Origin of the sequence: Streptomyces sp. NBC_01314, assembly GCF_041435215.1 — a bacterium.
GTDB lineage: Bacteria > Actinomycetota > Actinomycetes > Streptomycetales > Streptomycetaceae > Streptomyces.
The window spans coordinates 57672-173014 of record NZ_CP108394.1 but is presented as its reverse complement, the minus strand read 5'-3'; the positions used below and the strand labels follow the sequence as shown (position 1 = coordinate 173014).

Genomic DNA, 115343 nt, shown 5'->3' with positions numbered 1-115343 from the left:
GCGGCGATCTCGCTCACCTGCTGTACGAGGCCACCCTGCCGGACACGGAGTACCTGTTCGACGACACCGTCACCGAGATCGATCAGGACGCGGAGGCGGTCACCGTCACCTTCGAGAAAGCCGCGCCGCGCCGGTTCAGGCTGGTCGTCGGCGCGGACGGACCGCACTCCGTGGTACGCGCGCTGGCCTTCGGCCCGGAGCAGGAGTTCGTCCACCCGCTAGGCCTCTACACAGCCTGGTTCACCGCCACCGACGACCTGGAACTCGACGGCTGGTACCTGATGCACAACGCGCCCGGCGGACTGGTCGCCTCCGCACGGCCCGGCCGCCTCCCCGGCGAGATCAAGGCCGGTCTCAGCTTCCGCTCGGCACCTATCGCCTACGACCGCCGCGACATCGCCGCCCAGCAGGAACTCGTGGCCCAGCGCTTCGCGAGCGTCGGCTGGGAGACCCCACGCCTGCTGCGGGCCATGCGCACCGCCCCGGACTTCTTCTTCGACTCCATGGGCCAGGTCCGCCTCGACCGTTGGTCGCGCGGCCGTGTGGCGCTGCTGGGCGACGCCGGATACTGCGCGACCCCGCTGACCGGCCTGGGGACCAGCCTGGCTCTGGTCGGCGCCTACATCCTGGCTGGTGAACTCGCGGCCGCCGAGGGCGACCACCGCATCGCCTTCCGCCGCTACGACGAGGTGATGCGCCCGTACGTGAGCCAGGCCCATCAGCTCCCGCCCGGCGGCGCCTCGGGATTCGCGCCTTCGGGCCGACTCGGCATCCGCCTGCGGGACCTCTCCATGCGCCAGATGACCCGCTGGCCGATGCGGAACCTGCTCGCCGCACAGTTCGCCAAGGCCGGGGACATCGCACTGCCGGAATACAGTCTCGCCGCGGACATACGGTGAGCGGCCCCAGCCACGGGTCAGCGAACGTTCACGAGCTTGCCGAGGAGACCGGCACCCCTGCCGACGCCGTCATCCCGGTGGGCGACGGCCCCCGCCATTTCGGCATTCACCTCATCCCCGTCAACGCGGCCAAGGGCGAGCCGGACCACCAGCACGTCGACTTCCGGTTCCTCTTCCGCAACACAGCCGAGGTCAGCCAGCTGCAGGCCAGGGGTCACCGATGCCGCCTGTCCAGCGGTCGGCGCCCTCCACGACGAGAGGTTGAGCCAGCCGCCCCTGTGTCCGTGCCCCCGACGCGCGGGGCGGCCTACCCAGCCCATCCACCGACAGGCCATCAGGAGTGACCTTCGTCACCTGATACGGTGATCGTTGCAATGGAAAGCGACACAATGGACCGTTTCAACGGGACACGGGCCGGAGCAACCGCCGCCTCCTAAAGCGACACGACCTGCATGGGACACGGTCTCTGCGGCGACAACCGCCGATGAACTGCACGGTCTTCACGTCGAGGTCGGCGGCCTGGTCGATGACGCGCCGCCAGTCCTCGCCGGTCATGGTGCCGTGGCCCTTCGTCGGGCCGGCCTCGGCGTAGCAGTGCGAGGCGCACGTGAGTTGACAGCGGCTGGTGAGCTCCAATTTTCCGACTGCCTCTCGCGAGAAGTTAGCGTGACCAGGCACTTTGCGTGCCGGACATGTTCGCCACGTGAAAGTCGACGTCGTCCGGGGTGGCGCCGGTCGCGGAGGACCACAGCCAGACCGGTGGCACGTCACGGTCTCCGGGAAGGTGGTCGACCTTGAGCCGGATCAACGTGCCCTCGATCAGGGAGAGTTCGCCGTCCAGGTCGATCCAGGCCGAGCGATGGGTGAGCCGGGGTGGACCCGGTCCCATGCGCGGACCTCATGAGTTGTTGCAAGCGCCTGGAAGGCTGAAGCACCCTCGTGAAACAGTCAGGGGCTCGTGGCCGACGACTTCAAGCGCGTGGAACCGGATGCCTGCCCGATGTCCCGCTTCGAAGTCACCGGCGACACCATCCCCCTGGACGGCCGCTGCTCCTACCTCTCCGAGACCGTGACACGGCGGGGGTGATCCCCCCCGGCGGCTCCTCGCCCCCTCCGACCGGGCCGCGTACGTGCGCAAATGCGGGAGCGACTGGATCTGATGGGCTTACACATCCTCGACGAAGACCTGTTACCGGCCTGGCTGTGCGCCGCGGCCAGGCCGGCGTGCCTCAGGTGGCGGTGTGCAGCTTCGCGGCAGTGACCGCTGTGATGGCCTCGGCCGTGACGCCGGGGGCGGTCTCGACGAGGAGCAGGCCATTGTCGGTGACGTCCATGACGCCGAGGTCGGTGATGACGCGGTGGACGCAGGCCTTGCCGGTGAGGGGCAGAGTGCACTCGTCGAGGATCTTGGGGCTGCCGTCCTTGGCGGTGTGTTCCATGAGGACGATGACGCGCTGGGCGCCGTGGACGAGGTCCATGGCGCCGCCCATGCCCTTGACCATCTTGCTGGGGATCATCCAGTTGGCGAGGTCGCCGGTGGCGGAGACCTGCATGGCGCCGAGGACGGCGGTGTCGATGTGGCCGCCGCGGATCATGCCGAAGGAGAGCGCGGAGTCGAAAAAGGAGGCGCCAGGGAGGACCGTGACGGTTTCCTTGCCTGCGTTGATGAGGTCGGGGTCGACCTCGTGCTCGCGGGGGTACGGACCGGTGCCGAGGATGCCGTTCTCGGAGTGCAGGACGACGTGAACTCCCGGCGGAAGGTGGCCCGGGACGAGGGTGGGCAGGCCGATGCCGAGGTTGACATAACTGCCGTCGGTCAGCTCGGCGGCGGCGCGGGCGGCCATCTGGCCGCGAGTCCAGCTCATGCGAGTACGGTCCCTCGTGTCGAAGACGCGGAAATTCGAAGGTGCTCTATGCGCTTGTCGGCGGCCTGGGCAGGGGTGAGGGCCACGACCCGCCGCACGAAGATGCCGGGGACGTGAATCGCGTCGGGGCCGAGGGCTCCGGGCTCGACGAGCTCCTCGACCTCAGCCACGGTGATGCGACCGGCCATTGCGGCCAGCGGGTTGAAGTTGGCGGCGGCCTTGTTGAAGACCAGGTTGCCGTGGGTGTCGCCGCGCCAGGCGCGGACGAGGGCGTAGTCGGTGGTGATGCCGTGTTCGAGGATGTGGTCGCGACCGCCGAAGGTGCGGGACTCCTTCGCCGGGGAGGCGACGGCGATGCTGCCGTCGGCCGCGTAGCGCCAGGGCAGACCGCCGTCGGCGACCTGTGTGCCCACGCCCGCCGGGGTGTAGAAGGCCGGGATGCCGGCGCCGCCGGCTCGCAGCCGCTCGGCGAGGGTGCCCTGCGGGACGAGCTCGACCTCCAGTTCACCGCTGAGGTACTGGCGGGCGAACTCCTTGTTCTCCCCGACGTAGCTACCCGTCACGCGGCTGATGCGGCCCTCGGCGAGGAGAACGCCCAGCCCCTGGCCGTCGATGCCGCAGTTGTTGGAGACGACCTTCAGGCCGGTGGCGCCCTGGGCGTGCAGGGCGTCGATGAGGGTGGCCGGGATGCCGGACAGGCCGAAGCCGCCGACTGCCAGCGAGGCCCCGTCGAGGATGTCGGCGACCGCCGCGGCGGCGCTCGCGCTGACCTTGTTCACGTATGGGTCCTTTCAATCGGAGGTCAGTCGGAGGTCAGTCGGAAGCCGACCGCAGGGCGTCGGAGATGGACTTGGCGCCGCCGTGTGCGGTGAAGCCGCCGTCGACGGGGATCTCGACGCCGGTGATGAAGGAGGCGTCGTCGGAGAGGAGGAAGACCACCAGCGGGGTGATCTCGTCGACGGTGCCGGTGCGGGCCAGCGGCGTCTCGCGGATGTTCGCCTCGCGGAAGGCGGGCGCGGCGGAGGCGGTCATCTCGGTCTCGATGAAGCCGGGATGGACGGTGTTCACGCGGATGCCCCGCGGGCCCAGCTCGACACAGGCCGCCTTCGACAGGCCGCGCAGCGCCCACTTGCTGGCCGTGTACGCGACCGGGTAGTGCCCGGTGAGCCCGGCGGCCGAGCCGACGTTGACGATCGACGAGCCCGGCGGCATCAACGGCGCCAGGTGCTGGATGCCCAACAGCGGGCCGGTGACGTTGACCGCGTGGACGCGGGCGAAGTCCTCGGGCGTGACCTCGTGGAGCCGCGCGCGCCAGGTGATGCCGGCGTTGTTGACCAGGCCGTGGACCTCTCCGTACTGGCGTCGCAGCCCTTCCGCGAGCGCCGCCCACTCCGCCGCCTCGGTGACGTCCAGACGCAGACAGCCCGGAGCCTCGGTCACATCGGTGGCGACGACCACCGCCCCCGCCCGGGCCAGCGCCTCGACCTCGGCCGCGCCCTGCCCGCGCGCGGCTCCGGTGACGACGACGACCTTGCCGTCCGGCGCTGTCACGTTGGCTGATGACGTGGGATGATCTCCGGGTTGATCATGCCGGAGGGGCGGTTGTGAAGAGCAGGTCGCCGTCGTACAAAGGGCACCGGTACCCGGTCGAGATCATCTCCCACTGCGTACGGCTGTACCACCGCTTCCCGCTCAGCTTCCGCGAAGTCGAAGAGCTCATGCTCGAGCGCGGTGTCGTCGTGTCCTACGAGACCGTCCGCCGCTGGTGTCTGAAGTTCGCGCAGACCTACGCCGGCGCACTGCGCCGTCGGCAGCCCCGGCCCGGCGACAAGTGGCATCTCGACGAGGTCTTCATCAAGATCAATGGCGAACGTCGGTACCTGTGGCGGGCCGTCGACCAGGACGGGACGGTGCTTGACATCCTCGTGCAGGACCGCCGCGACAAGGCCGCGGCCAGGCGCTTCTTCCGCCGCCTGCTCAAGAAGACGGGTGCGGTGCCCCGGGTGATCGTCACTGACAAGCTCCGCTCCTACGGTGCGGCCCACCGCGAGGTCATGCCCTCCGTCGAACACCGGCAGTCGAGGTACCTGAACAACCGCGCCGAGAACAGCCACCAGCCCACCAGACAGCGCGAACACGCGATGAAAGGCTTCCGGAGCACCGGCGGGGCCCAGCGGTTCCTCTCCGCGTTCAGCGGCATCTCACCCCACTTCCGCCCCCGCCGCCATCTGATGACCGCTCCCGACCACCGGGCCGAGATGGCCATCCGCTTCGCGATCTGGGACCAGGTAACCGGCGTCACCAGCCAGCCCGCTGCGGCCTGAACACATAACCGCAACCCGGCCCACCACACCCCGACCCACCTTCACCCGACGACGCACTCGATAAGTTGACAGCGCCCCGTGAGGTGCTGGCGGCAAAGTTCAAGGCGGTGTTTCCGCACTTGGACGAGCGCCAACGGCGGTTGGTGCTTGGCGCCGAGGCCCGCTCGCTTGGGCATGGCGGGGTCCGGGCGGTTGCGCAAGCCGCAGGTGTGCGCGAGGGAACGGTCTCGCGGGGAGCGGCCGAACTGGACCGTGGCATACCCCTGCTGGGGCGCGTTCGACGGCCTGGAGGAGGACGCAAGCGTGCCGCTGACATTGATCCGGGTATGCGTCCAGCCCTGCTCGCCCTGGTCGAGCCCGACCTGCGGGGCGATCCGATGACGCCTCTCCGGTGGACTACCAAGTCGACCCGGCACCTGGCTGCGGAGCTGACCCGGCAGGGCCACCGCGTGGGTGCGGACACGGTGGGCAATCTGCTGCGCGAGGAGGGCTTCAGTCTGCAGGGCAATTCCCGAGTCCTGGAAGGTGCGGACCACCCGGACCGAGATGCGCAGTTCCGCTACATCAACGACCAGGTCAAGGCCCAGCAGACGAGCGGGGACCCGGTGATCAGCGTGGACGCGAAGAAGAAAGAGGTGCGACACGATGCTGCACGAGATGAGTGAATGCGCTGGTCAGAGGCCCGACGAGTGACGTCGGCAGCGTAGTTCCTGGCCAGTGCTCAAGGCCAGTCCCCACCCCGACGTGCGTTGCCGGTAACGGCTCGGTGCGGAGCTCGGGGGAAAAGCCCAAGGGCCTGCGTTCCATCCGTAGGCCACAGGCAAGGGGAAGACCGGACGGGTGAAGGCGACTGAACCCCTGATGATGCTTCGTGATCTTTGGCTCCGCAGATGGGATGTTCCAGCGGGGTGCAGGACTGGCCGCTGAGAAGCGGCAGGCGCCGGTTGGGGATTCTTTGCCAGCCGGGAGAGCATCGCCGTCCCGGAGTAAAGGGGGCACCCAACCCGGTCGCATCTCGCTCGCGTGGAACGTGGTAACCCCGATGGGGTCCGGAGACAGCGTCTCCGGTCAGCCGACCGTAAGGAAGGCCCAACTCCCCAGCGGGCACAGGATGATCCAAGAAGCCAAGGCCGGCAGCCGAAAGGCGACAGGAAACCGGGACTGGTGGCCAGCGCCTCCGCTGGCCGTCCCGCACAACTGGCCGGATACGGGCACTGTCCGGACCCGAAAGGGTGCTGACGTGGATCAGGTGGGCCTGTGAGGACCCGATGACCATCAACGCTTTAACCGAAGGACAAGTTGGACACCATGGCGACACCGGTACCCACGGCGGACTCCGCAGTGGTCCACCGGGCTGCGGTGAACGGACCGGAGGACGACCCCACCGGCTGGCTGTCGATCGACTGGCAGGCGGCGGAGGGGGAAGTACGGCGGCTGAGGCAGAGGATCTTCACGGCGTCGCAGGCAGGGGACCTCAAACGGGTCCGCAATCTGCAGAAGTTGATGCTCCGCTCCCGCTCCAACACGCTCATGAGCGTGCGGCGGGTCACGGAGGTCAACGCTGGCCGCAAGACGGCGGGCATCGACGGGATGGTCGTGCTGCTGCCCCGGGGCAAGGCCGAACTGGCCGACTGGATGCAGCGCAAGGCCGCTCCGTGGAAGGCCCGCCCCGTCAGGAGAGTGTTCATACCGAAGGCAGGCGGACGTCAAAGGCCACTAGGAATTCCCGTGATCTTGGACCGCTGTCTTCAAGCTGCGGTCCTTGGTGCACTCGAACCCGAGTGGGAGGCACGGTTCGAGCCGCGATCCTATGGATTTCGGCCCGGCCGTGGTTGTCACGACGCGATCCAGGCCATCTTCCAGGCCGCGAAGGGCAAGGCCCCCAAGCGGCAGTGGGTGCTGGACGCCGACCTGACGGCGGCATTCGACCGGATCGACCATGACCGGCTTCTGGGCCTGCTCGGACAGTTCCCCGCCCGGGGCCTGATCGAGCAGTGGCTCAAGGCCGGGGTGGTCGACCAGGGGAGATTCGCCCCGACGGTGGAGGGGACCCCGCAAGGCGGGATCGTTTCACCGCTCTTGATGAACGTGGCCCTTCACGGGATGGAGGAGGCGGCTGGGGTCCGCTATCGGCAGACCGGTGCTCATGCCGGGGAGACCGAGGCGGGCTCGCCGATTTTGATCAGGTACGCCGATGATCTGGTGGCTCTCTGTCACAGCCGTGACGAGGCCGAACAGGTCCAGGCTCGGCTCGCCGCGTGGCTGGCGCCTGGGGGGCTGGTCTTCAACGAGGACAAGACGCGCACAGCGCACCTCGATGACGGCTACGACTTCCTGGGGTTCAACGTCCGTCGCTATCGCGGCACGCTGCTGATCAAGCCGAGCAGGGCTGCCCTGCAACGGATGCGGGACCGGCTCTCCGCCGAGGTGGTGAACCTGCGAGGGGTCAACGCCGCAGCGGTGATCGCCAAACTCAACCCGATCATCCGGGGCTGGGCCGCCTACTACCGGGGTGTGGTGTCCAGCGAGGCGTTCGCCTCCTTGGACTTCCACATGTGGAAGCTCACCTACAAGTGGGCCAAGCACAGCCACCCGAAGAAGTCGAAGCACTGGGTGGCGTCCCGATATTTCGGTCGGTTCAACCGGTCCAGGCAGGACCGGTGGGTGTTCGGTGACCGGGAGTCCGGGGCCTATCTCACCAAGTTCGCCTGGACCAAGATTGTCCGGCACCAGATGGTTCCGGGTCGGGCGTCGGTCGACGACCCGGCTCTGAGCGAGTACTGGGCTGCACGACGGAGCAAGCGGAAACCCCCGCTGAGCGTGACCGGGCTGCGACTGCTGCAGAAGCAGCACGGCCGCTGTCCGCTCTGCAACGGGTTCCTCCTGCACGCCGACCGCGAGCCGCAGAGCCCATCGGAATGGGAGCAGTGGCTCAAGGTGACCCGACAGGCGGTCCGCAAGAACGCGATCACCGCCGATCCGGGCCGCAGTGCACCGGACAGCGCCGCCTACCTCCGCCTGATTCACACCCACTGCCATCGCTGGCGCGGTGCCAGCACCGGCAGTCGGACAGCACTGCAACCTGCCAGCAGTCCTCCGGGGCCTGCTTGAGCCGTGTGCTCGGACGACGGGCACGCACGGTTCTGAGGGGGGTGCGGCGCAGCAATGCGCCGCACCTACCCGACAAGGTTGGCCGGTACGACATGGCCGGCCGGGATTGGCAGCGCAAGGGGGAGCCGATCAAGGTCCGCTCACACGACTTCCTGGAGTACGGCGGCGCGGGCCAGGTCATCCCCTACGGTATCTACGACCTGGCCGCGAACACCGGCTGGGTCAGTGTGGGCTGTGACCACAACACCGCCGCGTTCGCAGTTGCCTCGATCCGCCGTTGGTGGGAAGCCGTCGGCCGGGACGCCTATCCGCACTCGCAACGCCTCCTGATCACGGCCGATGCGGGTGGGTCCAACGGCTACCGCAGCCGCACATGGAAGGCCCGACTCGCGGAACTGGCAGTCGAGACCGGGCTGGAGATCACGGTCTGTCACTTTCCTCCCGGAACTTCGAAGTGGAACCGGATCGAGCACCGTCTCTTCGCGCACATCACCATGAACTGGCGCGGCAGACCTCTGACCAGCCACGAGGTAGTGGTGAACACCATCGCTGCGACCACCACGCGCACCGGACTGAAAGTCCTGGCCGAACTGGACACAGGCGAATACCCCGTCGGCGTGCGGGTCAGTGACGCCCAGTTGGAAGCGCTGCCGCTGCGGGGCCACGACTGGCACGGGGCCTGGAACTACACGCTGCTGCCGCAGGCATTCGCCCAGGTCATCACCCCTGCGGCAACGCCGTTCGACCAGGCCAGTCCCGAGCACGCCTGGCTGTGCCACCCCGCGGTCACCGGACTGGAACCCGCTGAGTGGGCCGCGCTGGTACGGGCGCTCGGTGCCCTGAACCAGGACCAGCGCGAAGCGCGCCTGCGGCGACGTCGAGGGCGCGAGCGCACGAAGGCACCCGGCGCGGGCCGGCCTCCCACGCTCACCCTCGTCGATCGGATCCTGGCCGCCTTCTTGCAGGATCGACTCGGACTGCCCAGGACCGCGATTGCCGAGCACTTCCACGTCCGATGCGACACGATCGGCCAGCGCATCCGCCAAGCCCGTGAGCTCCTCGTTCTCCTCGGTCGCCCACTCGAGCCGGCCGAAGTCCAGCCGACGTCCATCACCGCCCTCCGCGTACTCGTCGCGCAGCACCGCAATCGAAGCAACCCAGCGGTCAAAGCAGCGTGTTGATTCTCTGCGCGTCCCAGATAAAGGAATTGGCCGTTGCCGATCGGGAGGTAGGTGATGTCGTCCACGTACTTGGTGTTCGGCTCCTGGGCAGCAAAGTCCCGCTGGAGCAGGTCCGGCACCGGTGTCGCCGACGGCTCGGGAATGGTGGTGCGGACCTTCTTGCGCAAGTGCAGCCCGACGATGTGGAACTTGCGCATGACGCGCTCGACCCGCTTGTGATTGACCGGCGTCCCGGCCTCCTTCAGCTCGGCGGTGACGCGCGGACCCGGCCTTGCCCCAAGGCCGGGTAGTTAACGTTTTCGCAGGTCACGCAAGCCAGTTGAAGGATTTCCGACGCAGAACAACGGAGTTCGTTGGTACAGGCAGTCGTCCAAGACAGCTTGTACTTGAGGAGCTCCGTTGCCGTTTCATCATGTCCTGCCGGCCCCGGTGATGGCCATCACCCGTACGGTCACAGTGGCCGCGGGCCGGTTCGCGCCCGGGCATCTGGGCGAGCTGACGGCCGTCGTGCCGTTCGAGCTGGTCGACGCGGTCCTGGCGGAGACCCGCTCGGTGCAGAGACGACTGCGTGATCTTCCTTCGCGGGTCGGGATCTACTTCCTGCTCGCGATGTGTCTGTTCCCTGAAGTCGGCTACCGGCTGGTCTGGGACAAGCTGACGGCCGGGCTGGCCGACGTGCCGGTGGCCTCCCCGACGCCGAAGGCCCTGCGTGATCTGCGCCGACGACTGGGCAGCGCGCCGGTGCGCGCGTTATTCGAGGTTCTCGCGGGCCTTTGGCCCGGCCGACGACACCCGGTGTGCGGTTCGGGCCGTACCGGACTGTGTCATTCGACGGCTGCAGTTCCCAGAAGGTCCCCGACTCCTGGCGAAACAGGGCCTGGCTGGGGCAAACCTCCCATCACGGCTATCCCACACTGGAGTTGATGACGCTGGTCGAGACCGGCACACGAGCCTTGCTCGGCGCGGTGTTCGGGCCCACCACCGAGGGCGAGACCAGCTATGCCTCGCGCCTGCTGCATCTGCTGCGGCCGGACATGCTCGTCCTGTGGGACAAGGGCTTCGACGGCAACGGCTTCCTCGCCTCCGTCACCGCGACCCGCGCCCAGTTCCTGGGTCGACTCCGCAGCAACCGGCGTACCCCCGTTCTCACCCGTCTCGCCGACGGCTCATACCTGTCGGTGATCGCCGCCGAGAAGGTACGTGTGATCGACGCGAACATCACGGTGACCTGCGCGGACGGCACCGTCTTCACCGGCTCCTACCGGCTGGTCACCACCTTGACCGACGCCGGCCGCTACCCGGCGGCCGTGCTGGTGGGCCTCTACCACCAGCGGTGGGTACACGAATCTGCGTACTACGCGCTCCGCCACACGCTCATGAACGGGCGTGTCCTGCGCTCGGGCGACCGGGCCGGCGTCGAACAGGAGATGTGGGCCCTGCTCACCCTCTACCAGGCCCTACGCACCATGATGGTCGAGGCTGCCGAATCGCTGCCTGGCACCGATCCGGACCGCTGCTGTTTCACCATCGCCCTCCAGACCGCCCGCGACCAGGTCGTCCAGGCCGCCGCCGTCATCACCGACCCCGCCGATGTCGGTCGCGTAGGACTGATCGGGCACCGGATCCTGGCCCGTCTCCTGCCGCCCCGACGGCAGCGGGTCAGCACCCGCAAGGTCAAGTCACCGATGTCCCGTTACAGCACCCGCCATGACGACGGCAGGCCCGACACCAGCCGCACCATCACCGGCCTCGACATCAGCGTCCTCGAACCTCACGAACCGCACCCTCAGCTCCCCGCCATCTCCCGCGACGACCGGAACACCGCCCCCGCCGACCGCCGCCGTCACCGGATCCTTGGCCTGCTCGAGGAGGACCCCACCCGCCTCTGGCGCCCCCGCGACATCGCTTCTCACTTCGGCGACATCACCATGGAGAGCATGTATCGGCAGCTCTCCAGATGGGCCGAGACCGGCCTCATCCACAAACTCGGCCCCGGCCTCTACGCCGCCACGGCATGGACCCCAACACCCCTTGCGTGACCTGCGAAAACGTTAACTACCCGGCCTTGGGCCTTGCCCCTTGATCCTGGACACACGAGACACTGGATCCGGAGGATCTGAGAACGACTTGAGTACGCCTGGTCACGTCCTGTGGGACTCACCGTTGAGGTGGTCGCCGAGCGGCGACCGGGAATGTTGTACGCGCGGACCAAGGCATAGGCGGTCTCACATGCCTCGTCGGCCAGATCGGCGACATACTCGGGGCGCTTCCAACGGATCTCACCGAAACCGGCGGTGCCGCCGGTACGGCCGAAAGATCTGAATCAATACCGGGAATCAGGCCGTGGCGAGCTCCTGCTCGCGGTCCGGCGTTTTGACCGCGGGCTTCTTGTTCGGCAGCGAGAGCCGGAAGACCTTGTGCCACGCGGAGAACACCTGCTTGGGCAGCGGCCCGGTGACGTACTCCAGCTCGTACTTCTCGAACAGCGCGCGCACCTTCACCGCGACCTCGGCGTACCGGTTGCTCGGCAGGTCCGGGAACAGGTGGTGCTCGATCTGGTGCGAGAGGTTGCCGGTCATGAAGTGCATGGCCTTGCTGCCGCTGATGTTCGCCGAGCCCATCATCTGGCGCAGGTACCACTGGCCGCGCGTCTCGCCCTTGATCGACCGGCGCTCGAAGACCTGCACGCCCTCGGGGAAGTGCCCGCACATGATCACCGAGTGGGTCCAGATGTTGCGGACCAGGTTCGCGGTGAACGTGGCGGCGAGCGTGGTGAAGAACGACGGGCCCGACAGCAGCGGGTGGATGACGTAGTCCTTGAGCACCTGCTTGCGGATCTTGCGGCCCACGGCCTTGGCCCGCGCGCGGAACTCGGGGTTCTTGCGGCGGCGCTTCTGGAGGTTCTTGGCGAGCTCCAGGTCGTACGCGGCGATGCCGTATTCGAAGAAGCAGGCGTTGAGGAAGTTCCACAGCGGCTGGCCGAGGTGGAAGGGGTGCCACCTCTGGTCCTCGTCGACGCGCATGATGCCGTAGCCGAGGTCGTTGTCCTTGCCGATCACATTGGTGTACGTGTGGTGCAGCTCGTTGTGCGAGTGCTTCCACTGCTCGGACGGCGAGGCGTGATCCCATTCCCAGGTGGTGGAGTGGATCTTCGGGTCGCGCATCCAGTCCCACTGGCCGTGCAGGATGTTGTGGCCGATCTCCATGTTGTCCATGATCTTCGCCACGGACAGCCCGGCGGTGCCGATCAGCCACGCGGGCGGGAAGATCGAGAACAGCAGCACGCCCCTGCTGACCAGCTCGAGCTTGCGCTGCGCCGAGATGACCTTACGGATGTAGGCGGCGTCTTTCTCGCCGCGGCCGGCGATCACCTCGTCGCGGATCGCGTCCAGCTCGCGGCCGAGCTCCTCGATCTGTTTCGCGCTCAGGTGGGCGGTGGGGTCGGTGGCGGTCACGGTGCTCCTACCGTTCGATGTCGCAGGGGCCCGCCGCGGCGGACACACAGGTCTGGATGAGGACGCCCGGCTCGGCCTCGGTGATCTCGCCGGTGCGCAGATCGCGGACGGCGCCCGCCTTGAGCGGCGAGACGCAGCCGAAGCAGATGCCCATGCGGCACCCGGAGGGCATGAGCACGCCGGCCTCCTCGCCGATGTCCAGCAACGGCGTGGCGCCGTCCGCGTCGACGGTCTTGCCGGTGGCGCTGAACGTGACCTCGCCGCCGTCGCCGGCGACGACGATGCTGGGGCGGAAGCGTTCGGTGTGCAGGCGCTCTTGGACGCCGTGCTCGCTCCAGTGCTCTTCGGCGGCGTCGAGCAGGCCCGCGGGCCCGCAAGCCCAGGTCTCGCGATCGGCCCAGTCGGGCACGAGTTCGTCGAGACGGGCGATGTCGAGCATGCCGTCTGTGTCGGTGTGCACCTCGGTGAGCCGCAGCTTCTTGTCCGCGACCAGGTCGTGCAGTTCGTTGCGGAAGATCACGTCGTGCGGCTGTGGCGCGCAGTGGACCATGACGACGTCGTCGAACTCGGTGTCGCGCAGCATGCCCATCACGGGCGTGATGCCGCTGCCGGCCGTCAGGTAGAGCACCTTGGCGGGCTTGGCCTGCGGCAGCACGAAGTCACCGGTCGGCTGGTCGAGCTGGATCAGCGTGCCTGGTTTGGCCCTGCGGACCAGGTGGTTGCTGACCTTGCCGTCCGGGATCGCCTTCACGGTGATCGTGACGCGGCCGTCCTGGCGGTGTGTCGGCGAGGTGAGGGAGTAGGCACGCCACAGGCGCACCCCGTCGACGTCGACCCCGATCCGCACGTACTGACCGGCTGTGTGGCCGCGCCAGCCCCGTCCCGGCCTGATCACGATGGTCGCGGCGTCACCCGTCTCGGGGTGCACGGCCTCGATGCGCCCACGTAGGTCAGCGCCCGCACGCAGCGGGCTGACCAGGTCGAGGTAGTCCGACGGCAGCAGCGGCGTCGTGACCATCTCCAGCAGTTTCCACGCCCTGCTGCGGAGGGCTGTACTCGTCATGACTCCAGCTTGCTGCGCCTCGGGGGGTAAAGTCCTGACCGCAGGACGTAAATCTGGTCGGCTGAATTGTTCGCAGGGAACAAAAAGTGAGCTATGCAATGCGGAGGGCCGGTGAACTGGCCTTGGATGAGACGACGGTCACCGTACTTCGGGCCGCGCTGAGGAGCACGGCCGACGAGGTCGTCGAGGCGATCATCGACGAGGTCCCTTCCTACGCCAACGCTCTTTCGGGCCGCATGGGCGCCACCATCCGCCGAGCTGTCCGCACCGCCCTGGGGCACTATCTGGACCTCGCGAGCGGGAACGCCACGGGCGGCGACGCCGGTGACGCAGCCTACGAGCTGGGCCGCGGCGAGGTGCGCGACGGGCGTTCGATGGACGCCCTGCTCAGCGCCTACCGCGTCGGGGCCCGTGTGGCCTGGCGGTGCCTGGCGGCGGGTGCCGTACCCGCAGGTCTGCCCGCCGCGGAGGTCGCCAAGTTCGCGGAGCTGACCTTCGCCTACATCGATGAGCTCTCCGCCGCGAGCGCCGCGGGCCACGCCGACGAACTGGCCGCCCGGGGCAGGGACCAGGAGCGCCATCTGGAACATCTGGCCCGCGACCTCCTCGCCGGTGCGAGCCCGGACGTGCTGCTGGCCTCTGTTCAACGGGCCGGGTGGCAGCCTCCGGTTTCGCTGACCGCGGTCCTGCTGCCCGCCGCCCAGGCCCGGCCTGCCTACCGCGCGCTCGACCCGAGCACCCTCGTCCTCGACGATCTACCGGACGCCACCGGTGTGCTGCTCGTCCCCGACGCCGACCGATCACATCTCTTGCGGCAGCTGACCGACCGCACCGCCGTGGTCGGCCCGGCCCGGCCGTGGACTCGTGCGTCCGCCTCGTACGCACGAGCCGTACGCGCGCGCTCCCTCTCCTCTGATATTCGCGACACCGAGGACCACCTGCCAGAGCTGGTGCTGAGCGCCGACGTGGACGCGTTCGCAGACCTGCGTGCCCGAGCCCTCGCACCGTTGCGGACCTTGCCTGTCGCAACCGCACGGCGACTGGAGGAGACGTTGCGGGCGTGGCTGCTGCACCAGGGCAGACGGGACGAGGTGGCGGCGGCGTTGTTCGTCCATCCCCAGACAGTCCGGTACCGGATGTCGCAGCTGCGGGAGCTGTTTCCGGATCTCGCATCGCCACACCGGGTCCTTGAACTGACGCTGGCGGTCGGTCTTCGGGTCAGCTGACGCGTTCTTCGACCCTCCACGACCGCGTCCGCGAGCGGTCCAGGAATCATGTTTCGTCCTCGGTGCGATCAGCTGGCTCATGCAGCCCGGGAAAGAGCACTACTACTGACTTTTTCTGTTTGGCTTCGGGTGGTGACGATGAGTGATCCCTGCGGTATGCCGGTGCTATGCGGTATTCGGAGGGTGGGGGCCTGACGGCTGAGCGGCGGGCAGTGCGTGAAGGGCTCGGTTGCGTCCATGGAGATGGTGTACGGGTTCGACCTGATCCAGGGGTTTCTCCGGCTTCAGGGTGATGCCCGCATAGACGAACGGCCACCGGCTGAACTTCGAAGTGTCGAAGCCTCGAAGGGGCGCTGTCAACTTATCGAGTGCGTCGTCGGGTGAAGGTGGGTCGGGGTGTGGTGGGCCGGGTTGCGGTTATGTGTTCAGGCCGCAGCGGGCTGGCTGGTGACGCCGGTTACCTGGTCCCAGATCGCGAAGCGGATGGCCATCTCGGCCCGGTGGTCGGGAGCGGTCATCAGATGGCGGCGGGGGCGGAAGTGGGGTGAGATGCCGCTGAACGCGGAGAGGAACCGCTGGGCCCCGCCGGTGCTCCGGAAGCCTTTCATCGCGTGTTCGCGCTGTCTGGTGGGCTGGTGGCTGTTCTCGGCGCGGTTGTTCAGGTACCTCGACTGCCGGTGTTCGACGGAGGGCATGACCTCGCGGTGGGCCGCACCGTAGGAGCGGAGCTTGTCAGTGACGATCACCCGGGGCACCGCACCCGTCTTCTTGAGCAGGCGGCGGAAGAAGCGCCTGGCCGCGGCCTTGTCGCGGCGGTCCTGCACGAGGATGTCAAGCACCGTCCCGTCCTGGTCGACGGCCCGCCACAGGTACCGACGTTCGCCATTGATCTTGATGAAGACCTCGTCGAGATGCCACTTGTCGCCGGGCCGGGGCTGCCGACGGCGCAGTGCGCCGGCGTAGGTCTGCGCGAACTTCAGACACCAGCGGCGGACGGTCTCGTAGGACACGACGACACCGCGCTCGAGCATGAGCTCTTCGACTTCGCGGAAGCTGAGCGGGAAGCGGTGGTACAGCCGTACGCAGTGGGAGATGATCTCGACCGGGTACCGGTGCCCTTTGTACGACGGCGACCTGCTCTTCACAACCGCCCCTCCGGCATGATCAACCCGGAGATCATCCCACGTCATCAGCCAACGTGACAGCGCCCCTCACGGGTGCCCTCTGGTATGCCCATATGACACCAACGAATCGGCAGTCCAATGGAACGGCTTATTCCTCTGCGCGTCCCTGGCAACGGTGTTGGACCTGTTCTCGAGACGCCTGGCGGGCTGGTCGATCGCCGGCCATATGCGGACCTCGCTGGTCACCGACGCGCTCAGGGGGCCGTAATGCAAGATGGCAGCGCTCCCGATCACGCGGAAGGAGAAAGCTGTTCGCGCACCCATTCAGGATCGGGATTGGTGTGCGGCTGGCCCGCCACGACGACGGTCGGCACGCTCTCATTTCCCCTGTTGGCTGCCCTCACAGCTGCCGCTCCAGCCGGGTCTCGCCAGATGTTGACCCAATGCAACTGGCGGGCACTGCGGCCCAACCGGATACGCATTCGCAGGCAGTACTTGCAGCCCGACCGCCAGTAGACGACCGGCCGGCCGTCGACCGCGCTGCGGCGTTGCGCCTCCAGCGCACCGATTGATCTCGGGAAAACCAGAGGCGAGTTCACTCCTGCGAGCAGCACAAACACCAGCAGCAGTGCTGCGGCTTCGCCGGGGCTCCCGCTGAAGACCAGCGCGGTCGCAACGACTGAGCCGCAGAGCACAAGCAGTATCGGCAAGATCCAAGTGCGCGTCATGTGACGCAGACTATCGATGAGTCGAAATAATCCTCGAACTGGGCCGTTCACCTGGGAGTTCGCCGGACGCTGGAGCGGCCTTCGTCTGATCATGCGCTCCGACCAAGGATGCGCGGGACCACAACAGGGCAGTGAAGGTGAGTCTGCTGCCTGATGCTTTGCTTGCGCCGACAACTCGACCGATGGGCACGCCACGGACACATCCGCAAAACCGGACCCGCCACCTACACCAGCCAAGGCACCCGATAACCCCCCTTGCCACCAGCACGAATCCGTTAGGGCTTGCAGAGCATTAACTCGCAGTCTTGATCTCTAGCGTGGTGATGATGCTTGCCTCGCGTGCCAGGCTGAACAGGTCGTTCAAGGTGGCGAGTTGGCGTTCGGCGGGGTGGAGGTCGTGGCCTGCGGTTGCCAGCAGTTCCCGGATGTCCCTCAGGCGCCGGTTGACTGTCTCGGGCCGGACATTGAACAGGGCGGCGATAGCGATCTGGGGCAGGCCGTGCCGGTAATGGAGGACGGCGGCCAGGAGGCGGTCGGCGAGGGTGAGGATCGGGCGGCGTCCGGTGTTGCCGTCGCCCTTGGCGCGTGGCCGGTGGCCGCATCGTTTGTCCAGGTGCGTCTCGCGCTGAGCCTCGTGGAGGATGGTCAGCGTGGTGATGAGGGTGTCCCACTCCTGCGGCGGCAGCCCGGTCAGTGCCGGGTGGCAGAGCCAGGAGAGGTCGGGGCTCGGCTGGTCGAAGGGGTCCGGGGCGTCATTGACCTGGGTGTATGCCTCGGGGCGGTGAAGTCGGCCCGAAGCGCGGTCTCGTCTTTCGATCGAGCCGTTTCTTCGGGCCGCTTCCCGCACCCGGCGTGCCACTCTCATGGCACCGGGCGCTCCACAAGTCCCGCTTTGCTGTCGATGATCGTCCTCATGCCGTGGTCGGCCAGGGGGAAGGGATGGCCGCACCCCGGTAGCGGTAGCGCGTGGTGCGCACCTTTCCGGGGTCGAACAGCGTCCGTTCCTCTCCAACTGGCCGCCAACCTCCCCCGCAATAGCGGCGGCGGAGGTCCTTCCAGGTGATCCAGCGGTGTTTGCGGCGCAGCCATTTCATGACCTGGCTCCATGTGTACGAGCTCTGAACCGCCCCGGGTTCGGTAGAGATCTCAGATTGTGGTTGTGACCTGGGGTTTTGTGAGTTCCGTGTAGTAGTTGGTCTCGTACTCGACGGGTGGCACGTGGCCTATCTCACCGTGCAGGCGCCGGTGGCAGTACCAGTCGATCCACTCGGCGGTGGCCAACTCGACCTCGGAGAGGGTCTTCCAGGGCCGTTGAGGCTTGATCAACTCGGTTTTGAACAGGCCGATCGTGCTCTCCATCAGGGCGTTGTCGTATGCGTCGCCGACAGAGCCGATCGAGGCGGCGATGCCGGCCGCATCCAGGTGTTCGGCCAGCTTGAAACTGGTGTACTGGCTGCCCGCGTCGCTGTGATGTATCAACTCGCCCCGAACATGGGGGCGTTCATCGCGGTTGCGTTGCCACAGTGCCATCTCCAGAGCGTCCAGGACCAGCTGGGTCTCCTTCGACGTCGCGGCGGACCAGCCGACGATCCGGCGGGAGAAGGTGTCCACGACGAAGGCGACGTAGACGACGCCGGCCCAGGTCGCCACGTGCGTGAAATCCGCGACCCAGCAGCGGTTCGGTGCGGCGGCGACGAAGTCACGGTCCACTCGGTCCGGTGCCCGATCGGCCTGCTGGTCCGGGATCGTGGTGATGACCCTCTTGCCGCGGACGGCGCCGCTGATGCCCATCTCGCGCATCAGCCGTTCGACGGTGCAGCGGGCCACTGCATGTCCCTGCCGGTTCAGCTCCCGCCAGATCTTCCTTGCCCCGTAGACGCGGTAGTTGGTGGTGTGGACCTGGCGGATCAGTTCCCTGAGTTCGGCGTCCCGCACGAAACGGGTGGACGGGACGGCCAGGCGTTTCTTCTGGGCGTAGTAGGTAGAAGGGGTGATCTTGCAGTCGTGCCCGGTGAGGGTTCTGCAGATCGGCTCGACGCCGCCGAAGCGGTCCCGGTGCTCGTCGATGAACGCTACGAGCGTGTGTGTGGCCGGTCGAGCTCGGCCGCGAAGAAACTCGCCGCCGCCTTCAGGATTTCGTTCGCCCGCTTCAGCTCGGCGTTCTCCTTCTTCAACGCTCTGAGCTGGGCAGATTCCTCCGTTGTCGCCCCCGGACGCACCCCCGCATCGATCTCGTGCTGCTTCAGCCAGTTCCGCAGCGTCTCCCGGGAGCCGATGCCGAGCTTGTCCGTGACCGCCTGCAGAGCGGCCGTCTCGTTGGGGTAGTCGTCGCGCACCTCGGCGACCATGCGCACCGCACGGCGGCGGAGCTCAAGCGGGTAACGGGAAGGTCGTGCCATGACTCGATCCTTTCATGAAATCGAGTCTCCATTCGAAACGGGGCGGTTCACTCAGGTATTGGAATGTCGCGCTGGACACGCCGGGTCGGAAGTAGGCGCACCAGCCCGGCAGCATCCGGTTGAGCTGGATGAGCAGGGTGTCGAGCGGCTGGTTCGTGGCCATCTTCCGGCACGCCGTTTTGACCTTGCCCATCACAGCCGCGAGGGCTTTGCGTGAGGAGTAGGTGTAGACGTACTCAGGTTGAACCCGTAGCGTCGCTGTGATGGATCATGGCGGCTTCGTGATCAGTCCGGTGTCGGCGAGGCAGCCGGTGATCGCGTCGGGCCGGTACTGGATCTGCTTGAGTCGACTGCGGACGAGCGCTTCGAGGTCGTCGATACCGGCGAGCAGGAAGTTGACGATGCCTCGTTTGAGCCAGGACCAGATCCACTCGACGGCGTTCAGCTCGGGTGCGTATCTGGGGAGGTGGAACACCCGAAGCCACTTCTGCCGCGCTGCCCACGCGGTGAACTCCGGCGTCTTGTGCGTGGAGACGTTGTCCCACACCAGCACGACGGGGGTGTGCAGTTGATGATGGAGCGCAGTCAGGAAGGCGCGGTACTCGTCCAGGGTGAAGCTCTTGCTCTCGTTCTTGCGGCCGTGCCAGGTGTGTAACCGGTAGGCGAAGCGCGGCCGGTGGCCGCCGGGGCGGTAGCAGGCCGCACCGAGCGCGTTGACCCGCCCGCGCTTGCGTACGTGCACTGTGACCTGCGGGCGAGCCCCGCGCCTGGCCCAGGTCCGGCCTCGCGGCGGGCTCAGCCCCTGCCCCGACTCGTCGGCGAAGCAGATGTAGGCGCCGAGCTCGCCGGCGGTGGTTCCACCTCGGGCCAGGTCTCCTCCCGCCAGCGTGTGATCTCCTCCTCGTCGCGTGCCGCCGAGCGGCGCACCGGGACCTGCCAGGAGTAACCGTGCCGGTCAAGCAGCTTGCTCACCCCGGTCAGGGTGTAGTTGACATGGCAGGTCCGGCCGATCAGGTCGGCGACCCGCGCCAGCGTCCAGCGCTGATCGTCCTCGAAGCCGCACACGCCGGGCCCGGCGTCCAGCAGAGCAGCCACCTTCTCCCACTGCCGCTCGCTCAGCCGCTCCCGCGCCACGGGTCCCGCCGAGTACAGCGCCGCCGCTCCACCCTGCTTCCACGCCGCCCGCCAGCGCTCCACCGAGCGCTTCGTGACCCGCAACTCCCGCGCGATCCGCGCACTCGACTCACCCGCCGCGAACCGCTCGGCGACCTCCAGCCGCAACCGTTCCCGACGGGCCTGTTCCTCGGGCGTGTACCCGCCCGCTGCCGCATACCTCATGATCCAGCAATAGCGCGAGGATCATGAGCCGTCACCACCCAAGACGACGCTGCGAGTTCAGCCTGAGTAGTACCGGCTGGTTCCTCGGGTGGCGCTGGATGTGCCACCCGAGGAAGTCCAGTCCCTCATCGATGTGGGTGATCAGGGTCTTCTCCGGGGACAGGCGCAGGCCCATCGTGGACAAGACCCCTGCGATCTCCTCGCGCAGGGCTTCGGCATCGCCTTCGGTGCCGTGGACCATCAGGCACCAGTCGTCCGCATACCTGGAAATACGGTAGTTGGGAAGACCTTGACGGCGACGCTGTTCCCGCCCCAGCTTGCTGCTTCCGGGTCCTCCCGGTCCCTGGGCTACGTACTCGTCCAGGACGGAGAGGGCCACGTTGCTGAGCAACGGCGACAAGATCGAACCCTGCGGGGTTCCGGCGCTGGTTTCTCGCAGCACGCGATCCTCACCGAGGATGCCCGCCTTGAGGAACGCCTTCACCAGGTCAAGAACGCGGTTGTCCCCGATCCGAAGCCGCACCTGGTCCAGCAGGGGCGGATGCGAAATCTCGTCGAAGCAGACTTTGATGTCACCCTCCACGATCCACTCATACCCGTGGGACGTGAAGTGGCGGACCTCGGCCACCGCGTCGTGAGCCCGGTGGTTCGGACGGAACCCGTAGGAGCACGGGAGGAAATCCGCCTCGAAAATCGGCTCCAGCACCAGCTTCAAGGACGCCTGCACCACCCGGTCGGCGATCGTCGCGATCCCCAGGCGGCGCAGCTTGCCGCCTGTCTTGGGAATCATCCGCTCCCGCACCGGCCGCGGACGGAAACTACGATCCTTGATCGAGCCTCGTAGTGCGTCGAGGAACTCCTCAACACCCGTCCGCTCCGCAATGGACGCCGCTGTGCGGCCGTCCACCCCGGCAGTCTTGGCACCCTTGTTACCCCGCACCCGATCCCACGCGACCAGCAAGAACGCGGGATCGGCACAGAGGTTGAAGAGGTCATCGAACCTGCGATGAGGATCATCACGGGCCCAACGGTGCAGCTTGGCATGGATCTCCAGTACCCGGAGCTCCGCCTCATACGTGGCGTGCTCCAGTGCGTCGGTATTCACCGATGACCTCCCGGTCTTCCAGTTCCTCGACTGCTGACTTGCTGGCCCCCTTCGCCATGTGCGCGCCATTAACACGCTCGGACTACTACGAGGCCTCCGCCACGTCCTGGAGTCGTCAACCGACGACGGGCCTTGCCCTCCGTCTGGCTGGCTGCCAGACGGGAAGGGCGACACCAGGACGCTTCCCACGTTCACCACCAACCGGTCGACGAGCGAGCCGCCCAGCTCTACCCCGACAGCATCGCCACGCCTACGCCGCAGGCTTTCAACGTGGCCTCCCCACCGACACCCTGAAGTCGGCTTCGGAGTCGCCACCCGGAGGTGGCGTGCGCTGCACCCGGCCCGCATCTTCCAGATTGGAGCCGGTGGAACTCTTACGGGGCGTCAGACACTGGTTCCTCTCGTACGGCGTCTCGTCTTGCTTGCCGGACCCGCGTCGTCTGGAAGTACCGGCGCGTCCCGTCGTTGTCAGGGCTGCTCCCACCTCCGCGTACATCTCCACGCATCGGCTGCCCTCAGCTTCACCAGCCTGCTGCGACAGGCCGGCGGTAGGGGTCTTCCACCCCTACCCGGTATCAAGTGGCGCCTCGTGGCGCACCAGGGAGTAGTTCCAGTCGCCGTGGAAGTCGTGGCGGGTCAGGGGCAGGGCTTCCATCTGCCCGTCACCGATGCGGATCCCCGTCTCATAGGCGGTGGTGTCGAGTTCCGCGTGGACTCTCAGGCCGGTGCGGGTGGTGGTCGCGGCGATGGACTGCATGATGACCTCGTGGCTGGTCAGGGGCCTGCCGCGCCAGTTCATGGTGATGTGGGAGAACAGCCGGTGCTCGATTCGGTTCCACTTCGAAGTGCCGGGAGGAAAGTGACAGACGGTGATGTTCAGGCCCGTCTCCAGGGCCAGGGCGGCGAGTTCGGCCTTCCAGGCGCGGGTCCGGTATCCGTTGGAACCTCCCGCATCAGCGGTGATCAGCAGTCGTCCGGCCTGCGGGTAGTCCTCCTTGCCGCGGCCCTTCCACCAGCGGCGGATGGATTCGACGGATGTAGCGGAACTGGCCGTCCCGGTCGGGGTGCTGCCGGCCTTCGATGGTCTTGGCGTTCCCCTGGAGGCTGAAGCCTTCCTCGCGCAGCACGTCGGCGACGGTGTCGGCGGATATCCGGTGACCCTGGCGGGTGAGTTCGGCGGCCAGATGACGGGTGGACTTCGTCGTCCACCGCAACGGCGACATCGGATCACCCCGCACATCCGGCTCGACCAGGGCCAGCAGCGCCGGACGAAGTCCCAGGTCCAGATCGACCGTCCGCTTGCGGCCTCCGCCCACCCGGCGCACCCGCCCCAACGGGGCCTCGCCGGATTCCAGTTCATCCGCACCCAGCGACACCGTGGCCTCCCGCACCCCGGCAGCCCGGGCGACCAGCCTGATCCCGCCATGGCCGATCGACCGGGCTTCCGCTCCTATCAGCAGACGCCGCTGCCGCTCGTCGAGATGCGGAAAGATCGCCTCGAACTTGGCTGCCAGCGCCGCCCGTTGCCCCTCCGATGCGCCCATACCACGCCAACGAGTCGGCCAGCGGGAAGCTACGGGTTAATGCTCTGCAAGCCCTTTAATTATCCGGACTTGGGTCAAGGCCCCCCGACTACGAAGTCGGTGACGCGTGGCCTAAAGTCTCCAGGCGACATGGCTTGTCGTCGGCGTTTCCGCCGGACGGCCCTTGGCGTAGCGTGACCGCGTGTCAGAGCCGCCGCTGTCGCCCGCCGCGCCCCGCATTCCTCCGCAGCCCGCGGATGAATGGGCTGAATCCGTGCGGGAGACGTTGTCCGCCGACATCGGTTCACTAGGCCTCGGAGTGTCTTCGCTCGGTGAGGCACATGTGTTTACGACGCTTGCTCGTCATCCGGAGTTGTTCGCCGCCTGGCTGCCCTTCAGCAGCCAGTTGCTGCTTGCCAGCGAGCTGCCCTTCGCTGAACGCGAGTTGGTCATCCTCCGAGTGGCGCGCAATTGCGAGTCGCCCTACGAGTGGGGCCAGCACGTGAGGATCGCGGCGAAGGCCGGGCTGTCATCGGACGACATGGCGCGGGTCGCTGCGGGTCCCGACGCGCCGGGTTGGACGGAGCGGCAGTCGTTGCTGCTGCGGGCCACGGACGAGTTGCACTCCGGCGCCCGGATCGGCCAGTCGACGTGGGAAGGGCTGGCCCAACACCTGACGGAGCGCCAGTTGATCGAGCTGCCGATGCTGGTGGGCCACTACCATCTGCTGGCCTTCACCCTGAACTCCCTACAGGTGCTGCCGGAACCCGGACTGCCACCCATGAGCTGACGGGATGTATCAGGAAGCAGCCAGGTCCCGCGGCGCCTTACGGGCCCGCGACAGCCGACCCACCACTGCCTGCTCATCTTGTCGGGGTTGGCGAAGGACCGTCCGGCCAGGGCGGTCTTGCGGAAGACGGACCAAGTCGCTCTGGGTTCGCCGCGACTGCCCGCGCTCCCGCTCCGTGCCGTGCCGTCAACGTACGGCTTCCCCGGGGCATCGCCCGCGCGAGCATCGACTTCGCCCTGCAGATCCTCACCGAGGAGCACGAGGACGTTCCTACATGGCGCTGCGAGAGAGCGCACCTCGCGTGGCCGGGGTTGCCTGGGAGGGCTTCGGTCCCCGGCCACGCGAGGTGAGCATCACACGCGGTCGGCCGCGATCAGAACGTACTGGAAGGAGCCATCCTTGTAGGACTCGATGAAGGCTTCCTCGATCCCCGTTACCAGCGAGGACGTGGCCCGCAGTTCCCAGTAGGGCAGAGTCTCCGGGGTGAGATCGACGATGGTCTGCGGCACGAGCCGGTTGTCGGCCATGGCGCGCAGATACTCTCGGCGGGAGTGGATGTTGCACTCGAAGTGGGCGTTGATCTGCGAGACCCACTTCGACGGTTGGCCGTAGCGGGGGTTCCAGCAGCCAGTGATCGTCACGTACCGGCCGCCCACCCTCAGGAAGCGGGAGTGCTCGGCGAACAAGTCGTGGAGGTCGACGTACATGGTCGACTCGTTGTTCCACGAGGCGGCGATGCTGCCCTTGTCGAAGGGCGTGTCGAGCATGTTGCACACGCGGGAGCGGACGTGGTCCTCGATGCGCAGTTCTCGTGCGCGCTTGTTGCCGAAGTCGGCCTGGGTGGCGGACAGGGTGACGCCCTCGACCCGGCAGCCGAAGCGGCGGTGGGCCATGACCATGGACCCACCCCGCCCGCAGCCGGCGTCAACGAGGGTGTCGTCGGGCCCGAGGGGGCCGAGATGGTCCAGGAGGAACTCCGCCTGTGCGGACTCCAGCCGGTGCAGCTCCGCGATGAGCTTCTTCCCGTGCGCGCTGTGTGCCGGGTCGCCGAGCGTGGCGTGGTCCACGGCGCCGATGCCGTAGTGGTGATGGTAGAGCCCGTCCACGTCACCGAGGCGTAGGTTGACCGGCCGTGCCTCGTTGTTCCAGTAACGGGCGATGTCCTCCTGGTACGGCGTCGCCGGGGCCGGGATCTTCGCGGTGGCGGTGGCGGTGGCGGTGGAGGTGGAGGTTGTCTCAGTGGTCACAGAAATTTCCGTTTCCTTACCAGAAGTTGGGCAGGTTGTAGCGGTAGGTGTTGGTGCGGTGCCAGTCGTGGTTGCCGTCGACCCAGGCGGCCACGCCCTTGAGGAAACGCAGCACGGGGGGCAGGGGGCAGGCCTTCGCGAGGTCGGCCGCGGCGGCCTCGAAGGCGTGCTGGAGTTCGTTGTGGACCTCAACGGCCTTCAGATAGGCGTCGCGTTCGGAGAGCTGCTCGCGTTCCGCGATCACCACCGGCAGGTTCAGGTGGCGGCCCGGACTGTCGAGTTCCTTGGTGTACGAGTAGAGGTCGTTGACGATGGTGGTCGCGTTGCCGGCGAGAGCGATCACCCGTTGCATGTCCGGGCGGGCGTGCATGTCCGCGGGCAGCTCGTAACCGCCGACGGTGTCGGTGATCGTGGGGCAGGGCCGGAAGTTGTTGAACTGGCGCATCGCCAGGTACTCCCACACCTCCGGCACGTAACTTGTCTGTGCCCAGGCGGCCTCGGCGAGGTAGCCCATGTGCAGCCGGGCCATGTCGTGCCGGTAGCGATCGGCCTGGGAGGGCGTGGCCACGCTGACGAAGTACTCCATCGCGCTGCGGTACGCCCGGCGCGGTACGTCCGACGTGAGCGACTCCTGCCACGCAGGCGCGTACTCCGCGGTGGTGTGGAAGTGGTCGATCGCGGTGTGCGCCAGGAGGAGGCGCCCGCCGAGACCGACGGGCGACCCGCCGTGGTCCTCGCAGTAGCAGTCGTCCACCGCGTTCTCCGCGACCATCAGCCGTGTGGCGAGCATCAGGTGGTCGATCGTCGGGGCGTCGGGGTGGCAGACGACCATGTAACGGCCGACGGAGAATCCGTCGAACTGCCCCTCCCACTCCTCGGGATAGAGCTGGACCTCGTCCTCGGCCCAGCTCTTGATCCGACTGCTCACCTCCTCGACGCGTACGGGGTCGGGCTCCGGGACGGGGTGGCAGTACAGGCCAGGGACGGCTCGTCCCTCGGCGGGCGGGCCGGGGGTCGGGGGTACTGGCAGCGGGGGTTCGTGCCTGGCGGCCACGAAGATCGAGGATGTTCCCGGTCCGGTCGGTCCACGCAGGATTCGCTGGAGGGCGGAGCCGGCCGGGGTCGCGTCAGGCGTGTCCCGTACCGCGGAGGCGGGCGTCGGTGACGGGTCGGGGATCGTGACCGGCGGATGCAGTGCCGCAAAAAAGTCAGAGACGGTCGGCGTGACCGGAAGATCGGGGGCCCGCGGCGTGGGGGCGTCCGGCACAGCTGTGGGCGGCGTCGGCCGCTGCTCAGGGCGGGATGATCGCAGGGGCCCGGAGTCGGGCATCAACAGCTCCTTGCTGCGGTGGGACGGGCGCTTCGTCGTGCGTGGGGGTGGAAGGGCGTGGACCTGCCGCGATCAGGGCTTCAGCGCGGCCTGGGGGCGATCTGCACGTTCTCCATCACGCCGAGGGCGTCGGGCAGGAGCACCGCGGCCGAGTAGTAGGTGCTGACGAGGTAGGAGATGATCGCCTGTTCGTTGATGCCCATGAACCGCACGGAGAGGCCCGGTTCGTACTCGTCCACAAGCTCGGTCTGCCGCAGGCCGATGACGCCCTGGTTCTCCTCTCCGGTGCGCATCGCGATGATGGAGCTGGTCTGCTCCTTGCTGATCGGGATCTTGTTGCAAGGCAGAATGGGCACCCCGCGCCAGGCGGGAACGGATTGTCCGCCGAGGTCGACATGGTCTGGGTAGAGGCCGCAGGCGTTGAAGCCGCGCCCGATGGCGGCGATGGTCCTGGGGTGGGCGAGGAACAGCTTGGTGCCGCGCCGGCGGCAGAGCAGGTCGTCCATGTCGTCCGGGGTCGGGGGGCCGGAGCGGGGCTGGATGCGCTGCTTGAAGTCGGCGTTGTGCAGCAGCCCGAACTCGCGATTGTTGATCAGCTCGTGTTCCTGACGCTCGCGCAACGCCTCGATGGTGAGCCTGAGTTGCTCCTCCGTCTGGTTCATCGGACCGTTGTAGAGGTCGGCGACCCGGGTGTGGATCCGCAGAACCGTCTGTGCGACGGAGAGTTCGTACTCGCGCGGCTGCAGTTCATAGTCGACGAAAGTGCCCGGCAGGTCGGCCTCGCCGACATGGCCGGCCGACAGGGCGATCTCGGCCTCGCCGTGCTTGTTCTGCCGCTGCTGTGTGCGGGAGCTGAACTCGTCGACGTGGGCCTGAAGGTGGGGCGCGGAGGCCTGGACTGCGGCGAAGTCGGCACGGGAGAGGGTGAGGAGGGTACCGGAGGTCTCGGCGGTGACCTTGCAGTCGTGGCGGGCGCCGGAGTCCAGCAAGGCATTCTCACCGAAGTGGCCGCCGTCCGCGAGCACCGCGATGGCAAGCTCTCCGCCGTACTTGCCCTGGGTAGTCTGACCGACTCGACCATGGGCGATCAGGTAGATCCGGTCTGCGGGGCTGCCACGCTCGACGAGAACTTCACCCGCCGCGAAGTCGCGCTGCGTGCAGCGATCGGCGAGGGCCGTGAGGACGTCCGTGTCCTGGAATCCACGCAGTAGGGCCAGCTCACCGAGCTCTCGGGGAATCACCCGGACCGTGGCGCCCTCCTGGACGACCTCGATGCGGCCATCACCGACGGTGTGACGCAGTCGCCGGTTGACCCGGTAGGTGCCGCCCTCGGCCTCGACCCAGGGCAGCATCCGCAACAGCCAGCGGGAGGTGATCTCCTGCATCTGCGGGGCGGACTTGGTGGTGGTGGCGAGGTTGCGGGCGGCGGCGGTACTCAGGGACTGCGGCGGGGCGTCAGGCGTGGTCTGAGCATCCGGGATGCTGTCGACGGTCATCGGGAGGAGTTTCTCCTTGCACGACGGGAGATCCGGCACACGGGTGCGCCCACCGGGAGACAGGCAGGAGTGGGCAACGAGCGGAAAGGATCAAGGAGATCCCCCACTTGCAGAAAGCTAGCCGCTGGGCATGCCGCATCCACCGGGGAGACGAGATGCTTACCTCGAAGCAGTGACAATCAGCTGAACATGGTTTATCGCTGGAGCCGGCCTGCGCCGCCGGAGTGGACCGTCGAGCTCACGTTCTCGACCGCCACCACGCCGACGCTGCACCAGCCTGCAGGTCAACATTCACCTGGTGCCCATCCCATAGAGGGTTTCTTCCAGCCTCTCGGCATGACGGCCGGGTGGGTTAGGAAGATCTGCTGCCGGGGCCGCCGGCCCACCTCAAGGGGGTTGTTCGTGGTCGTTGCACTGCGAGGCGGCGAGCTTCTGCCATGACCTCTGCACCGACCTGTGCCGCTGTCCTGTCGCCGTATTCGAGGGTGTCGTACTCGTCGTCGAGTTCGGCGAGCCGTTCGGTCAGGGCCAGCTCGTGTCCGTGACGCTGGTGGATCCGGAAGGTGAACTCCCGAGGTGTCAACGCGCCGGCGAGCACGCGACGTGCCAGGGCTCGCGCGGCGGCTTCCTGGCCGGCTTCGCTGGCAACTGGATAGAAAGGTGAGGCTTAGCTCTTCGAGTGCGTCGGGGAGCAACGCGTGCACGTCGTAGTACGCCTCAGCACATGTGCAGGCTGCCAGGATGCGAAGCCCGGGCTGTCGAGCCCTGCGACGAGCGCGTCACAGGCGGCATTGACGACGTCGCTCGCCCCTGCGTCTCCCATGCTCCAGAAGGCGGCATGATCCTGGAGGACACTTGCTGCTGCTTCAGTCGGCGTCACCCACCCATGATTCCCTTCACGGGATGTCCCGGTCGAGCTGATTTCGTCGAAGTTGCTGTTCAGCGGCCTGTTCCAATAAAGATCGTGCGGAGTCCGCGTAGCGCATCGCGGTCTTCTCATCGAACCCGAACATTTCGGCGAGGTAGAGCGGATCGGGCCCGTGGGTCAAGGCTCTTCGAGTTGGCGGTCGACGCGGAGCCGTTCCAGCGTCGGGTCCTGCCCGCGCATCGCGGCGCTGATCCAATGGTTACTGGCGCGGCTGGTCTTGGTGGCAGTCTGGTTGTTGATCAGCAGGTGGAGGTTCGCGGTGTTCGGCCACCGGCTCCGCCGGTGCTCCAGCCAGTCCAGCAGCAGTTTCATGGTGAGGTCGTCGAGCGGGCGGACGCGGCCGGCGAATGGTCAGCCGGCGGTAGCCGATGTCGAGGCCGTCGAGCATGAGAGTGCCGATCTGGGCGACTCGGGCGGCGTGCACTGCGGCGAAGGCGAGGATGAGTCGTGTCGCTGGAGTGGTGGCTGCCGCGACGGAGCGGTCGACCTGGGCGGGGACGAGCGGTTGCAGCACACCGTACTGGTACTGCCCGACCTTGATCCGGCTGGTCGGGTTGCGGAAGACGAGGCCTGCCCGCTTGGCCCAGGTGAGCAGCGAGCGCAGGGCGATGAGTTGATCTCGGCGATGGTGGCCTTGCAGCATCTTGAGATGGGCGAGGACGTCCTCGTGAGCCACCTCCCGCGCTGTCAGTGACGGAAACATTGCCGCGCCCCAGCGGCTGGCTCAGGAACAGGCAGTGCGCGCCGCGACCAGCTGCACCAGCGCGACTTTACCTATCCTTTTACCATGGCGTGAGAGAGACTTCCTCTCCCGAAGCATCCCGGTCAGGTAGTCGCGAAGGCCATGTCGCCGTGTCAGGCTCCAGAAGAGCTGTCGAACCGGGCTGCGTATTTGCCTCCAGCAGTCGCTGCGTGGGCGGACACGGACGGCGAGCGGTCATTCTCCGACCGTCGAGAGGGAAGGAGCGGGCGCAGCGGGCAACCCCTGTCGAATCAGTAAACTGCTCCGGAGATGAAGTCCACGGTGACCTCCACCGGCTGGCCAGCTTTGACCGCAGCGGCCAACGGCGGCTGATCGTCTCAGTGGGCGCAACCAATTTTGTCACACGAATTCGCCCGTACGAGTTTTCCGTTCCGTGGGTTCACCAGCATTTGCATGTCGAAGTCAGATACGGAGCAGCATCCGTGCATGGAGAGTTCTGGATACGACGGAACACCGTCGGCAGAGACGATTTTGTCTGGCACTGAGGTCGTCTTCACGGCGGACTTCGCATCTACCCGTCAATGGGTGGCAGGGCGTTCGTGGGCATATCCGAACGGCGGACCGGTCAACCCCGGTGACAACAAGCTGGATCACCTGACGGCGGACCCCGCCTACAGCCGTTCGGGCACCTTCCGTGCCACACGCCGCAAGGACGGCCGGTGGGACTCGGGCCTGCTTACCACGGAGGGAAGCGAGGAGGACTTCACCGTCCGCGCGGGGGATGTGCTAGAGGCACGGGTCAGGTTGCCGTACGAGGTCGGGGCATGGCCGGCCATCTGGACCTGGCGGGACGGCGACCAGGAGATCGATGTCTTCGAGTACCACCCCGACAACGCCGACCTCCTAGAGCTGACCAACCACGTTCGCGGCGGCAACCTCTACTACCGCGACCCCGCCATCGGCCCGGGCACGTGGGTCGATCTTCGCGTCGAGTTCGGTCCGAGGTCCGTGATCTGGTGGGTGAACGGCAGTCGGGTGTTCGCCGACCGCCGAGGTGTGGGACGTTCCTGGCACGCCTACCTCATCGTCAATCTGTCGGTGTGCGCAGGCCGGTACCACCCCCCACCGGCTCCCCACATCAAGGAGATGTCGTACAAGGTCGAGCACCTCGTGGTGCGGCGGCCAGTCGCACTCTTGGAGGCACTGTCCGACGAGCCCGAGGAGGTGTCCGACAACGACGGACCGTGAGCCTGCGGGGCGACGGAGATGTTCCGCCGACGAACTGCCCGGCCAGTACGTCCCCAGCGAGGCGGGCCCCTCGCCGAACAACAACTCCGGCTTCGGCCTCGTCAACCTCCAGCGTGCCGTCGTCCTGCCGACCGACGACGGCCGGGCGGGCTTCACCGACGCCGAGGAACTGGACCAGGGGGAGGAGCTCGCCTTCCTCATCACTGTTCCGAGGGAGCGGCCCGCACTCTGAAGGTGACTCTCGTCTGGACGGACCCCGCCGGGGCAGCCCTGCAGAACGACCTTGACCTGGTCGTCCGCGCGGGCGGTCAGGAACGCCACGGCAACATGGGCGCGGGGCCCGGTTTCGACCGCGTCAACAACGTCGAGCAGGTCCACTGGCGAGACATGCCCGCAGGGGAGGCCGAGGTCGTCGTCAGCGCTCACCGGATCACCCGGTTCGCTCAGCCTTACGCCGTCGCCTGGCGCGTTCTCTGATGCATATACGGGCAATGTTGCGTGCGCCGCGCGCCCACTTCCCGGCCCGTCCGGTCGGGGCGGGACGGCGGTCACGGGTTGGGCGGTATCCGGCCTCCGGGACGAGGCGTCGGCTCCCGACGCGCACGGCGAGGGTGATCGCCTGCCGGACGTCCTCCGTGAACCGTTCCGCGCCCGCCTCCGCTGCGAGGACGGAGACGGCTCGCGGTGGAGTGCGGTGGCGAGGAAAGGTGGGCGGTCCGAGCCCGCCATAAGCAGGCTGGTGCCGCTCGACATCCTCCGGGTGGGCGACTTCCTTCCCGTTCAGGGCCAGGACATAGGACAGCCCTCGCTCCTCGAGACCGAGCCGGAAGGGGGTGCTGACGCCGTAGCCGGTGTCGGCGACCACGACCGGCGCCTTCAACCGCCACTCGGCGAGTGTGTCCAGGAGGCCGAGGGCGAGACGCCACTTCTCCCGGTGCACCACGTCGTCGGGGACTCCTGCCCTGTGGCATCGGTCCGGCTCGTCCGTCCACTCACGCGGCAGATACGACTGCCACTCCAACGGGCACGAGGCGGTGTCGGTGGCGGCATGGACGCTGACCGTGACCTGGCAGTTCGCCCGTTTGTCGACCGCTCCGCAGTACTGGCGGGCCCACCCCGACCGACGCCTTGCTGCACTTGGGGAACGACACGTCGTCGATCACCCACACCTCGGGCCTGAACTACGGCAACGTCGTCCCCGCCTCCCGAGCCGACCGCACAGCGACATGAGGCACGGCTCCACGTCGGTCGTGGTGACGGCTGGTCACAGTCGGGCCGCTATACGATCCCGCCCGGTGCCGAACACGATATTCCGTGGTGCAGTCTGGTCATGGCCTCACCGCCCGAGGACGACCAGGACACCCCGGCGCCTTCCCAGACCCGCGGACGCCCCTCCCGGCTCATCGACATCGCGGTCGCTCTGCTGTTCCTGGTCGCGGACGCGGTCATTGTCGTAGTCGCCGTGATGCTGTTGGTCATGGTCGGTATGGGCAGTGCGCAGTCGCCGCACTCTTCCGCAACCGCGCACTCCCGCGACGTCCCCGTCCTGACATGGCTCGCCGTCTGGGGCGTTCCGGCCGTGGCGGCGACCGGTGCCGTTGTGCACGCCCGCCTGAGGATGCCGATCAGCGCCGTCGTTCAGAGCCTGTTCGCGCTCGCCTGCGCGTTCCTGGCCGTGATTTGGACGCGAATGCTGCTGTCGTGACGCTGGTCGTTCCGGTGCCGGGGGCTCCCCGTCTGCACGTGGCAAAAGCTCGGCTCCAGGCGCGCCCCGGGTAATCCGCTGGTAGCCCCCAGACCGCTTCCGTTCGTGGTCCCACTGGCGTTGCGGACTCTGACCCGCACCCGAGAACGCGGCCACGTACGCAATTACTGGGTCGGAGCGCATGATCAGACGAAGGCCGGCCCCACGTCCGGCAAACGCCCGGGTGAGCAGGCTAGTTCGACGGACGATTCGAGCGAACATGCAGTGGCCCAGGTGTACGCGGTGTTCCCCCTACGCTTCGGGAACCGGCTCGGGCCTCAGGTACCGACCCCAAATCTGGGCCTTGCGATAGGGGCCGTCCCCACCGCTGTCGTACTGCGGCGTGTCAAAAGTGACCCAGTACAGCAACTCACCGCTCAGCGCGTGGGCATGTCGGTTGGGTTCGGGGGCACCGATCACATCGATCGTTCCGGGGAACTCGAACTGCCACGGCCCGTCCCACTCCGGGTCACGAATGACCGTGACCCGGCTGCCCGGTGGCAAAGCATCCGTCGGCCACGTCCGATCCAAAGGACGACCGAGGGCGTGTTCTATCGCCTGGCGGTCACGTCCGTCCGCAGCAACAGGGCCAGAGCTGTCTGTCATGCCGTCCACCCTGCCCGCGCCACTTCAGAAGCGCCAGAAGTCAAAGAACAAGCTGAGCTTGTCATTTATCCAGTTCGACGCGGTTTCGTGCCGGCCTTGTGGTGGGCGGGACGGCTGAACGCCTCGCCCGTGGGCAAGGACTCTGCCCATGGTGGGGAGCCGGGTGACGGTTCTTCGAACCCGGCGGCCGGCCTGGTTCAGGGCGGGTGAGTTTCGGTGCGCCGACTGGTGACCCGGGAGGCTGTCGCATAACTGTTGTCCGGCAGTGGTCAAGAGATTGTCCTGGCCTTGCGGATCTCGCAGCGCACAGTCGAGCGGTATGTGAAGGACCCGATCAAGAAGCCTCGCGCCGACCTCGCCGCGCGCCTGGAGCGCGAGGTGACGACGCGCGGGCAGCCGCAGATCCGGGCCAGGGCACGGGAGAAGGCGGCGCCGACTGGCGGCATCGTCATCGATGCCCGCGCCCGCTTGGGCTACACGGCGCCGATCGGGTCGACGGCCCAGGACCGCGGCACCTGGCGATCGCCCTGCCGCCACGCTACGCCGCGCGCCTCTTCGAGGCCCAGGAGGCCGGCGCCACCGACCAGCAGCTCCAGGAGATCGCTGCCAAAGCGCTCAAGGAGGTGTACTTCCAGGACGGCGGCCGCCGCGCGGGCGGCATGGAGGAGGTCCGGTTCACGGACATCGAGCACCTGGAGTTTGATCTGTAGTAGCCGCGCCCCGAACAGCCCGTGAGCCCCGGACCTGAGCCGAAGCACGACAGCTGACACAAAAGCGGCCTTGTTGTCACCTGGTGAGCGGCCGTAGTCAGCAGGTCCGCCCTCTCGGGGCAGTGCCCGGGTCGGCGGCCGACCCGGGCACATGGTTCACGCCTCTACTCCATAAATTGGAAGGTCCACGCCTGGCGTTGGTTGCTGACGTCGAGCGGCCTCAGAGCGATGCGAGGCGGGAAGATCCGCAGCAGGCTGAGGTCCAGGGCCAGCTCCGCGCCTTCGACGGGGCCTCCAGGGACGACGACGTGGAAGGTGTGCGGCTGCGCGCTCTGGTAGAGCGCCCACTCGCGCGGCTCGGGGTATCCGACGACCGGCTTGTTCATCTCCGGGGCACCGTCGAAGGACAGGTACGTTTCGCTCCTGAGATTGCGGATTGTGTAGTTGCCGTTGCTGAGTACCTCCAGCTGCCATTCCTGCTCGCCGGGGTTGCCGGTGGGCGGCAGCAGCACGACGGGTGTCTTGGGCTCCGACGACCCTCCCTCCATCGTGAGCATTTGCTCGCCGGGACGGATGATCATGTAGAGGCCGTTCGGTACAGGTGCCAAGGCATGCTCCACTTCTGACGTGCGGTGCCCGCGCGGGGTACCGCCGATCTTCTGGGCCGACGCATCCCTTCCCTGCCGACGCACGCCAGAGGTCGGAAAATCTCCATGTCACCCATCAGGAGTACAGCGGATTCCTCCCGGTGTTCGACCACTGACCTTTCTGTTGTGTTGTCGCGGTGAGCGAGAGGCCGGTTTCAACGAGGCAACCCTCGATGAGGTCGGTGCGTCGTGGGATACGGCGCAGGCCGCTGCGGACGGCTTGGACAAGATGGTCGCGGTCGCGGAAAACGACGTTGGCGGTAGTGCTGCGCCGGAGCAACGACCAGATGCCCTCAACCGGGTTGAGGTCGGGCGCATAGCTGGGCAACTGCACGATGGTGAGTCAGTCATGTTCCGCCGCGCACTCACGTAATCGGCTGCAACGATGAAACATTCAGATTGTCCAGATCGCAATGATGGGACCGCCGGGCTGGAGGTGGGCCCGCACGAGAAGATCACGGTAGTCCTGCCAGGTGAAGCCACGGTGGGCACCTCGGTGATGGCCCTGGATGCGAGGACGGTAGATCAGGCGGCTGTGTTCGCAGGCCTTGAAACGCACCAGCGCGGCCATCGAGATGCGGCCGCGGGAAGCGCCGTTGAACCGAACCACGGGCGTGCCCCCTCTGGGCGCCCAGGTGCGTGCCCGGTGCGACGTCATCGAGACGGCGGCCTCGTCCTCATTTACCAGCCGTGCCCCGAGCGCCGCCGCGGTGGCTTTGCCCGGGGCCAGGACTCCCTCACCCAGCCGGCCACCGCCGCATCGTCCCGTTCGACTGCCCGCCGCGCACGCTGCTGACACGACCAGCCGTGCCGCCGCAGCAACTCTCACACACCTCGGATCGACAACGACACTCCCAGGTGGTCCGCGATCAGCACGCGCACCCTCGCGCAGGCATGGGACATCCCCCGCACCTGGTGATCGCCGGACACCAGTTCATGTACTGCCGGGACGGTTCCCTGCCTACCTGCCGGATTTTGTCAACTCACTCTGCATCTCAGGGGAAGCTCAGCGGGTCAGTATTGCCTTGAGCTGCCGGGCCTGGTCGTCGGTGCGACGGTCGGGGTGGCGGGTGAGCCAGCCAGTCGCATCGCGCACCGACGGTGCCTTGCGAGGCGGATCGAGGGGGAAGGCTTCGCGGAGCGCCTGCGTAGGTGAGGACGTCGAGCCTGCCGAGGCGTTTCAGCTTGGCGCGGGTGCCGTCGAGGTTCTTCGGCAGTAGTTCGTGGTCGAGGGCTTCGCGGACATCATGGGCCCGGAGGGGGGCGGTGCCCTCGTTGAAGACAGCGAGGACGCGGGCGCAGTCCGGGTACTCGGGCAGGTGGGGCGAGGGGACGTGGGCCGGGAGACGGTCAGCGAGAGCAGTGATGCTCTTCCGGATGATCGTCAGGTGTTCGTCATCGCCGACGCGACGCGACGCGACGCGCTCGCTGCCGCACACGCCGCGCCCCGTTGTCCGCCGTGATGTTCACGGCTGACGGCGTGCCCCGGTGCTCGACCGGCAGGCCGCCACACGATCCCACTCGCCTCGGGAATCGCTTGCGGCCTCTCGGTCACGCCGATACGATTACGATCGTAAGTTAATGAGTGGCCGTCCTCCGGTGCTGGCACTCGGGACCGTCGCGTCTCGGGCTCGGAAGGGTGGTCGCACTCACGCAAGCCGGAAGCGTGCCAGGCCCTGCTCGTTCAACCCGCTCGTTCGACCCGATTCCACTGTCCATTACCGGGGCGGAGCGGCTCCGTCCATCCATATAAGGTCCGCACCTCTGCCGGCGCCGGCGGGGTCGGTTCGATCGCGATCCAGCTCGACAAGCACCTCGGCGCCGCCGTCGCCACGACCGCCGGCGACTCGAACGTGGGTTTCGTGCGCGAGTTCGGGGCCGAGGGTGTGTCAACTTAACGGCTGATCTTGGTTGTTGAAGGTCAGTTGTTGCTCGGGGTGAGGCGGCCTTCGAAGGCGATCTGGAAGGCGTTCAGGGGCGCCTTCCAGCGCATGGTCCACCGCTTGCGGCCCTTGCCGGTCGGGTCCAGGCTCATCAGCGCCATGTAGATGCACTTCAAAGCGGCGGCCTCGTTGGGGAAGTGCCCGCGGGCGCGGACAGCCCTGCGGATGCGGGCGTTAACGCTCTCGATCGCGTTCGTGCTGCAGATGACCTTGCGTATCTCGACGTCGAAGGAGAGGAAGGGCACGAACTCGGCCCAGGCGTCCGACCACAGCTTCACGATCGCCGGATACTTCCCTCCCCAGGACTCCTGGAACTCCAGGAACCGCTCCGTCGCCGCATCCTCGCTGGGTGCGGTGTAGACGGGCTTGAGCGCCCCTGCGACCTTGTCCCAGTCCTGACGGGCGGCGTAACGGAACGAATTGCGCAGCAGGTGAACCACGCACGTCTGGACAATCGTGCGGGGCCAGACGGCCTCCACCGCATCGGGAAGGCCCTTGAGCCCGTCGCAGACGAGCATGAGCACGTCGTCCAGGCCGCGGTTCTTCAGCTCCGTGAACACGTGCAGCCAGTACTTCGCGCCCTCGCCGGCCCAGATGCCGAGGATGTCGCGGGTGCCGTCCACGGTCACCGCCATCACCACGTAGATCGGACGGTTCGCGACCTTTCCTTCCCTGATCTTCACGTTGATGGCGTCCACGAACAGGACGGGGTAGACGCGGTCGAGGGGCCGGTTCTGCCATTCGGCCATGCCGTCCATGACCTTATCGGTGATGGTGGAGATGGTCTGTTTGGACACCTCCGCTCCGTAGACCTCGGCGAGATGAGCGGAGATCTCTCCGTGAGTGAGGCCCTTCGCGGACAAGGAGAGCACCATCTCGTCGACGCCGGTCAGACGCCGTTGGCGCTTCTTGACGATCTGCGGCTCGAAGCTGCCGGCGGTATCGCGCGGCACCCTCACCTCCACCGGGCCGACATCGGTCAGCACGGTCTTCGCCCGGGTCCCGTTGCGGCTGTTGCCGTTGTTCTTCCCGGCCGGATCGTGCTTCTCGTAGCCGACGTGGTCGGTGATCTCGCCCTCCAGAGCGGACTCGAGCACTCGCTTCGTGAGCTGTTGCAACAGCCCGCCCTCGCCGGTCAGTTGCAGCCCCTCGTTTCGGGCACGGTCAACGAGCATCGCAACGAGCTGCTCGTCCGACACCGCACTCGTCGGTGCCTGAACCACCTGCTCGGCCTGCTCGTTCTCCACGACGGTCTCCGTCATCAGACGCATCTCCTTGATCAGCAGATCCGCCGTTGATTAGACACTCCCGTGTCTCTCGCTGCTGGTTCTGTCTTCGGCGGGGTGGGCGTGGGGTTCGTGGTCCGGCTTCCGCTCCTGTTCATGTTGCTGCGCTGGTTTTTAGGTGTGGTGGGTGAGCTGTTGTGTGTACCAGGGGGAGGTGGCGGTGAATCGTGTTTCGAAGCCTGGGCCGGGGTGGAGTTGTGTGTGGTGCCAGATGCGGTCGGTGTTGTACCAGTGGTCTTTGGTGAGGAGGGCGTACTGGTGGTCGGAGAGTTCGGGTAGAAGTTTGTGTACGTGTGCCCGGTGTTCGCTGATGGGTGTGGGGCGGGCGGGTGGGAGGCGCAGCAGGGTTCGCAGGTGGGTGAGGAGGTGGTCCATGGGCAGGGGGCGGGGGTCGGCCGCGTGGTAGGTTCCGCCGTCGCCGTCGCCGTCGCCGTCGCCGTCGCCGTCGCCGTCGCCGTCGCCGTCGCCGTGGGGGTGTGGTGGGGGTTGGTGGGCCAGGGCGGCGATGATGCGCGCGAGGTCCTGGACTGCGATGGCGGAGGTTTTCGGCGGTGGTCCGTCCGGCCATGTGGGGATGTGGCGGAGGATGCGGGCGAGGGTGGGGACGAACCAGTGGTCGCCGGTGCCGTAGATGAGGTGGGGGCGCAGGATGATGCCGCCCGCGGCGCGTACGGCTTCTTCGGCGTGCAGGCGGGTGGTGCTGGCCGGTGAGTGGGGTGAGGGCCGGAGCTGTTCTTCGTGGGGGCCGTGGTGGGGGCCGGTGCCGTAGACGGAGGCGGTGCTGACGTAGATGAAGCGGGTGACGCCGTGACGAGCGGCCTCGGTCAGCAGGGCCTGCGTGCCGGTGTGGTTGATGTCGTGGCATTTTTGCGGGTCGCGTCCGACGTAGCTGGCGGTGTGGATCACTGTGGTGATCCCGGAGCAGGCGCCGTGCAGGGAGGGCGGGTCGGTGAGGTCGCCGGTCACGTGCTGTGCTCCGGGTGTCTGGGGTGCTCTTCGGGACAGCACGCGGAGGCTGGGCGCGTATGCGTGGGCCGGGTGTCGGCGCGTCAGCGCTTTCAGTACGGCGCGTCCGATGAAGCCGGTGCCGCCTACGACGAGGACTGCGCCGGGGCTGGTCCTCGTCATGGGTGCGGTGGTGCCGGCGGCCGGGGCTGGAGTGTGCATGGTCGGGCTCCTTGCGTCGGGTGCGGGCCGTGCCGGTCTTGTGCTGTGCGTGGTGCCCCTGCCCCCCGGTCCGGCCCTCTCGGCCGACCCCCGGCCCGCCATCCCCGGCCGGGGAGTTCCGGTCGCAGCCGGGCTGCGGCCACCGGCCCTGGCCCGCTGCTCCTGGCACCATGCCCCGGCCGCAGCCCCTGGCCCGCGGCCCGGGGGTGCGCGGCGTTGTTTTGGGGGATGTGCGGGTGGGTGGTGTGTGTTGGGTGGGGGTGCGGTTCGGGCTGATGTGGTGGCGGGTGTGGTGGGTGGGGTGGTGTTAGAGGTGGGTGCCGCCGCTGGCGTCGAGGGTTTGGCCGGTGATCCAGCGGGAGGCGTCGGAGGCGAGGAAGGTGACGATGTCGGCGATGTCGGTGGGCTGGCCGGTGCGGTTGAAGGTGGAGTGGGCGGCGAGTTCGTTGGCGGCTTGGGGGGTGTTTCGTTTGTGTTTGTTCATGTCGGTTTCTATGTAGCCGGGGGTGATGGCGTTGACGGTGATGTTGCGGGGGCCGAGTTCTTTGGCGAGGGCGAGGGTGAGGGTGTTGAGGGCGCCTTTGGTCATGGAGTAGATGATGGATTCGGGGTAGGCGATGCGGGTGGCGGCGGAGGAGATGTTGATGATGCGGCCGCCGTCGGGGAGGTTTTTCAGGGCTCGTTGGAGGAGGAAGAGTGGTGTTTTGGTGTTGACGGCGAAGAGGTGGTCGAAGAGTTCGGGTGTGATGTCGTGGATGCGGGCGGATCCGCTGATGGCGGCGTTGTTGACGAGGATGTCGATCTCGGGTCCTTTGTGGTGGCGGGCGAGTTGGTCCTCGAGTTGGGTGTAGAGGGTTTCGATGTCGCCGGGCACGCCGAGTTCGGCGCGGACGGCGAAGGCCTGGCCGCCTTCCTGGCTGATCAGTTCGAGGGTGTGGTGGGCGGCTTGTTCGTTGGTGCCGTAGTGGACGGCGGTGAGGGCTCCTTCCTGGGCGAGTCTGCGGGCGATTGCCCGGCCGATTCCGCGGCTGGCTCCGGTGACCAGTGCTGTTTTCCCGGTCAGTGTTTTCATGTTGTGGTTTTCCCCCTGTTTTTTGACGGTCGGGTGGCATCGGTTGTGTGGCGGTGCCTGCGTGGTGGTGTTCACGGCGGGCGTGCATGCGGGTGGTGTTGTGCGGGTGCGGGTGCGGGTGCGGATTCGGTGGCGCGGGTGTGGTGTCCGCGGCCCCGGCCTTCGGCGGCTTCCGGCGGGCGCGGCCGGGACCGGGCGGGGCCGGCGGGGCTCCGGCCCCGGGCGGAGCGGCGGCCGGCTTGGCCCCGCTCCTTCGGCCGGTGGCCACGGCAGTGCTCGGGTTGGCGGGAGGCCGTCGTTTCGCGGCTCTTCGGTCCGGGGGCCGTGGCAGTGCACGGGCCTGCGGGAGGCCGCGGTTTCGCGTGGGTCGGCGGACGGGCCGTCGTTTCGCGTTCTTCCGGTCCGGCGGTCGGCCTGGCCCTGTTCCTTGGGCCCGGTGGCCGTGGCAGTGCACGGGCCTGCGGGAGGCCGCGGCAGTGCTCGGGTTGGCGGGCGGCCGTTGTTTCGCGGTTCTTCGGTCGGCGGCGGCGGCGGTGGCGGCGCGTGGGTGGGTGGGTGGTTGTGGGTGGGGTTAGTTGGTGGTTGTGGTTTCGTGTTGCTGTTGCTGTTGCTGTTGCTGTTGCTGGTGTTGTTGTTGGGTTTCTTCGTAGACGGTTGCTCCGCGGGAGGCGGAGAGGCGTAGTGAGGCGATTACGGAGGGTTGTGCGAGGCTGGGGAGCAGGTGGCGTAGTAGTTCGCTGGCGCGTGTCATGAGGTCTTGGTAGTCGCTGAAGGCCTGGGACATGGACTGGATGCCGGCGAAGGAGCCGACGATGACGTCGGAGGTTCGGGCGGGGATGACGTGGGGGAGGAGTTCGCCCTGGGTCTGGGCTTTTTCGAGTAGTTCGCGTACGAGTTCGCTCCAGCGCAGGAAGGGGCCGGTGCGGTCCAGGCCGGTGGCCATCTGGTCCATGGCCAGGCGGACGCTGGCGCGGACCATGGGGTCGGTCTGCAGGCGGTGGGAGTGCAGCATGACGACGTCTACGAGTTCCTGGAGTTTGCCGGGCCGGTGGGGGATGGTGAAGTGGCTGTCCTGGGCGTCGAGGACTCCCAGTGCGAGTTCTTCCTTGGACTTGAAGTGGAAGTACAGGGCTCCCTTGGTCACTCCGGCGCTGGTGAGGATCTGGGAGATGGTGGCGGCCTGGTAGCCGTGGTCCTCGAAGACCTTGGCCGCGGCCAGGAGGATGGCCCGGCGTGTGCGGATGGCTCGGTCCTGCTTGGCCATGCGGCCTCCATGTGTCGTGCGGCTGGCGCGCGTTCCAGCTCTTCAAAAAAACCGTCCAGTTTGTATATTACAACGGCGGGGGTGCGGGGCGGCCCGTCCGCGTCTGCCGGGCGGAGGGCGGGAGGGTGTCCGGCCGGACCCGGTGCAGGCGGCGCCGGGCGTCTTTGCGGTTCCCCGGCAGGCGTCCGGCCTTTGCGTGCCCGGTGCCTGCCGGGGGCCGGAAGGTCCGGTGTGTGCTGGCGCCCGTGGCGGGGCCGGAAGGTGCGGAAGGTGGGGTACGCCGGTGCCCGGCCCCCTCCCGCAGCCGGCGCCGGCTGCGGGAGGGGGCGGTGTGCTGGGGGTGGTTGTTGTGTGCCGGCGCCGGCCGCGGAGGGCGGGGAGGGTGGTGTGGTGGGGGTGGTTGTTGTGTGCCGGTGTGTGTGGGGGGCTGGGCTGGTGGTGGGGTGGGTTTTGTGGGGTGGGTGGGGGGTGGTGGTGGGGGTCAGGTGGTGGGGGTCAGGTGGTGGGGGGTGCGGGGGTGACGGTGCAGCGGAATACGGGTTTGTTGTCCTGGTGGCCGTTTACCTGGACGGGTGTGTTGTGGCCGGGTGCTGTGCCGGGGGCGGGGTGTGCCTCGATGATGCAGGGTGTGTCCAGTTCGGCGTAGCGGTGGAAGGTGCTGGTGAGGGTCTGGGGCAGGAAGGAGCGGCCCAGGACGGTGGCGGTGGCCTGGCGGGCGGCTTCGATGAGGACCATGCCGGGGACGTGGTCGACGGGGTGGTCGAAGAGCACGGGGTGGCGGCTGTCGACTCTCAGCTGCCAGCGGTGGTTTTCGGTGAGGGGGGACAGGACGACGTCCATGGGGGACATCCGTCCGACGCTCTGCGGTGCGACCGGGGCGGTGAGGGGGAGTCTGCGGAGGTCGCTGTCGGGTGTGCGGTGGGCGCGGACGCGGCGGTAGACCGCGGGTGAGGTGCAGGAGAAGGAGGCGCCGGCGTCTGCGACAATCTGGCCGTCGCGCCGGATCACGGCTTCGTAGCGCAGGCCTGCCAGGCTGCGGCCGCGGCGTTTGATCTCCGGGCAGCTGATGTCGAGTTCCAGGGACGCCGGTGCGCCGCCGACCAGGAGGTGTTCGGGGCGCACGTCGATGGCGAGGTCCCACATCAGGAAGTGGTGGCCGAGCGGGACACCGAATTCGGCGTGGGCCAGGAGTGCGCCGGCCTGGCGGATGGTCTCGGCCGCGATGAGCGGGTCGTGGCGGCCTTCGGCGGCGGTGAAGAAGCTGTGCCCGCGGGGCCACTGGGCGCTCACCGTGAAGCGGTCCTGGCCGGTGCGTTCCCAGTCGGTGAGCATGACCTCGGCGACGCTGGCGCGGTGGACGTACTCCTTGGGGACCGTGGTGGTCAGGGACGGGTAGCGCAGCACGCCCGTCCCTGCCGGTGCCGAGGTGTCCTGAGCGGTGGGCGAAGTGCTGGGTATCGCGCGTTCTGTGCGGAACGTGATCGCAGACATGTCTGATCCCCTTGAGCCGCCATGGCGTGCACTGATGAGTGGTGGTCCCTCGAGCAAGCAAGAAGATACATACCAACCGGTTTAATTTCTAGCGGTATCGCTCAGTCCGGACGGGCGGGATCTGGAGGGGGCTGCTCCAGATCCCTTGCCGGTCTTCGCCCGGCCCGCGCGGCCCTGTCCGGCCTGCGGGTATGGCCCGGCTCGGGGCGCGGGGGCGCCTGCCGGCCGCGCGGGCGTGAAAGAGGGGGTGCGCGGGGTCCGCTGCGGGGCGGCGGGGCCCTGAACGCCCTCGTGAGCGCGGTGCGGGCGGGGAGCGGCGGCGGGCGGGCGGGTCCCCGGGCGCACCGCCCGCTGTGGCCCGCGGTGCATCCCGCCGCCCGCCCGTGCGCCGGGCGGGCGTGTCCGCGAGGGGGCCGGCGGCGGGGGTGTGCGGGCGGCGGCTCCCCGGATGCCGGTGCGGCGCCCGGCCGCCGGCGCCTCCCCGGCCGGGGGCCTCCCGGGACCCTTTCACCGACCACATAGAGACCGCATATGCGGTTTGTTATGATGGGGGTTGTGGGCCTGGACGGGACCTCCTCGGCCTTCTACCGGGAGGGGGCCTGGCATGGCACCGGCGAACCCACCACCGGCGGCGGCGCAGCCCGCGCCGGCCGGCGCGGGGCGCGGGGCGCGGCTGCGCGTTCTTCGCCCGCCCGTCCGCCCCGGGCCCGGGGCGGACGGGCGGGCCGGGTGCGGGCCGCCGGGGCAGAGCCGGCGGCCCGCCCGGCCGGCGACGCCATCACGTGCGCACCCCCCTCACCGGTTCCGTCACCGGTTCCCTCACCAGTCCCGTCACCGGTTCCGTCGCCGGTCCTTGCCGGGATCCGTGAGGTTCTCATCCGTTCCCTGGCCGTGGCGCGCACCGAGTACGCCGCTCTGTCCGCCGGCGGGAACGGCCACCCCTTTTTCCGCGACAACGGAGCACCCCGATGGTCAAACAGGAACGCGCGCTGCGCACGCGCGAGGCACTGATCAAGTCTGCCGCCGTGGTCTTCGACCGGGACGGTTTCAGCGTGGCGTCGCTCACCGTGATCAGCAGTCAGGCCGGTGTGAGCAACGGGGCGCTGCACTTCCACTTCGCCACCAAGGCCGCCCTGGCGGGCGCTGTGGAGGACGCGGCCGCGCACCGGCTCGGCCGGATCACCCTGCGGGAGGAGGAGGCGGCAGGCGCCCTGCAGCTGCTGGTGGACGCCACCCACGACCTGGCGCGCGGGCTCCACGACGATGTGGTCCTGCGGACCGGGTTCGAGCTGAGCGGTGATCATGTCTATGTGGCCAAGCGGGACCTGAGGCACCAGTGGCGTCAGTGGGTCGAGGAAACGCTGCGGCGTGCCGGTGCGCAAGGGGCCCTGCACGAGACGGTGACACCGGAGGACGCGGTGATCACCCTCGTGGCGGCGACCTCGGGCCTGGAGGTGCTGGGAGCGCGGGATCCCGTATGGCTCTCGTGCCGGACCCTCACCCGGTTCTGGCAGCTCCTGCTGCCACGGCTGGCCTCCGCGTCGGCGCTCGGGCGGCTCACGGCGCAGGGACACCGCGCCGGCGCCGCGCGCACTGCCGGGGCCCAGGACCCCGCAAGCGCCCGTGGCGAGGGCCGGGCCACCGGCACCGCCCAGGCCGCGGACCGGACACGCTGACACGCCCGGCAGACACGGACCGACCGGCCCCGGGAAGTGGAGTTTCTTGCGCAGTGCCCCCGCCCTCCCCCTCCCGCCTTCGCCCCGCTCTCGCCTGCGGTATCGGTTTCCGGGGGTCTCGTTCTTCGGTTCCTGGGTTCTCCGCTCCGCCGTCCTGGGCGGATGGGGGCGCTGGTCCTCTTGCATGTGGAGGTGTTGGTGTTGCCGTGTAGCAGCGGAGGTTCGCTGTGAGGCCGGTGCGGGGGCGGGTTGTTGTGGGGTGTTCTGTCCGGTCGGTTCAGTGTTTTTCTCCGGCGGGTTCGCGGGTGGGGTGTCCTGGGGCCGGGCGGGTGTGCGGGTGGTGGTGGGTGCGGCCGGGTGGGGTGGGGCGGGGGGTGGTGTCGTGGGGGGCGGGCGGGGCGGGCAGGTTGCGTACGACGAGGCGGTGGGCCGGGATCCGGCAGCCGTCGCCGATGGTGACCGGTCCCAGGACGGACGCGCCGGTTCCGATCAGGACCCGGTCGCCGATGACCGGGTGGCGGCGGCCGGGGGTGCTGTCGTGCTGCCAGCCTCTCGAGCCGAGGGTGACGCCGTGGTAGAGGGTCACGTCGTCGCCGATGACGGCTGTTTCGCCGATGACCACGCCGAATCCGTGGTCGATGAAGGCGCGCCGGCCGATACGGGCCCCGGCGTGGATCTCCATGCCGGTCAGCAGGCGTGCCAGCCGGGTGAGGGCCGCGGCGCTCAGGCGGTGTCCGCGGCGGTGGCGGCGGTGTGCGAGGCGGTGCAGGGCCAGGCCCTGCCAGCCGGCGTGCAGCACTGCCTCGCGTCTGCCGGAGCAGGACGGGTCGCGCTCGAGGACCGCTTGGAGGTCCTCCCTGATCAGCTTCAGCAGGGTGGGGGTGGTCAGGGAGGCGGGGCGGCTCATCGGGCGGGCGCCGCGGTGCCGGGCGCGCCGGGCCGCCCGGTGCGGTACAGGGTGCGCTGGAACAGTTCGTCCGCGGTGAGGGTGGCGAATCGCTGCGGGCCGTGTGCGGCGCCGGGCGGGCGCAGCGGGGTGAGGGTGGTCCAGGGTGCGGGGTGGCAGCACTGCGCGAGGGACAGGCGGCCTGTGTCCGGGCCGGGCGGGGGCGCCGCCCGGTGGGCGGCGGCGCGTGCCAGTCCGCCGGTGAGCCGGTCCAGGACCAGGCCGACGGTGACGAGGGCATAGCCGGGGGGTGCTTCGGCGGGCAGCCACCGGCCCTCGACACGGACGTCCGTCCCGGCCGCGGCCGCCCGGGGCACGGTGGTGATCAGGCCCATACCCAAACCCGGGTCCATGCCCTGGCCCAAACCCGGGTCCATGCCCATGCCCATGCCCATGCCCATGCCCTGGCCCATGCCCTGGCCCATGCCCAGGCCGTGGCCCTGGCCCGGGTCCATACCCGGGTCCTGGTGTGGTGCGGCTCCCGCCTGCTGCACGGCTCCCGCCTGCTGCGCGGCTGCTGCCTGGGGTGCGGTGCGGGGTGTCTGGCGGGCGGGCGGGTACCAGGCGGCCCGGCTGGTGGCGGGGCCGTCCTGCAGCATGTCGGTGAAGTAGTCGGGGTGGGCGCCCAGGGCGCCGGCCAGGGTGTGCAGCACCTCGTGCTGCAGGCGCAGCATGCGGGTGTGCAGTTCGCGCAGGGCCGCGCCGATGCCGGGCACCAGGTGGTCGGGGAAGTAGGGGGCTGGGTAGCGGGCCGGGTAGCGCACGCGCAGCGGATGCCCGGCGGGCAGCGTCGCCCCCCAGCCGAAGAGCTCCCTGCCGCCGGCCGCCGGGCCCCTCTGCCCGGGTCCGGCAGGCGGGGTGTAGCCGGCCCGGCCGGTGCCGCCCGGCACCCGGCAGGTCCGCTTCTGCTCGGGGGTCAGGCCGAAGAAGGCGGACAGGAATCCGTACGCCTCCTGCAGCAGGGACTCCGTGACCGTGCTGCGGACGAGGAAGACCCCGTCGTGCAGTGCGCCGTGCAGGTGGTGGCGGTCCTGGGGCCGTTGCAGGTCGATTTCCTTGATCATGCCGGGTTCCCCTTTCCCTCCGTGAGGGGGGTCGTGCGTGGGTCCTTGCGAAAGGCCAGCGCCAGGTAGGCCAGCCGGTGGCCCCGGTAGGGGAAGTCACGGTCGATCACCAGGCGGCCTGTGGGGGTGAGCCCGGCGCCGCCGTACAGGCCGGTGACAATCTCTTCGGTCAGCCACCAGTTGAGCCGGCCGTCGTCCAGGGGGAGTTCGGTGAGCGTGCCGTCGGGGCTGAGGAAGACACTGACGACCAGGACCCCGCCGGGGCGCAGCAGGCCGGCGCCGTGCGCGGCCCAGGCCTGCCAGTCGGCGCGCCGCTGGTGGTGCAGACAGCCGTTGTCCACCACGAGGTCCTGTCCGGCGCCGGTGAACTGCAGGAAGTCGCCCTGCCGGAAGCGGACCCGGCCCCGGGCGGGCGGGGGTGTGTCCCAGACGTCCAGCAGGTCCAGGCCGGTGCCCTCGGCGTCCAGGCGTTCGGTCAGGTCCGTTGTCTGCCGGCCGCGCCCGCAGCCCACGTCCAGGATTTTCGGGCGCCGTCCGGTGACGTGCGGTGCGTGCTCCAGGGCGAAGCGGGTGATGGCCTCGCTGGTGTGGGCGCCGGTCCAGGAGTCGCGTCGGCGGCGGTACCAGTGGCCGAAGGAGCCGGCGACGCGACGGCGGTAGGCGGCGTAGCCCGGCGGGCTCTCAGCGGTCGGCGGCATGGGCCCATTCCTCCAGGGTTCCTCGGCCTGCGGCGACGGCCACGGCGTGTCCGCCGCGCAGGTCCTCGTCGATGACGCGGGACGCGCTGAGCCAGGCGCCCGCGGCACTGCTGCAGACGGCGATCTGCTGGGTGCGGCGCAGCCGGTTCATGGCGTCGAGCGCCTGGGGGTAGGGGACGCCGGCGAAGGCGAAGCCGTCCTCGTAGGGGGCCAGCAGCGGCTGGCGAAGGCCGTGCCCGAGGCCGCCGGTGCCGCTCATGCGGCGGGCGCCGTCCGGTGCGCGGCCGTCGCTGTAGGGGGCCTCGGCGGGGAAGACGGCCACCACACGGCAGCTGGGCCAGCGCGCCCGCAGCGCCTGTGCGGTGCCGACCAGGGTGCCCGCCGAGCCCACCGAGGCCGCCAGCACGCCGGGCCGTATCCCGTCCCGGGCGAGCCGGGCGACGATCTCGGCGCCGGTCTGTTCGCGGTGCACGGCGGCCGCTTCGGGCGCGCAGTGCTGCAGCAGCAGGTGCCGTTCCTCGCGTTCGGCGATACGTACCGCCTCGTCCATCGCCCCGAGGAATCCGGTGCCCTCGGGCGCGTGGGTGACCTGCGCGCCGTACCGGCGCAGACAGTCCGTCAGACGCCCGGGCGAGCCGTGGGGCAGGGCCAGGTGCACATCCAGGCCGAGCAGCGCGCACATCTCTGCCAGGGCCAGGGCGAGGGAGCCGCCGGAGTACTCGGCGAGGCGGACCGCGGGGGTGCCGGCCCGGGCCACCGCCGCGCACAGCAGCGCGTAGGCGGTACGGGCCTTGACGGTGCCGGTGAGGTTGGCGGCCTCCGCCTTCAGCCATACCGTTCCCCGCCCGCCCCGGCTGGGCACCGCCACCAGCGGCGTGGCGCCCACGGCGGGCCGGATCGAGGCGAGAGAGGGCAGCAGCCGGTGGGCGGCCCGCTCCAGGGGTGCGAACGCCGCTTCCAGGGCGGCACGGTGGGGGCGCCGCGCCCGCAGCGCCCGCTCGATGTCCCGATAACCAGCCGGTCCCGCCGTCCCCAATCCCGCCATCGCCGGTGCCGGTGCGGGCGTCCCGGGTCCTGCCGTTGCCGGCACGGTCGTCCCCGGCACGGTCGTCGCCGGTGCGTTCATGAGGGGCGCTCGCTGCTGGCGAGGCGGAAGCCCACGGGATACAGCGGCCCGGGGAAGGGGCCGTGCCGGCGGCGGGTGCGGGTGAGGTCGCCGAACCGGGCGAAGCTGCCGCCGCGGGCGATGCGGTAGCCGCCCATCGACTCCACCAGGTGATCGGCCACCGGCTCGCCGCCGGGGTAGGGGGCGTAGTCGTCGGCGGTGAACTCCTCCACGTTGCCTGCCATGTCCAGGGCGCCGCACGGGGCCGCCCCGGCCGGGAACGCGCCGACCGGGGTGGTGGTGTGCACCCCCGTCTCGCGGGTGTTGCAGGCGCCCGCGTCGAAGCCGCCCTGCCACGGGTAGGGGCGGCCGTCGGGGCCCTTGGCGGCGTACTCCCATTCCGCCTCGGCGGGCAGCCGCCAGGGGTGGCCGGTGCGCTTGGACAGCCAGCGCGCGTAGTGGTCGGCGTGCTCGGCGCGGATCCCGGCGACGGGATGGTTGGAGCGCTCCCACGGGTAGGCGCCCAGGTACCAGGTGGTGGGGCGCTGCTTGAGGCCGGTGGCGGCGAGGAACGTGCGCCACTCGCCGTTGGTCACCGGGTAGCGGGCGATGAAGAAGTCACTGAGCTGCACGGTGTGTTCGGGGCTCTCCTTGGCGATCCAGGACTCCTGCACCCCCTTGCCGGCCCAGGACCGGGTGACGTGGGCGACCTCCCCGGCCGGCAGCCCGATGAGGACCGTCGCGCCCGGCACGAAGCACATCGCGGGGACGGGGGTGATACGCGGGTCTCCCAGCAGGGCCAGCATGCCTCCGGCGGCCAGCCGTTCGGCCGTCGCCAGCGCGGGGTCCTCGACGGCCGCGGCCAGTTGCTGCCGGTCGGCCGGGGCGCCCCGGGCACCGGGGCGGGGGTGGAGGAGGGCGGGGTCGGCGAGGTCGGCGTGCTCGGCGAAGTGCGGGCAGGACGCGACGTCTTCGAGGTTCATGCGCCGGCCTCCTCGAGCAGTGCCAGGGTGTGGCCGCTGCCGGCCTTGGCGGCCAGATAGGCGGCGTTGTCGGGGGTGAGGTGAACGGTGGTGGCCACGACCGCCTCGACACCGATGCCCAGGGCGCGCAGCTGGGCGACCTTGTCGGGGTTGTTGGTCAGCAGCCGGATACGGGTCAGGCCCAGGGCGCGCAGCATCGCGGCGGCGGCCCGGTAGTCCCGTTCGTCCTCACCGCGTCCGATGAGCCGGTTGGCGCGGAAGGTGTCGATGTCCTGGTCCTGCAGGACATAGGTGTCGAGCTTGTTGTACAGGCCGATGCCGCGGCCTTCCTGGCGCAGGTAGAGCACGACGCCGCCGGTGTCGGCCAGGGCGGCCAGCGCCTCGTCCAGCTGCGGTCCGCAGTCGCAGCGGGCCGAGCCGAACACGTCACCGGTCAGGCACTCGCTGTGCAGCCGCACCAGCGGCACGCTCTGCGGTGCGTGGGGGATGACGCAGGCGATGTGCTCGGCGGCGTCGGGCAGCTGGTGGAAGGTGACCAGTTCCGCCCGGCGGCCCTGCGCACGCTCCAGGGTGATGGGGACCCGGGCGCGGACCCGGGCGGCAGCGGGCAGTGTGACGAGGGTGTTCATCGAGAACCTCCGAGGAAACCCCGGCCTTCAGGCCGGGGAGGAATCGGACTCCTGCGGAGCAGGGCAGGGGCAGGGGAGTCGCCGTCAGGGCGATGCGCCGTCCGCCGTCGACGACCCGTCAGGAAGTCGCAAGCTGATGCGATAATTTGTGAGTTATGGCCACTCACGTGAAGCGGTCGTTCAAGTACCGCTTCTATCCCGACGATGCGCAGGCGGCGGAGCTGTCGCGGACGTTCGGGTGTGTGCGCAAGGTCTACAACCTGGCTCTCGAGGCGCGGACGGCCGCGTGGTTCCAGCGCCGGGAGCGGGTCAACTACAACGCGACCTCGGCGATGCTCACCGCGTGGAAGAAGACCGAGGAACTGGCCTACCTCTGCGAGGTGTCGTCGGTGCCGTTGCAGCAGTGCCTGCGGCATCTGCAGGGCGCGTTCACCCACTTCTTCGAGGGCCGGGCGAAGTACCCGCGGTTCAAGTCGTGCAAGAAGTCCCGCCGTTCGGCGGAGTACACCAGCTCGGCGTTCCGTTACCGCGACGGCCGGCTCACGCTCGCCAAGATGCGCGAGCCGCTCGCCATCGTGTGGTCGCGTCCGCTGCCCGAAGGCGCGCAGCCGTCCGCGGTGACCGTGTCCCAGGACGCGGCGGGACGCTGGTTCGTGTCCCTGCTCTGCGACGACACGATCCCCCCGGCACCGGCCACCACGACGGCTGTCGGGATCGACGCGGGCATCACCTCCCTGGTGACCCTGTCGACCGGGGAGAAGGTCACCAACCCGAGGCATGAGCGCCGTGACCGGGCCCGGCTGGCGAAGGCCCAGCGGGAGCTGTCCCGCAAGGCCAAGGGCTCCGCGAACCGGGCCAAGGCCCGGGTGAAAGTCGCCAAGGTCCACGCCCGGATCACCGACCGGCGCCGGGACCATCTGCACAAGCTGACCACTCGTCTCGTCCGTGAGAACCAAACGGTCGTGATCGAGGACCTGAGTGTCCGCAACATGGTCAGGAACCACAAGCTGGCGCGTGCCGTCTCGGACGCGTCGTGGCGCGAGCTGTACTCCATGCTGGAGTACAAGTGCGCCTGGTACGGGCGCGACCTGGTCGTGATCGACCGCTGGTTCCCCAGCTCGAAGCTGTGCGGGTCCTGTGGCACGGTCCGGGCGAAGCTGGCGCTGAACGTCCGTGAGTGGACGTGCGGCTGCGGCACGGTGCATGACCGCGACGTGAACGCGGCGAAGAACATTCTCGCGGCCGGGCTGGCCGTGTCTGCCTGTGGAGACGGTGTAAGACCTCAACGGGAGTCCTCCCGGACGGGGCGGTCGTCGGTGAAGCAGGAACCCCAGCGGGCGACCGCTGGAATCCCCCGCCTTTAGGCGGGGGAGGATGTCAACTGTGCTGTCCTTCGTGGAAGGCCCCGCTTTCAAGGCGGGGGGTGGAAACGAAAGCCCCCGCTGAGCGGGGCAGGATGAGCCGCTGCGAGCCCCGCCGCGGGGCGGCGGCGCAAGTCAGGCGGCCCTGCGGCCCGCCGGCGCCGTGCGGCCCGCCGGTGCGGGCGCCGCCGGCCGGGCCGGCGTTGTCAGCAGGTCGCCCAGGTGCAGTGAGCGCTCGACGACGGGCAGGCCGGCGCTGTCGACGCCGACGAGGAGGATGCGCCCGTCCCAGCCCGCGACGGCGACGGTGCCGTCCTGGAGGCGGTGCATGCACGACAGGCCCTGGGCGAACTCGGCCACCACATGGCCGGAGGCCAGGGTGGCCGCCGCCTCCTGCCAGTCGACCTGCCAGGCGTACAGGCCGAAGTCGTAGGAGCCCGCCAGGACCACCGGCCGCTCGGCGCTGCCCATGAGGGCCACGCACTTGACGGACTCGTCGGGGCCGAGCAGGGTCTGCACGCGCTCCGCGCGCCAGGTGCCGCCCGGCAGACGGGTGATCCGGCCGGCCTTGACGGTGTGGTCGCGCGAGGCGCTCGCGGCGACCCGGTCGCCCAGTACGGCGACCGCGTTGACGAGGTTGCCGTGCTCCCACAGCCTGCTGCGCGCGTACGCCCCGCCGGCCTCGACGCTGCGGTCGGTGGCCGCCGACAGGAAACCGCCGGGGACGGCGGCCAGGGACTTCACGGACCCGCCGTGCGCCCCGATCCGCTCCACCACACCGAGGGTGTCCGGGGTGATGAGGAGGAACTCCCCGTTGTAGGTGCCGGCGACGAGGTGGCCGTCGTGGACGGTCAGGGAGGGCACGGGGGCGCCCAGCGGCGCGCTGGAGGTGACGGCGGTGCCGTCGTGGCGCAGGACGTGCCCCGAGTAGGTGCCGGCGAAGAGCACGCCGTCGTGGACGGTAAGGGACAGCACCGGACTGGGGCCGAAGTCGATCACGCGGACGGGCCCGGCCTGCGCACCGTCCACGCCGCCGCCGTCCACGCCGCCGCCGCCGTCCACGCCGCCGCCGCCGTCCACGGTGACGGCGACGACGAGACCGGAGTCGGTGCCGACGAGCAGTTCGCCGCCGAGCTGGGCCAGCGCGTTGGGGCCGTGCGTGGCACCGGCGGGAGCGCAGAGCTGAACGCCCGTCGCCAGATCGAACAGATGCGGGCCGTTCCAGAAACTGCCGGCCGCCACGACACCCCGGGCGGCGGTGACCGAGCGCGGCCACATCCGCCGGTCCTCGCTGCGGTGCAGGCGCCTGCCGGTGACGTCGAAGTGGTGCAGCGCCCCGTCGTAGGCGCCGACGACGAAGGAGGCGTCGTCCTCGGACCAGGCCACCGAGCGCGCCGCGGAGCTGGACACGGCGACGGTGCGCACCACCTCGAGTTGGGTGGTGAGCAGGTCGACGGCGCCGTCGTCACGGGCCACGGCCAGCAGCCGGCCCGAGTGGGACCAGGCACAGCCCTCGATGGAGGAGTCGTAGCGGCGGGTGAGCGGCGCGCCGGGGCCGTCCGGATCGCTGACGGCCACCAGACCGTCCTCGCCGACCGTGGCGATGAGCCCCCGGGCGCTGACCGACACCATCATGCAGTGCGCCTCGTGCGCGCCGACCTCGCGCAGGAACACCCCGTCGGCGGCCGACCACAAGGTGGCGCGCCCGTCCTCGGAGACGCAGATCAGCCGTTTGCCGTCGGGCAGCCAGGCCACCGAGTTGATGTCGTCGGTGTGCCGGGCGAGCACGGTGAGCAGCACGCCGGCGCCCTCCTCGCCCACCCGCCACACGGCCACCGTCTTGTCGGCGGACGCGGTGGCCAGCACCTCGGCATCGACCGGGTTCCAGGCGCAGGCGTTGACCAGACGGCGGTGGCGCAGTCTGGCCAGCTCGGTGGGACGGGACGGATCGCCGGTGTCCCAGACGATCACCGTGCCGTCGTACGAACAGCTGGCCAGCCGCTTTCCGTCAGGCCTGAAGCCCACATGGGTGAGCGGAGCGAAGTGGCCCGGTCCGCAGGCCGGAAGATCAATGGGTCGCACGCCGTCCCGTCCTTTTTCTCGTGTTCCCGGATATGGGATCCTGAATTTGTTTCCGTGCGCTGAACGAATATTTTTTTCAAGGCCCGCAACACCTCGAATGCCCCTGCTGCCCGGCGCCCCGGCGCGGTGCTTCACGAGGTGTCCGCCGAATGCCGAAATTAGGCGGACGGCCTGCCCGATGGCGAGCGGACGGCACACAATCCGGCAACTTCCCACATTCCTGCCCGTAACTTGACGGGGCGGCTTCGGCCTGGCACAAGACGCGCCGGCGGCGGCCCACTTGACCGATTCCGCCGGACCCGGTTGAGGCGCCCGGCAGGACGGGCCCACGCTGGCCCGGAAATGCAGGAACCGGCCGGGGAGCTGAGCGGCGTGCACATTGTTGTGGTGGAGACGGCATCCGTCCGAGGTTTCGACATGATCGCGGAGATGGCCGACTCGGGCATCGAGGTCAGTTTCGTCACCGAGACGCTCGACGCCCATCGAAAGAATCCGGGCTTCGAATTGTCCGCGCGTGCGGCACGCATCGTCGAGGTTCCGCGGCTGGCGCAAGGCGTCCTCGCGGACCGGCTGCACGGCCGGCTGGGCCCCCTGCCGCCCGACGGGGTGATCTGCCGGGACGAGGTGCATCTGCCGGCCGCCGCGGGGCTGGCCCGCGACCTGGGACTGCCCCACGAATCACTGCCGGCGGCCCGGATCCTCAGTGACAAGGCGGCCGTCCGCGCGCGGCTCACCGCGCGCGGCATCGGCTCGCTCGCCTGGCGGGTGGCCGCAACCGAAACCGAGGGCCTTGCGGCCGTCGACGAGATCGGGCTGCCCGTGGTCGTCAAACCGACCGCGGGCGGATGGTCGGTGGGCGTGAGCATCGCCTGGAGCCGGGCGCAGGCGGCCCGCGCGCTGGCCGGGGTGCTCGGCGTGCCGGCCGGCCCCGACGGCACGCCACCGCGCGCGCTCATCGAGGAGTACGCGGCGGGCCGGCACGTCAGCGCCGAACTGCTGGTGCAGGACCACCGCACCGTGCTCCTCGGATTCGCCGAACGGCTGCCGGCGCCCCCCGGCCAGACGGCGGAGCTCGGCGGCCACTTCCCGGCCCGTATCGAACAGGAGGCTGCCGCGCGCGCGTTCGTCCTCGACGCCGTGCGGGCCATCGGTGTCCGCTCCTCGGCCGTCCACGCCGAACTGCTGCTCACCCCGACCGGCCCGGAGCTGATCGAGATCAACGGCCGGGTGGCCGGGCATGTGGTGGCCCGGCAGATGTCGCTGGCGCTGGAACGCTCACTCACCGCCGACCTCGTGGCCCTCGCCGTCGGCGACCCGGTCCGCGAAGCCGCGCCGCACGAGAGTGTCGTCGCCCTGCACCACCTCTTCTCGCCCGTGGACGCCGTGGTGCGCGGAGCGAAACCGCAGGACGTCCTCACCCCCGACGTGATCGAGTCCCACGTCCGGGCCGGCACGGGCGACAAGGTGGCGGCGCTGCGCACCAACCACGACCGGATCGGCTATGTGCTGGCCCGCGGCCGCACCGGCGACGAAGCCGCCCGCAGCGCCGCCGAAGCCGCCCGGCGCATCCTTCAGTCCCTGCAACTGCACCCGGCACCCGGCACCGCGGACACGGCCGGCCCCCTTTCCGGCAGCCCCGCCCCGCAACAGCCCCCGACGGACCACCTGCCGACAACAGCAGCAGGCCCAGGGACAAACCGCCCGCAGACCCCGGAGGAGCCCCGGGCAGACCGCCCGCCGATACCGGGGGAGTCCCGGACGGACCGCCCGCCGGTACCAGGGGACCTGCGAACCGGTCACCCGCCGATGCCGGGGCAGTCCCGGACGGACGGCCTGCCGGTTTTGGAGGGCCCGCGAACGGGTCACCCGCCGGTACCAGGGGACCTGCGAACCGGTCACCCGCCGCTCCCGGGGAAGCCCCGGACGGACCGCCCGCCGCTCCCGGGAGACCTGCGAACGGAGCGCCCGCCGTGGCAGGCTGACGGGCCGTCCGGCCCGGCCCCGCAGGACGCGCCGTGCGGCGAGCATGTGCTGGTGCTGCTCGGCGCCGGGGACCCCGCCGACCGGATCATGACCGCACTGGCAGCGGTGACGGCCAAGGTCAGCGTGGTCTGGACCTCGGGCCCCGACGGCGAACCCCGGGCACGAGCACGCTGGCAGCAGCACTGCCGCGGCCAGTGGCACACCGCGTCCACGGGATCGGACATCCGTGCCGCCGCCCGCCTCATCCACACGGCCGAACCGGTCCGGGCCCTGCTGACCTTCTCCGCCTCCTACGCGGCACGGCAACTGCGCGACGGAGCCCCGCCCGCCGCCCAGCCCCCGCCCGCCGGCCCCGCACCCGGGCACACGGTCGTGGTGGCCGCCTACCGCGGCGACGTCCGGGCCCTGGCCGTCATCGACGAGGAAAGCGGCACCCGCCTGTGCCCGTCGCACCTGAACGGCCCCGCGCTCAAGGAACTGACCGACCGGGCCGTGCACGCCGTGCGCGCCGCACGCATCGAAGGCGTGGTGCGCTGCCTCCTGCCCCCGAGCACGGCACACCCCCGCGAGGGCCGCCCCGAGCCCCTGCTGCTGCCCGGCCTGGACGCCGCCACCATCGACCTCTACGACGCCGTCCACACCCGCGCCCTGGTCACCGCCGTCACACAGACGGCGCTCGGCCGCACCCCGCCCACCCGGCGCCGGCCGGCCGTCGCCGTGCAGCGCACGCTGACCACACCCGCCGGCCCCTTCCGGGTCATCGAGGCCACCACCGAAGAGCAGCTGCACACCTGGCCCGGCCTGTTCCGGGCCCAGGTCCTCACCCGGGCCGGCCACGTCCGCCAGGAACCGGGGCCCACCGTATGGCTGCGGCACACCGTGACCGCGAACGGGCGCACACAGGCACGCAAGGCGGCACGCGAACTGGAGCGCTCCCTCCTCCTGCGCACCACACCGCACGAGCGCACCCATGTGCTCCTGCTGGACCGGATCGGCGCCCCGACCTGGACCCTTGCCGACGGCGCGCCGGTACTGCCCGCGGACCGCTTCCGGCTGAGCGTGCTGTCCTCGGCGGCCGGCCCCACCCCCGCCGCCGACCTGGCGGTACACACCGACCTGAGCGACGGCTTCCTCCTCGGCCAACTCGCCCGCACCCTTGACGCCGGCCACCCCGTGCACCGGGTGGCCGCCCTCTCGGAGCGCCTGCAGGAACCGGCCGCCCGGCTGCGCGCCCTGCTCGGCACGGCCGGTGAAGGACCCCAGCAGGTACGGCGCTGGGTGGACAAGGCCGTCATGAAACGCATCGCCCGCCGCCACGGCATCCGCTGCGCCGACGGGCTCCTCGCCCACAGCGCCCAAGACATCACCCAGCTCTTCGACCGCCACGGGAAGATCGTCCTCAAGCCGCGGGCCGGATCCGGTTCACAGGGCGTGGCCGTCCTCGCCTCCTGGCCGGCCGTGGAGGCCTGGCTGCACACACGGTTCACCCCGGGCACGCACCTGTGCGAGGAGTTCGTCGACGCCCCCCTGTGCCACATCGACGCGGTCGTCCACCAGGGCGAACCGGTGTGGGACGTCTCCCTCTACGAGCGCGACACCATGGCCCTCAGGCACGGCCTGCCGCTGTCCTCGGCCACGGCGGCCGACCCCGGGCTGCGCGCGGCGGCCGGGCACCTGCTTCACCAGGTCGTGCACGCCTGGCAGATGAACTCGGGCGTGCTGCACCTGGAAGCCTTCGTCACCGGTGAGCGCCTGACGTTCTGCGAGGTCGCCGCCCGGCCCGGCGGCGCCGGAGTCACCGAAGCCTTCCGCGCCACCACCGGCATCGACCTCGACCACGCCAAACTCCTCGCCGACGCAGGGCTGGACCCCCGCCACCACCGCCGCGACCCCGTGGCCGCCCACGCCGGCTGGACCGTGCACTACTGCGGCGGCGGAAAACTCCTCACCTTCGACGACTCCGCGGTGGCGGCGCACGCCTGCTTCCGCTCCGTGAACGCCCGCGTCGGGGACACCGTCCCCGCCTCACTGTTCTCCGGCAGCGGCCTCAGCACCCACGTCTTCGCCCACGACTCGCACACCGAGGTGTCCCGGCTGCTGCGCCGCGCCGAGCACGACGTGCGCATCGTGACCGCGCCGGCCCCCGCCGCGCAGGGCCGGCCATGATCCTCGCCCTGCTCGGCAGCGCGGCCAAGGACTCGGTGGCCCGCGAGGTCCTGCTCAAGGCCGGCGAGCGCATCACCCGCGCCGGCCACCCCTTCGAACTCATCGACCTGGCCGTCGAGTTCCCCCAGCCACACGCACTGCACGACTACGACGACCCGCCCGCCGGCAGCCAGACCGCACTGCTGCGCTCCCGCATCGCCCCAGCCGGCGCAGCCCTGCTGGCCACCCCCGTCTACCACGGCTCCTACAGCGCACTGCTGAAGAACGCCCTGGACCACCTCACCGGCGACGCGCTCAGCGGCCGGCCGGTCGGCCTGATCGCCGCCGGCGGCGGACCGCGCGGCGCCGGCACCGCCTGCGACCAGCTGCGCACGGTCGTGCGGGCACTTGGCGGGTGGGCCGCGCCCACCCACATCGCCACCACCGCCGCGGACCTGACACCCGGGACGGCACTGGACTTCCTGCACCACAGGCTCGACGACCTCGTCACCGAACTGCTGTCCTTCCGCGCCCCCTGCCCGCCCTTCCCCCGATGAAAGGCCCCGCCATCATGGCTTCCCCCCACCTTCTGCTCCTCGCCGGGATAGGCGGCCACGCCCCCCACGAGGCCCTCGACTCACTGGCCACCGTCACCGACACCGTCAGCGTCGTGTACGTGAGCGCCTGGCAGCCCTGCGACGAGGCACGCGCCGACTGGCAGCGCCGCGGCCTGCACGGCGAGTTCCTGGAAGCCGCCGACCTGGACACGGCCGTCGAGGCGGCCACCGCCCTGCACACCCGGCTGCCGCTGAACGGCGTGGTGACCTACTCCGAACTGCTGCTGCGCCCCCAGGCCGAGATCGCCAGCCGGCTGGGCCTGCCCGGCAACACCCCCCAGGCGGTGGGCATCGCCCAGTCCAAGGCACAACAGCGCCTCCTCTTCGCCGAACACCAGGTGCCCTCGCCCGGCTTCGAGGTCATCACCAGCGACCGGGACCTCGCGGCGGCAGCCGCACGCGTCGGGCTGCCCGGCGTGTTCAAACCGTCGCTGGGCGCGGGCAGCCAGTGCGTGCGCCTGGTGTCCACCTACTCGGAACTCATCCACGCCTTCACGGTGGCGCGCGCCGAGAAAACAGCCTTCCTGCAGTGCGAGGACGCCTATCTGCTGGAGGAGCGGATGGAACTGGAGGCCGACGGCGACAGCGGATACGCGGCCTACTGCAGCGTGGAGTCCCTGCTCGCCGCGGGCGTCACCCACCACCTCGCCGTCTCCGACCGGCTGCCGCTGGAACACGGCTACGCCGAAGAGGGCGTCGTCCTGCCCACCCGGCTGGACGCCGCGAGCGTGCAAGCCGTCGTCGACGTCGCCGACCAGGCCATCCGGGCGATCGGGCTGACCTGCGGCGCCGTGCACACCGAGATCGCCCTGGGCGCCGACGGCCCCCGGGTCATCGAGGTCAACGCCCGCGCCGGAGGCCCGCTGCCCACCATGTTCGAGGTGGCGGCCGACTACGACTACGCCGCCCAGATCGGCCGCAGCGCGCTCGGCCTGCCACCCACCGCTCTCCCCGAGTTCACCCGGGCGGCACTGCTGCGGTTCCTGCCCATACCGGCCGGCCTGTGGCGGGTGGCCGCACAACGGCCCGTCGAGGACGTGCTGCGGGACTTTCCCGAACTCGTCTACCTCTCCCCCCGCTTCACCCCCGGCCAGCGGGTGAACCGGCAACGCACCCTGCACCTGGCCAGCTTCATGGTGGCCGCCCCCGACGCGCCCACGGCCCGGGCCACGGCGGCACGTGTGGAACACGCCCTGGGCATCCGGCTGGTGCCCGGCTACGGCGCGGCGACAGGAGCCGACCGTGACTGAGCGCACCGCCGGGCGGCAGGCCGCGTCCCGGGCGCGCCGGTACTACGCGGTCGGCCTGTGCGACGCGGTCGGCCTCGGCATGTACCTGTCGCTGTCGGTGCTCTTCCTGGACAGGGCGGCCGCCCTGTCCAACCAGCAGATCGGCGTGGTCCTGGGCATCTCGGGAGTGACCTCGCTGCTGGGCGCCCTGCCCATCGCCCGGGCCGCGGAACGCCACGGCATCCGCGGTGTGCTGTGCGCGCTGTTCCTCATCCGCTGCGCGGCCTTCCTCGCACTGGCCATGGTCGCCTCCTTCACCCAGGCGCTGGGCGCCGCGGCGGTGGCCGGGCTCCTCAGCCGCGGCATCGGACCGCTGATCGAGTCCGGGCTGATCAGCCGCGTCCACGGCGCCCAGGCCGTGGGCGCGCTGGCCCGCCTGCGCACCCTGCGCAACGCCGGGATGGCGGCCGGCGCGCTGCCCGCGGGCGCCGCGATCGCCGCCGACCAGACGTGGGCCTACCGGGCGGCGATGGCGGCCTCGGCCGTGCTGTTCCTGTGCTGCGCCGCGATATGCCGGGGCTTCGAGCCCGCGGCGGCGGCCCCGGCCGCCGGACAGGACACGCGGGCGGGGATCCTGCGCAACCGCGCCTTCCTGGGCATCACCGCCCTGTACGGGGCGTTCACCCTGTCGGCGCTGCTGCTGGGCATCGGGCTCCCGCTGTGGATCGTGCAGCAGACCCAGGCCCCGTCGTGGAGCGTGACCGTCATCCAGCTGCTGAACACCGTCCTCGTCGTCGTGCTCCAGGTGCGGCTGAGCCGGGGCTCGGAACGGCTGGCGCGGGCGCGGGTGCTGATGCTGCGCGGCGGGCTGCTGTCGGGGCTCGGCGCCCTGGTGGTGCCGCTGACGATGCTGGGCGGCCGGCATCTGGACGTCGCGGTCGTCATCGCGGCCGCGGTACTGCTGTCACTGGGGGAACTGCTGATCATCGCGGGCACGACGGGAGCGGCGCTGCTGCACATTCCCAAGGACCAGACCACCGGCCATCTCGCCGTGTTCAACCTGGGCTTCGCGATGACCACGGTGGTCGGACCGCTGCTGATCAGCACCACGGTCGGCTGGTCCTGGCAGGGCTGGGCCGGCTGGGCGGTGTTCTTCACCGCCCTGGGCCTGCTCGCCCTGCGCGTCCCCGGACCGGGCGCCCTACGGCAGCACAGGACACCGGCCACGACGCCCGCCTGACGGCGCGCCGGCACCATCCGCACATCCGCACCCGGCGCCCCGGGCGCCGGCCGGGGGCGCACCGCCGCTCACACCAGATGCCCCCATTTCGCCTGCCTGCCGTCATCGTGAGCAGCGCTCGCGCCACCCGGGCCGGCACGGCACGCCGGGCCCGCCCTCACCACGCCCCGGCCCAGACGTGTCCGGCCCCAGGCCGCCGCCGCGGACGGGGGAGCCGCGGGCGCAGTGCGTTCGCCTTTACCGGCGCCGCCGGCGCCGGTGCCCGCCGCTGATCACCCGCCTCCTGCAGCAGCCAGGGGCAGGAGCCGGCACCACACCCCGCGGCCACACGGGCCGCCTGCCGGACCGACGAGGACGCTCCGCACCTGCCGGGCAGCAGACGTGCTCCGCACGTGCCGCACGCTCAGCGTGCCGGCGTGCCGGTACCGCTCACACAACCGGTGACGTCGACGTCGCGGGCGAAGTGCAGGGCGCAGACCCTCATGCGGCGGGCTTGGTAGAAGCGGTGGGCCGCATGATTGCTGACGCCGGAGTCGAGTTCGACGCGGCAGCAGCCGGACGACTCCGCCCGTTCCATCAGGTGGGAGAGCAGACGGGCCCCCACGCCGGCGCCGCGCAGGGCCGCGCCGGTGACGAGGTCGTCGACGAAGAGCACCCGGCCGCGGCTGGTGGCCAGCACCCGGTGCGTGGCCACCGCCGCGCAGCGGCCCTCCTCGTCGTAGGCGGCGGTGAAGACGAGCCCCTGCTCGTGGGCCTCGGCCGCGAACCGGTCGAACGCGGCGTCGCCCAGCGCGGGCCGCAGCGCCTGTATCAACGGCCTCACGTGCAGGGCCATCCGACGCTCGCCCGGCATCACATCGCTCCAGGTGAGTGACATGCCGGGCATCGTAGGCGCGCTCGAGCCCCCGGGCGGGCGCGAGTTGACACACCGGCAGGGCCGACCTGACACACCACCACGCCGACCTGACGGACAGCGCCCCGTGTTGGCGGCCGGCCCCCGCCGCACCGCCGCGGCGGTGCCAGACTCGCCGACCATGCGTGCCGCCTACATAACCCGACTCGGCTCCCCGGACGTCATCCGTCACGGCGAGCTGCCGCAGCCTGCCCCCGGCCCCCACGACGTGCTGGTCGACGTCGAGGTGAGCGCCGTCAACCACGTCGACACCTTCGTGCGTTCGGGTGCCTGGCGCACCCCTTTGGAGTTCCCCTTCGTCATCGGCCGCGACCTGGTGGGGACGGTGGCCTCGGCCGGCCCCGGCACCACGGGGTTCCGCACCGGCGACGCGGTCTGGTGCAACAGCCTGGGCCACGACGGCCGGCAGGGGGCCGCCGCCGAACAGGTGGTGGTGCCCGCCGACCGGCTCTACCACCTGCCCGGCAACGTCGACGCGGTCGACGCGGTGGCGCTGGCCCACCCGGCCGCGACGGCGCACCTGGCCCTGTTCACCCACGGAGGCCTGCGCGCCGGCGAGAGCGTCGCCGTGCTGGGCGCCGGCGGCAACGTGGGCAGCGCGCTGGTCGTGATGGCCGCCCGGGCCGGAGCCCGGGTGATCGCCGTCGCCTCCGGGCGCGACGAGGCGTATGTGCGCTCCCTGGGCGCCGAACACGTCGTCGACTACCGCTCCCACGACGTCGCCGCCCAGATCCGCGCCGCCGCACCCCACGGCGTGGACGTCTACCTCGACACCTCCGGCCGCAACGACCTCGACGCCGCGGTGGACCTGCTGGCGAGCCGGGGCCGGATCGTGCTCATGGCGGGACTGCGCACCCGCCCGGTGCTGCCCGTGGGACCCCTGTACCTGATGGACCGCTCCGTGCGCGGGTTCGCCATCTCGCACGCGGACACCGCCCACCTCGCCGACGCGGCATCCGGCATCAACACTCTGCTGGCAGCCGGCCTGCTGCGGCCGCGCGCCACCGAGGTACTGCCGCTGGACAAGGCGGCCGAGGCCCACCGCCGTCTGGACGAGGGCAGCGTGCACGGCAAGCTGGTGCTGCGCATCCGCGACTGAGCCGTTACTCAGAGCCTCAGCGGCTCTCAGCATTCCGGGCATTCCGGCCCGGAAGGTCCGTCTCGTCACCAGAGCGTGAGGGCTTCGGTTTGAGTACGGTCTCTCGCTTCCTTCCGCCGCTGGTGCGGCAGGGTTGCGCCACCTGCCCGCCCCGCACCCGTCTTGCGGCGGGGGCGGGTGGCGCGGGTCTTCTGGTCGGCTCCACGAGGCTTCGACACCGCCGGGGCGGTGTCCTGGTCTCCGGCCACTCCGGTACCAGTCGTGCAGGCTGCCGCGAGGGCGGCGAGGTTGAGTGCGGCGTTGTCGTCCCGGTCGAGGACCAGGCCGCAGGCGTCGCATTCGAAGGTCCGGATGTGCAGCGGCAGTTTGGCTTTCACTACACCGCACCCGGAACAGGTCTTGGAGGAGGGGTACCAGCGGTCGGCGGCCAGGATGCGGCAGCCGTGGCGCTGCGTTTTGTAGGTGAGCTGGCGGCGGATCTCACCGAATCCGGCGTCGGCGATCCTGCGCGCGAGACGCCGGTTGCGGAGCATCCCGGCGACGTTGAGGTCCTCGACGACGACGGTGCCGTACTCGGCCGCCACGCTCGTGGTGAGCTTGTGCAGGGCGTCTTCGCGGAGGTTCGCGACCCGGTGATGCATCTTGTTGCGGACGGCGTTGGCCTTCTCCCACCGCTTCGACGGCTTCTGCCCGGTCCTGCGGTCGGGGCCCCGGCGGCGGGACACGACGCGGGACGCGCGGCGCAGCTGCTTACGCGCCCGGTCGTAGTGCCCGGGGTTGGGCACGGTGCGGATCTCGCCGGAGCTGTCGGCCATCACCGCGAGGGTCTTCACCCCGAGGTCGATACCGACCGCTGCACCGGGCCGGGCGACGCGTTCGAGGTCGCGCTTGGCCTCGGCCTGGAAGGAGACGAACCAGCGTCCGCGCTCGTGCCGCACGGTCGCGGACAGGATCCGCGCCGTCCCGGCCTGGACGCGGGTGAGGAGCTTCACCGTGGGCTCGTGGGTGCGGATCGTGCCCAGCCTCGGCAGCGTCACGTGCCGGCCGTCGGCGTCCACGCGGATCGCGCCGGTCGTGAACCGGCAGGACAGACGCGCCTTCCGCTTCGACTTGAACCGGGGCATGCCCATCGCACGGCCACGGCGCCTGCCCTGCTTCGACTTCGCGTAGTTGTCGAACGCGGCGGCAGCGTTCGCCAGCCCGGTGGAGTACGCCTCCTTGGAGTTCTCCTCCCACCACCCGGCGAACCTGGGGTCGGTGTGCTTGGTCTCGTTGAACGCCTTCCGCAGGGCGGGCAGCGACCACGGCCGCCACTGCGTCAGCTCCGCCTCGGGAATCCCGTAGGACTCCTCCGCGCGGCGCTGCCACCACGACGCCTCGACCCAGCCGACAGCCCAGTTGTACGCGGCCCGCGCAGCACCGCAGTGCGAGCGCAACGCGCGCTCCTGGGCGGCGTTCGGGCCCAGGGCGAAGCGGAACGCCTGCACCACGAACCCGGGCTGCGGCTGGAACTTCTTCACTCGGCGGCCTCGCCGGTCGCTACGGCCACCGCGCGGGCGGCCCGGTTCTTCGCCGCCCGCCGCCCGTACAGGCGCACGCACATCGACGTCAGCACCTCGGTGATGTCCCGCACCAGGTCATCGGCGGTCTCGGCGGGGTCGAGGACGACCAGACGCCGCCCGGACGCCGACAGGACGGCCTCCAGGTGCTCGGCGCCGAACCGGGACAGCCGGTCACGGTGCTCGACCACGATCACCGCGGCCTGCGGGTCGGACAGCAGCCGGTGCAGCTTGCGGCGCCGCCCATTCAGCCCCGAGCCGACCTCGGTCACGACTTCCGCAACCGGCAGGCCAAGACCAGTGGCCCCCTGGACCACACGGGCCACCTGCCGGTCAAGGTCCGGCTCCTGGTCCGCCGACGAGACCCGGCAGTACGCCACGACCCGGCCGGATGCCTCCGAGGTGGGCTCGTCGACCAGCCACGTTCCGGATGGCGTCTGGCGCACAGGGACCGGCATACGGCCCTCTTTCGCCCACGCCCACGCGGTCTGGTAATGCACGCCGTTGCGTGCCGCCCACTCGGAAAGCTTCACGCGATCAAGATAGTAGATGAGAAAGGCTGAGATTTACCGATGAATCACGCAACAGTTGTTAGCACCACCGCACGACACCCCCCTCCGCACCTCACCCGGCCGAGCGCCCTGCGCCCCGCTCCACGGACCGAGCTTCCGCCGCACCCCGGCCGCACGGCGAACCCCCTGCGCACCCCATCGGACCGAACCCGTCCCGCGCCCCACCGGACCGAGCCTCCGCCGCACCCCACCGGATCGAGCCCGCCCCGCTCCACAGTTCGAGCCCGCCGCGCCCCCGGACCGAACCCGCACCGCTGCGACGCGCGGGCGAATGCACCCCCGCTCCGGCCGGAAACGGCACCGCGGTGGGAAATGCCCGGCGATTCGGCAATTCGGCGATCGGCTTCGCCCGCACGGATGTCACGTGTCGAACCTGACGGACCCCGGACCGCTTGATTGCTCCCCTTCCTCGGCCATCGGCAGGATTGCCGCCATGACAGTCACCAGCGAAAGCGTCATCGACCAGTCCCCCTTTTCGAACTCGACGCCCGTATTCGTATTTCGGCGAGTCCGGCCGAGATCTACTCCGTCGTCAGTGATCTGACCCGCAGCAAGGAGTGGAGCCCGGAGTGCATGGGCGGGCAGTGGACCCACGGCGAGCCCTCGGCCGTCGGCTCGGTCTTCCGCGGCGAGAACCTGCGCAGCCAGGACGTGGTCGGCTGGGCGCCGCTCGTGCGCGGCACCTGGTACACCGAGTCCCGCGTGGTGGCCGCCGAACCCGGCCGGACCTTCCGCTGGATGATGCTCACCCACGCCCGCGAGGACCAGGAGTCGATCTGGGGCTTCGACGTCCAGGACGCCGGCGAGGGCACCTCCTGGCTCGTCCACCACTTCCGGATGGGCAGGGCCACCGCCGGAATCCACAAGATCGTCGCCGGCCTCGACGAGGACACCCGGAAGCGGTTCGTCGACGACTGGACCGCCAAGCTCGAACAGGACCTCGACGACACGCTCGCCCGTATCAAGGACGTCATCGAGAAGAACTGACACAAACGAACGGCGCGCGGCCCTCACCCGCCCGCAAACCAGTCAGCTGTGAAACAGAGCACCCCCCCTTTCAGGAATCCGCAGCCATGGACGAGAGATCGGTTACATGTTTCTCCAACGAATAGGAAGCAAGGGAATCCGGCTGGGCACGCTGTTCGACCGAGCGGCGGCCCGCCATCCGGCGAATTTCGTGATTCTCGACCACGACCTGGACATCGCCCCCAGGCTCGGCCGGCGCGTGACACTGACCGAACTGGCCGACCTGGTGGACGACTTCGCCGCCCGGCTGTGGTCGGTCAAGGTACGCCCCGGGGACCACGTCGTGGTGCACAAGAGCGACAACTTCGACATCTCCTTGCTCGCCTGCGCCATCGCCCGGACCGGCGCCATCCCGGTCCTGCTGTCCCCGAAACTCGACGGGGCCACGGTCGCCGAACTGCTGCGCCGCGTGGGCCGGCCCTTCCTCGTCACCGACCAGGACAAACTCCAGGCCGACCTGCCCGCCGAGGTCTTCGGCCTGTCCCGCACCGTGCTGCTCGCCTCCGGCGAGCACGAGCAGGCCACCTCCTTCGCCTCGCTGGCCGGCGTCGAACGCGTGCCCGCGGTGGCCATGCCGATCGACCACCCCACCCTCATCACCCACACCTCCGGCACCACCGGCACACCGAAGCTGGCCGTGCACACCGCCATGAGCTTCGAGTCCCGCTACCGCCCGCAGGCCACCGTCGTGGCCACCACGGTGCGCCGCAGCGAACCCGTCGCGATCCACGTGTCGTTCGTGCACTCACGGATGTTCACGGCGATGCCCATCTCCATCCTGCAGGGCCACCCGCTCATCATCCTCAGGGACGACGACCCCCAGACCGTCGGCGAGCTGTTCACCCAGATCCCGCCCGGCTTCATCGAGGCCCACCCCAACACCTTCCTGCGCTGGGAGGAACTGGCCGACGACCCGCGCGGCCCGCTGGCGAACGTGAAGTACTTCTCCAGCACCTTCGACGCCATCCACCCGCGCACCGTCAACACCCTGCTGAAGGCCTCCCGCCGCAGGGGACGGCGCTTCGCCCAGGCCTACGGACAGAGCGAGGTCGGCCCGATCGCGGCGCGCACCTACTCCCTCAAGGACGGCGCCGACTTCAACGGCCGCTGCGTCGGCGTCCCGTTCCCGGGGATGACCGGGGTGCGCGTCGTCAGCCGCGACGGTGCCCCGGTCACCAAGGACAACCCCGGCTTCATCGAGGTCAGGAGCGACGGACGGATCGTCACCTACCTGGGCGAGCACCAGCGCTGGCAGCAGCAGGTCAACGACGGCTGGTGGCGCATGGGCGACGTCGGCTACCGCACCAGGTTCGGCTGCCTGCACCTGCTGGACCGCGAGGTCGACGAGATCCCCGGCGTGCAGTCCACCCTGGAGATCGAGGACAAGCTGTTCACCCGGCTGCCCGAACTCATCGAGGTCATCATCATCGCGGGCCCCGACGGACGCGCGGTGCCGGTGGTGTGCACCCGCAACGACGTGCCGCTGGACGAACTGTCCTGGAAGAGCGCCGTGGTGGACCTGCCGGCCCTCGCCGACCCGGTCCAGTGGCGTCTCGAGGACCTCCCGCAGACCGCCACCACCAAGATCAAGCGCCTGGAGCTGGCCCGCCTGCTGGCGGCAGGCACCGCCGGCTAGCACCCGCCCGAAAACGTCCCGGCCCCCGGGGCCCCGACGGCCCGCACCCCTCATCAAGGCCCCCGGCATCCCGCTTCCCTGTCCGCGACCGGCGGCCGGTCCCCTTCCGGCCGCCGGCCGCCCCTGCCCAGAAACGGAGTTGTCCCCATGAGCAGCACCCTCGAGGTGTGTGTCATCGGTGCCGGTCCCCGAGGCCTGTCGGTCCTCGAACGCCTGCTGGCCAACGAACGCAGCACCCCCTCGCACAGCGCGCTCACCGTCCATGTCGTCGACCCCTCGGCGCCCGGCGCCGGAGCGGTATGGCGCACCGGGCAGTCCCAGCACCTGCTGATGAACACCGTGGCCTCGCAGATCACCGTCTTCACCGACGACAGCGCCCGCATAGGCGGCCCCATAGAACCCGGCCCCAGCCTGTACGAGTGGGCCCAGAGCCTGGCACTGCTCGGCGACCCGGCCGACACCAGCCCCGCCGTCCAGGCCGAGGCCGAGCGGCTGGGCCCCGACTCCTACCCCACCCGCGCCTTCTACGGCCGCTACCTGCGGGACTGCTTCGAACGCATCGTCGCGGGCGCCCCCGCCCACGTCGAGATCCGCGTACACCGCTCACGCGCCGTCGCCGCGGCCGACACCCACGGCGTGCCCGGCGGGCCGCAGGGCATCCGGCTGGAGAACGGCATCCGCCTCAACGAACTCGACGCCGTCGTGATGGCCCAGGGCCACCTCTCGGCCCGGCTGTCGGCACGCGAGGCACGCACCGCGAGCCTGGCACGCATCCACCACCTCACCTACATCACCCCGGCCAACCCGGCCGATCTGGATCTCAGCGGCATCCAGCCGGGACAGCACGTCCTGGTGCGCGGCCTGGGCCTGAACTTCTTCGACCACATGGCCCTGTTCACCCTGGGCCGCGGCGGGCGCTTCGTCCGCCAGGACGGCCGCCTGGTCTACCGCCGCTCGGGCAGCGAACCGAAACTGTTCGCCTTCTCCCGGCGCGGCGTGCCCTATCACGCACGCGGCGAGAACGAGAAGGGCGCCACCGGCCGCTACTTCCCCACCCTGCTGACCCCCGCCTACATCACGATGCTGCGCGAGCGCTCCGCCGCCGGACAGCCGGTCAGCTTCGGCGAGGACCTGTGGCCGCTGATCTCCCGTGAGGTGGAGAGCGTCTACTACGCGACCTTGCTGAGCGCGCAGGGCCGCGGCGAGCACCGCGAGGAGTTCACCGAACACTTCCTCCAACTGGACACCGAGGACGAGCGCGGCGCACTGCTGGACTCCTACCGCATCGCCCCACCGGAGCGCTGGAACTGGGAGCGGCTGTCCCGCCCCTACGGCGAGCGCGTCTTCACCGGCCGCGAGGACTTCACCGGCTGGCTGCTCGAGCACCTGCGGCACGACGTCGCCGAGTCCCGCCGGGGCAACGTCAGCGGCCCGCTCAAGGCCGCCCTGGACGTGCTGCGCGACCTGCGCAACGAGATCCGCCTCGCGGTCGACCACGGCGGACTGGAGGGCGGCTCGCACCGCGACGACCTGGAGGGCTGGTACACACCCCTGAACGCGTTCCTCTCGATCGGCCCGCCGGCCTCCCGCATCGAGGAGATGATCGCGCTGATCGAGGCCGGCGTGCTGAGCGTGACCGGCCCGGGCACGCAGGTCCGCATCGACACCACCGCCCACGTGTACTGCGCCCGCTCCACCAGCGTGCCCGGCGAGCCGGTGCGGGCCACCGCACTCATCGAGGCCCGCCTGCCCGAACCGGACCTGCGCCGCACCGAGGACCCCCTGCTCCAGCACCTCCTCGACACCGACCAGGCCACCGCGTACCGCATCGCCGCCACCGGCGGCCCGGCGTACGAGACCGGCGGGCTCGCGGTCACCGAACGCCCCTACCGGCTGCTCGACGGCCGCGGCCGCCCCCACCCCCGGCGCTTCGCCTACGGCGTTCCCACCGAGTCGGTGCACTGGGTGACCGCCGCCGGCATCCGGCCCGGCGTCGACTCCGTCACCCTCGGCGACTCCGACGCGATCGCCCGCGCGGTACTCGCCCTGCCGCCCGCCGCCCATGTCCCCGACGGCGTACGGCCGGTCCAGGCCGACAGCGACCTGTCCGGGGTGATCGTGTGACCCCCGGCCGGGAAGGAAGCACGGACGCCGACACCGGGCTGCTGTCCCCCGTCCGCGCCGGCACCCCCGTCGAGGAGGCCACCTGCGACCGGGCATGGCTGCAGGCCATGCTGGACGCCGAGGCCGCCCTGGCACGGGCGCAGGCGTCCCTGGGCACCCTGCCCGCGCACGCCGCCGAAACCATCACCCAGCTGGCCCAGGCGGACCGCCTCGACCTGCGCGCCCTGGCGCTCGCCGCCCGGGAGACGGCCAATCCGGTGGTCGCCCTGGTGCAGGCGTTCACCGCGGTGGTGGCCGACAAGGACCCGGCGGCCGCCGAATACGTGCACCGGGGCTCCACCAGCCAGGACATCCTGGACACCGGCGCCATGCTGGTGGCCGACCGGGCCCTGAAAATCATCCGCGCCGACCTGCGGCGCACCGCCCGGGCGCTGGCCCGGCTGGCCGCCCGGCACCGCGACACCCTCGCCGTCGGCCGCACCCTGGCCCTGCACGCGGTCCCGACCACGTTCGGCCTGCGGGCGGCCGGCTGGCGCCAACTCGTCCTTCACGCCGAGACACGGCTGGCCCGCGTCCACGAGGGCGGACTGCCCGTCTCCCTGGGCGGTGCGGCCGGCACCCTGGCCGGCTATCTGGAGCACGCGGCCGCCGGCCGCACCGGCCCGCCACCCGACCCGGACACCTACCCCGACCTCCTCATCGACGCCTACGCCGCCCAGACACACCTCGCCCGGCCGGTCCTGCCCTGGCACGCGCTGCGCACCCCCGTCGCCGACCTGGCGTCCGCGCTGGCCTTCACCACCGGCGCGCTCGGCAAGATCGCCGTGGATGTGCAGGGCCTGGCCCGCACCGAGGTCGGTGAGGTCGGCGAACCCGGCCCGGCCGGCCGCGGCACCTCCTCGGCGATGCCGCACAAACGCAACCCGGTACTGGCCACCCTGCTGCGCAGCGCCGCCCTGCAGGTGCCCGCCCTCGCCACGGCCCTGACCCAGTGCCTGGTGTCCGAGGACGAGCGGTCCGCGGGCGCCTGGCACGCGGAATGGCAACTGCTGCGCGAGTGCCTGCGGCTGACCGGCGGAGCGGCCCACACGGCCGTCGAACTCACCGAAGGCCTGCGGGTCAGCCCCGAACGGATGCGGGCCAACCTGGACCTGACGGGCAGCCGGATCGTCTCCGAACGCGTCGCCGCACAACTCGCCCCGCTCCTCGGCAGGGACCGGGCCAGGACCGTGCTGAGCGAGGCCGCACAGCGGGCCTCGGCCGACGGCCGGCCGCTGGCGGAGGTCCTGGGCGCCCTGCCCGACCTGCCGGCGCACATCACCGACCAGCTCGCCGAACTGTGCGACCCGGCCCGCTACACCGGGGCCGCCGCCGCCCTGGTGGACCGCGCACTGCGGCACTGACCGTTCCTGTGGACTGAGCGGGAGTGAGTCCGTTCAGCCGCGCGCCCCGAACGGTCTTGGGCGAGCTGGTCCCCGGCTTACTCGACCCCGGGTGGCGACACGCATCCTGTGCGTGGTCCGGGCCCGGGAGGCCAGTTCCCTGCGCGACCTGGCCAGTTGGGTACAGCCAGAGGCGACGGGGAGGCCCTGAACCATCTCTCTGGTGGAGCAGGGGCCCCGCACGCTGACGCCGTACCCGGTGTCCCAGGTCGCACGATCACGTTAGCCCGATCAGCCCAGGACTCCGCAAGCCAGCAAGTAGGCGATCACACGATCGAGCTAATTCGACCTCGTGTGCACTCCTTGGCGAGCAGTTATCACCCCCCCCCGCACACCGACGCCGCACCCGGCATCCCGGCCCGCCCGCCCACACCCACCCCAACGGCCCCTGACACCCCGAGCCCGGCCAACCGGCCACCTTGCGACCGAGTCAATCCGACCGGCGTCGTACGTACTCCTTGGCAAGCAGCCAACACCCCCCTTTCCGCCGCGGCCCGGTGCGAGCCGGCCGCGCCGGCCCCGACCCGTAGAGAGCCGAGGAAATGATGACCAGCGCACCATCCGTCCGAGGGCGGTGGATCGAGAACTGGGACCCCGAGGACGAGGAGCAGTGGGAGCGCGGCGGCCGGCGCACCGCCCGGCGCAACCTGCTGCTGTCGGTACTGTCCGAGCACATCGGCTTCTCCGTGTGGAGCATGTGGTCGGTGCTCGTGCTGTTCATGTCACCGAAAATCGGGCTGGACTTCGCCCCCGACGAGAAATTCCTGATGGTGGTCGTACCCACCCTGGCGGGCGCACTGCTCAGACTCCCCTACAGCTACGCGGTGACCCGCTTCGGCGGCCGCAACTGGACCGTGTTCGCCTCAGCCCTGCTGCTCATACCCACCCTGCTGACCGTCTACTTCGTACAGCGGCCCGGCACCGAACTGTGGGTGTTCCTGCTCATCGGCGCGAGCGCCGGCGCGGGCGGCGGCAACTTCGCCTCCTCGATGACGAACATCACCGCCTTCTACCCCCAGCGCCACCAGGGCTGGGCACTGGGCGTGAACGCCGGCGGCGGCAACCTGGGCGTCGCCGCCGTCCAGCTGCTCGGCCTGCTGGTGATCTCCGTCGCCGGCGACACCCACCCCGCCTACGTCGCCGCCTGCTACCTCCCGCTGATCGCGCTGGTGTCCCTGCTGGCCGCGCTGCGCATGGACAACGTGGCGGTGGTGCGCACCCCGCCCGGCGCCCAGCGCGAGGCCGCCGCCAGCAGCCACACCTGGTGGATCTCCCTGCTGTACATCGGCACCTTCGGCTCCTTCATCGGCTTCGGGTTCGCCTTCGGCCTGGTCCTGCAGAGCCAGTTCGGCTCCACCCCCCTGCAGGCCGCCTCGTTCACCTTCCTCGGGCCGCTGCTCGGCTCGCTGGCCCGCCCCGCCGGCGGACGGATGGCCGACCGGTGGGGCGGAGCCCAGGTGACGCTGTGGTCCTTCGCCGGCATGGCCGCCGGTATCGGCGTGCTGCTCACCGCCACCCGCAGCGGATCCTTCCCGCTGTTCGTGACCGGCTTCACGGCACTGTTCGTGGTGAGCGGCATCGGCAACGGCTCCACCTACAAGATGATCCCGGTGGTCTTCGCCCGGCAGGCCGAGACCGCCGTCACCTCCGGCCACGACGCCGCCGCGGCCTTCGCCCGCGCACGCCGCCTGTCCGGCGCGGTCATCGGCATCGCCGGAGCGGCGGGCGCCCTCGGCGGCGTCGCCATCAACCTGGCCTTCCGCACGGCCTACGGCCAACTGGGCAGCGGCGAGGCCGCCTTCTACACCTTCCTCCTCTACTACGGGCTGTGCGCGGCCCTGATCCGGGCGGTGTACCTGCGCGGCGAACGCAGCAGCGGCGCACAGCCCCCGGCCCGGAAAGCGCAGGCCTCCCATGTCCGCTGAGCACCCCGCACCCGGACCGGGCACAGTGCCGCCGACGGCACGGCAGAGCACGACGCACTGCCCGTACTGCGCCCTGCAGTGCGCAACGGTGCTGTCGGGCGAACGCGGCGGCGTCGCCGTACGGCCCTCGCCCGACTTCCCGGTCAACCAGGGCGGCCTGTGCCACAAGGGGTGGACGGCACCCGCCGTGCTCGGCGCCGCCGACCGGCTGCGCACCCCCCTGGTGCGCGGCACCGACGGCGAACTCGCCCCGGCGAGCTGGGACGACGCGCTCACCCTGGTGGCCGCGGAACTGACGGCGATCCGCGCACGCCACGGCGCCGACGCGGTCGCGGTGTTCGGCGGCGGCGGACTGACCAACGAAAAGGCCTACACCCTCGGCAAGTTCGCGCGCCTGGCCCTGGGCACCGCCCAGATCGACTACAACGGCCGCTTCTGCATGTCGTCGGCGGCCGCGGCCGCAGGCGAGGCGTTCGGCCTCGACCGCGGCCTGCCCTTCCCGGTGAGCGACCTCGCCGACGCCGATGTGGTGCTGCTGGCCGGCGCCAACCCGGCCGAGACGATGCCGCCCCTCATGCGCCACCTGGAGCGGGCCGACCTCATCGTCATCGACCCCCGCCGCACCCGCACCGCCCAGCAGGCCGCACTGCACCTGCAGCCGGCCCCCGGCACCGACCTCGCCCTGGCCCTGGGCCTGCTGCACGCGGCCGTCACCGAGGGCCTCATCGACAAGGAGTACATCGACACCCGCACCACCGGCTTCGAGGACGCCTGGGCCAGCTGTGTCGCCTGGTGGCCGGAGCGGGTCGAACAGGTCACCGGCGTCCCCGCGCACGACCAGCGCACCGCGATCCGGATGCTCGCCGCGGCCCGCCGGAGCTATCTGCTGACGGGACGCGGAGCGGAACAGCACAGCAAGGGAACCGACACCGTCGCGGCGTTCATCAACCTGGCACTCGCACTGGGCCTGCCGGGCCGCACGGGCAGCGGCTTCGGGACCCTGACCGGGCAGGGCAACGGACAGGGCGGCCGCGAAATGGGCCAGAAAGCCGACCAGCTGCCCGGCTACCGCTCGCTCACCGACCCCGCGGACCGCGCCCACGTGGCCTCCGTCTGGGGCGTGGACGCCAACACCCTGCCCCAGCCGGGCCGCAGCGCCTACGAACTCCTCGACGCCCTGGCCACCGAGAACGGGCCCCGGGCACTGCTGGTGTTCGGGTCCAACCCGGTCGTCTCCGCGCCCCGGGCCGCCCGGGTCACCGACCGGCTGAACGCCCTGGACCTGCTGGTCGTGGCCGACTTCGTGCCCTCCGAGACGGCCGCCCTCGCCGATGTGGTGCTGCCCGTCGCCCAGTGGGCCGAGGAAGAAGGCACCCTGACCAGCCTGGAAGGCAGGGTCCTGCGCCGGCGCGCCCACCTGAGCCCGCCGCCCGGCACCCGCACCGACCTCGAAGTCCTCCACCACCTCGCCGTCCGCCTCGGCCAGCCCGCCCACCGCTTCCCCACCCGGCCCCGGGAGGTCTTCGAGGAACTGCGCCGCGCCACGGCCGGCAGCCGCGCGGACTACTCGGGCATCAGCTACGCACGCCTGGACGCCGGCGAAGCACTGCACTGGCCCTGCCCCGCCGCCGGCGGCGCGGGCCACCCCGGCACACCCAGACCGTTCCTGGACCGCTTCGCGCACCCCGACGGACGCGCCCGGTTCACCGCCGTGGACCACCGCCCGCCCGCACAGACACCCGGCAGCCGATTCCCCCTGTACGCCACGACCGGCAGGGTGCTGGCCCACTACCAGTCGGGTGCGCAGACCCGCCGGGTACCCGACCTGGTCGCGGCGGCGCCGGAGGCGGTCGTCGAGATGCACCCGGACACCGCCCGCCACCACCACCTGGCCGACGGACAGCTCGCCGACGTCACCTCGGCCTACGGCACCGCCCGGCTGAGGGTCCGTCTGACCCCCACGGCACGCAGGGACACCGTGTTCGTGCCCTTCCACTATCCGGGCCGGGCCCGCGCCAACCTGCTCACCGGGGACGCGCTGGACCCCCGCAGCCGGATGCCCGAGTTCAAGGTGAGCGCCGTACGCGTCACACCGGCGGGGGAGGCGCCATGAGCGGCGGCGACGTCGTCATCGTCGGCGGCGGCCCCGCCGCCCACCGCCTGGCCGGCCGCCTGCACCCGCTCGGCCACCGGGGCACGGTGAGCGTCATCGGCGCCGAACCCCGCCCCGCCTACAACCGGGCCCTGCTCGGCTCGGTCCTGGACGGCACGCTGAGCGCGGACCGCCTCACCCTGCCCGCCCTGCCCGCCGCGGTACGCCAACTCACCGGCACACGCGCCAGGAGCATCGACCGCGCCCGGCGCACCGTACACCTGGACGACGGCCGCACACTGCCCTACGACATCCTCGTCCTGGCCACCGGCGCGCGGCCGCGGATACCGGACCTGCCCGGCCTGGTGACCGCGCGCGGACAGCTCGCCGAGGGAGCCCGCACCCTGCGCACCGCCACCGACTGCGCCCCCCTGCCCCCCGGACCCGTCGTCGTCCTGGGCGGGGGAGTCCTCGGTGTCGAGTCCGCCCTGGCACTGCGCCGCGCCGGAAAGGAGGTGACCCTCGTCCAGCGCTCCGCCCGGCTGATGCGACGCCAGCTGGACGGCCCGGCCTCCGGCGTGCTGGCGCAGTGGGCCCAGAGCCGGGGCGTCACCCTCCACCTGGGCCGCCAGGCCCAGGAGTACGCGCCCGGCAAGCTGGTCCTGGACGACGGACAGGTACTGGCGGCCGGCACCCTGCTGCTGTGCACGGGCACCCGGCCGGAGACCGCGCTGGCCCGCGCGAGCTCTCTCGCGGTGCGCGAGGGGATCGTCGTCGACGCACGGCTGCGCACCGGCGATCCGCTCATCCACGCGATGGGGGACTGCGCCCAGCACCCGGACGTGACCGGCACGACCCTGATCCAGGCATGGGACCAGGCCGACGCCCTCGCCGGCATCCTCACCGCCACCGGCACGGGGTACCGGCCCGCACGCCACGTACTGCGCCCGCGGATACGGGGCATGGACATCGTCTCGCTCGCCCCGGGCGCCACGGAACAGGACACGGACACGGCGGTGTCCCTGCGGGACACAGCCCGCGGCCGCTACGCCCGCCTCGCTCTGCGCGAGGGCCGTATCCACACAGGAGTCGTCGTCGGCCCGGGCGCCGCCGTCGCCGCGGTCAGCGGCCTGTACACCCGTGACGCACCGGTGCCCGCCGACCTGCTCGCCCTGCTGACCGGCACCGACGCGCCCTACGCGGGCGGTGACGCCCTGGCCGACGACGCGGTGGCCTGCCACTGCAACCACGTCACCTTCCGCAGGCTGAAGGCCGCCTGGGCCGAGGGGGCGCACGACAGCAAGGCACTGGCCCGGGCGACCCGGGCGACGACGGGATGCGGCGGCTGCACCCCGGTCGTACGGCAGCTGTGCACCACACTCGCCGCCGCCGGCGCAGGGGCCGCAGGGCCCGCAGGCACCCACACAGCGGTGGACACCGCAGGAGGAGGGACACCGTGACCACGCGCACGCTGGTCGTGGCCGGCCACGGAATGGCGGGCCACCGGCTGGTCGAGGAAATGCTGGCCGGCGACCGGCACGGGCGGTGGCGCATCGTCGTACTGGCCGAGGAAGAGCGGCCCGCCTACGACCGGGTGGCGCTGTCCACCCTCCTGGGCGGCGCCCGCGCCGACGATCTCGCGCTGGCCGGCCCCGCCGTCCTGGCCGACCGCCGCCTGCGGCTGCGGCTGAACACGAAGGTGAGCGCCGTCGACCGCCGGGCCAGAAGGGTGATGTGCGCGGACGGAACCGAGTTCGGATACGACGCGCTGGTCCTGGCCACCGGCTCCAGGCCGTTCGTGCCCCCGGTCGCCGGACACGGGCTGCCGGGGTGCTTCGTCTACCGGACGGTGCAGGACGTCGAGGCGATCCGCGCGGCCGCGGTGCCCGGCCGCGCTGCCGTGGTGGTCGGCGGCGGCCTGCTGGGACTGGAGGCCGCGGGCGGCCTGCGGCTGCTGGGCATGCGGCCCCATGTGGTGGAGTTCGCCCCCTGGCTGATGGCCCAGCAGATCGACGAGGGCGGCGGCCGGGTACTGGCCGAGGCGATCACCCGGCTCGGCGTGCGCGTGCACTGCCCGAGCGCCGTCCACGCCGTCGGCGCGGGCCCGGACGGCCGCGCCGACCGCGTGGAACTGGACGACGGCACCGTCCTTGACGCAGCCCTCGTCGTCTTCGCCGCCGGGGTACGCCCGCGCGACGAACTCCACGCCCCCGGGCTCGTGCGCGGCGAACGCGGCGGCTTCCTGGTGGACACGTGGTGCCGCACCGCGGACGAACACATCTTCGCGATCGGCGAGTGCGCGGCCGTCGAGGGCCGCTGCCACGGCCTGGCCGCCCCCGGCCTGCGGATGGCCGAGACCGTCGCCCGCCGGCTCCTCGGTGTGCCGGGCGAGGCGTTCACCGGGGCGGACACCTCCGCGAGCCTGAAGCTCCTGGGCGTGGAGGTGGCCGGTTTCGGCGACGCCCACGCGCGCTCGCACGGGGCCGTCGAGTACGTGCGCGAGGACCGGCGGGCCGGCACCTACGCCAAGGTGGTCCTGGACGCCGACGGCCGCACGGTCCTGGGCGGAGTCCTCGCCGGAGACACCCGGGCCTATCCGGTCCTGCGCGCCCTGCTCGGCCGGCCGCTGACGGCCTGCCCCGACGACCTGCTGGCCGCCCCGCCCGCCCGCTGCTGAAAACCGTTCCTGTGGACTAAAGCGGGGGTTGGTCCGTTCAGCCGCGCGCCCCGAACGGTCCCGGGCGAGCCGGCCCCCGGCGTTCTCGGCCCCGGGGCGGCGACGCGCATCCTGTGCGTGGTCCGGGCCCGGCCAGGCCCCCGCGGCCGGAGGCCGCTGACGGACACAGCCCTGCGCGACCCGGCCAAGTGGGTACGGCCAGAGGCGACGGTGTGAGCAGTTCCAACCCCCGCCCGCGCACCCGCCCGCCGTGCCCGCGGACATGCCAAGACCCTGGCGGCCGTCCGGGCGCAGTGGTGCCGGACGGCCCGCCAGGGTCTTCGGCGAGCGGCGCAGGGGGTGGGCGCCGCTCGCGGCCCGGGGGCTTTCGGGCGGGGCCCCGGCCAAAGGGTGGGGCCGGGGCGGGGGCGTCACCCGGGGATGAGGGGTTCGGCCCGCGGCCGGGTGCGTGGGGAAGGTCAGCTGTCGTAGGGCAGGCGCGCCCTGGCCTCCTTGGTGGCCACCGCCCACCAGCTCAGCTTGTCCCACAGGACCTTGGCGGCCGCTTCCGCGCCGGCCGGATCGATGAGGTTGCCGTCGGTGTCGAACTGCCCCCACGGCCCGTGGAAGCTGACGGCGTCGCGGACGGGGACCGCGTGCAGCTCGTTGACGATGTGGCGCAGCTGCTGGACGGCCCGCAGACCGCCGGCCAGGCCGCCGTAGCCGACGAAACCGACCGGCTTGGCGTGCCACTCGTGCTGGGTCCAGTCCAGGGCGGCCTTCAGGGCGGCGGGGAAACTGTGGTTGTACTCCGGCGTCACCACGACGAAGCCGTCCGCCGCCGACAGCCGGGCCGAGAACGCGGCGAGCAGTTCGGCGACCTCCGGTGCCGGCTCGTCGCTCAGAGCGGTGGGCAGCGGGAAGTCCGCCAGGTCGACCAGGTCCACCTCGATGTCGTCACGCTGGCCGGCGGTGCCGACGAACCAGTTCGCGATCGTGGGGCCGAAACGGCCCTTGCGCACGCTCGACAGGATCACGGCCACGCGGATGCGGTCACTAGGCATGTCAGCCCTTTCACTACGGTCAGTCCTCTCCCCACAGAAGAACAAACCCGCATGCGGGTTTCCAAGTGGTATCGAAGAAACCGATGAGACACGCGTGAGCTGCCGGCTCCGCCCGGAAGAAAAATAGGGGGCGGGCCCGGCAGCTCACGGTCGGTCGGGGTCAGTCGATGCCCTGCAGTATGTGCGGTTCGGCCAGGTCGTCCTCGTACCCGGCCAGGCGGATCGGGGCGCATCTCGCCCACACCTCCAAGAAGCCCGGGTTCCCCGACGCCGGGCAGCCCCGGCTCTCCCGCGTCGCCTCCCGGTACACCTGATGCGCAATCACCGGTGTTCTCCCTTCCCTTGGCCGGCTCGTCGGCCGGTTTGGTCAGCAGGCGGCGGTCTCGGAGCGGACCGCCGCCCTGCCCTGCCCGCCCGCCGTGGCCGCCTGCTCGGTCCTCGCGGAGCCTTCCCGGTCCGCGCCGGCGTCCTTGGCCGCCGTGAGGCTCTCGGCGAGCTGCCGGGCCAGCTCCAGCCGCCGGATCTTCGCGGTGGCGGTGCGCGGCAGGTCGGCGAGACGGCGCTGGACGGGCGCGCCCAGGGCGGGCTGGTCGGCGACGGCCGCCTGCCAGCGCTCCAGGTCCAGCGGTACATCGCCGCGGGTGCACACCACCGGCACGGGACGCTTGTCGGGGCCCGGCACGACGACGAGTTCGGTCAGCTCCTCCAGCCGGTGCAGCACCGCGTCCTCGACCTCCAGGGTGGAGTCGATCCCCTCGATGACGTCGACCTCGCGGTCGAGCAGGTGCAGACAGCCCCACCTGGTGCGGTAACCGACATCGCCGCCGCGCCACCACTCGCCGATGACCTGCTGCTCGAAGCGCTCCTGCTCGCCGTAGTACGTCAGCGCCCGCCCCGCGGTGGCCACGTCGATGTAGCCGGGGGTCTCCTTGGAGGGAGTGCCGCCCCGGGACACCAGCCGGTACTTGGTCATGCCGGGCGTGGGGTAGCCCTGGCAGCGGCCGTCCGCCTTCAGCGCGTTGCGGCGCCGGTAGGTGCGGGCGGCCAGCGGACCGCACTCGCTCTGCCCGTACACCTGGAGGAACACCGGGCTGCGCCGGTCCGAGGCGTGCAGGAACTTGTGCATCGTGCTCGGGTGGATCGCGTCGAAGGTGCTGTTGAAGTACTTGACGTTGGAGACGGGCCGGCGCGGGTCGTCCAGCATCTCCTCCCACTCCAGGAACGAGTTGGGGTGGGTCTCCAGGACACCCGGACGGTGCCTGACCAGGATGTCGGCCACGTGCGCCGGGCTGGCGTCGTTCATGAACACCATCGGCATCCCGCGCATCTGCAGCACGGCCAGCCCCAGATACATCCGCGAATGCACGTACGACACGTGCATGGCCACCGTCTCCCGCTTGCGGATGAAGGAGACGACCTTGTCCTGCCAGTTGCCGCGGGCGCCCAGTGAACGCGCCGAGTGCACCACCAGCTTGGGAATGCCGGTCGTCCCCGACGTGTGGGTCATCAGCGCCGGCTGGTCGGGGCCGAGCAGCACCGGACGGCGCTCGGCAGCGCCCGCCAGGGAGGCGAAGGAGACGGCGCCGGGGTGGGAGCCCGTGGTGGTGATGACCCGCGCGGTCAGGTCGGCCAGCGGCAGGCCGGCCAGCTCACCGGTCAGCTTCGCCTCGTCGGTCAGCACCGTGGGCCGCTCCAGGCGCTGGAGGAGCTTGCCGATGCTCTCCCCGTCCAGGTGCGGGGAGAGCATGACCGGCACCGCGCCGATCCGGGCCGCGCCGCACGCCAGCACGGTGATGTCGAAGTTCGACGTCTTGTACACGGCCACGTGCTCGCTGGGCCGCACACCGGCGGCCCACAGCCGGTTGGCCGTCTCGGCCACATGCCCGGCGAACTCCGCGACGGTCAGTTTCTGCCCCGCCGAGGGGAAGGCCGCGAGGTCGTGGTCGAGTGAGATCGGGGTGGTGCCGAACTTCTCGGCGGCGCGCTCGGAGACGACCCCGAGGTAGAGGAACTTCTTGCTCTTCGGAACCTTGAACATAAGGACTCTTCCTCTGGTGAACCGAAACACGGAATAAGAACTCCCCCCGAAAACCTCGCACACGGCATTGCCGCGGAACAGAGAAATCCCGTGAATGCGTCATCTCGTGAATCCGCCCGGAAGCAATAACGGGAAGAAGGAAAGAGGGGGGGTGGGGAATGGGGAATGGGGAAGAGGCCGGACCGTGCGGTGCACGGTCCGGCCTCTTCGGCGTCTCTTCGGCAGTCTTCTTGCCGCGGCAGTCCTCCTACAGCGACTGCCTGAGTGCCTCGGCCACCTTCATGGTGCGTACGGTCTGGTAGCCGACGGCGGCGAGGTTGTCGTCGGTGACGTTCTGCGCGAGGTGGCCGGGAATGGCCTGCAGGCCCGAAGTGGCGCTGACCCCGTAGGGGTTGCCGTTGCTCGGTGCGAGCAGGATGTCGTCGGTCACGCCGGGCGGCACGATCACGGCCCCCCAGTGGTAGAAGACGTTGCTCAGGGACAGCAGGGTGGACTCCTGGCCGCCGTGCTGGGTGCCCGTCGAGGTGAAGGCGGACATCGCCTTGTTCATCAGCCCGCGCCGGGCGTGCAGTTCGAAGGTCTGGTCGATGAAGTGCTTGAGCGGGCCGGCGAGCAGGCCGTAGCGGCCCGGAGTGCCCCAGACGACGGCGTCGGCCCAGTCCAGGTCACCGATCTCGGCCACCGCGACGTCCCGGCTGGCGGCGACGTGCTCGGTGTTCGCCTGGCTCCATTCCTTGTAGTTGGGTGCGAGCGGTTCACCGGTGATCTCCGCGACCCGGCGCAGCCGCACGTCGGCACCCGCCTTCTCCGCCGCCTCGGCAGCGGCGACAGCCAGCTTGTGGATGTTTCCGGTGGCCGAGTAATAAACGATGGCGACATTGGTCATGGACGTACTGCTCCCTCATCGGATTCGTGCCCGCGCCGTCCTTCCGGCTGCCGGTGCATGCCCCATCGTGTCGCGGGGCCCGGCCGGGCAGCGATTTCTTTCCCATAGTCCGTCAGGTACCGTCCCCCTCCCGGCGCGGTTCTCTTCCCGCAGTCCGCAGTCCGCAGTCCGCAGTCCGCAGTCCGCAGTCCGCAGTCCGCAGGCGGGGGGCGGGGGTTCAGCTGCCGCCCGTCTCCACGCCGGGCGGGTTGTCGATGATGTAGCGCCACAGTCCGTCCGGGCCGCGGCGGGCGACGTCGGTGGCGGTGCCCTCGATGTGCACCCGCTCGCCGTCCGGGCCGGCGCCGTCGATGACGAAGTCGCCGATCAGCAGGGCCGTGTCGTCGTAGACGTAGGTGTGCCGCAGGCTGATCTCGATCGGGACGCCCAGGGCCAGAAAGCTGCTGGTCGCCTGCCGGCGGCCGTCACCGCTGACCACCACGCCCGGCCGCAGCACACGGACCGCCCCGGGTTCGAAGAGCCGGTCGATGGCGGCGAGGTCCTTGGCGTTGAAGGCCTCGACAAAGGTCTGGGGCAGCGTGGCCGGGTCGCTGACTGCCATGTTCTCTCCTCAAGCGTTCTCATCAGGTGGTCGTCAGGCGGCGGCCCGGACAGGTGCGGCGGCCTTCAGGGCCGCCGCGACATGGATGGTGCGGCGGGTCTGGTAGGCGATGGCGCCGACGTTCTCGTCGTGGATGAAACCGATGCGGTTGCCGGCGACGGTGCTCGCGCCGTACGGGTTGCCGTTGTTCTTCTCGTACAGCACCGGATCGGCGGAGCCGGTGGCGACGATGACCGATCCCCAGTGGCAGACGGCGTTGTGCAGCGCGAGGATCGCGGTCACCTGGCCGCCGTGCTCGGCGGAGCCGGAGGCGAAGGCGGAGACGGCCTTGTGCAGCAGGCCGCCGTGGATCGACAGCGACGAGGTGGTGTTGATGAACTGCATCAGCTGCGGCGCGGCGAGGCCGAAGTGGACGGGTGTGCCGAGCAGCACGGCGTCGGCCCACTTCAGATCGTCCACGGACGCCTCGGGTATCTCCAGGGCGTCGGCCGCGTGCTCGTCGGAGCCGGGCCGTCCCGTGGCGGCGGTCTCCGGCACCCGGCGCAGCCGTACCTCGGCGCCCTGTTCGGCGGCGGCGTCGGCCGCGGCCCGGGCGAGCCGGTAGGTGGAACCGGTGGACGAGTAGTAGATGACGGCGACGTTGGTCATGTGGGTGGCTCCCTGGGCGTACCGGTGACTCGGGTGGCGTGCGGGGACGTTCGGCATCGTGGTCCGCCGCCCGGCACGGCGGCAACGAAGCGTCCGCGAGTGCGTCAGGTCGTGCGGGCGGCGCGCAGGACACCGGCGGTGGCGACCGCCAGAGCCGCGGCCAGGAACAGTGCCAGCGAGGAGAAGTCCGAGAAGCCGACGGCGAGCTGGGCGCCGGCGCCGGCCCCGACGTTGAGGGTGAAGCCGTACACCGCGATCGCGGTGGTCTGAGCGGCCCCGGCCCGGGCGCCGACGCTCTGGATGAGTGCCGGACCGAGCGTGGAGAACCCCGCCATGAACGCGAACAGGGCGGCCCCCAGGGCGAGGGCGCTGTCGGCGCCGCCCGCCGCGGCCAGCATCGCGGCGGTGGTGACCACCAGGGCCCCGCCCGCACGGCGCGGTGCGGAGAGCCGGCTCAGGGCGGGGGCGAGCAGCACGGCGATCAGCAGCGCCGGCAGGGCGCTGGCGCGCAGCGCCAGCAGGGCCGGGCCGTCGTCGGCCATGCCCGCGGGACCGTGCAGCTGGACACCGGTGTAGGCGGCGGTCAGGCTCGCCGCGCCGACCATGATGACCAGGTACAGCGTGATCATCCGGCCGCCGAGGACGCTCCGCAGACCCGACCCCGACCCCGTACTCGTGCCTGTGCCTGTGCCTGTGTCCGTGGTGCCCGCGTCCCCGCGCTCCCCGGGCAGCAGCACACGCCAGGACACGGCGGCACCGGCCAGCAGCAGGGGCACGGTCCCCCAGAACACCCATTTCCAGCCGAGCAGCGACGCCACGAGCTGGGCCTCGGCCTGGCCGATCACCACGGTGGCGCCCATACAGGCGGAGACCACGGTCAGGGCCAGGGAGACCCGGTGCGGGGCCATGCGGGCATGCAGATACGCGTACGACATGGGGATGAACGAGCCCGCGAACAGCCCCTGCAGGGCGCGCAGGGCGACTCCGGTGCCCAGGGACGTCACCAGCGGCAGCAGGGCGGTGACGACGGTCATGGCCAGGACGCTCATGACCATGACGGTGCGCCGTCCCCAGCGGGTGGCCAGCGGGCCGCTGACGAGCGAGCCCGCCGCGTGGGCGAAGGCGAACGCCGTCGTCGACAGCGCCGCCGACTCCGTCCGCACGCCCCAGGCGGCGGCGAGTTCGGGCATGAGCGGAATGGTGACGTACATCTGGCCGACCACGAGCACGCCCATGAGGGACACGGTCGTCACGGTCGCGGCGAACGGTGCTGTCCGTGACGTCGCCGAAGGCGCTTCGGCAACCGATAATTTCGACATACACCGATCCTGCGGGGGGTGTCACCGGCCCGGCAATCGAACGGCCCGCTATGCGTCAAGTCCCCCGCGCCCGGCAGGAGACGGCCCTGCGGAAAACGCCGAACCCCCGCACCCGCGGGGGAACGAACGGGGCGAGGGGACGGCGTCCGGCGCACCCGGTGGGGTGCGCCGGGGCAGCGGGGTCACACCTGAGCGGTCTGCGGCTCCTCGCTCGCGGCGGTCGCGGCCGAACCTCCGGCCACGGCCCGCCCCTTGGCCGGCTTCTGCAGGCCCAGGGAGATCAGCGCGGTCAGCGCGATACCGACCGCGGCGATGAACACCGCGGTGCGCAGACCGTCGTTGGTGGCCGCGCGCAGCGCCTCGCCCTGCAGGCCTTCCAGACCGGAGTTGGCGACGGCGACCAGGACGGCGAGACCGACCGCACCGCCGATCTGCTGCGTGGTGGAGGCCATACCGGAGGCGATGCCCTGCTCCATCGGGTCCACACCGACCGTGGCGGCGCCGAACATCAGGGTGTAGCCGGCGCCCTGGCCCAGGCCCAGGACGACCATGCCGGGGATCAGGGAGACGTAGGAGCCGTCGGTCGCCAGGGTCAGGCCGACGATCACCGTGCCGACCAGACCCACCAGCAGGCTGGCGATCATGATGGCGCGCAGACCGAACTTCGTGGCCAGACGGCCGGCGCTCTGCGCGCCGATGGAGATGGCGACCATGGGCACCAGGAACGCCAGCCCCGTCTCCAGCGCGTTGTAGCCGTGCACGCCCTGGAAGTAGACGGTCAGGAAGTACAGCAGGGAGCCGAAGGTCGCCATGTAGAAGAAGGTGACCGCCGCGCCGGTGCTCAGGTTCCGGTTGCCGAACAGCCGCAGCGGCATCAGCGGGTCCTTGCTGTTCTTCTCGATGACGAAGAACGCGGCCAGCAGCGCGGCGCCCAGCACGAGCGCGCCGACGATGACCGACGAGCCCCAGCCCGACTCCGGGCCCTGCACCAGGGCGAAGACGACGGAGGTGGTGCCGACGGTGGCGGTGAGCGCGCCGGCCAGGTCGAAGGAGCGGCCCGAGCTGCTCAGGGTGTCGCGGGAGATCAGCGGGAAGGCGAACAGGATGGCGATGACGGCGAGGGGAACGTTGACGTAGAAGACGGACTCCCAGCCGAACGCCTCGGTCAGCACACCGCCCAGCAGCGAGCCCAGGATCATGCCGGAACCGCCGGCCGTGCCCCACACGGCGAAGGCGCGGTTGCGCTCCTTGCCCTCGGCGAACTTGGTGGACACCAGCGTCAGCGTCGCGGGGAAGAGGAACGCGCCGCCGATGCCCTGCACCGCCCGGGCCGCCATCAGCACGGCAGGCTCGGTGGCCAGGCCGCCGGCCAGCGAGGACACCCCGTACAGGGCCAGCCCGAGGACGAAGATACGGCGCGGCCCCCACAGGTCGCAGGCCCGGCCGCCGAGCAGCAGGAACCCGCCGAAGGCGACCGCGTAGGCGCTGATCACCCACTGCAGGGTCTGGGAGGTGAACCCGAGAGCGTCACCGATCTCGGGGAGCGCGACGTACACGATGTTGTAGTCGATGGAGATGATCAGCTGGGCGAACGCCAGCAGAGCCAGGAGGAGTCCGGTGCGCCGGCGTGGTGCCTCGAGGACGGCGCCTGTGGCCGAAGACGGCATGACTGTGCCTTTCACTACGGGTCGGAAAAGAGAGGGGGGCGCGCGGGGGCGCCGCACCGGGAACGGACAGCCCGGCGCGTGGTGCGGGGGGTGCGCTCAGTCCTGGTCGAACCAGTTGCGTACGTGGTGTGGTGCTGCGGGGTCCATCCGGCGCACGGTGTCCGCCAGTTCGGCGATCGTCCGGCCCGCGAGCCGGTGCCGCCAGGCCAGTTCCGCGCCGGCGAAGGCCTGGGCCACGGTGCACGGGGTGCGGTGTCCGGCCGTGCCGGCAATCTGGCCGGCCGGGCCGTTGTGGCGTATTCCCGTGCACACGAAGGCCTGTGCCGCACCGTCGATGGCCGTGGCCACGTCCATCAGGCTGATGCCGTCCGGCTCCCGGCCGAGCCGGTATCCGCCGCGGGGGCCGGACCGGGACGAGACGATGCCGGCTCGTCCCAGCGCGTTCATCTGCTTGTTCAGGTAGGCCGGCGGCAGATCGTGGAACGCTGCGAGTCTGGCCGCCGGCACCACCTTGTCAGGAGAGAGCCAGGACAGGTTGATGCAGCAGTGCACCGCCCATTCCACGCCCTCTCTCAGCTTCATGTCCTGGACATTACGCATCGACGATGTCCGCGGTGAAGGCCACGCTTCTTTTAATGTCAGGTCGCCTCCGGCGTGGCCGCCCGGGCTGTCAGGGACGCTTTCAGCTCGGCCTCCAGACGGCCCAGGTCCGCCGTGTGGCCGTGCGCGGCGATGTGTCCGTCCGGCCGCACCAGCCAGTAGCCCGCACGGCGGCAGCCGGTGGCCGGGGCGCTCTCCGGGCGGCGCAGCACCACCGTGCGCAGCAGCTGTCCGTAGCGGGCGCTGATGTGCCCGGCCTCGGTGCGCCAGGTGTCCGAGGGCGGGGCGAGGACCAGGGTCCAGGCGTGGGGGTCGGTGCCGGGGCCGCTGATGCCGTGGGCGAGGGCGGCGCGGCGCGGGAAGACCGCGCCCTGTTTCGGTCCGCCCGGTATCCGGCCCAGGACCCGGCAGCCGGCCGGCCCGGAGGGCCGCTGGGTGTCACGCGCCGGCGGGTAGGCCAGACGCCGTCCGGCCATCACCGGCGTGTAGTACCGCGACACCACACCGCTGCGGTCGAACAGTTTGAAGACGGTGTCCCGGGCGAGGACCTTGGCCGGGCTGCGGGCCACCCAGGCGCGGGTCTGCAGGTCGGTGTCGCGCACGATCTGGCGGGTGGCCTCGGAACGCTCGGTGCCGTAACTGGCGAGCAGAGCGGCGGGTGAGGTGCCGCGGATGACGGCGGCCAGCTTCCAGCCGAGGTTCTGGGCGTCCTGCAGGCCGTTGTTCATGCCCTGGCCGCCGGCCGGGCTGTGCACGTGCGCGGCGTCGCCGGCCAGGAAGACGCGCCCCACGCTGAAGTCGGAGGCGTGACGGGCGTGCACGCGGAAGACGGCCTGCCACACCGCCTCGGTCAGCCGCACCCCGCGGGGCCCCCGCTCGTCGAGGATCTCCTGCATCAGCTCCAGGGAGACCTCACGCCGGCCCTTGGGCATGACGGACAGGAAGCGGTGGACGCCGCCGGGCATCGGCACCACCACCAGGGCCCCGCCGGCCGCCTGGTAGAACAGGCACTCGTCGGGCGGAAGGTCCCCCTCGGTCCGCGCGTCGACGAGCGCGAACGCCATCTCGTAGGTACTGCCCGAAAAGCCGACGCCGAGCTGGCCGCGGACCGCGCTGCCGGCCCCGTCGGCGCCGACCACGTAGGGCGCCCGGATGCGGCTGACGCTGCCGTCGGCCAGCTCCACGACGGCCGTGACGCCGTCGGTGGCGGCGAGGTCGCCGGAGAAGTCCACGCCTTCCAGGGCCAGCAGCCGCACCCCGCGCTCCACCTTGCCGCCGAGTTCGGCCAGCCGCTCGGCGAGCAGGCGCTCGGTCACGTGCTGCGGCAGCACCCGGCAGGCGGTGTCCTCGTCGAGGGGGAAGGAGGCGAGCGGTTCACGCTCGGAGAAGTAACTGAGCCGGTTGATGCGCAGGGACTCGCGGTGGACGGCGCCGGCGAGCCCGGCGTCCTGGAGGATGTCCAGGGCGCGGGGCCACACCGACAGTGCCTTCGGTGTCATCGATGCGGCCTCGGCACGGTCGATGACCCGCACCCGTATGCCGCGGCGCAGCAGTTCCACGGCGGTCAGCAGGCCGGTGGGTCCGCCGCCGACGACGAGTACGTCGATGTCGGGCGGCCCGGTGGTGATCTCGCTCATCGCTTTTCAGTCCGTCCGCACGCCGGCGGTGACGCCTCCGGCGGGCCGGTCGGGCAGCCGGTCCAGGTGGATGCCGAAGAACTTCTCGTAGGCCTCGAGCGCCTCGCTCTCGCCTTCGAGGGTGTGCTTGGAGCGCTCCGCGCCCGCGACCATGCTGATCTGGCTGTTGCCCTTGAGCGTGACCAGGCCGTCGGGGGTGCGGATGGAGCAGAACAGGCCCTGCAGGAACGAGGAGTCGGGCGAGGTGCGGTACCACCACAGGGTCGGGGCGAAGTCGGCGATCTGCACCGGCCGGTCCGCGACCCGGTACAGGGGCTTGCCGCCGAGGTACACGTCGACGGCGCCCTCGCCGGCGTCGTGCAGCTGGTAGTCGCCGTGCGGGTCGTGCTGCACCTCGCGGGAGGCCAGGTTCAGCGGGAAGCGGCTGTTGCGGCCGAAGCCGACGTCGACCAGCCAGTCCTGGCTGTCGGCCCTGACCCGGAGCGCCAGGTGCCCCAGGAAGGGGCCGAGCCCGTCGGGGCGGTGCACCCAGCCCGGCAGGATGTCGAGTTCGTAGCCCAGCGACGTCAGCAGGAACGCCAGGGCGGGGTTGACTTCGTAGCAGCCGCCGCCCCGCTTCCTGCGGACGATCTTCTCCAGGACGCGTTCGTCCATGAAGATGTCTTCCCCGAGGTGGTAGTCGAGGTTCTCGAAGGGGACCGACAGGATATGGCGCTCCATCAGGTGGCGGAGCCCTGCCAGGTCGGCGCGGTGCGGCCGGTCCGCTTCGATCCGGCGCAGATAGTCGTCCATGATGCCGTCCAACATCACCGTCTCCTTAGACGTGCGGGGTGCTGTGTGAGGGGTGGTTGCGCTGCCAGCGCAGCAGCGACAGGCCCATGGCCATGCCGCCGCCGAAACCGGCCAGCAGGATGAGGTTTCCGTCGCTCAGCCGTCCCGAGCGGGCCGCGAGGTCGAGGGTGACCGGGATCGAGGCGGCTCCGGTGTTGCCGAAGTCCTCGTAGCTGAACCGTGTGCGGCCGGCCGGGACACCGAGCGAGGCCGAAAGGTCCTCGAGCATGCGCCCGTTGGCCTGGTGCGGCACGAAGTGGTCGAGGTCGCCGATGCGGAAGCCCGCGTCGCCGACGAAGGCTGCGATGGCCGGGGCGACCGTCGAGTCGACGAACTCGCGCACACCGCGCCCGTTCATGGTGAAGTAGTGCAGACCCTCGGCGAGGGTCTGGGGGGTCGCCGGCAGACGGCTGCCGCCGGCCGGCACCTCGATCAGGTCGCGTTCGGCGCCGAACCCCGCCAGCTGCCCGGCCAGCAGACCGCGGCCGGGCCGGGCCGGGCCCAGCACCACCGCTCCGGCTCCGTCCCCGAAGAGGATGGCGGTGCGCCGGTCGGCGGGATCCAGGATGCGGGAGTAGATGTCCGCGCCGATGACCAGCGCGTACGGGGAGTCGGAGCCCGCGAGGATGTTCGCGGCCGCGTTCAGCGCGAAGACGAAGCCGCTGCAGACGGCGTTGACGTCGAAGGCGGCGGGCCCGTGGCCCGCGCCGAGGCCGTCGGCCACCACACAGGCGGTGGGCGGCTGCGGCGAGTCGGGCGTCGACGTCGCGACAATGATCAGCGAGAGGTCCGCGGCGGTGATGCCGGCGGCTTCCAGCGCGGCCCGGCCCGCGGCGACGGCCAGGTCGGACGTCGCCTCATCGGCTTTGGCCCGGCGCCTGTTGCGTATGCCGGTCTTGCGGTGGATCCATTCGTCGCTGACTCCGGCGGCGGCGGCGACCTCGTCGTTGCCGACCACATGGGAGGGCAGACAGGAACCCGTGCCCAGGATCGCGATGCCGGCGGGCCTGCGGGTCGAGCGGGCCGTACCCGTGGTGATCATGTGTGATCCTTCCGTGAGAGTTCGGTCCTCCCGCAGCAGATGGTCCCCAGGGCGCCCGGCCGGGGGCAAAGCCCGGCCGCCGAACCCGTCAGGTCGCGGGGGGAGTACGTCAGATGGCGGCCGGCCGGTGCGCCGGCCGGCCGCCGGGAACCCGGGTCAGTCGGCCACTGCCAGGCGGGAGCCGGCCAGGAGATGGCGCACCAGGTCGCCGGTGATCCCGACCCCGTTCTGGGTCAGCACGGACTCCGGATGGAACTGCATCGACGCGAACCGCGCGCCGCGCAGCGCGTGCACCTCGAGGCTGCCCGTGTCCCGGGCGATCTCCACGACCCCGGCCGCGTCCGTCTCCGTCTTGTCCTCGCCGCTCACGGCCGCGAACGTGTTGTAGAAGCCGACCCGTTCGCGCCGCCCGAACAGATCGATGTCACGCTGGACGCCCTGGTTGGGGACGGCTCTGCGCCGCAGGTCCAGGCCCAGGCGGCGGCTGAGGACCTGGTGGCTGAGGCAGATCGCCAGGAACGGCCGCTGTTCCTCGAGCAGTCTGGTGATCGTGCGGTCCAGGTGGGCGATCTTGGGGTGGGAGAGATCGCCCGGGTCGCCGGGGCCCGGGCCCATCACCACCAGATCGTGGCCGGCGAGCCGGTAGGGCTCGTCGAACCGTTTCACCGTCACCTGCAGCCCGAGGGAGTGCAGCTGGTGCCCGATCATCGAGGTGAAGGTGTCCTCCGCGTCGACCACGAGAACCCGCAGCCCGGGCGGCAGCGGCTGCTCGGCGGCGGGCGGGCCGCCCGCGAGCCAGAACCCGGCGATGCTCTCGTTGCGCTGCTCCAGCGCCCTGCGCACCTCGGGGTGGGCGGCGAACCGGGCCGGGCCCTGACCCTCCAGCGCGGCGAGCAGCCCGGCGGCCTTGGCCCGGGTCTCGGCCACCTCCGACAGCGGATCGGAGTGGCGCACCAGCGTCGCTCCGACACCGACGCGCACCCGCCCGGCGGCGTCGATGTCGGCGGTGCGGATACAGATCGCGGAGTCCAGGGCGTAGCCGCCCGCCGCGTCGCGGCCCATCAGGGCGACCACGCCGCTGTAGTAGCCGCGCCCGCTGGGCTCGTAGCGGCCGATGACCCGGCAGGCGCTCTCCAGCGGCGAACCGGTGACCGTCGGCGCGAACATCGTCTCGCGCAGGACCTCCCGCGGGTCGATGGCGGTGCGTCCTTCGATGAAGTACTCGGTATGGGCCAGGCGGGCCATCTCCTTGAGGAAGGGACCGCTCACCCGGCCGCCGTCCGGGCAGATCCGGGCCATCATCTTCAGTTCCTCGTCCACCACCATGTACAGCTCGTCGGTCTCCTTGCGGTCGGCGAGGAAGTCCATCACCTCGGGCAGGGTGGGGCCGGAGGCCGGGTAGCGGTAGGTGCCGGAGATCGGGTTCATCACGGCCGTGCCGTCCTGCACGCTGATGTGCCGCTCGGGTGTGGCACCGACCAGGGTGCGGGTGCCGGTGTGCACGACGAACGTCCAGTACGCGCCCTTCTCGCGCTCCAGGAGCCGCTTGAACAGGGTCAGGGCGCTGCGCGGGGAGTAGTCGCCGATGTCGAGGGTGAAGGTCCGCTTGATGACGAAGTTCGCGCCCTCGCCGGTGCCGATCTCGTCGGCGATGACGCGGCGGACGGTCTCGGCGTAGGCGTCGTCGTCCACGTCGAAGTGGCCGCCCGAGGTGCGCATGCTCTCCTCGGGCAGCTGTGCGAGCACGGTGCCCAGGCCGGCGCTCTCCTGCCGGGTGACGCTGAGGGCCACCAGGGGAGTGCCGTCGTCGTGGGCGGCGAAACCCCGCTCGGTGATCTGCCGGTAGGGCACGAGGGCGAGCACGTCGTGGCGGGGGCCGTCCGCGCCGCCGGGCTCGGGCAGCGGGATGTCGGAGAGGGTTTTGGGGTGCGACACCTCGCCGACGAGGATGTCGACCAGTCCGGGACCGTTCGCCTCGGGCCGGTGCAGCAGAGCGAACGGCCCGGGCTCGGGGCCGAGGATCTTCTCCAGCAGAGCGCCTTTCGGCGGCCCCTCGGGGCGGGCGCCGGTCATGACAGGGCCTCCTTGGCGGTGGTGAGGACCGCGCAGCGCGCGGCCGCGTACTCCAGGGCCATCCGGTGGTGGCTCTCGGAGAAGTCGGCGACGGCGTCGGCGACCACGAACGTCTCGATGTCGTGGCTGAACGCCTCCACGGCCGTGATGAGCACGCCGACGTGGGCGTAGACCCCGCAGACCAGAAGCTGGTCACGCCCGTGGAAACGCATCCGGGTGAGCAGGTCGGTGCGGTGGAAGGCGCTGTAGCGCCACTTGGTCACCAGCCAGTCCCCCTCTGCGGGGGCGAGGGCGTCGACCACGGCACGGTCGGCCGGGGCGGGACGCATGCCCGGCCCCCAGAAGTCCTTGAGCAGGCCCCGCTGCTGGGCGCTCATGCCGCCGGGCTGGGCGGTGTAGGCGACGGGGATGCCGAGTCGGGCGCACTGCTCACGCACATGGGCCGCGTTCTCCACGACCTGGCTGCGCAGCGGCTCGGGAAACGGCTCGAGGAAGTAGCGCTGCATGTCGTGGACGAGGAGCACCGCGCGCGCCGGGTCCACGCTCCACGGTGCGGTGTTCGCCGGCAGCTGTGACGAGGAAGGCAGGGGGTACGACTCGATGGTCGGAAGTCCGGCCATGGTGGTCTCGGTTCCTTTCTCCGCACGGTGTGCCGCCCGCCGCGCCGCATGACGCGGCCGCGGCGGGGCGGTTCCGTGCTCCGGTACAGGGCTAGGCGCCGAGCGCCGCGCCGCCGTCGACGGTCAGGGTGTGCAGGGTGATGTGGGACGCCTGGTCGGACAGGAGGAAGGCGACGGCCCGCGCGACGTCGCCCGGCTGGGCGAGCTTGCCCAGCGGGATGCCGACACGGAAGGCGTCGAGGTTCCCGGCGACGGTGGCCCGCGGACCGGAGTCGTCCTGCCACATGGAGCTGAGCATCGGGGTGTCGGTGGAGCCGGGGGCGACGATGTTGCAGCGGATACCGTGCCGGGCCACCTCCAGGCCCAGGCTCTTGGTGAACATCTCCGCCGCCGCCTTGGACGCCGCGTACGCCGCCATGCCGGTCCGGGGGGTGGCGGCGGCGTTGGAGGCCACGGTGACCACGGCCCCGCGGCCGCGCGGCACCATCCGGGCCACGACGGCGCGCGAGAGATGGAAGACACCCGTGGTGTTGACGGCGAAGGTGCTGTTCCAGTCGTCGTCGCTGAAGGTGCTCACCTCGCCCAGGCGCAGGACCCCCGCCGCGTTGACGAGATAGTCGATGGGACCCAGGCGCGCCTCGATGTCGGCGACGACCTCCTCCACCGCCCGGCTGTCGGTCACGTCCGCCGGGAACGGCGCCACCGGCAGCCCGTCCGCGCCCAGTTTCTCGATCATCTCGCCCAGCAGGGCGGCATCGCGGTCGACCGCGGCCACCGCGGTGCCCTGTTCACCCAGGACACGGGCGACGGCCGCGCCGATGCCGCCGGCGGCTCCGGTGACCAGCGCCAGTCTGTTCTCCATGTCGTGCCTCTCCTTCACATGCCGTGCGGGCAGGGGCTGTTCGGTGCGGCGGCTCACGACTGCCAGGCGGACACCACGGAGATGCCCTGGCTGACGTTGAGCCGCGGGTCGCACAGGCTCTGGTAGGCGTCACCGACGAGGCCGGCCGCCCCCGCGTCGCTGACGCACTCCATGACCGCGTCCGGTGTCGTCTCCAGGTGCAGGCCGCCGGCGACGCCGCCGCCCGCGGTCACCGCGTGGTGGAAGGCGACGACCTCGCGCTCGGCCGCCTCCACGTAGCGGGTCTTGAACCCTCCCGGGGTGGTGACGGTGTTGCCGTGCAGCGGGTCGGTCAGCCAGATCACCGGGTGGCCCGCCCTGCGTACGGCCTCGACCAGCGGAGGCAGGGCGTCGGCCACCGCGTCGGCGCCCATGCGGGCGATGAGGGTGAGCCGTCCCGGCTCGCGCCGCGGGTCCAGACGCCGGCACAGATCCAGCAGTTCCTCCGGGGTGATGCCCGGGCCGACCTTGCAGGCCACCGGGTTGACCACGCCGGTGAGCAGGGCGACATGCGCGCCCTCGGGCTGCCGGGTGCGCTCTCCGATCCACGGCCAGTGCGTCGAGGACAGCACCAGCCCGTCGGCCTCGTGCCGCAGCAGGGGGACCTCGTAGTCGAGCAGCAGCGCCTCATGGCTGGTCCAGACAGCGGGGTCGATGAGGTCCGTGCCGCGGGCGCGGTGCCAGTTCAGGTGGTGCATGATCTCGTCGGCCGCCATGTACCCGGTCAGCAGCCGCAACGGGTCGGGGCGGCGTCCCTCGGGGGTGGGCTCGGGGTTGTTGACCATGTGACCGCGGTAGACGGGCAGTTCGACGCCGCCGATCAGCTCGGTCGGCTTCGAGCGCGGCTTGCCGAACTGTCCCGCGATGCGGCCCACCCGGATCACGGGCTTGCCGGTGACCAGCCGCAGCGCCCCGGCCAGCAGGTCGAGCACGGCCGCCTTGCGCGCGACATGCTCGGCGGTGCATTCGTCGGGGTCCTCGGCGCAGTCCCCGGCCTGCACCACCAGGGCCTCGCCGGCCGCCACCCGGGCCAGATGGCCGCGCAGGGCACGGACGTCGTCCGCGCGTACCAGCGCGGGCCGGCTCGCCAGATCCGAGCGGACCCGGCTCACCTGCGCCGGGTCGTCCCAGACCGGCTGCTGAGGGGCGATCTTCCATTCGAGGTCGAGCAGGGGAAAGTCCACGGATGTCTCCAGACAAGGAATACGGACGGTGGGAAAAAAAACGCGGCATGGCTGCCGCGGCGTACGGAATCGGGGAGAAGGCCCAAGGGCCCGGCCAGGACGGCACGGACGGGCCGGGTCAGAGACCGGGCGTCCAGCCCACCGCGTCCCAGAACCCGAGCTGGGCGAGCTTGGGGGTGTGCCTGACCTCGGCGATGCCAGGGCCGCCCAGGACCAGGGTGCTGGGCGCGTCGGGAGTGAACGGCGGCCAGCCGGGAGTGTTCGGGGTGCTGGGCACAGAGGTACGGGCGAAGGCCGCCACGGCGTCCATGAAAATGTCGGACAGCAGCCTCTCCACGGGGCCCGCACCGAGAACGGGCGCGAACTGCGGGAGTCGGTGGGTGCCGAACATGAACGGTGAGGTCGCCTCGTGCGGGGTGCCGAAGTGCGGCGCCAGCGCCGGATGCGCGAACTCCATGGCGTACAGCGGGCCGGCACCCGCACGGGCATGGCGCTCGGCGAACCGGACGATCTGGTGCCTGAACAGCGCGTCACCCCAGATCTCCGTCCACAGCGACAGCGGATCGCCGGGCAGCGCGGCGTCCCGCGCGGCATCCCGGTAGGCGAGGATGCACGCGTCGGCGAGATCGTCGCCCGCCTCCGGCCGCACCAGCCGCACCACATCGCGCACCGCCCCTCGCAGAGCGGCGGCGTCCCGCGGCGCGGGCAGGGGCTGCGGGGAGGCGGGCCCGGTGTAGAAGGAGCCCTCGGTGCTGGTGTGGATCGACAGCACGGGCACGCCGGGAGCCGGCAGCGCGTGGTCGGGCCCGGGCATGGTGCGACCGTCGACGACCGGCCCCCTGTACCAGCGTCCGCTGGCGACGATCCGGTCCTCGGGAGGCGGCGCGAAGATCTCCTCCCAGGCCGCGGCGAGCGCGGCGGCCGGCACCTCGCGCAGGCCGGCGACGGTGGTGCCCAGCCGGCGGGCGACGGCCCGGTAGGCGCTGCGGGAGTCCTCGGGTGTGAGCGAGGTCGCCGGCGGCGTGACATGGCTGGGACTGATCGACACGATGCGCCGGATCAGGCCGCGCAGGCCGGGCAGCAGGGCGAGCTGCCAGGCGCTGGCACCGCCCGCGGAGGTACCGCACACGGTGATGTTGTCCGGGTCCCCGCCGAAGGCGGCCGCGTTGGCGCGCACCCAGCGCAGCAGCGCCTGCTGGTCCTGCAGGCCCCAGTTGGCGAAGTCACCGCTCAGCGGATCGGTGAGGTCCTCGTGCAGGCCGAACCCCAGGACGCCGAGCCGGTAGTTGAAGGTGACCACGACCATGTCCGCGCGGGCGGCCAGCCGGGCCCCGTCGTAGGCGGGCATGCTGCCCGCACCGGCCTGCCAGCCGCCGCCGTGGATGTACACCATCACGGGCCTGCTGCCGCCGGTGTTGGGCGTCCACACGTTGGCGTACAGCGAGTCCTCACTGTGGGGCGGCACCGGCCGGCTGGGTATGCGGCTCTGGAAGGAGACGTCGGCGAAGCGCACGGCCTCGCGCACTTCGCGCCAGGGCACGGGCGGTCGGGGGGAGGCGAAGCGCAGTTCGCCCAGCGGCGGCCTGGCGTAGGGGATGCCGCGGAAGGCGGCGATCCGGCCGGCGCGTTCACCGGCCACCGGCCCGGCCGACGTGCGCACGACGACCCGGGAGCCGGTCGCGGCGCGGGCCGGGGGGCCGTCGGCGGTGACGGCGTGCGCCTTTCTCCGCCCGTCGGCGGCCTGCGGCTGGACGGTCATGTGAACTCCTCGGCACGGGGACGGGCTGTCCGCAGATCGTGTGCCGGGGGTTCAGAACTCGCCAAAGGACGTTCGGACAATCCGTCAGCTGCCCTGCGCAGTCCGTCAGCTCGGTGGGCCGGGTGGCCGCCGAGCTGACACAGGGGGCGGGCGGACGGCTGACAGACCAGGTCCTCGTCCGTACACTGCGCCGTTCTCCATGCTCACGCACAGGCCCGCGTGCATGGCCGCGCGCATGCCTGTGCGCATGGCTACGCGGATGCCTGCGTCACCTCCGCGGCCTCGGTCACCGGCTCGGCCGTGCCGGACAGCACCGCGACGGCGTGGGCGGCCGAGGCGAGGGTGGCGTGCCGGTGCCAGCCGCTGAAGGAACGGCCGGAATAGTCTCTTATGCCCACCCGTTCGGCGATCTGGGCGAAGTCCTGGTTCACCCGCTGGGGCAGCTTGCTCAGCCGCAGCAGCTGGGAGGGGTGCAGGTCGGTGATGTTGGTCAGCCACAGTTCGGCCGGCCAGCGCCCGCCGTTGTCGCCGACGCCGAACAGCACCAGGTCACGGCACCAGGACGGGCGGCGGGCGGTGCGGCGCGGAAGCCGCACACGGACCGTCGCGGTCAGGCCCGCGTGCACGGTGCGACCGCCCGGGCCGGGCCGGCGCTGGATGACCGGCTGGCGCAGCGGCCGGGCCATCAGCATGAGCTGATGCGCCGTCATCTCCGCGTCGGCGGCGGCACGGGGCAGTCCCGCGTCGGCGGCGGCCAGCCGCAGGTTGGCACTGACCCGTAACAGCATCGGCGCACCCGCGCTCTGCAGCCCGCGCACCGTGCCCGCCACGTCGGACTGGCGGGCGTCCATCAGCGCGGGGCGCACCGGCAGGCCCCAGTCCCGGGTGATGCCGAGGTAGGCCTCCACACAGCACTGGTCCATCGACTCGGGCAGCACCGTCTCCGGGATCGCCGCCTGCCGGCGCCGGGTCTTGTCGTCCAGCCAGGTGTCGGGCAGGTGCAGGCGCCAGTTGATCGGGCTGCTGTGCTCCTCGGAGACCGCCCACACCCCCACGGCCTGCTGGGCGTTCATGATCTGGCCGCGGTGCGGGCAGAAGCGCCGGTCCACCCCCACCGAACTGTCGCCGGCCTTGGGTATCACCATCGGCTGCAGCAGATAGGCGCGGGCGGGGGAGACCTCCTCCAGATGCCGGGCCAGGGCACGGCGGACCGGGCCCCAGTCCCAGGTGGAGCCGCTGATGAAGTGGTGCAGGCTCTGCTCGGCCGCCTCCCCGCCGAACAGCGAGGAGATGTTCCGGATCGACTTGCGTCCCTCGACACCGAGCAGGCCCTGCACGTACTCCATGCCCCTGCGCCGCTGGTCGCTGCGCGGCAGGGACCCGAAGAGCACCGTGCTCAGCTCCCGCAGCACGCTGTCCCGGGTCGCTTCCCGCACCGGGTAGGACAGCTCCCCGTCCGTGGTGCTCCTGTGCAGCCTGGTCTGCATCCCATCCCACCTCGCCACTCGGTCGACCGGGCCCCGTTGGTCCGGCCGCGACCCGCGTCTGTGCGGTTGCGCCTGCGGCAGCCGTACTCGTGTGGTCCCGACTGCCTGCTGAGGCAGCCTGTGATCAGGCGTCCAAGGGGGGACCAAGGCCGGGGAAACGCGCAGGCCGAAGACGTTTCGACGGGCTCTGCGAGGACCCGGCCGCGGGCGGGCAGGACGCGGGGAACGGCACGGGGCGGGCAGTGACCGCCCGGCCGGACGGTGCGGGGGAGGTGCGGGGGAACAGGGCCACAGCGAGGCCGGGCGGACCGGGCGGGCCGGGCACAGGGAGCACCGGCAGGGCCCCGCGAGCGGTACGCGCCCGCCGTGCCGCCCGTGCCGCCGGACCGCCGTGCCGCCCGTGCCGCCGGACCGCCGTGCCGCCGCCGGACCGCCCGCCCGCCGGCGGGCCGGCTGCCCGGCCGAGGATCCGGCCGCCCGTCTCCGCCCCGCCCCGGCATCCCTGCGCAGGCCGTCGCGCCGCCCGGGCATCGTCCGTCCCGGCTGTCCTGGCCGTCCCGACCATCCCGTCCGTCCCGGCTGTCCGGGGGGACGGTGCTCTCCCCGTGACCGTCCCCGTGACCGGTCCCCGTGACCGCGGGCGGGGCCCCGGGAAACGAGGGCCGGCGCTGTGCGGCGCCGCCGGGAGCCCGCCGGGCACAGCCGGTTCCTCCCTCGCCCCGGTTACGCGGCCGGCCGGGGAGCACCGCAGTGGCAGCAGGATTCGCGGTGCCGTCCGGGGGGCTCCTCGCCCGGCTGCCGGGGCGACGGCGAGGAGCGCCCCGGCGGGGACGGATCGCCGCACCGGATGCGCCGGCCGGGTTCTGCCGGGGTGAGCTCGACCTCCAGCCCCGCGGGCACCATCAGCCAGCGGGGCGGGAGAACCTCGTCCTCGAAACGCATACCGCCTCCTCACTCGGGTCCCGCCGTGAGGCGGGACCACGCCCGTGACGGCCTGTCAGGTGGCCGTCACGGCCAGCGTCCGCCCGGCCGATCCAGGCCGGGTGAAGCCGTGTCCAAGGTGCTGGCCGGCGCGGGCCGGGCCCGGAACCGGAATTCGTCAGCCTGCCGCGGTCAGCACCCCGGAGACGGAACGGCTGCCGAGGCCGCCGCGGTCGCCGCCGGGCAGAACGCGCAGTTCGGCGTTGTCGAAGGACGGCAGGGACAGCCGGATCAGATCCGGCACCCGGAACATGAGAGCCGGGGAACCGGACTGGTCCGCCCTGACCACCACGTGATGGTCGAGCAGCTGGCCCACCAGGGAGTCGCCGTCCCAGGAACTGCCGCCCAGGAGCCGGCGGGCCCGTGTCATGTCGAAGGGAGCCGCTCCGGCGCCCGCCAGCAGTGTGAGCGCCCGGCGCAGGGCGCCGGGCAGCCGGGCGATCGCTCCGGCCGCCCGGGCCAGCACGTCGCAGGCCTCGTCGTGCAGTTCCGCCGCCAGGCGGCCCTCGTCCCTCAGCCCGAGGGCGAGGTCGTCGAGCGTCCACATCGGGCGCGCCGCGAACTTCTCACCCACGGCACGCAGGGAGAGCGGGAAGTTGCCCATCAGGCGCGTGACGTCCCCGAGGACGTCACCGGCGCTGACGCGCTCCGCCCCGGCCACCCGGGTGAAGAACGCGGCGGCGTCGTCGGCCGACAGCGCCCCCAGGGCCATCGCCCGGGCGCCGGGCAGACCGGGCAGGCGGACCCGGGAGGTCACCAGTGCCAGGCTGCGGCCGTCCGCCGGCAGCAGCGGGAGCACCTGGTCGGTGCCGGCCGCGTCGTCCAGCAGGACCAGCAGCGACCGGCCGGCACTGAAGGACCGGAACATGCCCGCCAGGTCGTCGGCGTTCTTGGGCAGCGTGGCCGGATCCATGCCGCAGTCCCGCAGCAGGGTGTGCAGGACGTCGTCCGCCCGTCTGGGGCGGTCCGCGCCGTCGTGCAGCCGGGCGTGGAGCGCGCCGTCGGGGAACCGGTCGGCCATACGGTGCGCGGCGTGCACGGCCAGGGCGCTCTTGCCCACACCGGCCGCTCCCAGGACCACCACCACCCGGGGTCCTGCGGACCACACGGCGCGGGCCGTGTCCCCCGCGTCCGCGTCCGTGTCCGCGCCGGTGAGGCAGGAGAGCTGCGTCAGTTCCGCGACGCGTCCGGTGAAGTCCGGGGTGTCCAGCGGCAGCCGGCCGCCGACCGGCACCGCCACAGGGACCGGCGCCGGCGCGGCGGCACCGGCGGGGGAGGGGGCACCGGCCGGTGCCGTGCCCGCCACGACGACGGCGGCCGGCTGCGGCAGCGCTTCGTTGAGAACGTCCTGCTGCAGTCTCTGCAGCCGCTCGGACGGCTCGATGCCGAGTTCGTCGACGAGCCGGCGGCGCAGCCGGGTGAACGCGTCCAGTGCCGTGGCGCGCTGCCCGGAGCGGTGCGCGGCGAGCATGAGCTGGGCGGCGAACTCCTCGTGGAAGGGATGGTCCGCGGTGAGCTGGTGCAGTTCCCCCACCAGCGCGCGGTGGCGGCCCAGTTGCAGGTCGGCCGTGATGCGCAGCTCCAGCGCGCCGAGCCGTGAGTCGGCGATCTGCGCGATCTGCGCCGCCAGGAGCGGTCCGGCGTCCAGTCCGGCGAACGGTTCGCCCCGCCACAGCCCGAGCGCCTGGCGCAGCAGGTGCGCCGAGGCACGGGGATCACCCTCGCTCAGCGCGGTGCGCGCGCGCACGACCCCGTGCTCGAACTCCCACAGGTCCAGCTCCCCCGGCCGCAGGTCGATGCGGTAGCCGCCGGGACCGGTGCGCACCCGGTCGCCGGCATCCCCGGGGCACTTGAGGGCCTTGCGTATCTGGTACACGTACGTCTGGACGGTCTTGCGGGCCAGGCGGGGCGGGTCGAACTCCCACAGTTCCCCGATCAGGGCCGAGGTCGACACCAGACGGTTGGCGCTCAGCAGCAGCACGGCCAGCGCGCGCCGGGCCATGGGCGCGGTGGGTGTGCGGTCCTCGCCCTGGGCGCGGACCTCCAGCGGGCCGAGCACCCGTGTGCGCAGCGCACCGCCGCCGGTGCCGGCCGGTACGGAGTCGTTCATGGCGTCCTCTTCCTGGCGGGCTGCGCCGGGCGGGCCTCATGAGGGCCGGCCGGGGTGCGCGGATCGAAGTGGTTCCTGTCCGGCCGCGGCCCGGGTGCGCCGCCGGGGCCCGCGTCGCGTGTCTCGTACCAGTGCCGCATGCGGGAGCGGCGGAGCTTTCCGATACCGGTCCTGGGGACGTCCTGGGCGCGCACCGGCACGACCTGGTCGATGTGCAGGCCGAGGCGGTCGGTGACCTGCGCGCGGATCAGGGCCGCGGCCCTGGTCCGCGGGGTGCCGGGCCGCGGGTGGTAGAAGACGGCGAGTTCCTCCTTCTCGGGGCCGGTGACCGGGCAGGCCACCGTGTGGGTGGGTGCGACGAAGTCCAGTTCCTCCACCGCGGCCTCGATCTCGTGGCTGTGGCAGCGCACACCGGCGCGCTCGATGAGGTCGTCGGCCCGGCCGGTGACGGTGAGGACGCCGTCCTCGACGAAGGCCAGGTCCCCGGTGCGGAACCAGCCGTCGGCGGTGAAGGCGCGGCGCGTGTGGTCGAGGTCGTCGAGGTAGCCGCGGGTGACCGAGGCCCCGTGGACCTGGAGGTGGCCCAAGGTGCCCGCCGGGACGGGCTCGTCCCGCTCGTCGACGCAGCGCACCGCGGTGCCGGGCTGGGGCCGGCCGGCCGGGACGTACCGTGTGTGGCCGCCGTCCAGGTCGGACAGCCGGCAGTCGACGACGCCCGACGCCGTCTCGGACATGCCCCAGCCGGGGAACATCGCGTCCGGCGGCAGGCGGAAGGGGGCGAGCAGCTCCATGAAACGCCGCACCACCGGGGCGTGCACGGCCTGTCCGCCGTTCATGATGCGGCGCAGCCCGCTCAGGTCCCAGTCCTGGCCGGGCAGCCGGTGCGCCTGGTCGTTGACGAGGGACAGGGCGAAGTTGGGGGCCCAGGTGGTGCAGGCCCGGTGACGGCCGGCGAGGGTGAGCCAGCGCAGCGGGTCGGCGAGGACAAGTTCCGGGCGGGCGTGCACCTGGTGCGCCCCGAGGAACACGTCGCGCAGATGGAACAGCAGCAGCCCGCCGGCGTGGTCGAGCGGCATCCAGTTGAGGGTGCGGGTCGTGGCGCCGAGGCCGCCCGCGCGGGCCGTCGCGGCGCTGCGGCTGAGGATGTTGTGGTGGGTGAGCATCACGGCCTTGGGCGTGCTGGTGGAGCCCGAGGTGAGCAGCAGGACGGCGAGGTCGTCCGGGCGGGAGGGGTGGCGGCGGTGCTCGGGGTGCTCGGCGCGCAACTGGTGCGGGTGGCCCAGCCAGGAGGTGGCCCAGCCGGGGTGGGTGCGGGTGCGCGCGGCGAGGGGCTGGTCCGGCCCGGTGACGGTGTAGGGCCTGCCGTAGCGGTGCCAGACCGCGTCCAGCAGGCCGGGGGCGGCGGCCCGGGCCGCGGGTGTGGCGCCGGTGCCGACGGGCAGGGGGACGAAGCCGCCCAGCACGCAGGCCCAGAAGGTGGCCAGCAGGTCCGGCTGGTGGGCGACGTGCACGATGACCCGGTCCCCGGGTCTCACTCCCGCCGCCCGCATCCCGGCCGTCAGCCGGCCTGCCTCCCGCAGCAGCCGTCCGTAGCTCCAGCGTGTTTCGCCGCCGTCGGTGCCGATGAAGCACAGGCCCCGGGCGCCGGAGGCGGCCGCGGCCCGCAGGAGCGCCGTGCCGAGCGTGGCGCACTTCGGGCGGGGGGCGGGTCCGCCGTCCAGCAGTGAGATCGCGCGGGAGGTCATCGGGTGCCACGCTCCCTGCGGTAGTCCCGGGGCGTGGTGCCGTAGCGGTCGCGGAAGAGCCGGCTGAAGTGGGACGCCCCGTACAGTCCGGCCCGTTCCCCGATCAGCGCGACGGGCAGGTGGTCCAGGGCGGGGTCGGCGAGTTCGGCCCGGCAGCGGGCCAGCCGCTCGTCGCGTATCCAGCGGGCGGGGCTGAGGCCGTACTCCTGGAAGACCTTCTGCAGGTAGCGCAGGGAGACGTTGTGCTCGCGGGCGATGCTCACCGGGCTGAGGCCGGGCTCCGCCAGCTGCCGGCGGACGTAGGCCTGGATGTGCAGCATCAGTGTCTGCCGGGCGATCTGCGGGTCGTCGGCGACCTCGCGCATGCGTTCGGCGAAGAGCGCCGCGGTCAGCCCGACGACGCTGCCGCCGAGCAGGTCGACGGCGGTCTGCACCTGACTGCCGTGCCGGCCGAGCCCTTCCAGCAGTGAGGACAGCAGGGCGGCCAGCCCCTCGGCGCCCGACCAGGCACGGGCCGTGACCCGTTCGGCCTCCGGCGCGGTCAGTCCCACCAGCCGGTGGGTGACCATCACGTCCACCAGCCGGTAGTTCTCGGGCATGACGACCTTGTACGGGCGGGTGCTGTCGTAGCAGAGGAGCTGGGGGGCGCGCACGGCCGCGTGCCGGCCGTCCTGGACCACCCAGAGGGAGCCGGTCAGCGGCCGGCACACCCGCAGGAAGCCCGCGGCCCGCGGGTCGATCTGCCGGGCCGGGCGCACCAGTTCCCCGGGGCCGCCTTTCACCAGGGACACCCGCACCTCGCCGAACTGGTGGGTGCGCGTCGTGCCGTCGAGCGGTTCGTCGTGTTCCCTGACGATCTGCACGCCCCCGCGTCCGGCGGTCGAGGGGCCGTTGCCGGACGCCGGGAGGGCGGCGCGCACCGGCTTGGGTTCGTCGAGGCGTAACACCGCGTCAACCTCCATCCATGCGTCGGGACGGAGTCGGCCGCCGGGCGGCCGGTCCGTCGCCCCCATGTAAACATACCCGCATGCCGGTATCCTAGTTGCATCGGAGGATTCGATGCGACGCGGTGTCCTGCGGGTGCGCCACGCAAAGGGCTGCGACGGAGGCCGGGGGCCGGAGCGGTCTGCCGGGGGCCGGCGGGGCGTTCACCCCGGGGCGGCCGCGGTGCTCCCCCCGTCCGCTGCCGGCGGGGTGAGGGCGCGCAGGGCGGCCCCGACGAGCCGCGCCGTGTGCCGCTGCTGCCGGGCGGCGCCGGCCAGGGCCGCCGCCTCCGCCTGCGCGGTCAGCCGCCGGTGGCAGACGCCCTGGTCCGCCAGTGCGCCCAGGACGCGCCAGAGCCGGGTGCCGTCGCCGGCGGGCCCCCGGCCGCCCGGTTCGGGGACGCCGTCCCACCGCAGCGCATGCGGCCGGGCCCCCTGCCGGGCCAGCGCACGCCAGCGCCTCCCCTCGTGGACCTCCTCACGGATGTGCAGGGCCATGTCCACGGTGGCGGCCGCCAGGGCGAGCGCCGGGATCGGCGCGGGCGCCGGCACCGACGATGCCGTCGATGGTGCCCGCAGGCGGCGGCCGGCGTCCCCCGCCGCGCCCGCACGCGCCCCGCCCGGCACCGGCGGGCCCGGCGGGGCGCCGCCCGGCGCGTAGGCGAGAGCGCCGGCCGCCGTCTCCAGCCCGGCGACCGCCAGCGAGAGCGCCGTCGGCACCGCGCCGAGATCGAGCCCGGCCCGCGCCGCCCGTTCGAGCCCGGTCAGGAAGGCGTCGACGACCCGGGCGTAGCGCTCGACGGAGACGACGCAGACGGCGTGCACCCCGATGCCCTCGGCAAGACACCCGGTGATCGCCTCCAGCCCCCGCGCGGTGGCCGGGACGGTGATCATCAGATTCGGCCTGTCCACCGCGCGGTGCAGGGCGCGCGCCCCCGCCAGCACGGCGAGCGGATCGTGGGCCGGCGATACGGGGACGGCGGCGCACACCTGACCGCCCGGACCCCCCGCGGCCTGGTGCTCGCGCAGCTGGTCGGCGGCCGAGCGCGCGCCGCGGACGACCAGTTCGCCCAGCGCCGCACCGGCCCCGCGGCGGCGCCGGGCCAGGTCCTCCAGATGCGGACGGTAGGCCGGATACGGCACGGGCGTGCCCTCCGTCTCCGGCCCGCCCGCAGGGTGCGCGTGCACAAACGGACCGAGCGGCCCGTTCTCCGCGCCGTCCCCGCAGACGGCCGGAGCGGCCCCGGGCGCGCACAGCTGCGCGGCGCTCACCGCGGCCCTCCGCGCCCCGCGCGCCCCAGGCCGCACGGCGCGCCCGCGGCGGCCGGCTCCGGGGGCGGGCCCGCCTGCCCGTGCGCCCGCAGCCGGCCGGCGCCGAACCCTGCGCTGCTCACGGCGCCGCCCGCCGGCACCCCTGTCCCGTCCCTGCGCCGGCGGCCGGCACCGCGCCGATCCGGCCCGGGCGCGAGCCCCAAGAACCGCAGGAAGTCGTCGTAGGCGGGCGCCGCGCTCACGGCTGCCTCCCCGGACGGGTGCCGGCACCCTCGGGCGCCGGCGGCCACAGCTCGCTGCGCCCCCGAAGCTCGCTCCGCCCCCGGGCCCGCAGCAGGACAACGGCGGCGTGGGCCACCGAGGCGAGCGTCATGTGGCGGTGCCAGCCGGCGAAGGTGCGGCCCTCGAAGTCGTACAGACCGACCCGGCCGCCCGTCACGCTCACGTCCTGGGCCAGCCGCGCGGGTGCCGCGGCCAGACGCAGCAGCGCGGCGTCGGACAGATGGCCGAGATCGGTGAGCCAGTACCCGCCGTGCGCCGGGCCGCGGGCATCCCTGTCCACCAGCAGGATCTGCCGCTGCCGCTGCCGGGGCCGGCCCGGCACGTCGGCGGCCCGGCACGTCACCCGGGCGATCTCACGGGGCCCCGTCCCCGGCCCGGCCGCGCACACGCGGTTCCAGCGGCCCCAGGGCACCGCGCCCGCCAGCTGCCGCGCGGTGAGCGCGGGGCCGCGTGCCGGACCGTCGGCGGCGACGGGCGTCAGGAGCTGCGAGGCACTGATGCGCAGCAGATAGGGCAGGCCGCCCGCGCCGAGCCGGGCGGCGAGCGGGCCCGCCGCGGTGGGCCGGGCGTCCAGGACGACCGGACGGCGAGGCGGGCCCGCCGTACGGGCGGTGGTCATCGCCAGGTCGACACCGGCGGCGGCCGCGTCCAGCACGCGGGCGTCCTGGGGGATACCGGCCCGCTCGCGCAGCACGGCGTCCTCGGCCCAGCGGGCGGTGAGCTCCAGGTGCCAGTCGACCGGGTAGCCGCCCCACTCGGTGGCCGCCCACAGCCCCACGGACCGCCGCGCATTGACCCACCGTCCGGTGCGCGGGTCCGCGCAGTGGGCGTCGACACCCACGCCGCCCGGCCCCGCACGCGGCGTGGTCGCGGTGTGCAGCACCCAGGCGACGGGGTCCAGCAGTTCGCCCATGTGACGGGCGAGAGCACCGCGCACCGGACTCCACCGCCACGTCGAGGCGGTGACCAGGTGGTGCAGCCGCTGGATGTCGGCCGGCACCCCGGTGTGGGAGGCGATGTTGCGGATGGTCTTGCGGCCCGTGGCGCGCAGCAGCCCCCGGACATACAGCTCGCCGCTGCGCCGCTGGTCGCGGCGCGGCATGGACCACAGCACCCGCTGGGACAGGTCGGCGACCCGGTCGGGGGCCGCCAGGGCGGCGGGCCCGGGCCCGGCCGGCCGCCGGGATGCGGCGGCCGGATCCGGTGCGCAGGGCACCGGGAACCGGGCGGCCCGGTCCCTGACGGCGGCCGGGGCGCCGGTGCGGCCTGCCGCCGGGAGCGGGGGAGCCGCCACGGCGGTCCGCGCGGCGGGCGCGCTCATCCTCCCACCCGGGCCCACGCCGCCTGCAGCAGTTCGGGACCGGGGCCCTGCAGCAGTCCGGGACGGCCCGGCGCGTCCAGGACGACGAAGGCGAGCCGTCCGCCGCGGGCGTGGTCGTCCAGGCCGAGCGAGGCACGCAGCCGCTCCCAGGCATGCCGCGGGTAGGAGGTGGGCAGTCCCAGCGACTCCAGGATGCTGCGGTGGCGCAGCACGTGCGGTGCGCTCAGCCGTCCCGCCGCGTGCGCGAGTTCGGCGGCGTACACCATGCCGATGGACACCGCGTGACCGTGCCGGATGCGGTAGCCCTCCGCGTGCTCGATGGCGTGGCCCAGGGTGTGGCCGTAGTCGAGGAACTCCCGCGGGCCGCCGGCGGGCGGGTCGGTGCCCAGCAGGGCGCTCTTGGCCCGCACGGCGCCTTCGACCAGCTCCGCGGTGCGCCCGCCCGCGGGATCGGCGGCCGCCCGCGGGTCCGCCTCGATCAGGTCCAGGAGCGCGGGGTCGGCGATCAGCCCCGCCTTGACCACCTCGGCGAGGCCGCTGACGTACTCGGCGAGCGGCAGCGTCGTGAGCAGGTCCAGGTCGCACACGACGCCGGCCGGCTGGTGCAGGGCGCCGACCAGGTTCTTGCCCTGGGGGACGTTGAGGGAGCTCTGGCCTCCGAGCGCGGCACCGGCCATGCCCAGCAGGGTGGAGGGCACCAGCACCAGGCGCAGGCCCCGCTGCCAGGTGGCGGCGAGGAAACCGGCGAGGTCGGTGGTGGCGCCGCCGCCGACGGCCACGACGGCATCGCAGGAGGTGAAACCCACTTCGGCGAGCCGGGACCACAGATACACCAGGACACCGGCGTCCTTGGCGGACTCGCCGGGCGGCACCACCAGCTCCAGCACCTGACGGCCGTGCCGTTCGAGGTCGCCGGCGATCCGCCGGGCGGCGGCGGCCAGCGCCGGCGGATGTATGAGCGCCACCCGCGTCGCGCTGTCGCCGAGCAGCGGCTCGACGTGCTCGTGCAGGCCGGTGCCGACGACGACGGGGTACGGTGCCCCGCCGGTCGCCCGCAGGGTCGTCGGGGCGGTGTCCGGATGCATGGAAAAGGTCACGGTCTGCCTCACTTGATCGCCAGGTGGCTCAGGTAGGTGCGGTGGTTGCGGGAGGTCTCCGCCACGCTGTCGCCGCCGAACTTCTCCAGCGCGGCGTCCGCGACGACCAGAGCGGTCACCGCCTGCGCGACGACGGCGGCGGCCGGTACCGCACAGACGTCGGAACGCTGGTGGTGGGCCACGGCGGTGTCACCGGTGGCCACGTCCACGGTGGCCAGCGCCCTGGGCACGGTGGCGATGGGTTTCATGGCGGCGCGCACCCGCAGCGGCTCGCCCGTCGAGATACCGCCCTCGACGCCGCCCGAACGGGCGCTGGCCCGGCGCAGGCCGCCGTCGCCGGGCACGATCTCGTCGTGCGCGCGCGAGCCCGGGACACCGGCGAGCGCGAAGCCCTCACCGAGTTCGACGCCCTTGATGGCCGGGATGCCCATGAGGGCACCGGCCAGACGCGCGTCCAGCCGCCGGTCCCAGTGCACATGCGACCCCAGACCCGGCGGAAGCCCGAACACCAGGACCTCGACGATGCCGCCGAGCGTGTCCCCGGCCCGGTGCGCCCGGTCCACCTCGGCGACCATGGCGGCCGACGCCCCGGAGTCGAAGCAGCGCACGGGATCGGCGTCGAGCCGGTCGGTGTCCTGCGGGCCGGGCAGCGCCGGGCAGAGCGAGTGCCGGCCGCCGAGCGCCACGACGTGGCTGACGAGTTCGATCCCGTACGCCTGCTGCAGGAAGGCCTGGGCGAGGGAGCCCAGCGCCACGCGGGCGGCCGTCTCGCGGGCGCTGGCCCGCTCCAGCACCGGCCGGGCGTCGTCGAACCCGTACTTCTGCATACCGGCCAGATCGGCGTGGCCGGGGCGGGGACGGGTGAGGGGGGCGCCGCGGGCCTGGCGGGAGAGGGCGTCGGCGCTCACGGGGTCGGCGGCCATCACCGTCTGCCACTTGGGCCATTCGGTGTTGCCCACGCGGACCGCGACCGGGCTGCCGAGGGTGCGGCCGTGGCGAACCCCGCCGACGAAGTCGACCTCGTCGCGTTCGAACTTCATGCGGGCGCCGCGCCCGTGTCCCAGGCGTCGGCGGGCGAGTGCGTCGGCGACCTCCTCGGTGGAGGTCCGCACACCCGCGGGCAGACCCTCGAGCACGGCGGTCAGGGCCGGCCCGTGCGACTCGCCGGCGGTGAGCCATCGCAGAGTTGGCAAGGCACTTCCTTCGTTCTGGTGGGCGGGCGGAGGCAAGCGGCCGGGACGCGGGCCGCGACGCGGACGCACGCGCGCCGCGCGGACGTACGGGCTGCGCGTGTCGTGCGGCTGGGAAGGGGAGGGCCGAGGGGGTGGTCGGGGGCCGGGGGTGGTCGGCGGGCCCGTGCGGGCGTCGTACGACGGTGCAGGCGCCGTCCTCCAGCCGGCCCGCCATGCCATGCCCGGCGCGGCGGCGGGCACGGCGGCCGTCGGTTCGGCACACCCGCCCGGCCTGCCCGGCGGGTGGCCGGCGGACAGGCCCCGGGCGCCGATGCCGAAGGCGGCAGGTGGTGCCCGGCTGCCGGGCCGGCCCGGCTGGGAACAGCTCGGCGCGGGCGGCCGTCAGGCCGGGGCGGGCGCGCCGGCGCCGCCCGGCTCTTCCTGGAGCAGGTCGGGCTGCTCCGCGACGATCTCGTCCCACAGCAGCTGGAAGCTGAAGCGGCCCAGTTCCTCGTCCCCGAAGCCTTCGCGGGCGGCCAGCGCCTGTTCGTGGGTGAGGGTGTGCGGGGTGCCCGCGGCGAGGGCGAGGAGCTGCACCCGGGCGCAGCTGTCGTAGGTCAGGAACCAGTGCACGGCCTCGTCCAGGGAGCCGCCCACCGTGATCAGTCCGTGGTGGCGCAGCAGGACGGCCCGGTTGTCGCCGATCGTCTCGGCGATGGCACGGCCCTGGGCCGGTGTCACGGAAGGCCCGTCGTAGGCGTCGTGGAGCACCTGGCGGCCGTAGAACGCCGCCGATTCCTGGTCGATCGGTTCGAGCAGCCTGCCCAGGGCGCCCAGCGCCCGGGAGTGCGGGGTGTGGCCGTGCGCGGCGGCGGTGGCGCCGGGGTGCAGCTCGTGGATCTGTGAGTGGATCACGAACGCGCTGGGGTTGACCCGGTGGTGGCCGGCCACCACGGCACCGGCCGCATCGACGCAGATCAGGTCGGCGACGCGGACCTGTCTGAAGGAGACGCCGAAGGGATTGACCCAGAAGCGGTCCTGGTGCTCGGGGTCGCGTACGGAGATGTGGCCGGATATCCCTTCCGCGAAGCCGTACTTCCCGAACAGCCTGATGGCGGCGGCCAGCCGCTGCTTGCGATGGCGGCGTGCCTCTTCGTACGTGGCGAAGCGCGGTTCGCCGGGAAGCGGCAGCCGGGTGGCGGTGGCGGCCAGGTAGGCGGGGCGGGGCTCGGTCGCGGTCGGGCTCATTGGGCGGGCGGTCCTTCCTGGTGGGGTGGCTGGGTGCGGGCGGTGTGCCGGCGCGTCGTCAGGCGGCGGCCGGTTCGGCCTCGCTGCGGGCGGCGTCGACGGTGGCGCGGTGCTCGAGGATCGCGGCGACGATGTCCTGGCTGCGGTCGACCAGGGAGGGGATGCCGAAGGTGAAGAACAGGGCTCCGGCGGCGATGTTGCCGAGCCCGTACAGACGCGGGTCGGGCCGCCCGTTGCTGGTGAGCCGGCTGGTGGCGCGGGCCAGCTGCAGTCCGCCGTGCGGGTGGCGGCTGACCGCGCGGGCCTTGACCAGGGAGGTCACCAGGGGCAGGGCGCCGGAGGGGATGCGCCCCTCGGAGGCGTTGACGGCGCTGATGACCTTGTCGGCGCGGAACGCGGTGCCGTCGGCGGCCAGGATGTCGAAGCCGCTCCCGTGGGCGGCCGTGATGTCGAGCAGGCCCGAGAACATCTCCAGCCGGCCCGCCTGCACCAGGTCGAGCACAACGGTGGCGCTGGAGGGCGGCATGGGGCAGCACAGGCTCATGAGGGTGCGGTAGTGGGCGCGCAGGACCTGGACCTTGTCCTCCTCGCGCAGCAGGGGCCATACGTCGGGTCCGGTCTCCGGCACGGCGCGCTGCAGGATGCGCATGCCCACCTGCGGCGAGTCGACCTCGCCGAGCTGGCGGCGCAGCCGGTCGACCGGGTCCTCCAGGTCGACGCGGATGATCTCCTCGATGACGCCGTCGAGATCCGCGCCGGCGTCCCTGAACTCCGCCCGCAGGACCGCGGCCACGTCCTCGATGGTCAGCCGGGGCCGCCCCTGGGCGGCGGTCCTGACCCGCACCGGCGTCATGTGGCGCAGTTCGAGGGGGGTGGGCCGCTGCCGTACGCCCGGCAGCACGCCGCGCCGCGACATCAGGCTGATGGGGCCCCGGTGGCCCCGGGAGGCGAGCGACAGGACGATGTCGATGGCGGTCAGTCCGCTGCCGATGACGGCCACGTGGTCGTCCTCACCGACCTCTGCCAGCGTGGCGGAGAGCGGGTAGGGGTCCGCGATGAAGCCGGGTGTGCCGCCCAGTTCGTAGACGTCCTTGGGGCTGTCGCCGCCGACGCACAGCACCGCGTAGTCGAAGGCCCGCGTCCGCCCCGGGCCGGTGCCCAGGAGCACCTGGCCCGGCATCCGGCCGGCGGCCTTCACCGCCTCTCCGACGATGTCGACGCGCCAGCCGTCGCGCCGCAGCCGGCCCAGGGCCGCGTACGCGGAGTCCTCCAGGTAGTCGCCGTAGACCGCGCGCGGCGCGAAGCGGGCTCCCGACAGCCGGTCGGTGTCCCGGGCCACGCCGGTGACGCGGTCGTGGGCCCGCAGCCAGCGCTCGAAGTGCCCGGGGTCGCCGGCCCGTACGGACATGTCGTCGGCCGTGGCGTTCACGCGCAGGATCTCGGTGTCGATCTGGTAGGCGCGGCCGCGCCACAGATGGGGCGAGGGTTCGAACACGGTGAGGCTGCCGGGCTCGCCCTCGCTCCGGGCCAGGGCGTCGATCAGGCAGACGGCCGCCGCGCCGCCGCCGACGACGCCGATCGAGATTCCAGAGGGCATGTGTCTGTCACCTATCGGTTGGCGGACGACGCACTTGCGGGGGCGGGGGACGAGAACACCGATGCCGGGACGTGCCCGGCGCCGGCTCGACGCACAGCGACTGTAGGAACGGATCGGGCCGTCCACTTGCCGTGCCGCGCACCGGGACTTGCGAAATCACGCCGGGGCGTGGCGTGCGGCGGTGCGGGCGGTGCCCGCACCGCCGCAGATCACAGCAGCGCGCGCGGCCCCGCGGGACGCCGCGGGCCGTGGCCGTGCCGGGTGACCATGGCGATCTCGCGCCGGGCCGCCGCGGCTATGTCGATGATGCGCTCGGCGTGCGGCAGCAGCCGTAACCCCGCGTCCGTGAGGGAGAGCCGGCGCCTGCTGCGGTCGAACAGTTCGGCTCCCACGGCTTCTTCGAGGTTCTTGATCTGTGTGGTCACGGTCGACTGCGCGTAGTGGAGGTTCCTGGCGGCCCGCGTGATGCTCAACTCGGTCGCCACCTCACAGAACGCGCGCAGCTGCTGCAACTGCATGAACCAGCCCCCTTTTTCTTCACACCCGCACGGCGTGCCGCCACCCCAATAATATACCAACCAACCCGTTTTTTTTGGGGGTCGTCGGCCGGGCAGATCCGGGCACGTCAGTCGGACATCGCGGCCGGCGACATCAGATCCCGGGCGATCTGGGGCAGCACCCGGTCCAGGAGAGCGTGGCCGTGGACGGCGCCCTCGGCGGTGCGCGGCACCTCGTCCACGGCCACGGCGTGCGCGTACAGCTCCGGCAGATTGCGCTGGCAGGCGGCGAGCACGGCCCGGCGCCCGGAGATCTCCTGGCGGGGCGCCGGCGCCACGAACACCGCGACGACCGATCTGCCCAGCTCGGGCAGATCGGTCAGGACCACGGCGCACTCCCGCACACAGGACAGCTCCAGCAGCTCCCCTTCCAGGGCGAAGAATCCCCTCTCGAGGTCCACCTCCGGGGCGTCCTCGAACAGGTCGGGAAGATCGGGAAGGTCGGGCGGGCCGGGCGTGTGCGCGGTGGCGGTCATGCGGAGATCTCCTGGTGCACGCTCTGCTCCAGCTGGAGGTTGAGGGTGATGATGGGGACCACCGCCTCCAGCAGTTCGGCGGTCCTGATCCGGCCGGTCGGGCTGTAGGGGATGGCGTCGACGGCGATCACGTGGGCCGGGATCGACGGCACCCGGCGGGCGCAGGCCGTTTTCAGGGCCGTATGACCGCTGACCTCGCGCCCGACGGCGACGGCGATGAACGGGACGACAAGGGCGTCGCCCCCCAGCGCGGGCAGATCGACCCGCACCACGGCGCTGTCGCGCAGGCAGGGCAGGTTCAGCAGGTCCGACTCCAGACGGAACAGCGCGGCGTCCATGGCGCCGTCCCGGGCCGCCGCCGGCACGCCCGAGCCGCGGCCGGTCAGGACGAGCCGGCCCTGCTCGTCGAGCAGGCCGAGGTCGTCGGTCACCAGGAAGCGCTGCCGGCCCGCGCCCGCGTCGAGGGTGACGAAGGCGTCCTCGCCGTCGAGGTAACCGTCCATCACCTGGTGGCCGCGCACGGCGATACGGCCCGGGCGCCCGGCGGGCAGCACGGCGCCCGCGTGGTCGAGCACCACGACGGTGGTACCGAGCCCCGCCCGCCCGCTGCGCGCCCGGGTGACCTGCGACTCCTCCGGCGTGAGAACCGAGACGAGGCCGGCCTCGGGTGTGCTGTGGACCAGGTGCAGTACCGGGCCGAGCCGCTCCCAGGCCGCGTCGACCGCCCAGCGGCCCAGGTGGGTGCCGGGCGTCACCACGCAGCGCAGCCCCAAGGCGTGCACCGACGCGTCCGGGGCCGGGTGGGCGAGCAGCGCGAGGAGCACCCCGGGGTCCAGCACCGCGGTGGTGACCCGTTCGGAAGCGAGCTGCGCGGCCAGGGCCGCGGGATCGCGCATGGCCCCCAGCACCACGGTGGCGCCGACCGCGAGCAGAGTACGCGTCAGCTGCAGGGCCAGAGGCTGCCACAGGGACGCGGCCACGAGATGGACGTCGTGCGCGTCGAACCCGAACTCCTCGACCAGGTCGATCAGCGCGCGGGCCTCGGCCGCGGCGGCGCGCACCGCGACGCGCGGCCGGGACCCGCCGGGCACGACGGTGAGCCACTCGCGGTGCAGGGGAGCGGGAAGCCGCAGCGGCTCGCTCTCCAGCAGCGCCAGGAAATCCGGCCGCGTCCGCGGCGCCCCGGCCGTCCGCCCCGCCCCGTGACCGCTCCCGCCGTCCAGGACGACCCGCAGCGCCCTGTCCGCGCCCGGCCACGCGCAGCGCTCCAGCCGCGGCTCGAGCTCGGGGGAGACGAACACCGCGCAGGGGCCGAGCAGTTCGAGTGCGGCCAGGAGCCGGTCCGGCTCCTGCGCCGGGTCCAGCCCCGTGCAGGGGATACCGAGCGTGGCGCAGGCCGCCATGGCGACCGTGAGCTCCCAGCGCGGGCCGCAGAGGAAGACCGCGCGGAGCGGGCGGGCGTCGGGCAGCGCGCTCACCAGACCCGCGGCGAACCGGTCCACCGCGTCGGCGAACCGGGCCCAGGACAGGCGCGTCGCACCGTCCACGACGGCGTCGGCGTCCGGGCGGACGGCCGCGTGCCGGCGGATGTCCTCAAGCTTGATCATGGCTTCTCCGTGGGTGAGCCCCGGCTTCAGCGCAGGCCCCCGCGGAGCCCGACCCCAGAGAAACAAACCCGCATGCGGGTTTTCAAGCGGCATCGGAAAGTGTGATGAAAGGCCACCGCTGTGTCAGGTGCCCCTGCCGTCACGCACCCGCGGCCCCGCACAATCCCCGCACCGGCACACCCATCCCACCCGGAGGCCCCCTTGCCGAACGACCGGCCCGCCCCCCACCCGCACGCCACCGGCCCCACCCCGCCGGGCCCCCCTCCGCCGTTTCGCCCCCGCGACGAACAGGGCGGCCCGCACACTCCACACACCGCCCCCCACCCGCCCCCCACCGCCCAACGCGAGGCCGCCGCCGTTCCTGCCGTTCCTGCCGTTCCCGGCGGGCACGGGGGTGGACCGGCATGAGGCCCGTCGCGGTACTGGTAGGACTGCCCGGAGCGGGCAAATCAACCGTGGGACGCCTCATGGCCGACCGGCTCGGGGTCGGATTCCGCGACACCGACGCCGACATCGAGGACCGCACCGGACGATCCGTCGCGGCACTCTTCGCCTCCGGCGGCGAACAGCGGTTCCGCGCACTGGAGCGGGCCGCGGTCCGCGCCGCACTCGCCGAGCACGACGGTGTCCTGGCGCTGGGCGGGGGCGCCGTCGTCGACCCGGCCACGCGCACACTGCTCCGGGGCGGCCCGGTGATCCATGTCGACGCCGACGTCCAGGAAG

The 115343-nt window shown here is 71.4% G+C and carries 93 protein-coding genes and 9 pseudogenes (2 of these 102 cut by a window edge); 30 read left to right on the top strand and 72 right to left on the bottom strand.

Going from position 1 to position 115343, the window contains the following annotated elements; all coding sequences use genetic code 11:
• A protein-coding gene (locus OG622_RS00735; RefSeq protein WP_371572318.1) for an FAD-dependent monooxygenase crosses the window boundary here: on the top strand, positions 1-899 show its 3' portion. 313 nt of this gene lie to the left of the window's left edge; the window shows 899 of its 1212 coding nt (coding positions 314-1212); its start codon lies off the left edge, out of view; the stop codon is at positions 897-899.
• 17 nt (positions 900-916) lie between these two features.
• On the opposite strand, the gene OG622_RS00730 is transcribed toward OG622_RS00735, so the two are convergent.
• Positions 917-1117, bottom strand: coding sequence for a hypothetical protein (locus OG622_RS00730; RefSeq protein ID WP_371572317.1), 201 nt, complete (start codon positions 1115-1117; stop codon positions 917-919).
• Positions 1118-1608: 491 nt separating this feature from the next.
• Positions 1609-1799, bottom strand: a pseudogene (locus tag OG622_RS00725) (transposase); the annotation flags it as partial.
• Between the two features lie 58 nt (positions 1800-1857).
• On the opposite strand from OG622_RS00725, the gene OG622_RS00720 reads away from it, so the two are divergent.
• Positions 1858-1986 (top strand): hypothetical protein, encoded by a 129-nt coding sequence (locus tag OG622_RS00720; RefSeq protein ID WP_371572316.1) that lies wholly within the window; start codon positions 1858-1860, stop codon positions 1984-1986.
• 142 nt (positions 1987-2128) lie between these two features.
• On the opposite strand, the gene OG622_RS00715 is transcribed toward OG622_RS00720, so the two are convergent.
• Genes OG622_RS00715 through OG622_RS00705 form a run of 3 tightly spaced genes read right to left on the bottom strand, consistent with a single transcriptional unit; the run spans position 2129 to position 4315 of the window.
• Positions 2129-2764, bottom strand: a complete 636-nt coding sequence (locus OG622_RS00715) for a CoA transferase subunit B (RefSeq protein ID WP_371572315.1) — start codon at positions 2762-2764, stop codon at positions 2129-2131.
• Positions 2761-3543, bottom strand: coding sequence for a CoA transferase subunit A (locus OG622_RS00710; RefSeq protein ID WP_371572313.1), 783 nt, complete (start codon positions 3541-3543; stop codon positions 2761-2763). Before OG622_RS00710 ends, OG622_RS00715 begins: the two co-directional genes overlap by 4 nt.
• A 34-nt stretch (positions 3544-3577) precedes the next feature.
• Positions 3578-4315 (bottom strand): SDR family NAD(P)-dependent oxidoreductase, encoded by a 738-nt coding sequence (locus OG622_RS00705; RefSeq protein WP_371572311.1) that lies wholly within the window; start codon positions 4313-4315, stop codon positions 3578-3580.
• An 8-nt stretch (positions 4316-4323) separates the two neighbouring features.
• On the opposite strand from OG622_RS00705, the gene OG622_RS00700 reads away from it, so the two are divergent.
• The 4 genes and pseudogenes from OG622_RS00700 to OG622_RS00685 form a co-directional block, all read left to right on the top strand.
• Positions 4324-5088 (top strand): IS6 family transposase, encoded by a 765-nt coding sequence (locus OG622_RS00700; protein ID WP_371572301.1) that lies wholly within the window; start codon positions 4324-4326, stop codon positions 5086-5088.
• An 86-nt stretch (positions 5089-5174) separates the two neighbouring features.
• Positions 5175-5726 (top strand): annotated as a pseudogene (locus tag OG622_RS00695) (ISAzo13 family transposase); the annotation flags it as partial.
• Positions 5727-6396: 670 nt separating this feature from the next.
• Positions 6397-8199, top strand: a complete 1803-nt coding sequence (gene ltrA, locus OG622_RS00690; RefSeq protein WP_371572309.1) for a group II intron reverse transcriptase/maturase — start codon at positions 6397-6399, stop codon at positions 8197-8199.
• A 77-nt stretch (positions 8200-8276) separates the two neighbouring features.
• Positions 8277-8903: pseudogene (locus OG622_RS00685) on the top strand (ISAzo13 family transposase); the annotation flags it as partial.
• A gap of 491 nt (positions 8904-9394) precedes the next feature.
• Here OG622_RS00685 and OG622_RS00680 read toward each other — a convergent pair.
• A pseudogene (locus tag OG622_RS00680) lies at positions 9395-9643 on the bottom strand (IS3 family transposase); the annotation flags it as partial.
• A gap of 169 nt (positions 9644-9812) precedes the next feature.
• On the opposite strand from OG622_RS00680, the pseudogene OG622_RS00675 reads away from it, so the two are divergent.
• Positions 9813-11419: pseudogene (locus OG622_RS00675) on the top strand (IS4 family transposase).
• A 297-nt stretch (positions 11420-11716) separates the two neighbouring features.
• Here OG622_RS00675 and OG622_RS00670 read toward each other — a convergent pair.
• Together OG622_RS00670 and OG622_RS00665 are read right to left on the bottom strand one after the other, a co-directional pair.
• A complete protein-coding gene (locus OG622_RS00670) occupies positions 11717-12835 on the bottom strand; it encodes a fatty acid desaturase (RefSeq protein WP_371572307.1) in 1119 nt (372 codons plus the stop codon).
• A gap of 7 nt (positions 12836-12842) precedes the next feature.
• Entirely contained in the window at positions 12843-13898 is a 1056-nt protein-coding gene (locus tag OG622_RS00665; RefSeq protein WP_371572305.1) for a ferredoxin reductase, read from the bottom strand.
• Positions 13899-13984: 86 nt separating this feature from the next.
• Between OG622_RS00665 and OG622_RS00660 the strand changes: the two genes are divergently transcribed.
• Positions 13985-15124: a PucR family transcriptional regulator gene (locus OG622_RS00660; RefSeq protein ID WP_371572303.1), complete on the top strand. Its 1140-nt coding sequence runs from the start codon at positions 13985-13987 to the stop codon at positions 15122-15124.
• 425 nt (positions 15125-15549) lie between these two features.
• On the opposite strand, the gene OG622_RS00655 is transcribed toward OG622_RS00660, so the two are convergent.
• From OG622_RS00655 to OG622_RS00610, 10 genes and pseudogenes are all read right to left on the bottom strand, one after another.
• Entirely contained in the window at positions 15550-16314 is a 765-nt protein-coding gene (locus OG622_RS00655; RefSeq protein WP_371572301.1) for an IS6 family transposase, read from the bottom strand.
• A 224-nt stretch (positions 16315-16538) separates the two neighbouring features.
• On the bottom strand, positions 16539-16976 hold the full coding sequence (locus OG622_RS00650) for a glutaredoxin domain-containing protein (protein WP_371572300.1): 438 nt from the start codon (positions 16974-16976) through the stop codon (positions 16539-16541).
• Between the two features lie 292 nt (positions 16977-17268).
• Positions 17269-17841, bottom strand: coding sequence for a transposase family protein (locus tag OG622_RS00645; RefSeq protein WP_371572298.1), 573 nt, complete (start codon positions 17839-17841; stop codon positions 17269-17271).
• 46 nt (positions 17842-17887) lie between these two features.
• Positions 17888-18070 carry a hypothetical protein gene (locus OG622_RS00640; RefSeq protein ID WP_371572296.1) on the bottom strand — a complete coding sequence of 61 codons (183 nt, stop codon included), beginning with the start codon at positions 18068-18070 and terminating at the stop codon, positions 17888-17890.
• A gap of 52 nt (positions 18071-18122) precedes the next feature.
• Positions 18123-19375 (bottom strand): IS3 family transposase gene (locus OG622_RS00635; RefSeq protein ID WP_371572294.1). Its coding sequence is split into 2 segments (ribosomal slippage): positions 18123-19093 and positions 19093-19375, totalling 1254 coding nucleotides; the frame shifts between segments, so codons are not numbered across the junction.
• On the bottom strand, positions 19347-19568 hold the full coding sequence (locus tag OG622_RS00630; RefSeq protein WP_371583968.1) for a group II intron maturase-specific domain-containing protein: 222 nt from the start codon (positions 19566-19568) through the stop codon (positions 19347-19349). Before OG622_RS00630 ends, OG622_RS00635 begins: the two co-directional genes overlap by 29 nt.
• Positions 19569-19643: 75 nt before the next feature.
• Entirely contained in the window at positions 19644-20174 is a 531-nt protein-coding gene (locus tag OG622_RS00625) for a transposase (protein WP_371583967.1), read from the bottom strand.
• Positions 20171-20713, bottom strand: a complete 543-nt coding sequence (locus OG622_RS00620; RefSeq protein WP_371572293.1) for a winged helix-turn-helix domain-containing protein — start codon at positions 20711-20713, stop codon at positions 20171-20173. The genes OG622_RS00625 and OG622_RS00620 overlap by 4 nt, the downstream gene beginning before the upstream one ends.
• A gap of 31 nt (positions 20714-20744) precedes the next feature.
• Entirely contained in the window at positions 20745-21818 is a 1074-nt protein-coding gene (locus OG622_RS00615) for a reverse transcriptase domain-containing protein (protein ID WP_371572292.1), read from the bottom strand.
• Between the two features lie 598 nt (positions 21819-22416).
• Positions 22417-23362 (bottom strand): annotated as a pseudogene (locus tag OG622_RS00610) (ISAzo13 family transposase); the annotation flags it as partial.
• A 181-nt stretch (positions 23363-23543) separates the two neighbouring features.
• On the opposite strand from OG622_RS00610, the gene OG622_RS00605 reads away from it, so the two are divergent.
• Entirely contained in the window at positions 23544-24131 is a 588-nt protein-coding gene (locus tag OG622_RS00605) for a carboxymuconolactone decarboxylase family protein (RefSeq protein WP_371572290.1), read from the top strand.
• A gap of 353 nt (positions 24132-24484) precedes the next feature.
• Here OG622_RS00605 and OG622_RS00600 read toward each other — a convergent pair whose 3' ends face one another.
• The 4 genes from OG622_RS00600 to OG622_RS00585 form a co-directional block, all read right to left on the bottom strand.
• Positions 24485-25378, bottom strand: coding sequence for a geranyl diphosphate 2-C-methyltransferase (locus OG622_RS00600; RefSeq protein WP_371572288.1), 894 nt, complete (start codon positions 25376-25378; stop codon positions 24485-24487).
• A 16-nt stretch (positions 25379-25394) separates the two neighbouring features.
• Positions 25395-26708 carry a family 2 encapsulin nanocompartment cargo protein terpene cyclase gene (locus OG622_RS00595; protein ID WP_371572286.1) on the bottom strand — a complete coding sequence of 438 codons (1314 nt, stop codon included), beginning with the start codon at positions 26706-26708 and terminating at the stop codon, positions 25395-25397.
• 80 nt (positions 26709-26788) lie between these two features.
• Positions 26789-28204: a family 2B encapsulin nanocompartment shell protein gene (locus OG622_RS00590; protein WP_371572285.1), complete on the bottom strand. Its 1416-nt coding sequence runs from the start codon at positions 28202-28204 to the stop codon at positions 26789-26791.
• A gap of 1045 nt (positions 28205-29249) precedes the next feature.
• Positions 29250-29444: a hypothetical protein gene (locus tag OG622_RS00585; RefSeq protein ID WP_371572284.1), complete on the bottom strand. Its 195-nt coding sequence runs from the start codon at positions 29442-29444 to the stop codon at positions 29250-29252.
• Between OG622_RS00585 and OG622_RS00580 the strand changes: the two genes are divergently transcribed.
• The 3 genes from OG622_RS00580 (at position 29443) to OG622_RS00570 (ending at position 31560) form a co-directional block, all read left to right on the top strand.
• Positions 29443-29826, top strand: coding sequence for a hypothetical protein (locus tag OG622_RS00580; RefSeq protein WP_371572282.1), 384 nt, complete (start codon positions 29443-29445; stop codon positions 29824-29826). The genes OG622_RS00585 and OG622_RS00580 overlap by 2 nt on opposite strands.
• Before the next feature lie 495 nt (positions 29827-30321).
• Positions 30322-31083, top strand: coding sequence for a beta-glucanase (locus OG622_RS00575; RefSeq protein ID WP_371572281.1), 762 nt, complete (start codon positions 30322-30324; stop codon positions 31081-31083).
• Between the two features lie 234 nt (positions 31084-31317).
• Positions 31318-31560, top strand: coding sequence for a hypothetical protein (locus OG622_RS00570; protein WP_371572279.1), 243 nt, complete (start codon positions 31318-31320; stop codon positions 31558-31560).
• On the opposite strand, the pseudogene OG622_RS00565 reads toward OG622_RS00570, so the two are convergent.
• Positions 31514-32140, bottom strand: a pseudogene (locus OG622_RS00565) (transposase); the annotation flags it as partial. The gene OG622_RS00570 and the pseudogene OG622_RS00565 overlap by 47 nt on opposite strands.
• 273 nt (positions 32141-32413) lie before the next feature.
• Between OG622_RS00565 and OG622_RS00560 the strand changes: the two are divergent.
• Positions 32414-32788, top strand: a complete 375-nt coding sequence (locus OG622_RS00560) for a hypothetical protein (RefSeq protein WP_371572277.1) — start codon at positions 32414-32416, stop codon at positions 32786-32788.
• Positions 32789-33079: 291 nt separating this feature from the next.
• Here OG622_RS00560 and OG622_RS00555 read toward each other — a convergent pair whose 3' ends face one another.
• Entirely contained in the window at positions 33080-33433 is a 354-nt protein-coding gene (locus OG622_RS00555) for a ferrous iron transport protein A (protein ID WP_371572275.1), read from the bottom strand.
• A 252-nt stretch (positions 33434-33685) separates the two neighbouring features.
• Between OG622_RS00555 and OG622_RS00550 the strand changes: the two are divergent.
• Positions 33686-34143 (top strand): annotated as a pseudogene (locus OG622_RS00550) (XRE family transcriptional regulator).
• Between the two features lie 164 nt (positions 34144-34307).
• On the opposite strand, the gene OG622_RS00545 reads toward OG622_RS00550, so the two are convergent.
• From OG622_RS00545 to OG622_RS00510, 8 genes and pseudogenes are all read right to left on the bottom strand, one after another.
• Positions 34308-34751 carry a hypothetical protein gene (locus OG622_RS00545; protein ID WP_371572273.1) on the bottom strand — a complete coding sequence of 148 codons (444 nt, stop codon included), beginning with the start codon at positions 34749-34751 and terminating at the stop codon, positions 34308-34310.
• 115 nt (positions 34752-34866) lie between these two features.
• A pseudogene (locus tag OG622_RS00540) lies at positions 34867-35448 on the bottom strand (transposase).
• 23 nt (positions 35449-35471) lie between these two features.
• Positions 35472-35612, bottom strand: coding sequence for a winged helix-turn-helix domain-containing protein (locus OG622_RS00535; RefSeq protein WP_371572271.1), 141 nt, complete (start codon positions 35610-35612; stop codon positions 35472-35474).
• A gap of 1099 nt (positions 35613-36711) precedes the next feature.
• The gene (locus OG622_RS00530) at positions 36712-37908 is read right to left on the bottom strand and encodes an IS256 family transposase (protein WP_371583966.1); all 1197 of its coding nucleotides are present in this window, start codon (positions 37906-37908) and stop codon (positions 36712-36714) included.
• 225 nt (positions 37909-38133) lie between these two features.
• The gene (locus OG622_RS00525; RefSeq protein WP_371572269.1) at positions 38134-39186 is read right to left on the bottom strand and encodes an NAD-dependent epimerase/dehydratase family protein; all 1053 of its coding nucleotides are present in this window, start codon (positions 39184-39186) and stop codon (positions 38134-38136) included.
• Positions 39187-39493: 307 nt separating this feature from the next.
• Positions 39494-40258 (bottom strand): SDR family oxidoreductase, encoded by a 765-nt coding sequence (locus OG622_RS00520; RefSeq protein ID WP_371572267.1) that lies wholly within the window; start codon positions 40256-40258, stop codon positions 39494-39496.
• Between the two features lie 571 nt (positions 40259-40829).
• Complete coding sequence (locus OG622_RS00515) at positions 40830-41522, bottom strand: ScbR family autoregulator-binding transcription factor (RefSeq protein WP_371572265.1); 693 nt, start codon at positions 41520-41522, stop codon at positions 40830-40832.
• A 495-nt stretch (positions 41523-42017) separates the two neighbouring features.
• Complete coding sequence (locus tag OG622_RS00510) at positions 42018-43013, bottom strand: ScbA/BarX family gamma-butyrolactone biosynthesis protein (protein WP_371572263.1); 996 nt, start codon at positions 43011-43013, stop codon at positions 42018-42020.
• Positions 43014-43981: 968 nt separating this feature from the next.
• Here OG622_RS00510 and OG622_RS00505 point away from each other — a divergent pair.
• Complete coding sequence (locus tag OG622_RS00505) at positions 43982-44689, top strand: ScbR family autoregulator-binding transcription factor (protein WP_371572261.1); 708 nt, start codon at positions 43982-43984, stop codon at positions 44687-44689.
• A gap of 277 nt (positions 44690-44966) precedes the next feature.
• Here the strand turns inward: OG622_RS00505 and epsC are convergent, their stop codons facing one another.
• The 6 genes from epsC to ribA are packed head-to-tail and all read right to left on the bottom strand — an operon-like array spanning position 44967 to position 50114.
• Positions 44967-45596 carry a serine O-acetyltransferase EpsC gene (gene epsC, locus OG622_RS00500; RefSeq protein WP_371572259.1) on the bottom strand — a complete coding sequence of 210 codons (630 nt, stop codon included), beginning with the start codon at positions 45594-45596 and terminating at the stop codon, positions 44967-44969.
• The gene (locus OG622_RS00495) at positions 45593-46699 is read right to left on the bottom strand and encodes a hypothetical protein (protein WP_371572256.1); all 1107 of its coding nucleotides are present in this window, start codon (positions 46697-46699) and stop codon (positions 45593-45595) included. Before OG622_RS00495 ends, epsC begins: the two co-directional genes overlap by 4 nt.
• Positions 46696-47397 (bottom strand): class I SAM-dependent methyltransferase, encoded by a 702-nt coding sequence (locus OG622_RS00490; protein ID WP_371572255.1) that lies wholly within the window; start codon positions 47395-47397, stop codon positions 46696-46698. The genes OG622_RS00495 and OG622_RS00490 overlap by 4 nt, the downstream gene beginning before the upstream one ends.
• A complete protein-coding gene (locus OG622_RS00485; protein ID WP_371572253.1) occupies positions 47381-48523 on the bottom strand; it encodes a pyridoxal-phosphate dependent enzyme in 1143 nt (380 codons plus the stop codon). Before OG622_RS00485 ends, OG622_RS00490 begins: the two co-directional genes overlap by 17 nt.
• On the bottom strand, positions 48520-49485 hold the full coding sequence (locus tag OG622_RS00480) for a formylglycine-generating enzyme family protein (protein ID WP_371572251.1): 966 nt from the start codon (positions 49483-49485) through the stop codon (positions 48520-48522). Before OG622_RS00480 ends, OG622_RS00485 begins: the two co-directional genes overlap by 4 nt.
• Positions 49482-50114, bottom strand: a complete 633-nt coding sequence (ribA, locus tag OG622_RS00475; protein WP_371572249.1) for a GTP cyclohydrolase II RibA — start codon at positions 50112-50114, stop codon at positions 49482-49484. The genes OG622_RS00480 and ribA overlap by 4 nt, the downstream gene beginning before the upstream one ends.
• A gap of 155 nt (positions 50115-50269) precedes the next feature.
• Between ribA and OG622_RS00470 the strand changes: the two genes are divergently transcribed.
• Positions 50270-51478, top strand: a complete 1209-nt coding sequence (locus OG622_RS00470) for an RNA-guided endonuclease InsQ/TnpB family protein (protein ID WP_371572247.1) — start codon at positions 50270-50272, stop codon at positions 51476-51478.
• A gap of 132 nt (positions 51479-51610) precedes the next feature.
• On the opposite strand, the gene OG622_RS00465 is transcribed toward OG622_RS00470, so the two are convergent.
• A complete protein-coding gene (locus OG622_RS00465) occupies positions 51611-53557 on the bottom strand; it encodes a WD40 repeat domain-containing protein (protein WP_371572245.1) in 1947 nt (648 codons plus the stop codon).
• Positions 53558-53899: 342 nt separating this feature from the next.
• Between OG622_RS00465 and OG622_RS00460 the strand changes: the two genes are divergently transcribed.
• From OG622_RS00460 to OG622_RS00445, 4 genes are read left to right on the top strand one after another with little or no spacing between them, the layout of a single operon-like run.
• Positions 53900-57706: an ATP-grasp domain-containing protein gene (locus OG622_RS00460; RefSeq protein WP_371572243.1), complete on the top strand. Its 3807-nt coding sequence runs from the start codon at positions 53900-53902 to the stop codon at positions 57704-57706.
• Positions 57703-58242 carry an NADPH-dependent FMN reductase gene (locus tag OG622_RS00455; RefSeq protein WP_371572241.1) on the top strand — a complete coding sequence of 180 codons (540 nt, stop codon included), beginning with the start codon at positions 57703-57705 and terminating at the stop codon, positions 58240-58242. The genes OG622_RS00460 and OG622_RS00455 overlap by 4 nt, the downstream gene beginning before the upstream one ends.
• 14 nt (positions 58243-58256) lie before the next feature.
• Complete coding sequence (locus OG622_RS00450; RefSeq protein ID WP_371572239.1) at positions 58257-59552, top strand: acetyl-CoA carboxylase biotin carboxylase subunit family protein; 1296 nt, start codon at positions 58257-58259, stop codon at positions 59550-59552.
• Positions 59545-60771, top strand: coding sequence for an MFS transporter (locus OG622_RS00445; protein ID WP_371572237.1), 1227 nt, complete (start codon positions 59545-59547; stop codon positions 60769-60771). The genes OG622_RS00450 and OG622_RS00445 overlap by 8 nt, the downstream gene beginning before the upstream one ends.
• Before the next feature lie 403 nt (positions 60772-61174).
• On the opposite strand, the gene OG622_RS00440 is transcribed toward OG622_RS00445, so the two are convergent.
• Positions 61175-61648: a GNAT family N-acetyltransferase gene (locus OG622_RS00440; protein WP_371572235.1), complete on the bottom strand. Its 474-nt coding sequence runs from the start codon at positions 61646-61648 to the stop codon at positions 61175-61177.
• A 157-nt stretch (positions 61649-61805) separates the two neighbouring features.
• Between OG622_RS00440 and OG622_RS00435 the strand changes: the two genes are divergently transcribed.
• Positions 61806-62783 (top strand): NADPH:quinone reductase, encoded by a 978-nt coding sequence (locus OG622_RS00435; protein ID WP_371572233.1) that lies wholly within the window; start codon positions 61806-61808, stop codon positions 62781-62783.
• Between the two features lie 65 nt (positions 62784-62848).
• On the opposite strand, the gene tnpB is transcribed toward OG622_RS00435, so the two are convergent.
• A complete protein-coding gene (tnpB, locus tag OG622_RS00430; protein ID WP_371572231.1) occupies positions 62849-64303 on the bottom strand; it encodes an IS607 family element RNA-guided endonuclease TnpB in 1455 nt (484 codons plus the stop codon).
• Positions 64300-64875, bottom strand: coding sequence for an IS607 family transposase (locus OG622_RS00425; RefSeq protein WP_371572229.1), 576 nt, complete (start codon positions 64873-64875; stop codon positions 64300-64302). The genes tnpB and OG622_RS00425 overlap by 4 nt, the downstream gene beginning before the upstream one ends.
• 531 nt (positions 64876-65406) lie before the next feature.
• On the opposite strand from OG622_RS00425, the gene OG622_RS00420 reads away from it, so the two are divergent.
• From OG622_RS00420 to OG622_RS00385, 8 genes are all read left to right on the top strand, one after another.
• Entirely contained in the window at positions 65407-65901 is a 495-nt protein-coding gene (locus OG622_RS00420; RefSeq protein WP_371583965.1) for an SRPBCC family protein, read from the top strand.
• A gap of 106 nt (positions 65902-66007) precedes the next feature.
• Positions 66008-67576 carry a class I adenylate-forming enzyme family protein gene (locus tag OG622_RS00415; RefSeq protein WP_371572227.1) on the top strand — a complete coding sequence of 523 codons (1569 nt, stop codon included), beginning with the start codon at positions 66008-66010 and terminating at the stop codon, positions 67574-67576.
• 147 nt (positions 67577-67723) lie between these two features.
• Positions 67724-69700 (top strand): FAD/NAD(P)-binding protein, encoded by a 1977-nt coding sequence (locus OG622_RS00410; RefSeq protein WP_371572226.1) that lies wholly within the window; start codon positions 67724-67726, stop codon positions 69698-69700.
• Positions 69697-71103, top strand: a complete 1407-nt coding sequence (pcaB, locus tag OG622_RS00405; protein WP_371572224.1) for a 3-carboxy-cis,cis-muconate cycloisomerase — start codon at positions 69697-69699, stop codon at positions 71101-71103. Before OG622_RS00410 ends, pcaB begins: the two co-directional genes overlap by 4 nt.
• 584 nt (positions 71104-71687) lie before the next feature.
• The gene (locus tag OG622_RS00400; protein ID WP_371572222.1) at positions 71688-73067 is read left to right on the top strand and encodes an MFS transporter; all 1380 of its coding nucleotides are present in this window, start codon (positions 71688-71690) and stop codon (positions 73065-73067) included.
• Positions 73057-75180, top strand: a complete 2124-nt coding sequence (locus tag OG622_RS00395; protein ID WP_371572220.1) for a molybdopterin oxidoreductase family protein — start codon at positions 73057-73059, stop codon at positions 75178-75180. Before OG622_RS00400 ends, OG622_RS00395 begins: the two co-directional genes overlap by 11 nt.
• Positions 75177-76619 carry an FAD-dependent oxidoreductase gene (locus tag OG622_RS00390; RefSeq protein WP_371572218.1) on the top strand — a complete coding sequence of 481 codons (1443 nt, stop codon included), beginning with the start codon at positions 75177-75179 and terminating at the stop codon, positions 76617-76619. Before OG622_RS00395 ends, OG622_RS00390 begins: the two co-directional genes overlap by 4 nt.
• Complete coding sequence (locus tag OG622_RS00385; RefSeq protein ID WP_371572216.1) at positions 76616-77836, top strand: FAD-dependent oxidoreductase; 1221 nt, start codon at positions 76616-76618, stop codon at positions 77834-77836. The genes OG622_RS00390 and OG622_RS00385 overlap by 4 nt, the downstream gene beginning before the upstream one ends.
• A gap of 458 nt (positions 77837-78294) precedes the next feature.
• Here OG622_RS00385 and OG622_RS00380 read toward each other — a convergent pair whose 3' ends face one another.
• The 30 genes from OG622_RS00380 to OG622_RS00235 form a co-directional block, all read right to left on the bottom strand.
• Positions 78295-78879 carry an NADPH-dependent FMN reductase gene (locus OG622_RS00380; RefSeq protein WP_371572215.1) on the bottom strand — a complete coding sequence of 195 codons (585 nt, stop codon included), beginning with the start codon at positions 78877-78879 and terminating at the stop codon, positions 78295-78297.
• Positions 78880-79039: 160 nt separating this feature from the next.
• Positions 79040-79204: a hypothetical protein gene (locus tag OG622_RS00375; RefSeq protein ID WP_371584462.1), complete on the bottom strand. Its 165-nt coding sequence runs from the start codon at positions 79202-79204 to the stop codon at positions 79040-79042.
• Between the two features lie 42 nt (positions 79205-79246).
• Positions 79247-80917: a class I adenylate-forming enzyme family protein gene (locus OG622_RS00370; RefSeq protein ID WP_371572213.1), complete on the bottom strand. Its 1671-nt coding sequence runs from the start codon at positions 80915-80917 to the stop codon at positions 79247-79249.
• A gap of 247 nt (positions 80918-81164) precedes the next feature.
• The gene (locus OG622_RS00365; protein ID WP_371572211.1) at positions 81165-81803 is read right to left on the bottom strand and encodes an NAD(P)H-dependent oxidoreductase; all 639 of its coding nucleotides are present in this window, start codon (positions 81801-81803) and stop codon (positions 81165-81167) included.
• 217 nt (positions 81804-82020) lie between these two features.
• The gene (locus OG622_RS00360; protein ID WP_371572209.1) at positions 82021-82404 is read right to left on the bottom strand and encodes a DUF4440 domain-containing protein; all 384 of its coding nucleotides are present in this window, start codon (positions 82402-82404) and stop codon (positions 82021-82023) included.
• A 33-nt stretch (positions 82405-82437) separates the two neighbouring features.
• Positions 82438-83052, bottom strand: a complete 615-nt coding sequence (locus tag OG622_RS00355; RefSeq protein WP_371572208.1) for an NAD(P)H-dependent oxidoreductase — start codon at positions 83050-83052, stop codon at positions 82438-82440.
• Positions 83053-83156: 104 nt separating this feature from the next.
• Positions 83157-84305, bottom strand: coding sequence for an MFS transporter (locus OG622_RS00350; protein WP_371572206.1), 1149 nt, complete (start codon positions 84303-84305; stop codon positions 83157-83159).
• A 248-nt stretch (positions 84306-84553) separates the two neighbouring features.
• Positions 84554-86038, bottom strand: coding sequence for an MFS transporter (locus OG622_RS00345; protein WP_371572204.1), 1485 nt, complete (start codon positions 86036-86038; stop codon positions 84554-84556).
• 96 nt (positions 86039-86134) lie between these two features.
• The gene (locus OG622_RS00340; RefSeq protein ID WP_371572202.1) at positions 86135-86620 is read right to left on the bottom strand and encodes an Rrf2 family transcriptional regulator; all 486 of its coding nucleotides are present in this window, start codon (positions 86618-86620) and stop codon (positions 86135-86137) included.
• Positions 86621-86676: 56 nt separating this feature from the next.
• Positions 86677-88275, bottom strand: a complete 1599-nt coding sequence (locus OG622_RS00335; protein WP_371572201.1) for an FAD-dependent oxidoreductase — start codon at positions 88273-88275, stop codon at positions 86677-86679.
• Positions 88276-88281: 6 nt separating this feature from the next.
• Complete coding sequence (locus OG622_RS00330) at positions 88282-89082, bottom strand: arylamine N-acetyltransferase (protein ID WP_371572200.1); 801 nt, start codon at positions 89080-89082, stop codon at positions 88282-88284.
• 10 nt (positions 89083-89092) lie between these two features.
• Entirely contained in the window at positions 89093-90148 is a 1056-nt protein-coding gene (locus tag OG622_RS00325; RefSeq protein ID WP_371572199.1) for a 3-oxoacyl-ACP synthase III family protein, read from the bottom strand.
• A 156-nt stretch (positions 90149-90304) separates the two neighbouring features.
• Entirely contained in the window at positions 90305-92221 is a 1917-nt protein-coding gene (locus OG622_RS00320; protein ID WP_371572198.1) for an anthranilate synthase family protein, read from the bottom strand.
• Positions 92218-92841 carry an isochorismatase family protein gene (locus tag OG622_RS00315; protein ID WP_371572197.1) on the bottom strand — a complete coding sequence of 208 codons (624 nt, stop codon included), beginning with the start codon at positions 92839-92841 and terminating at the stop codon, positions 92218-92220. The genes OG622_RS00320 and OG622_RS00315 overlap by 4 nt, the downstream gene beginning before the upstream one ends.
• Before the next feature lie 91 nt (positions 92842-92932).
• Positions 92933-93703 carry a 2,3-dihydro-2,3-dihydroxybenzoate dehydrogenase gene (locus OG622_RS00310; RefSeq protein WP_371572196.1) on the bottom strand — a complete coding sequence of 257 codons (771 nt, stop codon included), beginning with the start codon at positions 93701-93703 and terminating at the stop codon, positions 92933-92935.
• A 53-nt stretch (positions 93704-93756) separates the two neighbouring features.
• Positions 93757-94926 carry a 3-deoxy-7-phosphoheptulonate synthase gene (locus tag OG622_RS00305; protein ID WP_371572195.1) on the bottom strand — a complete coding sequence of 390 codons (1170 nt, stop codon included), beginning with the start codon at positions 94924-94926 and terminating at the stop codon, positions 93757-93759.
• Positions 94927-95044: 118 nt separating this feature from the next.
• A complete protein-coding gene (locus tag OG622_RS00300; RefSeq protein ID WP_371572194.1) occupies positions 95045-96685 on the bottom strand; it encodes a carboxylesterase/lipase family protein in 1641 nt (546 codons plus the stop codon).
• A 251-nt stretch (positions 96686-96936) separates the two neighbouring features.
• Entirely contained in the window at positions 96937-98172 is a 1236-nt protein-coding gene (locus OG622_RS00295; RefSeq protein ID WP_371572193.1) for an IS701 family transposase, read from the bottom strand.
• A 1099-nt stretch (positions 98173-99271) separates the two neighbouring features.
• The gene (locus OG622_RS00290) at positions 99272-101263 is read right to left on the bottom strand and encodes a BTAD domain-containing putative transcriptional regulator (protein WP_371572192.1); all 1992 of its coding nucleotides are present in this window, start codon (positions 101261-101263) and stop codon (positions 99272-99274) included.
• Entirely contained in the window at positions 101260-103008 is a 1749-nt protein-coding gene (locus tag OG622_RS00285; protein WP_371572191.1) for an AMP-binding protein, read from the bottom strand. The genes OG622_RS00290 and OG622_RS00285 overlap by 4 nt, the downstream gene beginning before the upstream one ends.
• A complete protein-coding gene (locus OG622_RS00280; protein WP_371572190.1) occupies positions 103005-103955 on the bottom strand; it encodes a helix-turn-helix domain-containing protein in 951 nt (316 codons plus the stop codon). The genes OG622_RS00285 and OG622_RS00280 overlap by 4 nt, the downstream gene beginning before the upstream one ends.
• Positions 103956-104156: 201 nt before the next feature.
• Positions 104157-105263 (bottom strand): transaldolase family protein, encoded by a 1107-nt coding sequence (locus OG622_RS00275; protein ID WP_371572189.1) that lies wholly within the window; start codon positions 105261-105263, stop codon positions 104157-104159.
• 238 nt (positions 105264-105501) lie between these two features.
• Entirely contained in the window at positions 105502-106866 is a 1365-nt protein-coding gene (locus OG622_RS00270; RefSeq protein WP_371572188.1) for an IS701 family transposase, read from the bottom strand.
• Positions 106863-107963 carry a 3-dehydroquinate synthase gene (locus tag OG622_RS00265; protein WP_371572187.1) on the bottom strand — a complete coding sequence of 367 codons (1101 nt, stop codon included), beginning with the start codon at positions 107961-107963 and terminating at the stop codon, positions 106863-106865. The genes OG622_RS00270 and OG622_RS00265 overlap by 4 nt, the downstream gene beginning before the upstream one ends.
• Before the next feature lie 8 nt (positions 107964-107971).
• Positions 107972-109156: a chorismate synthase gene (gene aroC, locus OG622_RS00260; protein ID WP_371572186.1), complete on the bottom strand. Its 1185-nt coding sequence runs from the start codon at positions 109154-109156 to the stop codon at positions 107972-107974.
• Positions 109157-109537: 381 nt separating this feature from the next.
• A complete protein-coding gene (locus OG622_RS00255) occupies positions 109538-110383 on the bottom strand; it encodes a class II aldolase/adducin family protein (RefSeq protein WP_371572185.1) in 846 nt (281 codons plus the stop codon).
• A gap of 58 nt (positions 110384-110441) precedes the next feature.
• A complete protein-coding gene (locus tag OG622_RS00250; protein ID WP_371572184.1) occupies positions 110442-111980 on the bottom strand; it encodes an FAD/NAD(P)-binding protein in 1539 nt (512 codons plus the stop codon).
• A gap of 209 nt (positions 111981-112189) precedes the next feature.
• Positions 112190-112498: a LysR family transcriptional regulator gene (locus OG622_RS00245; protein WP_371572183.1), complete on the bottom strand. Its 309-nt coding sequence runs from the start codon at positions 112496-112498 to the stop codon at positions 112190-112192.
• A gap of 107 nt (positions 112499-112605) precedes the next feature.
• Positions 112606-113013, bottom strand: a complete 408-nt coding sequence (locus OG622_RS00240) for a hypothetical protein (protein WP_371572182.1) — start codon at positions 113011-113013, stop codon at positions 112606-112608.
• A complete protein-coding gene (locus tag OG622_RS00235; protein WP_371572181.1) occupies positions 113010-114620 on the bottom strand; it encodes a class I adenylate-forming enzyme family protein in 1611 nt (536 codons plus the stop codon). The genes OG622_RS00240 and OG622_RS00235 overlap by 4 nt, the downstream gene beginning before the upstream one ends.
• Before the next feature lie 404 nt (positions 114621-115024).
• On the opposite strand from OG622_RS00235, the gene OG622_RS00230 reads away from it, so the two are divergent.
• Positions 115025-115343, top strand: the 5' portion of a protein-coding gene (locus tag OG622_RS00230) for a shikimate kinase (protein WP_371572180.1). The gene runs 197 nt beyond the window's last position; 319 of the gene's 516 nt are visible here — the first part of the coding sequence; its start codon is at positions 115025-115027; the stop codon falls past the right edge of the window.

Coding starts and splice junctions, on each gene's coding strand:
- OG622_RS00715 (WP_371572315.1), bottom strand. CDS start 2,764: ATGAGCTGGACTCGCGGCCAGATGGCCGCCCGCGCCGCCGCCGAGCTG.
- OG622_RS00700 (WP_371572301.1), top strand. CDS start 4,324: ATGACGTGGGATGATCTCCGGGTTGATCATGCCGGAGGGGCGGTTGTG.
- ltrA (WP_371572309.1), top strand. CDS start 6,397: ATGGCGACACCGGTACCCACGGCGGACTCCGCAGTGGTCCACCGGGCT.
- OG622_RS00665 (WP_371572305.1), bottom strand. CDS start 13,898: ATGACGAGTACAGCCCTCCGCAGCAGGGCGTGGAAACTGCTGGAGATG.
- OG622_RS00655 (WP_371572301.1), bottom strand. CDS start 16,314: ATGACGTGGGATGATCTCCGGGTTGATCATGCCGGAGGGGCGGTTGTG.
- OG622_RS00650 (WP_371572300.1), bottom strand. CDS start 16,976: ATGACGCGCACTTGGATCTTGCCGATACTGCTTGTGCTCTGCGGCTCA.
- OG622_RS00645 (WP_371572298.1), bottom strand. CDS start 17,841: ATGAGAGTGGCACGCCGGGTGCGGGAAGCGGCCCGAAGAAACGGCTCG.
- OG622_RS00640 (WP_371572296.1), bottom strand. CDS start 18,070: ATGAAATGGCTGCGCCGCAAACACCGCTGGATCACCTGGAAGGACCTC.
- OG622_RS00630 (WP_371583968.1), bottom strand. CDS start 19,568: ATGGGCAAGGTCAAAACGGCGTGCCGGAAGATGGCCACGAACCAGCCG.
- OG622_RS00620 (WP_371572293.1), bottom strand. CDS start 20,713: ATGAGGTATGCGGCAGCGGGCGGGTACACGCCCGAGGAACAGGCCCGT.
- OG622_RS00595 (WP_371572286.1), bottom strand. CDS start 26,708: ATGCCCGACTCCGGGCCCCTGCGATCATCCCGCCCTGAGCAGCGGCCG.
- OG622_RS00590 (WP_371572285.1), bottom strand. CDS start 28,204: ATGACCGTCGACAGCATCCCGGATGCTCAGACCACGCCTGACGCCCCG.
- OG622_RS00580 (WP_371572282.1), top strand. CDS start 29,443: ATGGTGAGGTCGTCGAGCGGGCGGACGCGGCCGGCGAATGGTCAGCCG.
- OG622_RS00585 (WP_371572284.1), bottom strand. CDS start 29,444: ATGAAACTGCTGCTGGACTGGCTGGAGCACCGGCGGAGCCGGTGGCCG.
- OG622_RS00575 (WP_371572281.1), top strand. CDS start 30,322: ATGGAGAGTTCTGGATACGACGGAACACCGTCGGCAGAGACGATTTTG.
- OG622_RS00560 (WP_371572277.1), top strand. CDS start 32,414: ATGGCCTCACCGCCCGAGGACGACCAGGACACCCCGGCGCCTTCCCAG.
- OG622_RS00555 (WP_371572275.1), bottom strand. CDS start 33,433: ATGACAGACAGCTCTGGCCCTGTTGCTGCGGACGGACGTGACCGCCAG.
- OG622_RS00530 (WP_371583966.1), bottom strand. CDS start 37,908: ATGCTCGTTGACCGTGCCCGAAACGAGGGGCTGCAACTGACCGGCGAG.
- OG622_RS00525 (WP_371572269.1), bottom strand. CDS start 39,186: ATGCACACTCCAGCCCCGGCCGCCGGCACCACCGCACCCATGACGAGG.
- OG622_RS00520 (WP_371572267.1), bottom strand. CDS start 40,258: ATGAAAACACTGACCGGGAAAACAGCACTGGTCACCGGAGCCAGCCGC.
- OG622_RS00515 (WP_371572265.1), bottom strand. CDS start 41,522: ATGGCCAAGCAGGACCGAGCCATCCGCACACGCCGGGCCATCCTCCTG.
- OG622_RS00510 (WP_371572263.1), bottom strand. CDS start 43,013: ATGTCTGCGATCACGTTCCGCACAGAACGCGCGATACCCAGCACTTCG.
- OG622_RS00505 (WP_371572261.1), top strand. CDS start 43,982: ATGGTCAAACAGGAACGCGCGCTGCGCACGCGCGAGGCACTGATCAAG.
- epsC (WP_371572259.1), bottom strand. CDS start 45,596: ATGAGCCGCCCCGCCTCCCTGACCACCCCCACCCTGCTGAAGCTGATC.
- OG622_RS00495 (WP_371572256.1), bottom strand. CDS start 46,699: ATGATCAAGGAAATCGACCTGCAACGGCCCCAGGACCGCCACCACCTG.
- OG622_RS00490 (WP_371572255.1), bottom strand. CDS start 47,397: ATGCCGCCGACCGCTGAGAGCCCGCCGGGCTACGCCGCCTACCGCCGT.
- OG622_RS00485 (WP_371572253.1), bottom strand. CDS start 48,523: ATGAACGCACCGGCGACGACCGTGCCGGGGACGACCGTGCCGGCAACG.
- OG622_RS00480 (WP_371572251.1), bottom strand. CDS start 49,485: ATGAACCTCGAAGACGTCGCGTCCTGCCCGCACTTCGCCGAGCACGCC.
- ribA (WP_371572249.1), bottom strand. CDS start 50,114: ATGAACACCCTCGTCACACTGCCCGCTGCCGCCCGGGTCCGCGCCCGG.
- OG622_RS00470 (WP_371572247.1), top strand. CDS start 50,270: ATGGCCACTCACGTGAAGCGGTCGTTCAAGTACCGCTTCTATCCCGAC.
- OG622_RS00460 (WP_371572243.1), top strand. CDS start 53,900: ATGCAGGAACCGGCCGGGGAGCTGAGCGGCGTGCACATTGTTGTGGTG.
- OG622_RS00455 (WP_371572241.1), top strand. CDS start 57,703: ATGATCCTCGCCCTGCTCGGCAGCGCGGCCAAGGACTCGGTGGCCCGC.
- OG622_RS00450 (WP_371572239.1), top strand. CDS start 58,257: ATGGCTTCCCCCCACCTTCTGCTCCTCGCCGGGATAGGCGGCCACGCC.
- OG622_RS00440 (WP_371572235.1), bottom strand. CDS start 61,648: ATGTCACTCACCTGGAGCGATGTGATGCCGGGCGAGCGTCGGATGGCC.
- OG622_RS00435 (WP_371572233.1), top strand. CDS start 61,806: ATGCGTGCCGCCTACATAACCCGACTCGGCTCCCCGGACGTCATCCGT.
- OG622_RS00415 (WP_371572227.1), top strand. CDS start 66,008: ATGTTTCTCCAACGAATAGGAAGCAAGGGAATCCGGCTGGGCACGCTG.
- OG622_RS00410 (WP_371572226.1), top strand. CDS start 67,724: ATGAGCAGCACCCTCGAGGTGTGTGTCATCGGTGCCGGTCCCCGAGGC.
- OG622_RS00400 (WP_371572222.1), top strand. CDS start 71,688: ATGACCAGCGCACCATCCGTCCGAGGGCGGTGGATCGAGAACTGGGAC.
- OG622_RS00395 (WP_371572220.1), top strand. CDS start 73,057: ATGTCCGCTGAGCACCCCGCACCCGGACCGGGCACAGTGCCGCCGACG.
- OG622_RS00390 (WP_371572218.1), top strand. CDS start 75,177: ATGAGCGGCGGCGACGTCGTCATCGTCGGCGGCGGCCCCGCCGCCCAC.
- OG622_RS00380 (WP_371572215.1), bottom strand. CDS start 78,879: ATGCCTAGTGACCGCATCCGCGTGGCCGTGATCCTGTCGAGCGTGCGC.
- OG622_RS00370 (WP_371572213.1), bottom strand. CDS start 80,917: ATGTTCAAGGTTCCGAAGAGCAAGAAGTTCCTCTACCTCGGGGTCGTC.
- OG622_RS00365 (WP_371572211.1), bottom strand. CDS start 81,803: ATGACCAATGTCGCCATCGTTTATTACTCGGCCACCGGAAACATCCAC.
- OG622_RS00360 (WP_371572209.1), bottom strand. CDS start 82,404: ATGGCAGTCAGCGACCCGGCCACGCTGCCCCAGACCTTTGTCGAGGCC.
- OG622_RS00355 (WP_371572208.1), bottom strand. CDS start 83,052: ATGACCAACGTCGCCGTCATCTACTACTCGTCCACCGGTTCCACCTAC.
- OG622_RS00345 (WP_371572204.1), bottom strand. CDS start 86,038: ATGCCGTCTTCGGCCACAGGCGCCGTCCTCGAGGCACCACGCCGGCGC.
- OG622_RS00340 (WP_371572202.1), bottom strand. CDS start 86,620: ATGAAGCTGAGAGAGGGCGTGGAATGGGCGGTGCACTGCTGCATCAAC.
- OG622_RS00335 (WP_371572201.1), bottom strand. CDS start 88,275: ATGAGCGAGATCACCACCGGGCCGCCCGACATCGACGTACTCGTCGTC.
- OG622_RS00330 (WP_371572200.1), bottom strand. CDS start 89,082: ATGTTGGACGGCATCATGGACGACTATCTGCGCCGGATCGAAGCGGAC.
- OG622_RS00325 (WP_371572199.1), bottom strand. CDS start 90,148: ATGATCACCACGGGTACGGCCCGCTCGACCCGCAGGCCCGCCGGCATC.
- OG622_RS00320 (WP_371572198.1), bottom strand. CDS start 92,221: ATGACCGGCGCCCGCCCCGAGGGGCCGCCGAAAGGCGCTCTGCTGGAG.
- OG622_RS00315 (WP_371572197.1), bottom strand. CDS start 92,841: ATGGCCGGACTTCCGACCATCGAGTCGTACCCCCTGCCTTCCTCGTCA.
- OG622_RS00310 (WP_371572196.1), bottom strand. CDS start 93,703: ATGGAGAACAGACTGGCGCTGGTCACCGGAGCCGCCGGCGGCATCGGC.
- OG622_RS00300 (WP_371572194.1), bottom strand. CDS start 96,685: ATGACCGTCCAGCCGCAGGCCGCCGACGGGCGGAGAAAGGCGCACGCC.
- OG622_RS00295 (WP_371572193.1), bottom strand. CDS start 98,172: ATGCAGACCAGGCTGCACAGGAGCACCACGGACGGGGAGCTGTCCTAC.
- OG622_RS00290 (WP_371572192.1), bottom strand. CDS start 101,263: ATGAACGACTCCGTACCGGCCGGCACCGGCGGCGGTGCGCTGCGCACA.
- OG622_RS00285 (WP_371572191.1), bottom strand. CDS start 103,008: ATGACCTCCCGCGCGATCTCACTGCTGGACGGCGGACCCGCCCCCCGC.
- OG622_RS00270 (WP_371572188.1), bottom strand. CDS start 106,866: ATGAGCGCGCCCGCCGCGCGGACCGCCGTGGCGGCTCCCCCGCTCCCG.
- OG622_RS00255 (WP_371572185.1), bottom strand. CDS start 110,383: ATGAGCCCGACCGCGACCGAGCCCCGCCCCGCCTACCTGGCCGCCACC.
- OG622_RS00250 (WP_371572184.1), bottom strand. CDS start 111,980: ATGCCCTCTGGAATCTCGATCGGCGTCGTCGGCGGCGGCGCGGCGGCC.
- OG622_RS00245 (WP_371572183.1), bottom strand. CDS start 112,498: ATGCAGTTGCAGCAGCTGCGCGCGTTCTGTGAGGTGGCGACCGAGTTG.
- OG622_RS00240 (WP_371572182.1), bottom strand. CDS start 113,013: ATGACCGCCACCGCGCACACGCCCGGCCCGCCCGACCTTCCCGATCTT.
- OG622_RS00235 (WP_371572181.1), bottom strand. CDS start 114,620: ATGATCAAGCTTGAGGACATCCGCCGGCACGCGGCCGTCCGCCCGGAC.